At 58.8% G+C, this 115,343-nt stretch carries 87 protein-coding genes (1 of these 87 only partly in view); 45 read left to right on the forward strand and 42 right to left on the reverse strand.

Annotated features, from left to right (window positions below):
* Positions 1–17 precede the first annotated feature (17 nt).
* The gene (locus ACIPR4_RS01720; protein WP_013566917.1) at positions 18–1,094 is read left to right on the forward strand and encodes an alpha/beta hydrolase; all 1,077 of its coding nucleotides are present in this window, start codon (positions 18–20) and stop codon (positions 1,092–1,094) included.
* Here the strand turns inward: ACIPR4_RS01720 and ACIPR4_RS01725 are convergent, their stop codons facing one another.
* From ACIPR4_RS01725 to hisS, 4 genes are read right to left on the reverse strand one after another with little or no spacing between them, the layout of a single operon-like run.
* The gene (locus ACIPR4_RS01725) at positions 1,095–1,295 is read right to left on the reverse strand and encodes a PIN domain-containing protein (protein ID WP_013566918.1); all 201 of its coding nucleotides are present in this window, start codon (positions 1,293–1,295) and stop codon (positions 1,095–1,097) included.
* Positions 1,288–1,584 carry a type II toxin -antitoxin system TacA 1-like antitoxin gene (locus ACIPR4_RS01730; RefSeq protein ID WP_013566919.1) on the reverse strand — a complete coding sequence of 99 codons (297 nt, stop codon included), beginning with the start codon at positions 1,582–1,584 and terminating at the stop codon, positions 1,288–1,290. The genes ACIPR4_RS01725 and ACIPR4_RS01730 overlap by 8 nt, the downstream gene beginning before the upstream one ends.
* A 57-nt stretch (positions 1,585–1,641) precedes the next feature.
* Positions 1,642–2,442: a heparin lyase I family protein gene (locus ACIPR4_RS01735; RefSeq protein ID WP_013566920.1), complete on the reverse strand. Its 801-nt coding sequence runs from the start codon at positions 2,440–2,442 to the stop codon at positions 1,642–1,644.
* An 11-nt stretch (positions 2,443–2,453) separates the two neighbouring features.
* On the reverse strand, positions 2,454–3,767 hold the full coding sequence (gene hisS / locus ACIPR4_RS01740; RefSeq protein WP_013566921.1) for a histidine--tRNA ligase: 1,314 nt from the start codon (positions 3,765–3,767) through the stop codon (positions 2,454–2,456).
* 331 nt (positions 3,768–4,098) lie between these two features.
* Here hisS and ACIPR4_RS01745 point away from each other — a divergent pair, with 331 nt between their 5' ends.
* From ACIPR4_RS01745 to ACIPR4_RS01755, 3 genes are read left to right on the forward strand one after another with little or no spacing between them, the layout of a single operon-like run.
* Positions 4,099–4,782: a Crp/Fnr family transcriptional regulator gene (locus ACIPR4_RS01745; protein WP_187290236.1), complete on the forward strand. Its 684-nt coding sequence runs from the start codon at positions 4,099–4,101 to the stop codon at positions 4,780–4,782.
* Between the two features lie 46 nt (positions 4,783–4,828).
* Entirely contained in the window at positions 4,829–5,398 is a 570-nt protein-coding gene (locus tag ACIPR4_RS01750) for a TetR/AcrR family transcriptional regulator (RefSeq protein WP_013566923.1), read from the forward strand.
* Between the two features lie 35 nt (positions 5,399–5,433).
* Complete coding sequence (locus ACIPR4_RS01755; RefSeq protein ID WP_013566924.1) at positions 5,434–6,483, forward strand: SDR family oxidoreductase; 1,050 nt, start codon at positions 5,434–5,436, stop codon at positions 6,481–6,483.
* 156 nt (positions 6,484–6,639) lie between these two features.
* Here the strand turns inward: ACIPR4_RS01755 and ACIPR4_RS01760 are convergent, their stop codons facing one another.
* Genes ACIPR4_RS01760 through ACIPR4_RS21370 form a run of 4 tightly spaced genes read right to left on the reverse strand, consistent with a single transcriptional unit; the run spans position 6,640 to position 15,246 of the window.
* Positions 6,640–10,254 carry an efflux RND transporter permease subunit gene (locus ACIPR4_RS01760; RefSeq protein WP_013566925.1) on the reverse strand — a complete coding sequence of 1,205 codons (3,615 nt, stop codon included), beginning with the start codon at positions 10,252–10,254 and terminating at the stop codon, positions 6,640–6,642.
* Between the two features lie 60 nt (positions 10,255–10,314).
* The gene (locus ACIPR4_RS01765) at positions 10,315–10,503 is read right to left on the reverse strand and encodes a hypothetical protein (protein WP_013566926.1); all 189 of its coding nucleotides are present in this window, start codon (positions 10,501–10,503) and stop codon (positions 10,315–10,317) included.
* Positions 10,504–10,528: 25 nt separating this feature from the next.
* Positions 10,529–13,693, reverse strand: a complete 3,165-nt coding sequence (locus ACIPR4_RS01770; RefSeq protein ID WP_013566927.1) for a multidrug efflux RND transporter permease subunit — start codon at positions 13,691–13,693, stop codon at positions 10,529–10,531.
* Positions 13,690–15,246 carry an MdtA/MuxA family multidrug efflux RND transporter periplasmic adaptor subunit gene (locus tag ACIPR4_RS21370; RefSeq protein WP_245536424.1) on the reverse strand — a complete coding sequence of 519 codons (1,557 nt, stop codon included), beginning with the start codon at positions 15,244–15,246 and terminating at the stop codon, positions 13,690–13,692. Before ACIPR4_RS21370 ends, ACIPR4_RS01770 begins: the two co-directional genes overlap by 4 nt.
* Before the next feature lie 180 nt (positions 15,247–15,426).
* On the opposite strand from ACIPR4_RS21370, the gene ACIPR4_RS01780 reads away from it, so the two are divergent.
* Genes ACIPR4_RS01780 through pheT form a run of 3 tightly spaced genes read left to right on the forward strand, consistent with a single transcriptional unit; the run spans position 15,427 to position 20,160 of the window.
* Positions 15,427–16,965, forward strand: a complete 1,539-nt coding sequence (locus ACIPR4_RS01780) for a UbiA family prenyltransferase (RefSeq protein WP_245536425.1) — start codon at positions 15,427–15,429, stop codon at positions 16,963–16,965.
* Between the two features lie 22 nt (positions 16,966–16,987).
* Positions 16,988–18,097 carry a phenylalanine--tRNA ligase subunit alpha gene (gene pheS, locus ACIPR4_RS01785; RefSeq protein WP_013566930.1) on the forward strand — a complete coding sequence of 370 codons (1,110 nt, stop codon included), beginning with the start codon at positions 16,988–16,990 and terminating at the stop codon, positions 18,095–18,097.
* On the forward strand, positions 18,094–20,160 hold the full coding sequence (gene pheT, locus ACIPR4_RS01790) for a phenylalanine--tRNA ligase subunit beta (RefSeq protein WP_013566931.1): 2,067 nt from the start codon (positions 18,094–18,096) through the stop codon (positions 20,158–20,160). Before pheS ends, pheT begins: the two co-directional genes overlap by 4 nt.
* Before the next feature lie 8 nt (positions 20,161–20,168).
* Here the strand turns inward: pheT and ACIPR4_RS01795 are convergent, their stop codons facing one another.
* The 4 genes from ACIPR4_RS01795 to ACIPR4_RS01810 all read right to left on the reverse strand — a co-directional run bounded on the left by ACIPR4_RS01795 (position 20,169) and on the right by ACIPR4_RS01810 (position 27,494).
* Positions 20,169–21,602, reverse strand: coding sequence for an APC family permease (locus ACIPR4_RS01795; RefSeq protein WP_013566932.1), 1,434 nt, complete (start codon positions 21,600–21,602; stop codon positions 20,169–20,171).
* A 17-nt stretch (positions 21,603–21,619) separates the two neighbouring features.
* Complete coding sequence (gene argH, locus ACIPR4_RS01800) at positions 21,620–23,092, reverse strand: argininosuccinate lyase (protein WP_013566933.1); 1,473 nt, start codon at positions 23,090–23,092, stop codon at positions 21,620–21,622.
* A gap of 86 nt (positions 23,093–23,178) precedes the next feature.
* Positions 23,179–26,124, reverse strand: coding sequence for a TonB-dependent receptor (locus ACIPR4_RS01805; protein ID WP_013566934.1), 2,946 nt, complete (start codon positions 26,122–26,124; stop codon positions 23,179–23,181).
* Between the two features lie 152 nt (positions 26,125–26,276).
* Positions 26,277–27,494, reverse strand: coding sequence for an ROK family transcriptional regulator (locus ACIPR4_RS01810; RefSeq protein ID WP_245536426.1), 1,218 nt, complete (start codon positions 27,492–27,494; stop codon positions 26,277–26,279).
* 107 nt (positions 27,495–27,601) lie between these two features.
* On the opposite strand from ACIPR4_RS01810, the gene ACIPR4_RS01815 reads away from it, so the two are divergent.
* The 4 genes from ACIPR4_RS01815 to ACIPR4_RS01830 all read left to right on the forward strand — a co-directional run bounded on the left by ACIPR4_RS01815 (position 27,602) and on the right by ACIPR4_RS01830 (position 35,243).
* The gene (locus ACIPR4_RS01815; protein WP_013566936.1) at positions 27,602–30,454 is read left to right on the forward strand and encodes a PIG-L family deacetylase; all 2,853 of its coding nucleotides are present in this window, start codon (positions 27,602–27,604) and stop codon (positions 30,452–30,454) included.
* A 112-nt stretch (positions 30,455–30,566) separates the two neighbouring features.
* Complete coding sequence (locus ACIPR4_RS01820) at positions 30,567–31,688, forward strand: VWA domain-containing protein (protein ID WP_013566937.1); 1,122 nt, start codon at positions 30,567–30,569, stop codon at positions 31,686–31,688.
* Between the two features lie 39 nt (positions 31,689–31,727).
* Positions 31,728–34,793 carry a formate dehydrogenase subunit alpha gene (gene fdhF / locus ACIPR4_RS01825; RefSeq protein ID WP_013566938.1) on the forward strand — a complete coding sequence of 1,022 codons (3,066 nt, stop codon included), beginning with the start codon at positions 31,728–31,730 and terminating at the stop codon, positions 34,791–34,793.
* Between the two features lie 9 nt (positions 34,794–34,802).
* The gene (locus ACIPR4_RS01830; protein WP_013566939.1) at positions 34,803–35,243 is read left to right on the forward strand and encodes a helical membrane plugin domain-containing protein; all 441 of its coding nucleotides are present in this window, start codon (positions 34,803–34,805) and stop codon (positions 35,241–35,243) included.
* Between the two features lie 140 nt (positions 35,244–35,383).
* Here ACIPR4_RS01830 and ACIPR4_RS01835 read toward each other — a convergent pair whose 3' ends face one another.
* The 7 genes from ACIPR4_RS01835 to ACIPR4_RS01865 form a co-directional block, all read right to left on the reverse strand.
* On the reverse strand, positions 35,384–39,040 hold the full coding sequence (locus ACIPR4_RS01835) for a choice-of-anchor D domain-containing protein (protein WP_013566940.1): 3,657 nt from the start codon (positions 39,038–39,040) through the stop codon (positions 35,384–35,386).
* A gap of 124 nt (positions 39,041–39,164) precedes the next feature.
* Positions 39,165–40,172 carry a VWA domain-containing protein gene (locus tag ACIPR4_RS01840; RefSeq protein WP_013566941.1) on the reverse strand — a complete coding sequence of 336 codons (1,008 nt, stop codon included), beginning with the start codon at positions 40,170–40,172 and terminating at the stop codon, positions 39,165–39,167.
* A gap of 40 nt (positions 40,173–40,212) precedes the next feature.
* Positions 40,213–41,538, reverse strand: a complete 1,326-nt coding sequence (locus tag ACIPR4_RS01845) for a pseudouridine synthase (protein ID WP_013566942.1) — start codon at positions 41,536–41,538, stop codon at positions 40,213–40,215.
* A complete protein-coding gene (locus tag ACIPR4_RS01850) occupies positions 41,528–42,283 on the reverse strand; it encodes a prolipoprotein diacylglyceryl transferase (protein ID WP_013566943.1) in 756 nt (251 codons plus the stop codon). The genes ACIPR4_RS01845 and ACIPR4_RS01850 overlap by 11 nt, the downstream gene beginning before the upstream one ends.
* Before the next feature lie 329 nt (positions 42,284–42,612).
* Complete coding sequence (locus ACIPR4_RS01855) at positions 42,613–43,671, reverse strand: TlpA disulfide reductase family protein (RefSeq protein WP_013566944.1); 1,059 nt, start codon at positions 43,669–43,671, stop codon at positions 42,613–42,615.
* A 49-nt stretch (positions 43,672–43,720) separates the two neighbouring features.
* Complete coding sequence (locus tag ACIPR4_RS01860; protein WP_013566945.1) at positions 43,721–44,059, reverse strand: cell division protein ZapA; 339 nt, start codon at positions 44,057–44,059, stop codon at positions 43,721–43,723.
* Between the two features lie 14 nt (positions 44,060–44,073).
* A complete protein-coding gene (locus tag ACIPR4_RS01865; protein WP_013566946.1) occupies positions 44,074–44,331 on the reverse strand; it encodes a hypothetical protein in 258 nt (85 codons plus the stop codon).
* 303 nt (positions 44,332–44,634) lie between these two features.
* On the opposite strand from ACIPR4_RS01865, the gene ACIPR4_RS01870 reads away from it, so the two are divergent.
* The 3 genes from ACIPR4_RS01870 (at position 44,635) to ACIPR4_RS01880 (ending at position 48,129) form a co-directional block, all read left to right on the forward strand.
* A complete protein-coding gene (locus tag ACIPR4_RS01870) occupies positions 44,635–46,815 on the forward strand; it encodes a hypothetical protein (protein WP_144312280.1) in 2,181 nt (726 codons plus the stop codon).
* A 35-nt stretch (positions 46,816–46,850) separates the two neighbouring features.
* The gene (locus tag ACIPR4_RS01875) at positions 46,851–47,450 is read left to right on the forward strand and encodes a Uma2 family endonuclease (RefSeq protein ID WP_013566948.1); all 600 of its coding nucleotides are present in this window, start codon (positions 46,851–46,853) and stop codon (positions 47,448–47,450) included.
* A 178-nt stretch (positions 47,451–47,628) separates the two neighbouring features.
* On the forward strand, positions 47,629–48,129 hold the full coding sequence (locus ACIPR4_RS01880; protein ID WP_013566949.1) for a PEP-CTERM sorting domain-containing protein: 501 nt from the start codon (positions 47,629–47,631) through the stop codon (positions 48,127–48,129).
* Positions 48,130–48,208: 79 nt separating this feature from the next.
* On the opposite strand, the gene ACIPR4_RS01885 is transcribed toward ACIPR4_RS01880, so the two are convergent.
* Positions 48,209–48,619, reverse strand: coding sequence for a putative toxin-antitoxin system toxin component, PIN family (locus tag ACIPR4_RS01885; RefSeq protein ID WP_013566950.1), 411 nt, complete (start codon positions 48,617–48,619; stop codon positions 48,209–48,211).
* Complete coding sequence (locus ACIPR4_RS01890) at positions 48,619–48,888, reverse strand: type II toxin-antitoxin system prevent-host-death family antitoxin (RefSeq protein WP_013566951.1); 270 nt, start codon at positions 48,886–48,888, stop codon at positions 48,619–48,621. Before ACIPR4_RS01890 ends, ACIPR4_RS01885 begins: the two co-directional genes overlap by 1 nt.
* Positions 48,889–49,273: 385 nt before the next feature.
* Here ACIPR4_RS01890 and rplA point away from each other — a divergent pair, with 385 nt between their 5' ends.
* From rplA to rpoC, 5 genes are all read left to right on the forward strand, one after another.
* The gene (rplA, locus tag ACIPR4_RS01895; RefSeq protein ID WP_013566952.1) at positions 49,274–49,981 is read left to right on the forward strand and encodes a 50S ribosomal protein L1; all 708 of its coding nucleotides are present in this window, start codon (positions 49,274–49,276) and stop codon (positions 49,979–49,981) included.
* 77 nt (positions 49,982–50,058) lie between these two features.
* The gene (gene rplJ / locus ACIPR4_RS01900; RefSeq protein WP_013566953.1) at positions 50,059–50,790 is read left to right on the forward strand and encodes a 50S ribosomal protein L10; all 732 of its coding nucleotides are present in this window, start codon (positions 50,059–50,061) and stop codon (positions 50,788–50,790) included.
* A 144-nt stretch (positions 50,791–50,934) separates the two neighbouring features.
* A complete protein-coding gene (gene rplL, locus ACIPR4_RS01905; RefSeq protein WP_013566954.1) occupies positions 50,935–51,309 on the forward strand; it encodes a 50S ribosomal protein L7/L12 in 375 nt (124 codons plus the stop codon).
* A 653-nt stretch (positions 51,310–51,962) separates the two neighbouring features.
* Complete coding sequence (rpoB, locus tag ACIPR4_RS01915; RefSeq protein WP_013566956.1) at positions 51,963–56,435, forward strand: DNA-directed RNA polymerase subunit beta; 4,473 nt, start codon at positions 51,963–51,965, stop codon at positions 56,433–56,435.
* A gap of 178 nt (positions 56,436–56,613) precedes the next feature.
* Positions 56,614–60,804, forward strand: a complete 4,191-nt coding sequence (rpoC, locus tag ACIPR4_RS01920; RefSeq protein WP_013566957.1) for a DNA-directed RNA polymerase subunit beta' — start codon at positions 56,614–56,616, stop codon at positions 60,802–60,804.
* Positions 60,805–61,008: 204 nt separating this feature from the next.
* Here rpoC and ACIPR4_RS01925 read toward each other — a convergent pair whose 3' ends face one another.
* From ACIPR4_RS01925 to cfa, 7 genes are all read right to left on the reverse strand, one after another.
* On the reverse strand, positions 61,009–62,598 hold the full coding sequence (locus tag ACIPR4_RS01925) for an ORC-CDC6 family AAA ATPase (protein WP_013566958.1): 1,590 nt from the start codon (positions 62,596–62,598) through the stop codon (positions 61,009–61,011).
* A 118-nt stretch (positions 62,599–62,716) separates the two neighbouring features.
* Positions 62,717–63,187, reverse strand: a complete 471-nt coding sequence (locus ACIPR4_RS01930; RefSeq protein ID WP_245536427.1) for a hypothetical protein — start codon at positions 63,185–63,187, stop codon at positions 62,717–62,719.
* Between the two features lie 114 nt (positions 63,188–63,301).
* Positions 63,302–63,772: an REP-associated tyrosine transposase gene (locus ACIPR4_RS01935; protein ID WP_013566960.1), complete on the reverse strand. Its 471-nt coding sequence runs from the start codon at positions 63,770–63,772 to the stop codon at positions 63,302–63,304.
* A gap of 156 nt (positions 63,773–63,928) precedes the next feature.
* Complete coding sequence (locus ACIPR4_RS01940; protein WP_013566961.1) at positions 63,929–64,312, reverse strand: energy transducer TonB; 384 nt, start codon at positions 64,310–64,312, stop codon at positions 63,929–63,931.
* A 65-nt stretch (positions 64,313–64,377) separates the two neighbouring features.
* Positions 64,378–64,773, reverse strand: a complete 396-nt coding sequence (locus ACIPR4_RS01945; RefSeq protein ID WP_013566962.1) for a response regulator — start codon at positions 64,771–64,773, stop codon at positions 64,378–64,380.
* A 364-nt stretch (positions 64,774–65,137) separates the two neighbouring features.
* The gene (locus ACIPR4_RS21375) at positions 65,138–65,680 is read right to left on the reverse strand and encodes a DUF4136 domain-containing protein (RefSeq protein WP_013566963.1); all 543 of its coding nucleotides are present in this window, start codon (positions 65,678–65,680) and stop codon (positions 65,138–65,140) included.
* A 136-nt stretch (positions 65,681–65,816) separates the two neighbouring features.
* The gene (cfa, locus tag ACIPR4_RS01955) at positions 65,817–67,151 is read right to left on the reverse strand and encodes a cyclopropane fatty acyl phospholipid synthase (protein WP_222829256.1); all 1,335 of its coding nucleotides are present in this window, start codon (positions 67,149–67,151) and stop codon (positions 65,817–65,819) included.
* A 34-nt stretch (positions 67,152–67,185) separates the two neighbouring features.
* Between cfa and ACIPR4_RS01960 the strand changes: the two genes are divergently transcribed.
* A complete protein-coding gene (locus tag ACIPR4_RS01960; protein WP_013566965.1) occupies positions 67,186–67,575 on the forward strand; it encodes a DUF6979 family protein in 390 nt (129 codons plus the stop codon).
* Positions 67,576–67,631: 56 nt separating this feature from the next.
* On the forward strand, positions 67,632–67,994 hold the full coding sequence (locus tag ACIPR4_RS01965) for a hypothetical protein (protein WP_013566966.1): 363 nt from the start codon (positions 67,632–67,634) through the stop codon (positions 67,992–67,994).
* Positions 67,995–68,065: 71 nt separating this feature from the next.
* Here ACIPR4_RS01965 and ACIPR4_RS01970 read toward each other — a convergent pair whose 3' ends face one another.
* Positions 68,066–68,266, reverse strand: a complete 201-nt coding sequence (locus tag ACIPR4_RS01970) for a hypothetical protein (protein WP_013566967.1) — start codon at positions 68,264–68,266, stop codon at positions 68,066–68,068.
* 135 nt (positions 68,267–68,401) lie between these two features.
* Here ACIPR4_RS01970 and ACIPR4_RS01975 point away from each other — a divergent pair, with 135 nt between their 5' ends.
* Positions 68,402–69,154, forward strand: a complete 753-nt coding sequence (locus ACIPR4_RS01975) for an SDR family oxidoreductase (RefSeq protein WP_041586320.1) — start codon at positions 68,402–68,404, stop codon at positions 69,152–69,154.
* A gap of 29 nt (positions 69,155–69,183) precedes the next feature.
* Positions 69,184–69,963 carry an NIPSNAP family protein gene (locus tag ACIPR4_RS01980; RefSeq protein WP_013566969.1) on the forward strand — a complete coding sequence of 260 codons (780 nt, stop codon included), beginning with the start codon at positions 69,184–69,186 and terminating at the stop codon, positions 69,961–69,963.
* Between the two features lie 174 nt (positions 69,964–70,137).
* On the opposite strand, the gene ACIPR4_RS01985 is transcribed toward ACIPR4_RS01980, so the two are convergent.
* The 3 genes from ACIPR4_RS01985 to ACIPR4_RS01995 are packed head-to-tail and all read right to left on the reverse strand — an operon-like array spanning position 70,138 to position 73,667.
* Positions 70,138–71,358: a DUF5009 domain-containing protein gene (locus tag ACIPR4_RS01985; RefSeq protein WP_013566970.1), complete on the reverse strand. Its 1,221-nt coding sequence runs from the start codon at positions 71,356–71,358 to the stop codon at positions 70,138–70,140.
* The gene (locus ACIPR4_RS01990) at positions 71,359–72,501 is read right to left on the reverse strand and encodes a glycoside hydrolase family 18 protein (protein WP_013566971.1); all 1,143 of its coding nucleotides are present in this window, start codon (positions 72,499–72,501) and stop codon (positions 71,359–71,361) included. It abuts the gene before it with no gap.
* Positions 72,501–73,667, reverse strand: coding sequence for a glycoside hydrolase family 18 protein (locus ACIPR4_RS01995; RefSeq protein WP_013566972.1), 1,167 nt, complete (start codon positions 73,665–73,667; stop codon positions 72,501–72,503). Before ACIPR4_RS01995 ends, ACIPR4_RS01990 begins: the two co-directional genes overlap by 1 nt.
* 130 nt (positions 73,668–73,797) lie before the next feature.
* Between ACIPR4_RS01995 and ACIPR4_RS02000 the strand changes: the two genes are divergently transcribed.
* Positions 73,798–74,961: an efflux RND transporter periplasmic adaptor subunit gene (locus ACIPR4_RS02000; RefSeq protein WP_013566973.1), complete on the forward strand. Its 1,164-nt coding sequence runs from the start codon at positions 73,798–73,800 to the stop codon at positions 74,959–74,961.
* Between the two features lie 35 nt (positions 74,962–74,996).
* A complete protein-coding gene (locus ACIPR4_RS02005; RefSeq protein ID WP_013566974.1) occupies positions 74,997–78,236 on the forward strand; it encodes an efflux RND transporter permease subunit in 3,240 nt (1,079 codons plus the stop codon).
* A 193-nt stretch (positions 78,237–78,429) separates the two neighbouring features.
* On the opposite strand, the gene ACIPR4_RS02010 is transcribed toward ACIPR4_RS02005, so the two are convergent.
* Positions 78,430–79,692, reverse strand: a complete 1,263-nt coding sequence (locus ACIPR4_RS02010; protein ID WP_013566975.1) for a tagaturonate epimerase family protein — start codon at positions 79,690–79,692, stop codon at positions 78,430–78,432.
* A gap of 115 nt (positions 79,693–79,807) precedes the next feature.
* Between ACIPR4_RS02010 and ACIPR4_RS02015 the strand changes: the two genes are divergently transcribed.
* The 6 genes from ACIPR4_RS02015 to ACIPR4_RS02040 are packed head-to-tail and all read left to right on the forward strand — an operon-like array spanning position 79,808 to position 86,913.
* Entirely contained in the window at positions 79,808–82,465 is a 2,658-nt protein-coding gene (locus tag ACIPR4_RS02015; RefSeq protein ID WP_013566976.1) for a glycoside hydrolase family 3 C-terminal domain-containing protein, read from the forward strand.
* A gap of 31 nt (positions 82,466–82,496) precedes the next feature.
* Positions 82,497–83,558 carry a type III polyketide synthase gene (locus ACIPR4_RS02020; protein WP_013566977.1) on the forward strand — a complete coding sequence of 354 codons (1,062 nt, stop codon included), beginning with the start codon at positions 82,497–82,499 and terminating at the stop codon, positions 83,556–83,558.
* Positions 83,548–84,264, forward strand: coding sequence for a methyltransferase domain-containing protein (locus tag ACIPR4_RS02025; protein WP_013566978.1), 717 nt, complete (start codon positions 83,548–83,550; stop codon positions 84,262–84,264). The genes ACIPR4_RS02020 and ACIPR4_RS02025 overlap by 11 nt, the downstream gene beginning before the upstream one ends.
* A complete protein-coding gene (locus ACIPR4_RS02030; protein ID WP_245536428.1) occupies positions 84,225–85,367 on the forward strand; it encodes an NAD(P)/FAD-dependent oxidoreductase in 1,143 nt (380 codons plus the stop codon). The genes ACIPR4_RS02025 and ACIPR4_RS02030 overlap by 40 nt, the downstream gene beginning before the upstream one ends.
* Before the next feature lie 35 nt (positions 85,368–85,402).
* Positions 85,403–85,708, forward strand: a complete 306-nt coding sequence (locus ACIPR4_RS02035) for an acyl carrier protein (protein ID WP_245536429.1) — start codon at positions 85,403–85,405, stop codon at positions 85,706–85,708.
* The gene (locus tag ACIPR4_RS02040; RefSeq protein WP_013566981.1) at positions 85,705–86,913 is read left to right on the forward strand and encodes a beta-ketoacyl-[acyl-carrier-protein] synthase family protein; all 1,209 of its coding nucleotides are present in this window, start codon (positions 85,705–85,707) and stop codon (positions 86,911–86,913) included. Before ACIPR4_RS02035 ends, ACIPR4_RS02040 begins: the two co-directional genes overlap by 4 nt.
* Here the strand turns inward: ACIPR4_RS02040 and ACIPR4_RS02045 are convergent.
* Positions 86,910–87,380 (reverse strand): hypothetical protein, encoded by a 471-nt coding sequence (locus ACIPR4_RS02045; RefSeq protein ID WP_013566982.1) that lies wholly within the window; start codon positions 87,378–87,380, stop codon positions 86,910–86,912. The genes ACIPR4_RS02040 and ACIPR4_RS02045 overlap by 4 nt on opposite strands.
* Before the next feature lie 177 nt (positions 87,381–87,557).
* Here ACIPR4_RS02045 and glgX point away from each other — a divergent pair, with 177 nt between their 5' ends.
* Positions 87,558–89,687, forward strand: coding sequence for a glycogen debranching protein GlgX (glgX, locus tag ACIPR4_RS02050; protein WP_013566983.1), 2,130 nt, complete (start codon positions 87,558–87,560; stop codon positions 89,685–89,687).
* Between the two features lie 4 nt (positions 89,688–89,691).
* Here the strand turns inward: glgX and ACIPR4_RS02055 are convergent, their stop codons facing one another.
* Together ACIPR4_RS02055 and ACIPR4_RS02060 are read right to left on the reverse strand one after the other, a co-directional pair.
* On the reverse strand, positions 89,692–91,293 hold the full coding sequence (locus tag ACIPR4_RS02055) for an outer membrane protein assembly factor BamB family protein (protein WP_013566984.1): 1,602 nt from the start codon (positions 91,291–91,293) through the stop codon (positions 89,692–89,694).
* The gene (locus tag ACIPR4_RS02060) at positions 91,290–92,045 is read right to left on the reverse strand and encodes a c-type cytochrome (RefSeq protein ID WP_013566985.1); all 756 of its coding nucleotides are present in this window, start codon (positions 92,043–92,045) and stop codon (positions 91,290–91,292) included. The genes ACIPR4_RS02055 and ACIPR4_RS02060 overlap by 4 nt, the downstream gene beginning before the upstream one ends.
* Positions 92,046–92,205: 160 nt before the next feature.
* Here ACIPR4_RS02060 and ACIPR4_RS02065 point away from each other — a divergent pair, with 160 nt between their 5' ends.
* The 4 genes from ACIPR4_RS02065 to ACIPR4_RS02080 all read left to right on the forward strand — a co-directional run bounded on the left by ACIPR4_RS02065 (position 92,206) and on the right by ACIPR4_RS02080 (position 98,333).
* The gene (locus tag ACIPR4_RS02065; RefSeq protein WP_013566986.1) at positions 92,206–94,509 is read left to right on the forward strand and encodes a GH92 family glycosyl hydrolase; all 2,304 of its coding nucleotides are present in this window, start codon (positions 92,206–92,208) and stop codon (positions 94,507–94,509) included.
* Between the two features lie 197 nt (positions 94,510–94,706).
* Positions 94,707–95,744 carry a glycosyltransferase gene (locus ACIPR4_RS02070; RefSeq protein ID WP_222829257.1) on the forward strand — a complete coding sequence of 346 codons (1,038 nt, stop codon included), beginning with the start codon at positions 94,707–94,709 and terminating at the stop codon, positions 95,742–95,744.
* 49 nt (positions 95,745–95,793) lie between these two features.
* On the forward strand, positions 95,794–96,996 hold the full coding sequence (gene glf, locus ACIPR4_RS02075; protein ID WP_013566988.1) for a UDP-galactopyranose mutase: 1,203 nt from the start codon (positions 95,794–95,796) through the stop codon (positions 96,994–96,996).
* A gap of 26 nt (positions 96,997–97,022) precedes the next feature.
* Positions 97,023–98,333, forward strand: coding sequence for a glycoside hydrolase family 1 protein (locus ACIPR4_RS02080; protein ID WP_013566989.1), 1,311 nt, complete (start codon positions 97,023–97,025; stop codon positions 98,331–98,333).
* A 16-nt stretch (positions 98,334–98,349) separates the two neighbouring features.
* Here ACIPR4_RS02080 and ACIPR4_RS02085 read toward each other — a convergent pair whose 3' ends face one another.
* Both ACIPR4_RS02085 and ACIPR4_RS02090 read right to left on the reverse strand, forming a co-directional pair.
* On the reverse strand, positions 98,350–100,188 hold the full coding sequence (locus ACIPR4_RS02085; protein ID WP_013566990.1) for a glycoside hydrolase family 2 protein: 1,839 nt from the start codon (positions 100,186–100,188) through the stop codon (positions 98,350–98,352).
* 262 nt (positions 100,189–100,450) lie between these two features.
* Positions 100,451–102,556, reverse strand: coding sequence for a glycosyl hydrolase family 18 protein (locus ACIPR4_RS02090; RefSeq protein ID WP_013566991.1), 2,106 nt, complete (start codon positions 102,554–102,556; stop codon positions 100,451–100,453).
* Between the two features lie 180 nt (positions 102,557–102,736).
* Between ACIPR4_RS02090 and ACIPR4_RS02095 the strand changes: the two genes are divergently transcribed.
* Positions 102,737–103,942 carry a DUF6351 family protein gene (locus ACIPR4_RS02095; RefSeq protein WP_013566992.1) on the forward strand — a complete coding sequence of 402 codons (1,206 nt, stop codon included), beginning with the start codon at positions 102,737–102,739 and terminating at the stop codon, positions 103,940–103,942.
* Between the two features lie 9 nt (positions 103,943–103,951).
* Here the strand turns inward: ACIPR4_RS02095 and ACIPR4_RS02100 are convergent, their stop codons facing one another.
* Entirely contained in the window at positions 103,952–104,242 is a 291-nt protein-coding gene (locus tag ACIPR4_RS02100; protein WP_013566993.1) for a hypothetical protein, read from the reverse strand.
* An 88-nt stretch (positions 104,243–104,330) separates the two neighbouring features.
* Between ACIPR4_RS02100 and ACIPR4_RS02105 the strand changes: the two genes are divergently transcribed.
* Genes ACIPR4_RS02105 through ACIPR4_RS02115 form a run of 3 tightly spaced genes read left to right on the forward strand, consistent with a single transcriptional unit; the run spans position 104,331 to position 109,242 of the window.
* The gene (locus tag ACIPR4_RS02105) at positions 104,331–106,799 is read left to right on the forward strand and encodes a RelA/SpoT family protein (protein WP_013566994.1); all 2,469 of its coding nucleotides are present in this window, start codon (positions 104,331–104,333) and stop codon (positions 106,797–106,799) included.
* 32 nt (positions 106,800–106,831) lie between these two features.
* Positions 106,832–107,614, forward strand: coding sequence for an ABC transporter ATP-binding protein (locus ACIPR4_RS02110; protein ID WP_013566995.1), 783 nt, complete (start codon positions 106,832–106,834; stop codon positions 107,612–107,614).
* Positions 107,602–109,242: a hypothetical protein gene (locus tag ACIPR4_RS02115; RefSeq protein ID WP_013566996.1), complete on the forward strand. Its 1,641-nt coding sequence runs from the start codon at positions 107,602–107,604 to the stop codon at positions 109,240–109,242. Before ACIPR4_RS02110 ends, ACIPR4_RS02115 begins: the two co-directional genes overlap by 13 nt.
* Positions 109,243–109,261: 19 nt before the next feature.
* On the opposite strand, the gene ACIPR4_RS02120 is transcribed toward ACIPR4_RS02115, so the two are convergent.
* Entirely contained in the window at positions 109,262–111,394 is a 2,133-nt protein-coding gene (locus tag ACIPR4_RS02120) for a prolyl oligopeptidase family serine peptidase (protein WP_013566997.1), read from the reverse strand.
* A gap of 62 nt (positions 111,395–111,456) precedes the next feature.
* Here ACIPR4_RS02120 and ACIPR4_RS02125 point away from each other — a divergent pair, with 62 nt between their 5' ends.
* From ACIPR4_RS02125 to msrB, 3 genes are read left to right on the forward strand one after another with little or no spacing between them, the layout of a single operon-like run.
* Positions 111,457–112,521 carry a VWA domain-containing protein gene (locus ACIPR4_RS02125; RefSeq protein ID WP_187290237.1) on the forward strand — a complete coding sequence of 355 codons (1,065 nt, stop codon included), beginning with the start codon at positions 111,457–111,459 and terminating at the stop codon, positions 112,519–112,521.
* A gap of 38 nt (positions 112,522–112,559) precedes the next feature.
* Positions 112,560–112,958: a RidA family protein gene (locus ACIPR4_RS02130; RefSeq protein WP_013566999.1), complete on the forward strand. Its 399-nt coding sequence runs from the start codon at positions 112,560–112,562 to the stop codon at positions 112,956–112,958.
* 60 nt (positions 112,959–113,018) lie between these two features.
* Positions 113,019–113,426, forward strand: a complete 408-nt coding sequence (gene msrB, locus ACIPR4_RS02135; protein WP_013567000.1) for a peptide-methionine (R)-S-oxide reductase MsrB — start codon at positions 113,019–113,021, stop codon at positions 113,424–113,426.
* Positions 113,427–113,623: 197 nt separating this feature from the next.
* Here the strand turns inward: msrB and rpmB are convergent, their stop codons facing one another.
* Positions 113,624–113,836 (reverse strand): 50S ribosomal protein L28, encoded by a 213-nt coding sequence (gene rpmB, locus ACIPR4_RS02140; protein ID WP_013567001.1) that lies wholly within the window; start codon positions 113,834–113,836, stop codon positions 113,624–113,626.
* Between the two features lie 197 nt (positions 113,837–114,033).
* Positions 114,034–114,630, reverse strand: a complete 597-nt coding sequence (locus ACIPR4_RS02145; protein WP_013567002.1) for a TetR/AcrR family transcriptional regulator — start codon at positions 114,628–114,630, stop codon at positions 114,034–114,036.
* 78 nt (positions 114,631–114,708) lie between these two features.
* Here ACIPR4_RS02145 and ACIPR4_RS02150 point away from each other — a divergent pair, with 78 nt between their 5' ends.
* A complete protein-coding gene (locus tag ACIPR4_RS02150) occupies positions 114,709–115,275 on the forward strand; it encodes a cysteine hydrolase family protein (RefSeq protein WP_013567003.1) in 567 nt (188 codons plus the stop codon).
* 39 nt (positions 115,276–115,314) lie between these two features.
* Positions 115,315–115,343 carry the 5' portion of a hypothetical protein gene (locus ACIPR4_RS02155; protein WP_013567004.1) on the forward strand. 301 nt of this gene lie beyond the right edge of the window, so 29 of the gene's 330 nt are visible here — the first part of the coding sequence; it begins with the start codon at positions 115,315–115,317; the stop codon falls past the right edge of the window.

Here is a 115,343-nt window from a genome sequence, read left to right on the forward strand (position 1 = left end):
AGACAGGAGGCAATCGCATGCTGGCAACATCGAAACAAGTGCTTAGAACATTGGCCGTCTTCTTCCTGCTGGGTGTCCTCAGCGCCCGCCCGGCCTTTTCCGCCGACATCGCTAAGGGACAACTGGTAGACCGCGAGATCCAGTCGAAGAACTTTACTCAGAGCAAGATCGGCGTGAGTCCCGTGCGCAGGTTGGCAGTCTATCTCCCCGCGGGCTATGACGGATCGCAGAAGCGGTATCCGGTGATCTACTTTCTCCCTAGCCCCTTCGACAACTTCCGCGCGATCTTTGATTCGATGGGCGCACAGGCAGTGCTGGATCGCGCCATCGCCGACGGCACCATCGGTAAGTTCCTCTTCGTCACAGTGGACATGACAACTCCTCTAGGCAGTTCCTGGTATGTGAACTCTTCCGCAACGGGGAACTGGGAAGACTTCATGGTGCAAGAGCTTGTGCCTTACGTCGATGCCAACTTTCGCACGCTGCCCACGCGCGACTCACGCGGGATCGCCGGACACTTCATGGGAGGCTATGGCGCGATCCGTTTTGGGATGAAATATCCGCAGATCTTTGGTTCTGTTTACGCGCTGCATCCGGTCGGTACGGGGAGCGGCGTAAAGGTGCTGGCGTCTCTGCCGAACTTCGAGCTGATGGAGCAGGCAAAGACGCTGGACGACGTTCGCAAGGATGGATACTCCACGATCTTTACCTCCATCTTTCAAGCGCACATTCCGAATCCCGACAAGCCGCCTTTGTACTTCGACTTCCCCGCACATCGCGTGGCGGGGGAGTTGGTCATCGATGCCAAGGTGATGGATCGCCTGCGGGAGAACTTCTTTCTGGAGTCGCTGATCGGGAAGTACGCCGACAATCTCAAATCGCTGCGTGGGCTCAAGTTCGACTGGGCGCGCAGCGATTCGAACTGGGACCATGTCTACTCAAACCACGCGCTGACGCACAAGCTGAACGAGTACGGCATTGTGCATGAAGCGGAAGAGTACAACGGCACATGGGGAGGCGAGGCGAACTGGAGCGCAGAGGGACGTGTTCGTACAGATCTGCTGCCTTTCTTTCAGGAGCATCTGGTGTTTTGATTACAGATCGGAAGGGCGTAGACCGGTTTGCTTTGCAAGCCTTGCAAGCATCTTCGGACGTGTTGCGAGCTTGGTATAGATCTCCGCCAAAGAAACGGTGCTAATCGCTGCGTCGAAGAGGAGTTCCTGCACGATGTCGCTTCCTGGTTCTTCGTCGAGAAGAGCAAGGACCGCAGAAGTGTCCAGAACGGCGTTACTCACGCGCGGCTTCGGCGCGTCGTTCGGCAATGAGGTCGTCGACAATCGAAGCGCCTTCCTGGCGATACGGACGCATTAGCGCCTGAGCCTGGGCGATGGCCTTTGCTACTTCTTCCCGCGTTCTCTTCCTTGGCTCTGGCTTCTGTGCTGCCTGTAGAGCAGCGTTCAGTACGAAGCTGCTTACTGAACGCTGCTCTCGCTCGGCGGCTTCGCGCAAAACACGATGCTGCTCCTCCGTAGCGCGGACGCCAAGGGGCCGTCGAACGGCTGCCGCACTGGAGTTGGAAGTCATAAATAAAGTGTCGCAACTTTGTATACAAACGGATAGCATTTTATATACACCCGAAGCTCATTGGCAGGAAGCCTCGGAGCACTCGTCTTTGCGGTAACCGTCCATATAGAGGGTCATCGGAATGGGCAGCAGGTCGCGGTAGAGACCCATTTTGAAAAAGAACGTGCCACTGGAGAGATAGCCGGAGTCGGCGCTATAGGCAGTTACGCCTTCAAAGTGTGCGACCTGCTTGTCGTTGAAGGTAATGTCGATGAGACCGTCGCTGCCCGGTGAGAAGCGGTTGATAAAACGGAAGTTGAGCCATTGGCCGCGCACCTCGTCGTGCGTGCTGAAGAGCTTGGCCTCTCCCGCATCGTTCTTGCGGGTAATGAACAGTTCGCCGTTGACATAGCGGATGGCGAGGACGGGATTGTTCGGCAGGCACCGGCCGGTGAAGCAGACCTGTCTCCACTGCGCAAGGACCAGGCGGTCGTCCACGATGGGAAAGTCCGTAGGGAGATAGAGGCTGAAGCTCTGGGCGTAGGTGTGGTGCGGTCGCGACCAGAAGCGCCAGTGCTCCATGAGTTCGTCGCGTTCGCTCGCGGGCCCCATGTTGCTGGCGGGATCGAGCATGTCCCCGGGATGGAGCGTGATCTGACCGGTGTGGTGTCCATCGTGGACGACCTCGTGCTGGACTGAAAACGCGCTGGGGACCAGCCTGCTGGTCATCCAGATGGGGCTTAGTGCGGGGGATTCAAAGTTGTCCGCAACGTGGACGGGACGGTGGCGAACACGTGAGAGATAAGCGGTTGCCGCCAGGACGGCGACGAGGAAGAGAGTGAAGAGGAGAGTAGCGACTCGAATCAAGCGGTTTTTCATGAGCAACTTCTTTAGCGCAGTGTGCTTGGGAGATCGCTGCGCGCAATCTTTTCTTGTTCCCCGGTGGCGAAGTTTTTCACGGTGATTTCGCCTGAGGCGACCTCGTTTTCACCAAGTATAAGGATGCTGCGGGCGACACGGTCGGCCACTTCAAAGGATTTTTTCAGGCGGAAGGTACCGTCGCCCACTTCGATGCTGAGACCTTCGCGACGCAGTTCACGGGCGAGCGCGAGAGCGGCGGCGTTCTGCTCCACGCCCATGGGAGCGATGTAGGCATCCAGTTTTTTCTCTGCGGCTTCGGTGGTCTGTGCCTGCAGGGTGAGGATGAGGCGGTCTTCGCCGATAGCAAAACCGATGCCGGGGGCCTTGGGTCCGCCGATCATTTCGGATAGGCCGTCGTAGCGGCCGCCGCCGAGCAGCGCGTTCTGTGTCCCCAGGCCAGTTTCTACGGTGAACTCGAAGGTGGTGCGTGTGTAGTAATCCAGGCCGCGAACAAGGCGCGGATTCACGGTGTACGGAACGCTGCAGGCATCGAGCGCGGCGAGCACCTGGGCAAAGTGGCTCTTCGAATCGTCATCGAGGTAGTCGGCGATCTTGGGCAGCGCGTTGATAAGCTCCTGGTCGGCCTCGTCCTTGCTGTCGAGGACGCGGAGGGGATTGGTCTCGGCGCGGCGCTGGTTGTCTTCGCACATCAGGTGTTTGACGTGCGCAAGCGCTTCGCGGAGAGCGGCAACGTAGCGCGGACGGTCCGTCGCGGAGCCCACTGAATTAAGTGTCAGCTTCCAGCCCCTGAACTCGTTGCTTTCACTGGCGCGCTCGATCCCCAACTCGTCGAGTAGAGTCGCAAGCATCTCCAGGACTTCGGCATCGCGGAGCGGCGATTCGCTGCCTGATGTGACGGGCCCGATAACCTCCGCACCAATCTGGAAGAACTGGCGATAGCGGCCTTTTTGCGGGCGCTCGCGTCGGAACTGCGGGCCAATGTAATAGAGCTTCTGGAGATGGCCTGTATCGCCAAGCTTATGTTCGATATAGGCGCGGACGACACCGGCGGTGTTTTCCGGGCGAAGCGTGAGGGACTGCGCTTTTTCACTGGCGGCGCGGGCGCGGTCCTCCCATGTGTACATCTCCTTGGAGACGATGTCGGTCTCTTCGCCAACGCCGCGGGCAAAGAGTTCCGTGGATTCCAGGATCGGCGTGCGGATCTCGCCGAAGCCGTAGCGGGAGAAGACGGAACGGGCGGTGGCTTCGACGCGGTTCCAGAGGGCGGTTTCGGGGGGGAGCAGATCACGGGTGCCGCGTACGGCTTTGAGCGTAGAAGACATGAGGGTTCTAGTTTAGCGGAGCAGGAATGGAAGCTGTGCCCTCTACTCAGCTCGGGGACGCTTGGGGCACGTCGCGGCCGTCAGGCAGAAGAGCGTTTTTTCGAGTTTGCTTCCAGGAACCGAGGTGGCCTCTGCTTCAAGATGGGGAAAACCTGGCTATTCCTCCGAAGTTGTAAAGATCACATGACTTAGATCGTGTCTGTGCACGGAAGCGGGCAGATTTGGGGGGGGCCTAAACCGTATTCTTTGCCTAAAGACAACTGACGCTATCAACGTCCCTTCTCGCAAGGTTAATAACGCATCACGGGAAGTGGGCTCCATGGAAGCACCTTTGACGAATCGTTTTCTGAGTACTTTACCGCCGGCCTATCGCAAGTCACTGATGGATCGCATGGTTCCAGTGGCGATGCCGCGCAGGATGAGTGTCTATCAGCCGGGAGAGGTGCCAAGATTTTCCTACTTCGTGACCTCTGGCTTGGTTTCTGTGGTGTCGAACCTGGAAGACGGGACGATGACGGAGATCGAGGTTGTAGGTGCGGAGGGAATCTCTCCCTGGCTGCAGCTGCTCGGCAACCTCTCGGTGAATAGCAGCTGCTTTATGCAGGTCGCGGGAACGGCCCTCCGTCTTCCTTTTGCGGAGATGCGGGAAGAGTTTGAAAATAATATAGATATGCGGCGGTCGGTGCTGGCCTTCGCGGAGCACCAGGCACTCGTTATGGGGCAGCTGGCCGCGTGCAATCGCCGCCATATCGTGGATCAGCGTCTGGCGCGTTGGCTTCTGATGGTGCAGGACCGTGTGCAGACGGAAGAACTGGCGCTGACGCAGGAGTTTCTGGCGGCAATGCTGGGTTCGCGCCGGACTTCGGTGGCGCTGGCTGCGGGCGAGATGCAGAAGGCAGGTCTCATTCGCTATCGGCGCGGCAAGGTCAAGATCATCGATCATGCTGGCCTGGTGAAGCGCGCCTGTGAGTGCTACACGGTGATGCAGGGCCTGATGAACGGACTCTATAAGTAGGTCTTTCTTCCAGGGGTCGTCGTCGCGGCCGTGGAAGAATGAACGTATGGAATCCAAACCAAAGCCTAAGAAGCGGGATGCCATCCTCGATGCGATGCTCGATGTCGTCGTGGAGGGAGGTTTCCACGATGCTCCGATGTCGCTGATTGCCAAGCGATCGGGAGCGAGCGCGGGCGTGATTTACCACTACTTTGCCAGCAAAGAAGAGATCATTCAGGCACTCTATGAACGCATCTACACGCTGAAGCGCACCAGCTTTTTTGAAGGCTACTCCCCGGAGATGGACGCCAAAGAGGCCTGCATTCGCGTGTGGATGAACTGGTATGCGTTCTATCGCAAGCACCTGCGCGAGATGCGTTTCCTGGAGCAGTACGAGCATGCGGGCTTTGTTTGTCCGCCCGCGAAAGAACCTCTCGGAGAAGTGGAATTGGCCTTCATGCGTCGCTTCAGCGGTCGCTCGAAGGGCGGCATTTTGAAAGACTGGCCCGAGGAAGTTCTGATGGAGATGTCGATGGGACTGGCGTCCCGCCTGGCGCAGCAGCCGCGTAAGCTGCCGCAGTCTGTTCTAAAAGAAGTAGCGGAGCAGGTGTGGGAGTCGATTCGGTCGGGAAAGTAGAATGAACGTTCGGTTTATCGTGTAGGATGATCTCCATGAGTGGAGATCTTGTTCTTGTCACCGGTGGAACCGGTTTTATTGGCGCACATTGCATCGCGCAGCTCTTCCATGCGGGATATCGCGTTAGGACGACGGTTCGTTCGTTAGAACGGGAAGCCGATGTTCGCGCGATGCTGAAGGTGGCGGGTTGCGAACCGGGCGCGGAGCTTTCCTTCGTAGCGGCCGATCTGATGGCCGATGCGGGCTGGGCCGAGGCGACGGCAGGTTGTACCTACGTGCTGCATGTCGCGTCCCCCTTTCCCCTGGGCGTCCCTAAGCACGAAGACGACCTGATCGTGCCCGCACGCGAAGGTGCTCTGCGCGTTCTGCGGGCTTCTCGCGACGCCGGGGTAAAGCGCGTGGTGCTTACGTCTTCGTTCGCTGCCATCGGCTATGGCCACAAGCCGCAGGACGCGCCGTTCGACGAGACGGTCTGGACCGATGTGGATGGCGGTGGCGTGAGCGCCTATGCGAAGTCCAAGACGCTGGCCGAGCGCGCCGCGTGGAATTTCATCGCCCGCGAAGGCGGCGATCTGGAGCTCTCCGTTGTGAATCCCGTGGGAGTCTTTGGGCCAGCCCTAGGACCGGATTTTTCGACTTCGATTGTTCTGGTGGAGCGCCTGATGAACGGGGACGTACCCGGTCTGCCGCGCATCTCTTTCGGCGCGGTGGATGTGCGGGATGTCGTGGACCTCCACCTGCGTGCGATGGTCCATCCTGCGGCAAAAGGTGAGCGTTTTCTGGCGGTTGCGGGCGAGTTTCTCTCGTTCATAGAGATCGCCAGGATACTCAAGCACCACATGGGTGGAGCGGCCAAACGTGTACCGCTTCGGCAACTTCCGGACTGGATGGTACGCGTTGTCGCGTTGCTGGATCCGTCTGTGAAGCTAATTCTGGGGGAGCTTGGCAAGAAAAAGGGCGCCAGCAATGCCAAGGCCAGGCGCGTGCTCGGATGGACGCCGCTCACGAATGAGGAGTCCATCGTTGCTACGGCGGAGAGTTTGGTGCGGCTGGGGTTGTTGAAGGACTCTGCGAAGAAGGCCTGAAGACTCGTGCCCCATTCTTTCGCCAGCTTTACCGGAGAAAGGGTGGGGTCGCGCGGAGCGCACAAACGGATCTTTCGGAAAATAAAAGCGGATCCCTCCGCTGCGCTGCGGGATGACAAAGGTGCTTCGGCGCTACAAGATGACGTGTAAAAGGCTTTAGTCGCCCGCGACCGGCTCCGGGTGGGAGCGCAGGCCTCGCGGAAGCTTCTTCTCTACCGGCTTGCCGCGCCAGCTTTCCATCCGCTGACGCCACTTATCAAAGTAGATATAGACGACCGGTGTAGTGAAGAGTGTGAGGCACTGCGAGACGATCAGTCCACCGACGATGGTGATGCCGAGGGGACGGCGCAGCTCGGAGCCTACGCCGGTTCCGAAGGCCAGCGGAAGTCCACCGAAGAGGGCCGCCATGGTCGTCATCATGATGGGGCGGAAGCGCAACAGGCAGGCTTCGTAGATCGCATCGACCGGTTCTTTGCCGTGTTCGCGTTCGGCTACGAGGGCGAAGTCGATCATCAGGATGGCGTTCTTCTTTACCAGACCGATCAGGAGGATGATGCCGATCATCGCGATGACGGAGAGGTCCGTGTGTGTGATCAGCAGCGCCAGAATGGCGCCGACCCCCGCTGAGGGCAGCGTGGAAAGAATGGTGAGCGGGTGGATGAAGCTCTCATAAAGCATGCCCAGCACGATGTACACGGTCGTGAGTGCGAGCAGGATAAGCACCGGCTCCGAGGAGAGAGATTGCTGGAAGGCCTGCGCCGATCCCTGGAAGCCGCCGGTCACGGAGGCAGGCATGGAGATCGAGTTGCGCGCACGGTCGATCGCCTCCGCAGCCTGGGAGAGTGCTATCCCCGGCGCAAGATTGAAGGAGAGCGTAGCGGCGGGGGTGAGTCCCTGATGATTGACCTGCAGCGGAATCCGCTGCATCTCGAAGTGCGTAATGGCCGTGAGCGGGATGGATTTTCCCGAGGAGTTTTTGACGTAGATCTGACGGATCGCGTCCGGGTCTTTCTGGAACTGCGGGGCCACTTCCATCACAACGTGGTACTGATTCAAGGGCTTGTAGGTGGTCGAAACCTGCCGCTGTCCGAAGGCGTCGGAGAGAATATTGTCGATGGCGAGCGGTGTAATGCCGAGGCGGGAAGCCGTATCTCGGTCGATGACCAGCGTGGATTCGAGGCCGTTTTCCAGCTGATCGGTCGCGACGTCGCGCAGCTCCGGCATCTTCTGCATGGCGGCCATCATCTTGGGCGACCACAGGTTCAGATCCTGGACGGAGTCTGCCTGCAGCGTGTATTGATACTGCGTGGCGGACTGGCGGCCACCGATGTTGAGCTCCTGTTGCGACTGCAGATACACCTGCACGCCGGGCATGCGGGAGAGTTTGGGACGCAGCCGATTAATGATGACCTCGGCCGTATCGCCGTCCTTCGCACGTGCCGCCGGGTCTTTGAGGAAGATGAACATGTTGGCGGAGTTGGACGATCCGCCGCCTGGCCCACCGCCACCCAGATTGGTCATGACATTGAGAACGCCGGGATCCTGTTTGACGAGGTCTGTCATCTCAATCGCCTTGGCCTTCATGGCGTCGAACGAGACGTCCTGCTGACCGAGGATGCGTCCGCCGAGCCGTCCGGTGTCCTGCTGAGGGAAGAAGCCCTTAGGAACGAGGATGAAGAGGTAGATGTTGAGGAGGAAGGTGCCGATCGTGATGAGCATCACGAGCCCCTGGTGGCGCAGGACCCAGCGCAGGCCAAGAGTGTATTCGCCCACCATCCAGTCAAAGAAGCGCTCGCCGAGCAGGTAGATGCGTCCATGCTTGTTGGCGGAGTGCGGTTGCAGGAACTTGGCCGAGAGCATGGGTGTGGTAGTCAGTGAGACACAGAGCGAGACGAGAATCGAGACGGAGAGCGTGACGGCAAACTCGCGGAAGAGACGGCCGACGATGCCTCCCATAAGAAGGATGGGGATGAAGACGGCGATGAGCGAGATGCTCATGGAGACGACGGTGAAGCCGATCTCGGCGGAGCCCTTCATGGCCGCGTCGTAGGGGGTAAGCCCCTCTTCAAGATGACGCGAAATGTTCTCGATGACGACGATGGCGTCATCCACGACAAAGCCGGTGGAGATAGTGAGGGCCATCAGCGAAAGGTTGTCGAGCGTGTATCCCAGCAGATACATGACGCCGAAGGTGCCGAGGAGCGAGAGCGGAACCGACACTGCAGGAATGAGGGTAGAGCGGACTTCGCGCAGGAAGAAGAAGACGACGAGGACCACGAGGACGATGGTGATCAGCATCGTGCGTGTGATGTCGTCGACCGAAGCGCGGATGGTGGCCGTGCGATCGAGCGCGACCTGTACCTTGATGGCGGGGGAGATCGAAGCGCTCAGGGACGGCAACATCTTATTGATGGCGTCGACTGTCTGGATGACGTTGGCGCCGGGAGACTTGAAGACAATGACAAGAATGGCCGGGTGCAGGTTGAACAAGCCGCCATTGTGAATATCTTCCACGGAATCCACGACATCCGAGACGTCGGAGATCCTTACAATGCCATGACCGCCGATGGTAGGGGTCGCGACGTTGGAGACAGAGGGGGTCACCTGCGCGGAGGCCATTCCGGCTGCGGAGGTGGCGGTCGTGGTCGTGATAGGAGTTGCGGTGGTGGAGTAGGTTGAAGCCGTGGAACTCGTGGTCGATGCGCTGGAGGTGGCGGTTCCCGAAGAGGTGCCCGTAGTGCCGCTGCTGCTGACGGAGTTGGTCGTCGTGGTTGATGTGGTGGCGGAGGCGACATTGCTCTGCAGGCCGTTGGAAGCGGCGGCGCTTGAGACCGGCCCGCGATCGGTGGCGACGATCAGCGGTTTGTAAGCCGCTGCGCCGAAGAGTTGATCGGTCGTGGTGATGGACCACCGCTGACCTTCGGTGCCTGCACCGTTCAGGTAGCCCTTGGGCTGATTGACGTTAATGGTGGCGATGGCGGCGCGGAGCGCGTCGAGGCCAAGGCCGTAGCTGGTGAGCTGCGTCGGATTGGCTTCAATCCGGACTGCAGGCTTGGAGGAACCGCCGACGAAGGTCTGACCGACGCCATCGACGGAGGCCAGCTTCTGCGCGAGGACGGAGTCCGCGGCATCGTAGAGCTGGGGAACGCTCAGCGTCTCCGACGTAAGCGCAAGGATCATGATGGGCGCGTCGGAGGGATTGATTTTGCGGTACGTCGGGTTCGATGGCAGGTTGGCCGGAAGCTGGGAACGGGCGGCATTGATCGCGGCCTGGACATCGCGGGCGGCGCCATTAATGTCGCGCGTGAGATCGAACTGCAGCGTAATCGAGGCTGAGCCGATGGACGAACTCGAGGTCATCTGGTTGATGCCCGCTATGCGGGAGAACTGGCGCTCCAGGGGAGTCGCAACAGCGGAGGCCATGGTTTCGGGATCGGCTCCCGGAAGATTAGCGCCGACGGAGATCACGGGGAACTCGACCTGCGGCAACGAAGAGACAGGAAGCAGCTTGTAGGCCACCGCGCCGGCGAGGATGATCGCCGCCGAGAGCAGGAAGGTGGCTACGGGACGGCGGATGAAGGGCGCGGAAAAGTGAACGCCACCACCGTTGGGGCCCTCGTCTTCCTTTTGCTTCTTTTCATCGCGCGGCGAGGCGTGATCGCGTGGAGCGTGGTCGCCGCCACGGGTATCCTCGTGCTCAAGACGATAGATATCGGAGGCGGTGGCGCCGTCTCGGGGGGCTTTGTCGCCGGGTTGGAATTCGTGGCTCATGGTGTTTCGTCGGGTTCTGCGAGTGCGGGTGGAGCGAACAAAAGATGGTGAGGAAGACTTCTACTCGTGTCGGAGATACTTTGCGGATCTGGATGCCGCCGTGTGCCGAATGGCTTCGAGGGCTGCTTCAAAAGGGTCTCCTTCATAAATGCCACTGACAAAACCCGCATTGACAGCTTGCACGAGAGCTCCCGACTTAATTTCTCCCTCAACGATGAATTCGCGCTGTTGCGTCAGTTGCAAGGTCATTTGTAAGCCTCCTTGATCCTTAATCTTAATCGCCAGCCGCGAAGGCTTCATCTTCGTGAGCGTGTTTCGCAAACTCGCGGTCTGCTTCTTCGGTATGGAAGTATTTGCGGCCGATGCGGTCGAAGAAGAGGTATACGACCGGGGTGGTAAAGAGGGTGAGCACCTGCGAGACGATCAGGCCGCCGACGATCGTGATACCCAGGGGGCGGCGGAGCTCCGAACCGGTGCCGCTGCCGAGGGCGAGCGGAACGCCTCCGAGGAGCGCGGCCATGGTCGTCATCATGATGGGGCGGAAGCGAAGGAGGCAGGCCTGGTAGATGGCTTCTTCGGGAGTCTTACCCTGTTCGCGCTCGGCTTCCAGGGCGAAATCGATCATCATGATGGCGTTCTTCTTCACAATACCGATCAGGAGAATACAGCCTATAAGCGCGATCACGGACATGTCCGTCCCGGTGAGTTGGAGGGCGAGAATCGCGCCCACGCCGGCGGAAGGAAGCGTCGAAAGGATCGTGATCGGGTGGATATAGCTCTCGTACAGAACGCCGAGGACGATGTACACCGTAATCAGAGCCGCGAGGATGAGGACCGGTTCGTTGGCAAGCGAGGCTTCAAAGGAAGCTGCTGTGCCCTGGAACTGGGCGTTCACCGAAAGGGGAATGTTGAGCTCTTTTTCCGCTTTGCGCACGGCGTCTACAGCGTCTCCGATGGACGCTCCGGGTGCGAGATTGAAGGATAGGTTGACCGCAGGAAACTGGCCCTGATGCGAGATGACGAGCGAGGCGTTCTTCTGCTCGAAGTGAGTAAACGTCGAAAGCGGGACCTGCGTGCCATTGGAGCTCTTGACGTAAATCTGATCGAGCGCCGCAGGGTTCCGCTGGAACTTGGGCGAGACTTCCAGGATCACGTGGTACTGGTTCTGCTGCGTGAAGATGGTGGAGACCTGGCGCTGACCGAAGGCGTCGTAGAGCGTGTCGTCGATGTTCTGCGGCGTAATGCCGAGACGCGAGGCAGTGTCGCGGTCGATGGCGAGCGCGGCTTCCAGGCCTTCAATCTGCTGATCGCTGGCGACGTCGGCGAGCGGCTTCAAGGTCTTGAATTTATTGAGAATGCGGTTGGACCACTCCGCGAGTTCGTCCGTATTCGCGTCTTCAATCGCGTACTGATACTGGGTACGTGCCGTACGGTTTTCTACGGTGAGGTCCTGCAGCGGCTGCATGTAGGCCGTGATGCCGATGACCTGGCTGAGGTTCGATTGCAGGCGGTGAATGATCTCTGAGGCGGACTTGGAGCGAAGCTCACGGTCCTTGAGGTCGATCTGGATACGTCCGGAGTTGAGCGTGGTGTTGGTCGCGTCAATCCCGATGTAGGAGGAGATGCTCTGGACGTCCGGGTCTTCAAGGATCTTGGCTGCGAGTGCCTGTTGCCGCTGGCTCATGGCATCGAAGGAGATCGACTGGGGAGCATCGGTGATGGCGAGGATCTCGCCCGTGTCCTGCACAGGGAAGAAGCCCTTTTGCACGTAAAGGAAAAGAAGAACGGTTGCCGCGAAGGTGGCCAGCGTCACAAGGAGGGTGAAGGTCTGGTGGCGCAACACCCAGCGCACACCGACGGCGTACTTGTCGATGACGGCGTTGAACCACTCTTCCGACTTCTTGTAGAGCTTGCCCTTTTGATCTTCCGGGGTGTGCTTCAGGAGCTTCGACGCCATCATCGGTGTGAGCGTGAGGGAGACGACGGCGGAGACAAGGATGGTGACGGAGAGGGTGACGGCAAACTCGCGGAAGAGGCGGCCGACAATATCTCCCATGAAAAGAAGTGGGATCAATACGGCGATGAGCGAGATGGTCAGCGAAAGGATCGTGAAACCGATCTGCTCGGAGCCTTTGAGCGCGGCGTCGAGGGGAGATTCGCCCATCTCCAGGTAACGGTCGATGTTTTCGACCATGACGATGGCATCGTCCACAACGAAACCTGTAGAGATGGTCAGGGCCATGAGAGAAAGGTTGTCGAGCGTGTATCCCAGCAGGTACATCACGCCGAAGGTGCCCACGATGGAGAGCGGGACGGCTACGGAGGGGATGATGGTGGCGCGGACGGAGCGCAGGAAAAGGAAGATCACCAGAATGACGAGGCCGATCGTAAGTAGGAGCTCGAACTGAACGTCCTTGACCGACGCGCGGATGGTGTTAGTCCGGTCGGTCAGAACTTCCACCTTGACCGAGGCTGGAAGCGTTGCCTGCAGCTTGGGGAGGAGCGCTTCGATACGGTCGACGACACCGATGATGTTGGCGCCCGGCTGGCGCTGAATATTGACGATGACGGCGGGATGGGTGAACGCGGGCTGGCCGTTCTGCGCAGGACGGCCCATCCATGCGGCCTGGAAGAGGTTTTCCGCACCATCCAGGGAGTTGGCTACATCGGAGAGACGGACGGCGTTGCCATTGCGGTAAGCGATGATGACGTTCGCATAGTCCGCGGAGGAGAGAAGCTGATCGTTCGCTCCGATGGTGAAGGCCTGGTGCGCTCCGTTGATGTTGCCCTTCGCCTGATCGACGTTGGCGGAGGCAAGCGCTGTGCGGATATCTTCCAGCGACAGGCCATAGTTGGCCAGCGCCATGGGATTGGCCTGGATACGGACGCCGGGCTTCTGTCCGCCTGCGATGGAGACGAGACCGACGCCGGAGAGCTGCGAGATCTTCTGGGCGAGAATGGTGTCGGCCAGATCCTCGACTTTGGTCAGTTCAAGGGTATCCGAGGTAAGCGCAAGGGTAAGGATGGGCGCATCCGCCGGGTTCACCTTGGAGTAGATCGGCGGGTTCGGCAGGTCCTTTGGCAGATAGCTGGTGGCGGCGTTGATGGCCGCCTGCACATCCTGCTGGGCGACGTCGATCGATTCTTCCAGAGAAAACTGAAGGGTAATGATCGAGCCACCGCCGGAGGAGGTGGAGTTCATCTGGGTCAGGCCGGGAATCTGGCCGAACTGCCGCTCAAGCGGGCCAGTGACGGCAGAGGACATGACCTCGGGGCTGGCGCCGGGGTAGAAGGTCTGGACCTGGATGGTGGGGTAATCCACCTGTGGCAGAGCGGAGACGGGAAGCTGAAAGTACGCCACGCCGCCCGCAAGCAGGATCGCCACCATCAGAAGCGCGGTGGCGACGGGCCGAAGAATAAACGGCCGCGAAGGGCTCATGGCTGGGTGGCTCCGTTCCCGTTCTGCTGCTTCTTATGCGTACTGCTGTTTGGAAGTTGTGCTGCTCCGTTGGGATGGGTCTTTTGCGGAGGTGTCTTCGAGGAACCGTTCGGATTGGAGCCGAGGGGCTTGGCCGAAGACTTTGAGCGAGCACCCGTGGTGTCGTTCTCGTGCGGCAGGACCTTGCTTCCGTCGCGGAGCTTCTCCTGTCCGTCGATGACGACGGCTTCGCCAGGACGCAGACCGGAATCGAGGATGATCTGGGAACCCTGCGTCAGGTCGACTTTTACAGGACGAGCCTGGACAGGGTACGCCTGCTGCTGCTGATGCTGGCTGGCAGGGGTTGCAGCGGCGGCGGGAGCCGTCTTTCCGGTGCCTGTGGGCGTCTGCTGCACGGGGTGCTGCTTGTCGACCACGTAGACAAAGTTGCCGGTGGTGCCGGTCTGCAGAGCAGCGGCCGGAATCACGATGGCGTTGTTGCGCGTTTCGAGGATCAGACGCGTGTTGACGAACTGATTCGGAAAGAGGGCATTGTCGTCGTTGGCGAAGACGGCCTTCAGCTTTGCGGTGCCCGTGGTGGTATCGATCTGGTTATCGACGGTCAGCAGCGTGCCGGTCGCAATCTTTTCTGTGTTGCTGCGGTCCCAGGCTTCCACCACCAGGCGATGGCCGCCCTTCATGCCGTCGAAGACCTGGGGAAGCTGATCTTCCGGAACCGTAAAGATCACGGAGATCGGCTGGACCTGCGTAATCACGAGCAGACCGGTGGACGAGCTGGCGGAGACCATGTTGCCGAGATCGACCTGGCGGAGGCCCACAATCCCGGAGATCGGGGCGGTGATGCGGGTGTAGCTGAGATTGACCTTGGCGGCCTGGATCGCGGCCTGGTCGCCTTCGATGGTTCCCACGGACTGGCCTGCTGTCGACTGCTGGGTCTGTTCCGACTCGCGCGAGACGACGCCAGCGTTATAGAGGGCGGTGTAGCGATTGGCCTGGCTTTTAGCCAGAGCGGCATTGGCCTGATCGCGAGAGAGATTCCCTTGGGCCTGGGCGAGAGCTGCCTGGTAGGGGGCTGGGTCAATTTGGATAAGGAGTTGACCCTGCTTGACTTGTTGCCCTTCGACAAAGTGGATGCCGGTGATCTGTCCGTCTACGCGGCTTTTGAGGGTGACAGTGTTGTAGGCCGTCACGGTGCCAAGTGCCGTGAGATAAATTGGAATAGAACGTAGTCCAACGGTGTCTATAGTCACAGGAACAGGACGGTCGGCCTGAGCTGCGCTCTTGGCAGCCTGCTGTTGTTCGGCTGTTTTGTTGCTTCGGATGCGCCAGACGACGAACGCAATCGCGCCGAGGATTACCAGGGAGACGATCACCATGCGGATCCATCCGCCCCCTGCCTTGTGTTCGGCCGGAGGGTTATTTCCCGGCATTCCATCCGAAGAGGGGGATGCGTGGGCTGGCAACTCGTGCGCGGGATCGAGTAGTGGAACAGCGTTCAAACCGGTCTGTGCTTCGGACTCGCTGGGCGATTGCATGTAGTGTGTTGGGACCATCCCTGTAGAGTTGGAGGACGCGGGATTGTAAGTCTCCGGTTTCCTAACGATAAATGAAGTAGACGGATAAGAGGCGCTTTCGGTTTCCATTCGTACTGAATTGCGCGTTCTTGTCGCGCAAAGGTTCCAGCAAAAGTACCGTTACTCCCTATAATCGCGGGTGAGGCTTTGAAGACTGGCATGGCAGAAGTGAGTTCACGGGAAGGAACGATGCCCACGGCGCCGCCTTCGGGGCCCACATCGGTCCCCCTCTGTGTCGACTTGGACGGGACCCTGGTGAAGAGCGACACGCTGATGGACGCCGCCATGGCGCTTTGGCGCAAGGAGCCACTGTCTCCGCTGAAATGGCCAGCCTGGATCGCACAGGGAAAAGCGGGTCTGAAACACGAGATCACCCGACGGGTCGATCTGGATGTGGAGCATCTTCCTTATAATCAGCCACTTCTGGCGTATCTGCGAGAGGAGTATTTCGCAGGGCGAAAGATCTATCTTGCGACCGCAGCGAATGGGGCCCTGGCACAGCGAGTGGCGGAGCATCTTGGAATCTTCGCGGGGGTTCTGGCCTCCGACGGAAAGCTGAACCTGGCAGGAAAGAACAAGTTGGCGGCGTTTGAAGCTCAGTTCCCGGACGGCTTCACCTATATAGGGAACGCATTGCCGGACCGGCACCTCCTGCGCAAGAGTGTGGACCCGATGGTGGCGAACCCGCACATGCGTCTGCTGCGCGTCATGCGGAGCGACGGGGTCAAACCGGTCCGCACGTTTGAAGACCGTGCCTCGGGTTTGAAAGCCTTCGTCAAAGCGGTGCGTCTGCACCAGTGGGCGAAGAACACCCTGGTCTTTGTGCCTATGCTTCTGGCCCATTCCGCCTCGCCGAACCGTTTAGCGGCCGTGGTGATGGCGTTCTTCAGCCTCGGTTTCTGCGCGTCTGCGACCTACATCATTAATGACCTGCTGGACATCGAGGCCGACCGCAAGCATCCGCGCAAGCGGAGACGCGCCTTTGCTGCGGGCGATCTTTCGCCGGTTGCCGGTGTGGGGATCGTGGTGGTGTTCTTTGCGATCTCTATCTCGCTCGCGCTGCTTTTGCCGAAGGTCTACGCTTCGCTGCCGGGAGAAGCTGGGATCTATGAGGTCCTGGGACATCCGCTGCGCTTCGCGCTGTGGCTCTCTGTCTATACGGTGTCCACGCTGGCGTATTCGGTGCGTTTGAAGCGGATGATGCTGGTGGACGTCATGGTGCTGAGCGGCCTGTACACGCTGCGTATGCTGGCGGGATCGGCTGCCGCGGGTGTTCAGATTTCGACATGGCTGGCGGCGTTTTCTATCTTCTTCTTCCTGTCGCTGGCTTTCGTGAAGCGGTTCAGTGAACTTTTTATGCTCGCCGGAAATTCCGAGAGCGACGACGATATCAAACCGAGCGGGCGCGGCTATCGGCTGAGCGATATGGAGCAGGTGCGCAGCTTTGGTACATCCGCCGGATATGCCAGCGTGGTCGTCCTGACGATGTATATCTCCAGTCTGGATTCACCCCTGCTGTATCAGCATCCGCGCAAACTCTGGCTGCTGGCTCCGATTTTGCTGCTCTGGCTGAGCAGGGTGTGGCTGCTGGCCAGTCGCGGAGAGATGCACGAAGACCCAGTGGTCTACGCCCTCACCGACAAGAGAAGCTGGTTGCTGGGTGCGTTGTGCGCGTTCGTGGTGTGGTGGGCGCTGTAGTGCTCTATTCTGTAAAGACGTTATGAGTGATGTGATTCCACAACTAAGCGCGTACGACGACGCTGCGCTGGACGCCGCGTTTCGTTCGCTGATCGAACAGGTACAGGCCGGAGCGTCGTCGCTGTCGACGGCAGAGGCGCAGGAAGCCTTCCGTCTGGAATGGCTGGGACGCAAGCAGGGCCGCTTGAAGCTGGTGAGCGATGTCTGGCTGAAGACGGCTCCTGTCGAAGCGAAAAAAGCTCTGGGAAAACGGTTCAACGATCTCAAAGCCGCGATTGAAAATGCTCTGGAGAGCGGCGCGGGCGCTACGAGGGCCTCTGGCCCCGCGCTCGATGTCACCCTTCCAGGGATTGCGCGTCGCATCGGTATAGAGCATCCGCTGACGCGTACGATGCGCGAGGTGGTGCAGGTCTTCCAGGCGCTGGGGTATTCGATTGCGCTTGGGCCTGAAGTTGAGTCCGATTTTTACAACTTTGAAGCGCTGAATTTTCCGCAGAACCATCCCGCGCGCGATACGCAGGACACTCTGGTCATCGCGGACCAGCAGGGCAAGCCTGGACGCGACCGCCTGCTGATGCGGACGCACACTTCGCCCGTGCAGATTCGCACGATGCTGGCGCAGGATCCTCCGCTGCGGATCGTTGTGCCGGGCAAGGTGCATCGCAACGATGAAAGCGATGCGACGCACTCGCCAATCTTCCACCAGATAGAAGGTCTCTGCGTGGATACGAATATTACCTTCTCCGATCTGAAGGGCACACTCGATCACGCGATGAAGACGCTCTTCGGCAGCGGCGTGAAGACGCGGTTCTTTCCTTCGTTCTTTCCGTTTACGGAGCCGAGCGCGGACGTGCAGATCTCGTGCATCTTCTGCGGCGGAAGCGGTTGCCGCAAGTGCAAGCACTCCGGCTGGATTGAACTGCTGGGTTGCGGCATGGTGGACCCTGCGGTGTTCGAGGCAGTCAATCAGCGCCGCGCCGAGATGGGTATGGATGCCGCCTACGATCCGAAGCGCATTAGTGGGTTCGCGTTTGGTATGGGCGTGGACCGCATTGCGATGATGCTTTCGGGTGCGACGGATATTGGTTTGTTTTACTCGGGTGACTTGCGGTTTTTGGAGAGTTTCGCGTGAAGATTCTTAGTTCGTGGTTGCGCGAATTCCTTCCTTCCTTGACCGTCGATGATCACCATCTCGCCGAAGACCTGACGTTGCGTGGTATCGCGGTTGAAGGTGTGCATGAAGTTGAGGGTGGCCATCTGTTTGAGATGGACATCACGACGAACCGCGTCGATGCGATGAACCACTATGGTGTGGCGCGCGAGGCGGCGGCGATCTACGGCATTCCCTTGATGAAGATCGAGGACGACTGCCATGCGGCGACGACGGGCGACGGATATCCCGTGCGCATCGAAGCGGAGGATCTCTGCGGTCGCTTTACGGCGCAGGTGGTGCGCGGCGTGAATGTGGCTGCGTCCACGGGCCTGATGGCGGAGCGCTTTGCGCAGCTGGGGCAGAAGCCGATCTCCAATGTGGTGGATGTGACGAACTACACGTGGCTGGCGATGGGGCATCCCACGCATGCCTTCGATCTCGACACGCTGGAGGGCGCGATTGTGGTGCGTCGTGCGCGCGAGGGAGAGAAGCTGCATCTGCTGGATGGCTCCGAGAAGACGCTGACGGCGGAGGATCTTGTCGTTGCCGATGAGAAGAAGGCGCTTGCGCTCGCGGGCGTGATGGGCGGATGGGATTCCCGCGTTACGGAGTCGACGAAGAATGTTCTGGTGGAAGCTGCGTGGTTCGACCAGGCGGCGATTCGCGCGAGTTCGAAGCGGCACGGTCTGCACACGGATGCGAGTCACAGGTTCGAGCGCGGTGCGGATTTCGCTGCGGCTCCCGTGGCGAATCGTTACGTGGTGAAGAAGCTGGTGGAGTGGTGCGGAGGTACGGCTGAAGGTGGGATGACCGATATCGTGGTCTCTGCCATCGAGGCACGCACAGCGAAGCGCCCGCACATCGCGATGAGCGCTGAAGAAGTGCGGCGGCTGCTTGGTACGACACTCGAAGGCGGTCTAGTCTCCGCGGATGACATTGAGAAGTATCTTGAGGCGTTGGGTTGCGGTCTGCGGCCTGCGGCGATCGTGGGAACGTACGAGGTCGCGCTGCCGAGCTGGCGTCTGGACCTGGAGCGCGAGATCGATCTGATTGAAGAGGTCGCGCGCGTCTACGGCTACAACCGCTTTGCCGATACGCTGCCTGCATTCTCTGGCGGCATCATCGCTCTGCCGCATGTCGAGCAGGAGCGCGTTCTGCGCGAGACACTGCGCGGTCTTGGCTGGAGTGAAGTGATCGGGAGTACCTTCTGTTCCGAAGCGGACGCGGCGACGTTTGCCGGGGAGAAGGGCGTGGTTGCGATGGGCAATCCGCTGAATGCCGAGGCGGGTGTGCTGCGTCCTTCGCTTTTGCCTGGTGCGGTCACCATGCTGGCGGGAAATCTGAACCGCGATGTGCGCGAGGCGCGGGTCTTCGAGATAGGTGCTGTGTTTACGGGATCGACGGCAGAGGTTCACGAAGAGCCTTCGCTTGCGCTCGCGGCATATGGTGGCGCCCGTGCCACGCAGACGATCTCGGAACGCGATGCATTGTTCTTTGAGATGAAGGGCGCTGTGGAAGGTCTGTTGGCGAAGTTCGCACCGGTTGGTGTGAGTTATGAAGCCAGCCCTTTGCCTGCGTGGATGGAGCCTGGGCGCGGTGCGCGCGTGTTGCGTGGCGGCGAAGAGATTGCCGTGATCGGCGAACTGAGTGCGGCGATTGCAGAGAAGCGCAAGCTGAAGCAGGTGGTGGTGCTCGGCGAAGTGCGCGCCGTGAAGCTGTTGGCGACGCCTCTGCGTACACCGCTGGCGAAGGAGCCTTCGCGCTTTCAGGCAGTGGATCGTGATCTCTCGTTCTTGTTCTCCGACGCTGTGCGTTGGGGCGCGATTGAATCGGCAATTCGCGGCGTAGGTGCAGCGGAGCTCGTCTCCGTGGAGCCATTGGAGATCTTCCGAGGCAAGACGGTTGCGGAGGGCGAGTATTCGCTGTTGCTGCGTATCGTTTTACAGGCAGCGGATCGTACGCTGCGTGAGGATGAAGTGACCGGTATTGTCGAACGAGTGACGCAGGCGCTCGCATCGCTTGGTGGAAAACAGCGGGCTTAGTTTTCCAGCTAGGCCTGTGTGCTTCTTCGCCGGATAACCAATGCGATCAGGCCGGTCGCCAGAACGATGGCTGCGATGCCAAGCTCTGCCATGAAGTGTGGCCGCGAAAACAGGATGAAGAGAAAGCCCGCCATCGCCAGAAGAATCGGCAGCGGATAGAGCGGCATGCGGAAGCGGCCTGGCTGTTTGCGTTCGCGCCGATGCTTGGGTAGAAGTGCTGCCATGCCTTGCAGCAGGAACTGGAAGACGATGCGGATGACGACGAGCGAGGCGATGACGTCCTGCAGTCGAAGGAAGCACCAGAGCAGTGTGATGCCTCCGAGCGTGAGCAGCGAGACGGATGGGATGCGGTAGCGCGGATGGATGCGTCCGAAGATCGCGGGGAAGTTGCCATCGCGCGCAGCGGCGAAGGGGATGCGTGAGTATCCCAGCAACAGAGCGAAGACCGAAGCGAGCGACGCGACAGCGATAAGAATCACGACAACCGAAGCTGCCGTGTGCGCCCACAGATGGGGCACGAAAGCGGTCTGCATGAAGGTGGCCATGGTGTACTGGCGTGCTGCGGCGTCGTGCGAGGTAACGCCAACCAGTTGCTGCCACGGCACAACGCCGAGCACGGAGATGTTCATGAGCACGTAAAGCGTGCCGACGATGGCGATCGAACCGAAGACCGCGCGGGGTATCGTCCGCTGCGGATCGCGCACTTCGGCGCCAAGGAAGCAGACGTTGTAGTAGCCCCAGTAGTCGTACGCGGAGACGAGCATGCCTGCGCCAAGGCCAAGGAAAAAGGCGTGATCCAGATGGAATGCGCCTGAGGGAAAACTGAAGGCCTGCTTCGCGGAGAAGTGCGTGAAGCCGACGGCGATGATGAGTGCGAGTGTTCCTAGTACCGTGATGCCGAGCGCGCGTGTGACCTTTTCGATGTGCCCGATGGGGCGATAGAGCAGCGTGAGGGCGAGCAGACACGCGCCCATCGCGATCAGAGTCTGTCCACTGAGCACGACCGGGATGTGGAAGAGCTTGGTGCTGAAGAACGCGTGCGAAGACGAAGGGATGAACCACGAGGCGTACTGCGCGAAACCGATGCATCCACTGGCGATGGAGAGTGGAGCGGAAAAGAGAAGCTGCCAGGCGTAGAGAAAGGAGAAGCTGCGACCCAACTTCTTTTCGCCGTAGAGATGCTTCAGGTAGGCGTAGGAGCCGCCCGCTTCAGGGTACGCTGTACCGAACTCGCTCCATACGCAGCCGTCGCAGAGCGAGAGCAGCGCGCCAAGCACCCATCCCAGCATGGCCTGCGGCCCGCCCATCGCGGTGAGAATGAGCGGCAGGGTGATGAAGGGGCCGACGCCAACCATGTCGATGATGTTCGCGCCCGTTGCGGAGACGGAGGTGAGTCCTCGAACGAGCGAATCGGGTTGGCCGTTTTGTTTACCGGTTTCCATCTGGTCTTCCATCAACTTTACTGTGCGGCCAGAAGAGAGTCGGCGGCTTTGCGAATGCTTCGCTGTGCTGTCTGAATCTGTTCGCGTTGCGATGCGAGCCACACGCGGTCGGTTGCGAGCTGTGCTTCCGCGCGAGCGATCTCCGGCGAGAGCGCTTCGAGGGCAGGGCCTCCGGGGATAGAACGGATGGCGACGAAGTACTCCGGATCGAGAGCGCGGAAGAGGATGGAAGGCTCCGGTGCCTGCACGCCTGCGGTCGCAAGGGATGCCAGAACAGAAGCGACCATCGCTTCCGCGCTGAAGATGCCGTTCGCGGATTTAACTGCGGCGGCGACGAAGGTGTGTGCCTGATGGAAAGAGATGCCGGTCTCGCGCACAAGCGTGTCGGCAAGTTCGGTGACGGTAAGAAAGCTGCCTGCTGCGCGCGCACGCATGTGGTCAAGGTTAAAGGTGGCTTCGGAGAGCACGCCTTCGAGTAGAAGAAGAGCGCGCAGGCCATCGGTGAAGGCCATATCGACGAGGGGCTGGAAGGAGTCTTCCGAATCGTTCATGTCGGCGAAGGGCGTGTTGTGGAGCGACTGCAGTGTGGACTGCGCTTCGGAGAGCGAGCGCGAAGAGAGGATGCGGACGTGCTCCAGCGGTACAGGATTGCGCTTCTGCGGCATGATGCTGGAGATCTGCACGTAGCCATCGGAGAGGCGAAGGAAGTTGAACTCCGCCGTGCTCCAGAGAAGAAGGTCCTGCGCGAAGCGGCCGAGGTTCAACATGGTTACAGCAAGTACCGAACAGCTTTCGGTGATGTAGTCGACGGAGGCGATGGCGCCGTAGGAGTTTGTCTGCAGGCCGTGGAAGCCGAGCATTGTCATGGTCTGCGCGCGGTCGATGGGGAAGCCCGTGGTGGTGATGGCGCACGCGCCGAGCGGGCTGCGGTTCACGCGGAGGAACGCTGCCCGCAGGCGTTCCGTATCGCGCTCCAGAATTTCAATGATGGCCATCAGGTAGTGGCCGAGCGTGGTCGGCTGCGCGGGCTGGTTGTGTGTGTACGCGGGCATCAGAGCGGAGCGATGTTCAGAGGCCAGGGTGACGAGACGCGTGCGGAGAGCGGCGACGGCATCGAGCGTGGCGAGGAGGCGGCTGCGGAGCACCATGCGGTACATGGTCATGTCGATGTCGTTCCGCGAGCGCGCGGTGTGGATGCGACCGGCGTTGTCCGCGCCGCAGAGATCGGCGAGCTTCTGCTCGATGAGAAAGAAGAGGTCTTCGACGGAGCCGTCGTAGGGGGTGGAGCGAATGGCCTCGAGGTCGAGGGAGTCGAGCGCCCGCAGGCAAAGCACGGCGGTCTCGCGCGAGACGATCTTCTGCTGCGTCAGCATGAGCAGGTGCGCGTAGTCGATCTCGATCATCGAGTCGAGGAAGAGACGCTTGGCGTCGGCGAAGACGTGCGCGAGGACTGTGTCGCGATAGATTGGTGCGGGAAATTGGGAGGCCATTTTGATTCCTTGCGGGGTTGTACGGGTGAAACGTTGAAGGGCGATGAAACGTTTTGTCTCATCGCCCTTTGCTGCGGGTAGGTTGCTTAGAACTCGATCTTCGCACCGAACTGCAGGATGCGGGATTCGAGCACGGAGGAAGTAGGCAGCAGAGAGGGCGCTGTGGTGATGACGCCTGCTGCATTGGTCGTTGCCGTGGTGTTAATTGTGGTGACATTCGAGCGATTGAACAGGTTGTTGCTTTCGACCAGAATCTGGGGCCTCACGCGTTCCCATAAGGTGGCGAAGGTGCGGGTGTAGCGCATGTCCACCTGAGCGATACCCGGAGTACGAACAGTGTTGCGGCCAACAAAGAGTGGACGGCTGGTTGCGAGTGAGTCTCCATTCAACTTCGTTCCAGTGGTGATGGTCTGCGCGTCGCCACTGGAAAAGTTGCCAAGGATAGAGAAACGGTTGTTTGTGAAGACGCCATTGACGTACTTGTTCGCAAAGTGAGTTTGCGGAACGTAGTCTGTCGAGAGTGTGAAAGAGTTTGGTCGGTTGATGCCGCTATTCGCGCGATCTCGTTTGGGGTTATCCGTATCTTCAACGGGCGTTGAAAATTCGTAGGTATAGCCTTCGGGGGTATTGGAGATGGCATGCGACCATGTGTAGTTTGCGGCGACGGTAAGTCCCGCCGAGAGGCGGTGCTCATACGATGCCACAAGGGCGTTGTAGCTGGAGTTCGAACCGACGTCGATGAGTGTGATGTTGTTGAAGCGCGAATCGATGCGTGTGGCCGCGCTCGGCGTGCTGGAGTAGATGAGGCGTCCATCGGCGAGTGCGCCTAAGCCGGAGTACTTTAGATTGCTGTTTCTGAGGAAGGCGAGATTGCGTCCCTGAGTCAGTACGTAACCCATAGTCAGGGAGTCATTTTTACCAAGCTGCTGTGCTACCTGCGCATTCGCGTTCCATGTGTAGCCATTCTTGAAGTTCGGATTCAGCGCGGTCACGCTCTGCGCCGCGATGCAGGACGTGGAAATGGCCGATGGCGTGTTTGGGAAGGCAGGAAGGCAGGGATTGGCTGCGCCTTGAGCTTCGGTTGTTGAACTGTTGGCAACGGAAGCGATGTATGAACCCGTGCCGACAAGGCCGTTGTTATAAAGCGGTGTGTACCAGGAGTTAGTCGGTGTTGCTTCGTAGTACATACCGCCGCTAACCCGGACGACCGTACCGGGCATGGGTGTGTAAGCAAAGCCGACGCGCGGAGCGAAGTTGCCTTTGGGCGTGTGGAAGCTCTGGGTCTGCGTGAGGGGAGCTGAGGCCAGGCCATCGGGAGCACGGTATTGGTCATAGCGCACACCGTAATTCGCGGTCAGGTTCTTCGCGATCTGCCATGTGTCCTGTGCAAAGAAACTGAAGAAGATGGAGTGGTACGCTGCGCCGGGACGACCGATCGAAGCCGCAACCGAAGAGTAAACGTGAGGGGATGTGCCATTCTTGGCGCTCAAATATTGGGTGATAGAGCTGAAGGTGTACTGGGTGTAAACATCAGCGAGCTGTGTGTCCAGGTTCTTCTGAAAGCCTGTGCCGAACTTAAACGAGTGCTTGCCATGCACCCAGGTCACGTTGTCGTTGAAGGAGGGGATTTTCTCCTGGAATTTGTCCCCGGCGCCATTCGTGCCACCAAATCCGTTGACCACGCTGGAGATGGTAACCATAGGTCCAGCGCCCGTAAGGGGGCCGGAAATATGCGCCTGGTTGCGGTAGGGCCACGAACCACGAAACTCATTGAGGACGACGGGCGAAAATGTGGTGATTAACTGTGCGCCCAGGATGTGGGCGCGGTCGCGAAAGTCGGAGGCAGCGCTCTGCAAATAGAGACCACCAACGTTCGTATTGAAGGGGTAGTCGTTACGGAAATAGTTGTAACGGATAAAGGCCTGGTTGCTCTTATTGATTGTCCAGTCCCCACGAACGTTTACCCATTGGGCGCGCTGCACCTGCGGTGCGGTGTTGAAATCTGAAGCAGCTACACCCGCAGCAATGAGCGCAGCCTGATTGGCGGATGTAACCGTAATGGCCTGTGGATTAGCGCGCTTCAGCTTTTCGTACGCACCAAAGAGGAAGAGGCGATCTTTCACAACGGGGCCACCAGCGCGTCCGACAAAGTCATCGACGTGCAGATCGGGCTTCGCTTTGTAGATGGAGGAGGTGGGATCGCAGTTCTGCAGCATGGGGCAGGAGCTTGCCGCTTTTGGCCGCCAGATGTATTGCGCCATGCCGTGGAGCTGGTTCGTCCCTTGCGGAGTAATGACGTTGTAGATGATACCGGCTGTGTTGCCGAACTCCGCGTTGAAGGCGTTTGAAACCGTCTGCACCTGCTGGACGTAGGAATCGGAGATGGCGAAGAGGCGCAGGCCGTAACGGTCTGTTTCAGTGTCCACCATGCCATCGAGCTGGTATTGCACGCGATCAACAAGCCCGTTCGTGTTCACTGTACGCGGAATACCGTTTTCCGCATTTGGGTGACCGGAGACGCCGGGCTGGAAGAGGATGAAGTTGTAAGGGTTCCGCGAGGTGAGCGGGAGATTCTGGACCTCCGCCTCGCTGATCGTGCGCCCCAGATCGACACGCGTCGTTTCGATGATTGGAGCATCGCCAGTCACCTGAACCTCCGTTGCTACGGAGCCAACCTTAAGCGCTTCGTTCACCGTAAGATCGCTACCTGCATCTACGTGAATGCCGGACTGGATAAACGGTGCAAACGAGCTGGACGTCGCCGTTACGGAGTAGGTTCCGATCGGAAGGCTAGGTGCGAGATAGCCACCGGAGGTATCCGAGGTCAGTTCGCGCGTGAAGCCGGTGTCGAGGTTTTTGACGACCACGTTCACGCCCGCGATCGGAGCGCCGGAAGGGTCGGTCACCGTACCGCGGATCGTACCGTTGATGGACTGCGATTGGGCATGGGCAGATGGCGTGGCCATGACACCCAGAAGAGTGAAGGTTCCCAGCGTACGCAGGGCAGACCGGAAGAAATTGGTATACGTCATTGCTACCTCCTAGAAGTGAAGCGGGTATGGAAGTGCTTACGAACTTAGTAATTCGTATTTATAAAGTCCATGCTCGTGGTGCGGGATACGCTGTTGGTGCTGGAAAGGTTCTGCGGCATTACTAAAAAGTGGAATGCGTGATCAATGGAGGATCAACAGAGCAGTTTGCTTTCAACGGCGGTCAGCGACAACGAGATAGCGCCGTGCAACTGGGCCTGTGTGCCCAGAAAACTTGTGCGGATCCGCGGTGGTGCAAAGTCCGCGCTTCGTAGCAGTCGGTCCGTCTCGCGACAAAGGCGATCATGCGAACCTACGCCGCCGCCGAGGACGATCAACTCCGGATTGAAGACCAGGGCCAGTGTTGCAATGGCGTCCGCCAGAATGACTGCGGTGTACTGCAAGACTTCGAGGGCGAGTAAGTCGCCTTCCTGGGCAAGATCAAAGATCTGGGGAGCACGCAGCTCCGCAAGCTCTGGTTCGTTGCGAAGACCTGCACGTTCCAGGCGCTCCAGCCACTGTAGTTCAATCCCTGCGCCGCCAATCATACGCTCCAGCTGGCCGGTCTTGTGCATCTCCATCGGCTCGCGGGGAGCGCCGGGGACGCCAAGGTAACCGATTTCGCCTGCGCTCCAGCGTGCGCCGTGATGCAGGCTGCCGCGCAGGAAGATTCCCGCGCCTACGCCGGTTCCCATGGCCACAAAGACGAAGTCTTCCACGCCTTCCGCTGCGCCCTGGCGATATTCGCCGACGGCTGCCAGGTTCGTGTCGTTCTCCACGATGGTTTCAATGCCCGTCTGCTTGCGCAGCATGGAGCGCAGAGGAACTTCGGTCCAGCCCGTGAGGTTGGGAGCGAAGCGAACGATGCCTGCGCGGACGTCCGTGATGCCGGGTGCGCCTGCGGTCAGGTGCAGCACTTTGCTGGTGGGGATATTCGTCTGTTGGCACATCGCGCGCAGACCTTCGTCCAGAACGCTGCATACCGAGGCAGGATCTTTCTGATCTGCGGCAAACTGGGTGGACCAGTGCGCTACGGGTGTTCCGTTCAGGTCGGCAAGCATCATGCGCAGGCGCGTCCCGCCAATATCGGCGGCGGCGACGTAGCCGTGCGAGGCTTTGAACTGGATCAGCTCAGGAGGGCGTCCGCCGGAAGATTCGCCTTCGCCAAGTGTCTCTACTAAACCCAGCGCTTCTATCTGCGCGATGGCAGAGGAGACAGTAGGAGCGGAGAGGCCGGAGGAGCGAACGAGGTCCGCCTTCGAGCAGGGACCGTGGACACGGAGAAGTTGCAGAAGGGTGCGGCAGTTCGCAAAACGCAGATGCGCTGGCCGCGAAGGCTGTGTCTCTGGCGGATTGAAAGTGCCCGTCGCCATTCTGCTGGGATTCTCCATAGGGTGCGTGGCTAGATTATAAACAAACTTTACAAAGATGCCAGCGAATGATATCAACCCAATACACATATATTTTCAAGGGGTACCCGATGGCGGTTGATCAAAAGGATCAGGCAGCGCAAAAGCGATGGGTTGCAGTCCTGCTTGCAGGCACAATGGCGCTCTTGCCGGTTATGGGCGAAGCCCAGGCGGTGAAGGAGACGTACCAACCGGCTTCGGCCTATCCCCTGATGATCGATCGCGGCTCGGCGGGCCTCTGGCAGAGCCTGCAGAAGCTGAACACGCGCGCCAGCCTGATGATGGTGGTCGCGCATCCTGACGATGAGGACAGCGGCATGCTGGCCTTTGAAAGCCGGGGGAACGGCGTGGATACCTCGCTATTGACGCTGAATCGCGGCGAAGGCGGACAGAACGTCATGACCGGAAACTACTGGGACGAGCTGGGCATCATGCGCACGCAGGAACTTCTGGCGGCGGGCGACTACTTCGGTGTCCATCAGTACTTCACCCGCGTTGCCGATTTCGGTTTCTCCAAGACGCTGGAAGAGGCGCTGAAGCAGTGGGGGCATGACCGTGTCCTGGCGGATGTGGTGCGTCAGGTGCGTATCTCGCGGCCGCTGGTGATTAACAGTGTCTTTGCAGGGAATGTCTCCGACGGCCACGGCCATCACCAGACGGCTGGCGTCATGGCGCAGGAGGCCTACAAACTGGCTGGCGATCCGAAGGTCTTTCCCGAACAGATCAAGGCTGGACTTCGTCCGTGGAACCCGCTGAAGGTGTACGCCCGCGTTCCGTTTGCTACGGTCGATCAGCGCGGCATCTTCGACTACGCGACTGGCCACTGGGAACCCGTTCGCTTCAAGAACTACGTCACCGGCGATTACATTGAAGGCGTTCCCACGGCTACATTGCGGATTCCCGAGGGTGGCTATAACCCTCTCTTTGGCCGCAGCTATCTCGCCATCGCCCGCGAAGGCCTGGACAAGCAGAAGTCGCAGACCGGCGGCGTGGCGATCCCTGTAACGCGGCCCTTCGATTCGCCGTACCATCTCTATGCTTCGCGTGTTCCGGCGCAGGTGGGGCATCTTCCGCAGCAGGAAGAGAGCTACTTCAACGGCATCGATATCTCGCTCGCTGGGATTGCGAACTATGTACCTGCGGCAGAGCAGGCGAAGTGGAGTGCGGCCCTGCAGCCGGTTCAGGCCAGCGTAGATGAAGCCACGCACGCCTTCGATGCGACGGACCCTACGAAGTCCGCACCCGCGCTCGCAAAGGGGCTGGAAGCGACCCGTGTCCTGCGCGCGCAGATTGCCTCCAGCCATCTGGATGTCGACGCGAAGTACAACATGGACCACGAGCTTGGAATCAAGGAAGCCCAGTTCAACGAGGCTCTGACGCAGTCCCTTGGAGTTTCGCTTCTGGCAACTGTGGCGAGCGGAACGATTCCGGCTCGCATGGGGCCGATGGGCGATATGAGCAACCAGCCTACGTTTCAGAGCGTGGTTGCAGGACAGGCTTTCGGCGTGAATGTTCACGTGGCTGACCAGGGAGCGAAGGCCCTGCACATCGAATCCGCCACGGTGGACGCCACGGACGGCAAGAACTGGAAGCTGACCACTGCCGCACCGATGGCCGGAGAGATTGCCGCAGGACAGTCGAGCGACGTTCTGGTAAAGGCGGTTGTTCCGCAGGATGCGGGCATCACGCGCCCCTACTTTAGCCGCCCTAGCCTGGAGCAGCCCTTCTACGATCTCCAGCTTCCGCAGTACCTTGGCCTGCCGACGATGCCATATCCGCTGCTTGCCCGCGTGGTCTACAGCTTCAACGGTGTGAAGGCCGAGGTGCGTGGCGTGGTGCAGACGACGCATCGCCTGAACGGTGGCGGACCCACGCTGGAGCCTCTGCTGGTCGCACCGGCGATCTCTGTCCGTGTGGCTCCGCTGGCGGGCGTGATCCCGATGGATGGCGAACTAGTTAAGGTGCACGTCACAATCGGCAGCAGCGTCAAGGGTCTAGCGAAGGGTGAGGTGAAGTTGAGTCTTCCTGCAGGTTGGACCTCGTCGCCCGAGACGGCGAGCTTTGCCACTTCGCGCGACGGCGATGAGCAGGGAATCGATTTCACCGTCACCACGAAGAACGTGCAGGCTAAGCGATATGACCTGACCGCCGTGGCGACGTATGAAGGCAAGAAGTTTACCGAAGGCTTTATCACCATCGGCTACCCCGGCCTGCGTCCTTACCCGATGTATCGCAAGGCGGAGTACAAGGCCACGGGCGTCGATGTGAAGGTGGCTCCGGGATTGAAGGTCGCCTACATCATGGGTACGGGCGACGATGTGCCTGCGGCGCTGGCGAACCTCGGTGTCCACGTGACGCAGTTGAGCGCGGAAGATATCGCCTCCGCCGATCTGAGCGTGTACGACTCCATCGTGCTTGGCGTGCGTACGTATGCTGCACGTCCGGAGCTGCGGTCGCTCAACGACCGTCTGCTGCAGTACGTGAAAGACGGCGGCGTGGTCGTGACGCAGTATCAGACGCCCGAGTTCGATCATAACTACGGACCGTATCCGCTCTCGGTTCCGGCGGACGCGGACAAGGTCGTCGAAGAGGACTCCAAGGTCACGATCCTTGCCCCCTCGGATCCTCTGTTGAACTGGCCGAACAAGATCGTTACCGCGGACTTCGACAATTGGGTCGAAGAACGCGGTCATGGCTTCCTGCGCAGCTGGGACCCGAAGTACATCGCCCTGACGGAGATGCATGACAAGGACCAGGACCCGCAGAAGGGTGGTCTTGTCTATGCGCCCTACGGCAAGGGGTACTACGTCTATCTGGCGTATGCCTTCTTCCGCGAGATGCCAGAGGGAGTGCCCGGATCGTTCCGTATTATGGCGAATCTGATCAGCGCCAAAAAGAATCCGCATCTGCCCCATGCTCAATAGGCGTGGTTGTGCTGGATGGGGAGCCTCTCACTGGGGGCTCCCCTATTTTTTTCTTCCAAATTTTTGCGTCCAGGTTTCGAAACTGTAGGCGCGCGAAGCCGTCCAATGAGATATGTATTCTCTTCGTTCGCTCGTGGCTGCTGGTCTGCTCTCTGCTTCCTTTGCTTTTGCTCAAGTTGCCCCGCCTGCGGAGAAAGCCCCGGTTGCTCCGACGCTCAATGTGAGTGCGCGCCTAGTGACTGTTCCTGTGACCGTGCGAGACAAGAAGGGACAGCTTGTCGCGACGTTGAAGCAGGAAGACTTCACCATTGCGGAAGATGGCAAACCGCAGGTGATTCGGTACTTCGACCGCGACAACAATCTCCAGCTCACGCTGGGTCTTCTGGTGGACGTGAGTGGCAGCCAGCGCCAGGTGCTGGATGAGGAGCGCGAGGCCAGCTCTTCGTTTCTCGACAACATGCTGGTGGCGGACCGCGATAAGGCGTTCCTCATCCAGTTCGGCCATACGGTAGAGCTGCTTACCGATGTGACCGGTTCCATTCCGAAGCTGCAGAGCGGGTTGAAACAGGTGGACACGCAGGCCGCCCGCCCGCAGTTCTCCAACAATCAAGATCCCAACGACAACAGTGGGGGCAGCTCACAGCGTGGCCGTCGCGGTGGTGGTGGGGGCGCCGGGACGGCGCTTTATGACGCGATCTTTCTCGCCTCCGATGAGGTGATTCACAAGCAGCCGTTTCGCAAAGCTCTGATTCTTCTGACGGATGGCGAAGACAATGGCAGCAAGGAGAGCCTGTCCAGCGCGATTGAAGCCGCACAGCGCGCCGACACTGCCGTGTATTCGATTTACTTCAAGGGGGAAGAGCACAACGATACCTCAAGCCGTCGTCCCAGCTTTGGCGGCGGCGGATTTCCGGGTGGTGGTGGACGTCACGGCGGCGGCGGTGGGCAGGGCGGCGGGCAGCCGCAGCGTACGCACGTAGACGGCAAGAAGATCCTGCAGCGCATCTCGGATGAGACCGGCGGACGCTTCTTCGAGGTCTCCAAGAAGGAGCCGCTGGCGGAGATTTATAAAAAAATCGCACAGGAACTGCGCAGCCAGTACCGCATCGGATTTACGCCGACGAACCAGGAAGAGGGATATCACAAGCTCCTGGTCGACACCCCCAAGGACCACAAACTCGTCCTGCAGACGCGAGAAGGGTACTACACCGGTTCGGCGAGTAGTCCGAAATAACGGGTTGCGCGGAGCGGTACGATTGCATCCTAAGCAGGTATGCTGCAGAAGCGCCTTCTCAACTCGCCCATCGAACGTGTCCCGACTCTTGAAATCCTGATCGATGGCCGCTCTGTACCTGCTGCGGAGGGGGAGCTTCTCGTCGAAGTGCTCAACCGTGCTGCGAAGGCGGTGAATGATGCGCTTCTTCCCGGTGCCAAAAACTCGGGTCTTGCGGGCGCGCGCTCCGTTCCGCAGATCTGCTATCACCGCCAGATGGGTCCGATCGAAACTTGCGACACCTGCATGGTGGAGGTCAACGGCCAGCTTGTGCGTGCCTGCAGCACAGAGATCGCGCCGGAGATGCGCGTGCTTTCTGTCTCGCACCGTGCCGATGTAGCGCAGCGCGAGGCGATGGACCGCATTCTGCAGAATCACGATCTCTACTGCACGGTCTGCGACAACAACAACGGCAACTGCACGATTCATAACACCACGGGCGAGATGAGCATTCAGCACCAGCAGCGGCCCTTTTTGCATAAGCCCTTTGAGCAAGACCATTCGAATCCCTTCTATCGCTACGACCCCGACCAGTGCATTCTCTGCGGCCGCTGTGTAGAGGCCTGCCAGGATGTGCAGGTGAACGAGACGCTGACGATTCGTTGGGAAGACGAGCACCCGCGCGTTCTCTGGGACGGTGGGGAACAGATCGCCGGTTCGAGCTGCGTGAGCTGTGGCCATTGCATCACCGTCTGCCCCTGCAATGCGCTGATGGAAAAGAGCATGCTCGGCGAAGCAGGATACTTCACGAACCTTCCCACGAAGGTGCTCGACGATATGATCGAGGTCGTAAAGGGCGTTGAGCCGGAGACGGGCTATCCCGCGATCATGGCGATCTCGAACATCGAATCGCACATGCGCGAAGCGCGTATCAAACGCACCAAGACCGTTTGCACCTACTGCGGTGTGGGCTGCAGCTTCGAGGTCTGGACGCGCGACCGCCATATTCTGAAGATCGAACCCAGCGAAGGTCCGGCCAACGGCATCTCCACCTGTGTGAAGGGCAAGTTCGGGTATGAGTTTGTGAATGCGAAGGACCGCCTGCACAAGCCACTCATCCGTGCTGGCGCGACCTTTCGCGAGGCGGAGTGGGACGAGGTACTCACTCTCATCGCGTCGAAGTTCAAACAATATATGAAGACTGACGGCCCGGATTCGCTGGCCTTCATTGCGTCGTCGAAGTGTACGAACGAAGAGAGCTATCTGATGCAGAAGCTCGCGCGCGCCGTGGTGGGCACGAACAACATCGACAACTGCAGCCGCTACTGCCAGACGCCTGCCACCATGGGTCTGCAGCGTACCGTCAAGTACGGCGGCGATGCGGGATCGATCGCGGACATTGAGATGGCGGGCCTCGTCATCGGCATTGGTACCAATACCTCGGAGAGCCATCCTGTGCTGGCAACGCGCGTGAAGCGTTCGCATAAGTGGCGCGGGCAGAGGTTGATCGTTGCCGATCTGCGCAAGCACGAGATGGCGGAACGCGCCGACCTCTTCTTTCAACCGAAGCCGGGAACGGACATGGTCTGGCTCTCTGCTGTGACGAAGTACATCTTCGATCAGGGGTGGGAGAAGCGTGAGTTCATTGAGCGCCTGGTCAACAAGGCGGACGAGTATCGCGCCAGCCTTGCGCCCTTCACACTGGAGTTTGCGGAAGAGACCACCGGCATTCCGATGGAGACGCTGAAGACCGTCGCACGGGAGATCGTTGCAGCGGATGGCGTCTGCATCCTCTGGGCGATGGGTGTGACGCAACACTGCGGCGGATCGGATACCTCCACCGCGATCAGCAATCTTCTTCTAGTCACCGGCAACTACGGACGCCGGGGTGCGGGTGCGTATCCGTTGCGCGGACACAACAACGTGCAGGGCGCGAGCGACTTCGGTTCCATGCCGAATCTTTACCCTGGCTATCAGCTTGTCGATGACGATGCCGTGCGCGCGAAGTTCGAGGCAGCATGGGGTGTGAGTCTGCCGTTCACCAAGGGTCTCGACAATCACGAGATGATTCGCGCGATCCATCAGGGCAAGCTGAAGAGCCTGTATATCAAGGGCGAAGATACGGTGACCTCCGACGCGAATGCGAACGATGTGGAACGCGCGCTCTCGCAGGTGGATTTCCTCATCGTGCAGGACATCTCGTTTTCAGAGACAGCGCGCTTTGCGGATGTCGTTCTACCCGCATCGCCATCACTCGAAAAAGACGGCACCTTCGTCAGCACGGAGCGCCGCATTCAACGGCTGTACAAGGCGATGGAGCCGCTTGGAGATTCGCGCCCCGACTGGCAGATTCTGCAGATGATTGCAAACGCGATGGGCGCGAAGTGGACCTACGAACACCCCTCCGAGATTATGGACGAGGTCGCTTCGCTCACGCCGCTCTTCGCTGGTGTGAACTATCAACGCCTCGAAGGCTTCAAGAGCTTGCAGTGGCCGGTGGCTGCGGATGGAACGGACTCGCCGTATCTCTTCAAGGACGGCTTTCCGTTCCCAGATGGCAAGGCGAAGTTTCATCCGCTGGAATGGATTGAGCCTTCGGAAGAGAGCGATGAGGAGTTCGATCTCCACCTCAACAACGGACGCATGCTGGAGCACTTCGAGCAGGGAAGCATGACGTATCGAGTGCCGGGGATCAAGCGGATGACGCCATCGAACTTTGTGGAAGTCTCTCCGGACCTCGCCGCCGAACGCGGCGTGGAAGATGGCAGCAAGGTCGAGCTGAAGTCGAAGTGGGGCACCATTAGCGCAAAGGTGCTCGTGACCGACCGCGTCACCGGTAAGCAGCTTTACATGGCGATGAACAACACCGAAGATCCTGTGAACCGCCTCACAGGCGCGCACGTGGATCGCGCAACGCACACGCCGGCGTTCAAAGAAGTCTCGGTCAACATGCGCATTCTTGAACCCAAGGGCCGTTCTCCGCTGATGTGGGAAAACTTCCGCAACGGCCATCGCACACCGCAGCAAGGTGTGGAAGTGGAACGCAAGTGGGCGCGCGAAGACTATCGTCTGCCCGGCCTCTCACTCAACGATCAACTTGTACAGATCAACACGACCAAAGTTTAGGAGAACCGCGTGGCCGTTCCCATTGCCTTTGAACCGAAACCGATTGACCCGACGCAGGAGCTGCAACGCCGTCTTGCCGCCGCGCCCATTCAGCATGCCGAAGCGCTGCTCGTGATCTACGACCTGATTCAGGAGGCGCACGACAAAGGCCTGCTCGACGCTCTCCATGGGGTAGTCCACGCGCGTGACGCAGTGTTTGAAGAGCTGGCTACAGGAGCAAAGCAGAAGCCGGTCATCGCAGCCATACGCAACGTGGTGAGTCTCAGTAAGATCCTCAGCGCCATCGATCCGGAGACGCTCTCCTGCGCCGCTGCTGAGATGGAGAAGGAAGCGAAGAGTGCGGAGCCGCCAACCTTCTGGCAGATCTTCCGTCGCACACGCACTCCGGAAGCGCGCCGGGGCCTTGGTTTGCTTACCTCGCTTCTCGTGGGTCTAGGTCGCCGCAGCTAAAGAATCTCTTCTCCCTTTGTCATCCCGTAGCGCAGCGAAGGGATCTGCTGTTGAGCAAATTAGATCCTTCCGCTGCGCTACGGGATGACAAAGGGAGGGGACGCAGCGGATGACAGCGGGATCGCTACGTCATAGACCTTCTACTTCGCCGTCACACTCAACGAATACGTCGCCGACCGCACCAATTGCCCATCCGTCGCCGTAACCGTATAGGTGTACGTCCCCGGCTCCGTGTAAGGCGCGTTCTGCCCCAGGCCACCGGCACAACCCGCAGCACCCAGGCAGACCGCGGCCATAAGCAGCATCGCCAGAGCGATGCGCGCAAACGCCCCAGCTCCACGTCGTGAGATCCAAAGTCCTGCAGCACTCAGGGCCGCCAGCAACAGGGCAATCCAACTTCCACCACCCAGTCCACCGTAGCCAATCGCCGTGTACTTCGAGGTCGTGGAGATCGAGAGGGTCACGGGCGAGGCTGCATTCGGAACCAAAGAGGCGAGAGCGGAGGTGCAGACCGAGCCGATGGCATTGGAGGTGCAGGTCAGCGTGACCGCAGCGGAGAAGCCTCCCAGCGGCGTCACCGTCGCTGCTGTCGTTGTACCGAAACCGGCAATCACAGCACCAGAGGTCGGCGACAGGGCCACGGAGAAGTCCACGCCGTTGCCCGTCAGCGCCACGGTGATCACGGGGTACTTCGTATCGTTCGTCGTCAGCACAAGCGCACCCGTGCGGACACCGATCGCCGTTGGCTTGAAGACAACGCTCACCGTGCAGGTGGAAAGTCCCGCCAGCGCCACGCCGCACGTCGTGCTGTCGCTGTAATCGCCGCTTGTAGTGATGCCTGTGAGCGCGATCGCGGAGGTGGTGTAGTTCGTAATCGTCACAACCTGCGCTGCTGAGGTGAAGCCCACGTCGATGTTGCCGAAGCTAAGCGAAGAGACGGAGGCTTCCACATCCGCTACGCCGCGCCCGCTCAAGGTTGCCGTGAGCGTGGCGTTCGCGGAGGCCGTGGAGGTCACCGTCAGTACACCCGTCCGCGCACCCAGTACCGTTGGGGTAAAGGCCACGTTGATCAGGCAGGACGCGCCCGCCGCGACCGTCCCGCAGGTCGAAGAGGCGATGGTGAAGTCGCCGGTCACCGAGTACGCCGTGACCTTCAGCGGGATCGCAGAGGTGTTCGTCCACACAAAGCTCTGGGCTGTGGACGTACTGCCCAGGAGAATATTTCCGAAGTTGTTCGAAGCAGGCGTCAGCGTGGCTGTTGTCTGCAGGCCGGTGCCGTTCAAGGCTGAGGTGAGTGTGGGATTCCCTGAGGTGTTCGTGAGCACCGTGAGTGTTCCCGTGACGGCCCCTGCAGTGGTCGGCACAAAGGTGACGGAGATGGTGCAGGACGCGCCAGCGGCAAGAGAAGCCCCGCACGCGGTCGTATCCGCAAATTGCGCTGAGACTGCAACGCTCTTCACCGCGATTGCAACGGTGGAGGTGTTGGTCAGGGTAAAGATCTGCGCGGCAGAGACGCCACCACCGGCGTAGGTGCTCGCGAACGTAGCGGACGCAGGCGTGAGTGTCGCTGTGGTGTCCTCGCCATTGCCCGTCAGAGAGACCGTCAACGTTGGGTTGGAGGTGGAATCGGTCGTCACCGTCAGCGTGCCGGTGCGCGTCCCTACTGCGGAAGGTGCGAAGGTCACGGTGATCGTGCACGTCGCGTTCTCCGCCAGAGAAGTGCAGTTGTCGGTCTCCGTGAAGTCGCTCGCGTTCGTTCCTGAGATCGCGATCTTCGAGATGGCCACCGTGCTCGTGAAGGTCGTGGTGTTCGCGACCGTCACAGGAAGCGACGCCGTTGCGCCCAGGAAGACATCACCAAAGTTCAACGTGGTGGGCGAGATGGACGCGGTTGTTGGGACTGGCGGGATCAGGAAGGCGACGACCTGTCCATCGTGCGGCGTAAGTCCGGCGGCAGTCGTCGTGTCGTTGGTGTTGATGGCGGCGAAGTCGGTAGAGAAGTGCGGCTGCGTCACATCCGTCATGTAGCTGGCGAGCGAAGCAGAGGCAGTCGAAGAATCGGGCACGGTAGCGGAGGCGAGAATGTGCTCCAGCGATGCCGCGTTGCCGCGCTCGATGATGTTGTATCGCTGCAAGGTCGCGATGCTGGTGGTGAAGTCGTTGAGCGCGGCAGTCGTGCTGGTTGGCGTGTAGAGCGTGACGGTGGTTGCAGAAGCAGGCGAGCCGGTGACTACGCCGAGCACGTCGACATAGCCATCGCTGTATTCATACGCATTGAAGTTTCCCGCAACGATGACATTGCCGCCCGCAGTCTGATACTGCTGTACCAGCGCGCTGAGTGCAGCGGCCTGTGCTGCGCGATGCGCGCGCACATCGGGGCCAAGCGTCGTGTCTCCAATGTTGTCGCGCGGCGTGAGGTGTACGTCGATCACGTAAAACGGATAGTTCTTGCCCACGCGGACGAACTCGCCCTTCAGGACCAACGGTGGACGCTCCCACAGCGTCCCCGATCCGCCTGCAGCGGTGGTGTACGTGTCGCTTTTACCGGCCTGCGTGCAGGAGTCTACGGTCACCGTGCTCTTCACAAGGAAGCCGAGATTCAGGCTCGCCGTATCGTTTCCCGTGATCAAGCAGGTCGAATCGTAGACCGTTCCCGCGCTGCTGATGGCAGTCTGCAGATCGGTCAGTGTAGCGGCGTCCTGCATCTCTTGCAGCGAAAGAATGTCCGGTGATCCAAAGGCGTTCACAATCGCGTTTGCGGCCTTGCTTAGCTGGCGCGCATACGCGCTCGCGGAGATCGGTGTCGATCCTATTGCGGCGAGCGTGCTGTAGAAGCGATTCAGGTCCAGCGTGCCGACCTTGAAGTGTGTCGCATCGGCGACGGCGGAGGTCGTCGCTGCGACGGAGCCGCCTACGGTGCAGGCGGAGCTCTTGAAGATCAACAACCGTGCATAGCCCAGCGTGTAATCGATCAGGCCGATACCCTTCGTGGCTCCGGCGGTGATGTTCGAAGGCACAGAGCACGTGATCGACTGGCCCACCGTGATGTTCACAGCGGTTCCTCCCAGAGTCGTCGTGTCGATGAGGATCCGCTGCGGATTGCCGCCCCACTTCGTCACACCGCTCGGAGCAGAGGCGGGCACAAACTCGTCTCCCGCAATGCCCGTAGTGCGATAGAGATGGTTGTTCGTCGTGGTGTTGGAGTTCAACGTCGCCCAGAACTGGCCATTGGAGGTCACCGTCTCATTCGTCTCGTCCAGCGTTCCACTCGTCGGCGCAATCGCATAAAACGAGCTGTTGGACGCAGCCATGCCCGTGTATTGCAGCGCATCGCCGAAGGTCGTCAGCACGGATGAGACAGAGATCGCCTGCGTCATCGTCTGGTTCGTCGCCGTGGCCGTGCAGGTGGTTGCGGCAAGATACGTGCCGGGGGTATTCGCTGCGGTGAGGTCGGTGGTGTTCTTCACGGTGCCGATAACCGTGACCTGGTTGCCCACAGCGGCGCACGTTGCACCGGTTGGAGGAACGACCAGCATGCCCTCTGCCGTGGTGACCAGGCTGTCCCAGTTACCGCTCGGCTCACTGATGTAAAAGCTTCCATCGCTCAGCACACCCACGACGATCCCCGTCGTAATGGAGACCGCGGAACCCAGGTAGGGCGAGTTCGGCAAGTTCTTCATCACATCGTGAATCGAGACCGAGGTCTGCGCGACCATCGAAGTGGCTGTCACTGCCAGTGTGAGAGAAAAAACGGAGCGTATCGCGCGCAAGAAGAAGCGCGGGGAAGAAAACATCATCAGGGAGCTCCAGCGCGGACCTTCGCCGTGGAGCGCAGGCCGTCTATTTCATCAGGAAATAAATAGGGTTGCGCTTAATTCGACGGGTTTGCTGGAGCTCTGGGTTACAGGTTGAGAAGCAAGCCTACTGCATTGGTCGCGGAGCGAAGTATCCCTTACGCGTGTGGACGGTGTAGCGCTGATCGACGGCCTTCAGATAAATCGGTCGGAAGGCCCCGTCTTGCCTGAAGTCCGCAGGGCGATACTGCAGCAGATACTGCGAGCGAAGCTCTTCTTCGATCGAGTGGAATCCGTTGGCGACATCTTCAATGCGGTTCGGGAAGAAGACGCGGCCGCCGGTTGCATCCGCGATGCGGCGCAACACTTCATCGGCTGCATCCTTCGTTGGACTGATGTTCGTGGAGATGGTGTACACGATGGTTTCCGCACGCTGGCACATCTTGATCGCGTCGTTCTCCTGCGCGCGTGACTGGTTGTCGTGTCCGTCGGAGACGACGATGAGAGCGCGGCGTACCGTGTTGCTCTCTTTGAGCGTCAGCATCTGGTCGCGACAGGTCGTGTAGAGGGCGTCGAAGAAGGCTGTTCCGCCGCCCGGACGCAGTTTGTGGATGGCCTGGTTCAGGAGATCGACGCTGTTCGTATAGTCCTGCGCGAGGTCCGTCTTCACATCGAAGCCCATCACGAAAGCCGCATCGCCGCGATGCAGAACCTGCAGAAAGAACTCCGTGGCGGCGTCCTGCTCGAACTGGAAGCGCTGACGGATGGATCCGGAGGTATCCATCAGGACACCAACGCGCAGGGGTAGATTGGTCTGCTGCGTGAACTTGATGACGCGCTCGGGCGGACGGTTGTCGTCCAGCAGACCGAAGTCCTGCTGACGCAGACCGGTGACAAAGCGGCCGTTTTTATCGGTCACGGTGAAGATCTGGCTCACTTCGCGGGCGAAGGTGGTGATCGTAGGAGCGACGGCGGCGGTTCCGTCGGGCGAAGCCGGGCGAGACTGCAACTCTGGCGCAGGTGTGGTCTGAGCAGGTGCGGTGGCCGGTGCGGGAGGCGTGGCTTGTCCCGTCTGCGCGGCGGCAGCAAGGGAGACAAGCAGAAGGGAAGCGGCAAAAATACGCGGGCGAATCACGGGTGTGATTCTACCAAGCCAGGGCCCTCACGCGTTTTCGCTACTCCTTTGGCTTGGGAGGGAGCGATCGCAGGCGGTTCAGAAGCTCAATCAGATCTGCGGGAATCTCGGCCTCAAGCTCCAGATCTTCACCCGTAATCGGGTGCGCCAGATGAAGCTCCTTCGCGTGCAGGAAGTTCCGAGGCAAAGTCGCACCATCGCCGTCTTCGGGGCGATGCAGCCCAACAATCCGCGCAGGCGCTCCGTAAAGCGTGTCGCCGACGACAGGATGCCCAATCGCCTGCATGTGCACGCGAATCTGATGGGTGCGACCGGTTTCGATCAGGACTTCCAGCAGCGTGAACTTGCCTGCGGAGGTGTCCAGCCGCTCCAGCACCTCGTAATGCGAAACTGCCGCGCGCGCCTCGTAGAGCTTCGGCTCCTTCATCGGCTCGCGCTCTTCGGGATGCAGCTTCGAGGGCGTACCGGGACTCTCCGTGGTCATCCAGCTCTGCCGGGAACGCGTCGTCATGCGCGTTCTGCGGATAGGATCGCGCCCAATGGGCAGATTGATCGTGCCGTGATCGCGCTCAGCATTGCCACGTGCCTTCGCGCCGACCTCGCCATGCACCAGCGCCAGGTAACGCTTCTCCAGCGATCGGTCGGAGAACATCTCACCCAGCGCGCGATGCGTGCGGTCGTTCTTCGCCACCATGATCAGGCCCGAGGTCTGCTTGTCCAGGCGATGCACAATGCCGGGGCGAAGCTCTCCGCCCACGCTCGACAGGTTCACGTTGAAGTGATGCAGAAGGGCATTCACCAGCGTTCCGCCGCTGCGCGCATCGTCCGTCAGACCAGAACCCGCATGCACCATCATGCCCGCAGGCTTGTCGATCACGGCCATGTGCTCGTCTTCATAGACGATCTTCAGCGGAATGTCTTCCGCCATCGCCTTCAGCGGTGCGGGACGCGGTTCGCCTTCAATCTCAATGCGCTCGCCACCCAGCAGCTTCAGCTTGTTCTTCGCGGTCTTGCCGTCCACGCGGACCTGGCCCTGCTCGATCAGCAACTGCACACGTCCACGCGAGATGTCGGGCATCGCCTTGGCCAGATAGGCGTCCAGCCGAAGCCCGGCAGCGGCGGCATCGGCACTGAAACTGCGGATGTCGCCTTCGGACTCGATATCGTCGTCTTCGAGGACCGGTACGGCGACGGGAGCTTTGACTTTGGGTTTGGCGGGAATCTGGCCTGCCAGTGTTTCTGCGGGAGACGTCTTCGCAGGCTCTTCTCCCTCGGCCACAACGGGGTCCACGCCACGTTGTGCGCGGTAGAGGTGTTTGACGGTCTGTCTTCGTTTGCCCTTGGGCAACATGTTTTTAGATGGCACGCTGATGCTCCTTCGACTGCAGCAAAAGAGCGCCGCCACTTACTACGATACAGAGCAGCAGATACTGATCGAAGCGAAGGCCCGCAAAAACCGTCCCAACCTCGATCGGCGCGGGCCGTAGGCAGTCGATCAGAAAGCGCGCCGCAGCCGCCAGCATGACCGTTCCGCCGAGGACTTCGCCCGCATGCCGTCTGCGCGGCAGGTACCAGACGCCCAAGGCCGCAATCAGCAGGTGCGCCACGGCGCTGTAGAGGGCCACGGGATGCGATCCGATGCCATTCGCGCTGTGCATCGAGGGCACCAGGCGCCCAAAAACGCCCGTGGTTGCTGAACCGACATCGTTTCCGGCCATCAGGTCGCCAAAATGCAGAAACGAAGCCAGCAGCATGGCCGCAGGCGCAACGGCATCTCCCAGGATCCGCAAAGGGAGCCTGCGATACATCGCATAGGCTACGCCAGAGAGCACGCTCACGGCGAGCCCAAAGCGCGTCACTGTGGGCAGCGTCAAAATCAGGAGCGGATAGAGCCGAAACGCGCGAAGATTTTCCGATACCAGCACGATGCGCGAAACCACCAGCGTGCCGACGATGGCGACCAGGCAGGCGCTCCACACGGCATCTTCTTCCAGCCCCGTCACACGCGCATTACGTGCGGCGAGCACCATGGCCAGCACGAGACCCAGCGCCGCCACTGCGCCGTAGGTCTGCAGTGTGACGGGTCCAAGATGAAAGAGATGTGGATGCATGGCGTACTGACTCTGTGGGAAAGAAGCGCGCAGGATAATCCGGCGCACCAAATGAGAAGAAAACTGACCCGCTCAGCCGTGCAGCGAGGCGCTGGTGAACCCGTCTAGGACGGCGGGACTCGGCCGTGGCTCTTTAGGCATTCCGGACTGGCGGACATTGCGCACCGAACCATGTATACGAGCTAAGCCCCTGTTCAATGAATGTTGGTTCAACCAGCGTGATTCGCCATACCTGCCTTGCAGGCCAGTTCTCTGGATGGATGCTACGCGGGGCATTCCGGAATGGCAAGTTGACTCGCTACGCAATTTCCAAGTCAACGACCTGAAGGTTACTGTCCTGCAACATGGGCTGTGGGTGTGCCCGTATGCAGCTTTGCCACCAGAGGCCGCACCTGTTCACGCAGATCGAAGTTCCCTCCCACCACGCGATGTCGCAGAATGCCGTCCCCATCGATGATGAGATACGTCGGAATCGCGCCCACATGGAACTCGTCGCTGAGCGTGTGTTTCGTATCCAGGTACTGCACCCACGTCATGCCGTTTTTCTCGATAAACTCCGCCCATTTCGTCTCGCTGGAGTCCCAGGAAGACGAGATGAGAACCATGTCCTTTGCGAGGCGGCTGTCGTTTGCGATCGACCGGATGTAGGAGATCTCGTTGCGGCAGGGACCACACCACGTCGCCCAGAAGTCCACCAGGACGACTTTGCCGCTGTAATCATCCAGAGAAATCTTCCGGCCATCTTTGGTGGTCACCGTGAAAGAAGGCGAGATCGTCTCCCGCGCCAGGCTGATGTTTTCTGCAAAGTGTCGCGCGCGCGTCGCCAGCCCTGGCGAGACCTCGGGCATCGCGGCCAGGGTCGCAAAACGCTGTTTTGCTTCGGTATCGCGACCCAGCAGGGCAAGCGCCTGCCCGTCCAGAATGTAGGCCCGCGCGTTGGCCTTATCCAGGGTAAGTGCGCGCTCAAAGGCTGCGTGCGCCTCTTCCAGGTCGCTGCGCTTCGGTTTCGGTGCTGGTCCCAGCTTCTGGTCGCTCAGATCGGTGTGCGGCATCAGCGCTTCGCCGTGCAGTGCCGCGGCGTCTGCCCTGCCCTTGGGATCGGAGGCAAGCTGCTCCATCTGTGTCGCAGCCGCGATGGAAACCTTCGGCATCTCCGCGCGCAGGCCGACCTCATACAGGCCGCGCAGGCACTCCATGCAGTGGCCGTTTTCTGTCTTGAGGGCTTTGCGATAACTGTCGATGGCAGAGGTCAACATGCCATGGCCGTCGAACTCGCGCGCCTCCGCGAGGCTCTGCTCCGTCTTCGCAGACACGGCCGCGTTCTGCCCGTGCATCGACACAGGCAGAACAGCGGCCCAGAGAGAAAAGAGCAGCAACAGGAGGAGCATCTGCGCAGCTTATAAAGTTCCTGCGTAGCGATGCAATAAGTTAAATCGGTTAACCTGCGATGCGTTCTAAAAGAACTTCGTCCAGCAGACCGTTCAACGATCCCGCACGGCTGCGTACCGAACTCTGCGTCCGGTCGAGCGATCCCAGCAGCTCCGCATGCAACCGGCGCATCTCCACCAGCTCATCCGCGATATTCAGGGCTGCGAGTACCGCCACACGCAACGAATCCACGGTGGAGCCATGCGACGAGACCGCGCGCATCTTCGCATCCACAATCGATGCCAGTTGTTCGATATGCTCCGGGTCCACGCCGCGCAGACGATAGACCTGGTCGTAGATGTCCACCGAGACCGAACGCGATACGGGTTGCTCGTTCATCTCATCCATAGTTTCTCCAGGGCCTAAAGAAGCTCGTCTAGCTGCTGCAGCATGGTATCCACGCGGGATTTTACGGACTCGCGCTCCTGCTTCAGCCCGGCAAGTTCCACAGAGAGCGAAGAGACTTCTTCGCTTGTCATCTCCAGTTCTTCGCGCAACTGCTTCACCTGGGCCTCAGCCGCGGCGCGCTTTTCGCGTTCCTGCTTGATCAGTTCCACTGTGCGCAGAACGCGCTGTTCCAGCGCCTGAAATTCGTCGACGCTTACCGTCGGTGTGGACATGCTTTGCTGCCTCGCAATCTCGTCTTAATGGAGCTTCTCTTGAAGTATAGAACCGGGATTTTCCACCGGCGTTCGCGAATCGCAAGAGGGGAACCTCATTCGACTCCCCCACAAACAGCTTTCATGAGGAAGTCCCAAACCGGGTGCCCCATACATCGCTCGAAGAGCGACTTCGATCAGAGCTTCGAAAAGCAGATCCCTTTGCTTCGCTACGGGATGACAAAAACCGGCACTCTCTCCCTTTGTCATCCCGTAGCGAAGCGGAGGGATCCTCTTCTTCTTTTCTCCTTTGAGCAAGCCACCATGCGACACTTTTCTATGCGTCTCACCCTCTGCGCCGCCGTCCTCCTCAGTCTCCCCCTGACCGCCCAAACCGCAAAACCCAACGACGACCTCCTCTTCCAGACCTCCCAGGGCTGGAGTCCGCGCGTCAACGTGGAATCCGGCACGGTCATGGTCTATGGGATCGACAGCACCACGGCGGAGCGCATTCAGAGCTGGCGCGACCATGGCTATCGCGTCACGGTGATGACCGGCGTCGCCTGGGGGCGCTACGCCGACTACCTCCGCGGCGACTTCGACGGCAAAGAGCACTGGAACGAGACCCAGCAGGAAAAAACCGGCAAACTCATCCTCCACAGCGGACGCGAAGTCCCCTACATCGCTCCCTCAGAGAGCTACGGCCGCTACCTCTCCGTCGGCGTCACCCGAGCCCTCGACGCCGGAGCCCAGGCGATTTATCTCGAAGAGCCTGAGTTCTGGGCTCGCGCTGGATGGTCCGACTCCTTCAAAAAAGAGTGGCAGAGCTACTACAACGAGCCCTGGCAGGCGCCGGATAGTTCACCGGACGCGCAGTATCGTGCCTCCAAGCTCAAATATTTCCTCTACCGACGCGCTCTCGCGCAGGTCTTCGACTCCGTAAAAGCCTGGTCCACCGCCCACGGGAAACACATTCCCTGCTACGTCGCCACGCACTCGCTGATTAACTATGCGCAGTGGCAGATCGTCTCGCCCGAATCGTCGCTGATTCACGTCGGTGCGGACGGATACATCGCACAGGTCTGGACGGGGACATCCCGCGAACCGAACGTTTACGAAGGCGTCCGGAAAGAGCGCACCTTCGAGACCGCCTTCCTGGAATACGGCGCGATGCAGAATCTCGTCCGCGCCTCGGGCCACCGGATGTGGTTCCTCAACGACCCGATCGAGGACAACGCGAACCACTCCTGGACGGACTACCAACGCAACTGGGAGAGCACTCTGGTCGCCTCACTTCTGCAACCGGACATCGCCAGCTACGAGGTGCTTCCGTGGCCTGACCGTATTTTTGGATCGCATGGCCTCTATCCCACCTCGGAGCCGACGGAAGCCAATCCCCACCCCGCCAAGGCCGCCATCCCTTCGAAGTACGAGACGGAATTGCAGACTGTTTTCCACGCCCTCGGCGACATGCGCCAGCCTGCGCACTGGCTTATCTCCGGCACGCCCGGCATCGGCGTCCTCGTCTCGGACACGCTCATGTTCCAGCGAGCGCAGCCTCTGCCTTCGGACCACAATCTTGGGAATGTCTACGGACTGGCTCTGCCGCTGCTCATGCATGGCATTCCTGTGGAACCCGTTCAGATCGAAAATACCTATTCTTCTCAGACCTCGGGAACACCAACCCTGGACCACTACAAACTTCTTCTCCTCAGCTACGAGGGCCAGAAGCCGCCGGATCCCGCCTTCCATCCTGCTCTTGCAGCCTGGGTGCGCGCGGGCGGAGCCCTTGTTGTTCTGGATGACGACAAAGATCCCTACAACCGTGCCTCGGACTGGTGGAACACGGGCGCGCATCACGACGCCACTCCCCGAGAAGATCTGTTCCAGCAACTCGGCCTCAACTCCCACGCCGAGGGTTTGCATCGCGTAGGGAAGGGCATCGTCTTGTATGCCGCGAAATCTCCCTCCGCACTGACCTATGACAAGGCCGGAGCAGAGACCGTTCGCGATCTTACGCACCAGGCCGCGACGGCGGTGAACCTCCCCTGGAAAGAGACCACGGCCCTCGCCCTGCGCCGAGGCCCTTACCTGATCGTCGCCGGTCTCGACGGCAACGCCGCGCCGCAAGCGATCCCGGGTCGGTTTCTCAATCTCTTCGACTCGCACCTTGCGGAGACGACCAGCTTCTCGATTACCCCGGAAACCCGTGCTCTCCTTCTGGATCTTGACGCAAAACTCGCAAATCCCGCCACCGCAAAGATCCTCGCCGCTTCCGCCAGGATCACGGACATCCATACCGCTCCGAACACCCTCACCTTTGCGGCATCCAATATCGAAGGTCGCGACGACAACGATCTGACCGCCGTCGCGATTCACCTGCCTCGCCCCGCCAAACAGGTCACCGTCGACGGCAAGGCGGTCCAATCCACCTACGCGCAACAGGTGCTTCGCCTCGAATTCCCATCCCGGGCCAAGCCCCAGACCATCTCCATTACTTTCTAGGGAAAAGCCGCAAATCCACGGAGTAAAATCGCCGCATGGAAAGTCTCTTCGCCGGTCTGCCCATGCCGCTCCGCATCAAGCCCGCCCGTCCCATGACGGACGAGGAGTTGATGCGTTTCTGCGAGCAGCATGACGAGCTCGCGGTGGAACGGGAGCCCAATGGAGATCTAATTTTCATGACACCCACAGGGTTGGAAGGTTCCAACCGGAATATTGCCCTTTCGCGAGCACTGGACGAATGGGCGGAAGAAGACGGGCGTGGTTTGGCCTTCGATTCAAGCGCTGGTGTGACCTTGCCTGACCTCTCTGTGCGTTCCGCCGATGCGGCGTGGATCTCGCACCGCAAACTCAACGCGCTATCGCTCGACGATCGCAAAAGGTTCGCGCACGTCTGCCCGGAGTTTGTGGTCGAACTTCGATCCGAGACGGACAGTCTCTCAGTTCTCCAGCAAAAGATGGAACAGTGGATCGCCAACGGCGCTGAACTGGGCTGGCTCATTGATCCCTTCGAAAAAGCGATCCACCTCTATCGCCCCGGCTATCCGCCCGAGATTCTCAAGGAAATCTCTCAGGTCTCAGGCGAAGGTCCGGTCGCCGGGTTCATCATGCCACTGGATCGGATTTTTACGCGGTAGAAAAAAGCGTCCTTGCGAATAGGCAAAAAGAGAAAGCAAGTGCCACTTTACGCACAGGACAAAAGTCCGATCCGAAAATGCTTTGATTTAGACGGAAGGAATCGAACCTTCGTTTTCTTGCATTTGGCAAGGGAAGTGCTCCAGAAGAAAGGTACTCACCCATACTTTGGAGTTTTCCATGAAACTAAAGCTTCTTTCGCCGCTCATTCTGGGGCTCTGCCTTGTTTTCTCTCCCCTCGCCAAAGCCGATTCCATCACGCTTGAGTCTCACGTTGGCAACACCTACACGTACGACCTCACCCTGGATAGCAACTTTAATGTGTTCATCCTGGATGGCTTCAGCCTCACCGGTCTCTCTGGCGTGACGAATGCCACCCTCAGCGGAAAACTCGATAAGCTCTTCGACATCTCCTTCAACTCCACGAGTGTGCTCGTTGCTACGATCGCTGGCATCTCTGCAAGCTTCCACGCCCCTTACAGCATTGGAACGCTCACGCTGACCTCCGCTGCGAAGACCGGCATGGTCGATTTCACCATCCTGGACAGCAACGGCCTCTCATGCGGAAAAGTGGGCGGACCGGCTCTCGCAGCCACACCGGAACCCGGCAGTCTGTTTCTCCTCGGCACCGGAGCTCTTGTCGTGATGGGTTCGATGAAGCGACGTTTTCTGACTGCTTAGGCTGTCTGGAGTTTTCACCAAAACGGCCAATCCGAAGGGATTGGCCGTTGGTTTTTGTTGAGCCTGCGCTGGCTAGACTTCAACCGTGCCGCGCCCAAAACGCGGCCGGTGTGACGATGGGATAGGTCGCAGCAAGGGCCAACAGGTCTTTGTCCCCGGTAATGAGATAGCTTGCCTGTGCAGCCACGAAGGTGCCGAGGACCTGCTGATCGGCAGCATCCCGCAGATTCGGATCAGTCCCGGCGTCCGGCTCAACGACGTCGGCAAGAAACATAAGACTGTCCACCAGGTCTCGGATTTCTGACGCACCGAGTTGAATCCGTGAAAGATGCGGCAATACCCTGGCCGTTTCGTCCAGAATGTATCGTGAGAGAACCACATCAAGGCCACCTTGACGCCACAGTCCAACGATTCGTCCGGGAACGCTTCCTGGATAAGCCAGCCCCGATACCAGAACATTGGTATCCAGGACAACGCGAAGACCAGCCATCAGACCGCTCGTTCCTGGTTGACCAGGGAATCGATTTCAGCAAGACCTTCCTCGCTTGGGACCTCCGCATAGGCCTCAGCGATCCGTTGGCTCAGCGCATTGAAGCGATCTCGCATCCTTCGAATCCTGGCAAAGAGTTCCGCATCGACCAACGCTGCGACAGGCTTGCCATCCTTGTTGATGACGATGCTGTCATTGCGGTACTGCACTTGGTTGAGCATCTCGCCGAGATTCTGACGAAAATTGACTGCGTTGACTTCAGTGACCATGTCGGGACCTCCATCCATATCGATCGATATGATCATTATGGCATCTCTGTCTTGTCGATAGAATGGCTATATTCGCGAGAACGTCGATATGAAGTGCCTGCTGGCTTCAGTGTTTGACAAATGGTCAGACTTCAAGCAATCTAATAAGAGCGTCCGGGACTTCGGTTCCTGGCGCGTCACGTACCACGGCCGAACGGCTCATCCAGCCAGCAGTTGATTAAAAGCAATTCCGGATGAGTTCAGCACTCTACATGTGCTGCGGGTGAAGGGCGGGGCCTCGCTAGCGGTTTTCGAATTGATTAGCGCGAGCATACCCGCTGGACTAGAACAAACCATCAGTCCGCTTCATCCAAAGGTTCGAGCGGTGGGAGACAGGATAGAGAAAATGAAGAAGCTTTCCAAGAATGTAGCGAAGGCGCGCGCGCTCGTTGAGCCCCGCACCTATACGCTGATCGACGCCGTTCCCCTTCTCCAGAGGATCAAGTTTGCGAAGTTCGACGAAAACGTCGACATTACGCTGCGCCTGGGTGTGGACCCCCGCCATGCGGACCAGATGGTTCGCGGTACCGTCGTTCTTCCTCATGGCCTCGGCAAGACCAAAGTGGTCGCCGTCATCACCACCGGTGAAAATCTGCGCGCGGCTGAAGCTGCGGGTGCGGAGTTCGTCGGCGGCGAAGAGCTGGTCGAAAAGATTCAGAAAGAGGGTTGGACGGACTTTGACGCCCTCGTCGCGACTCCTGACATGATGCGCTCTATCGGCCGCCTCGGTAAGGTGCTCGGACCCAAGGGCCTGATGCCCAATCCAAAGACCGGCACTGTGACCACCGATGTGGCTGCCGCCGTCAAGGAAATCAAGGCTGGTAAGGTCGAGTTCCGCACGGATAAGACCGCTCTCGTACACGTTCCTGTGGGCAAGGCCAGCTTCGATGCGCAGAAGATCATCGACAACGCGATGACCGTTATCTCTTCCGTGATGAAGGCCAAGCCGTCGGCTTCGAAGGGCAAATACGTCAAGGGGCTGTATATCTCCTCCACGATGGGCCCTGGCATCAAGCTCGATAGCTCCGTCGCGGATCTCGCCGCCAAGCAGTAAGCGGCCGGCAGTAGCGATAGCAGCAACATTCAGACTTCCGCCGGCCACGCGCCGGCAGCATAAAGGCTAGGTTCACCATGGCAGTTTCAAGAGCAAAGAAGCACGAAAAGGTCGCACAGCTCGCCTCCGAGCTGAAGGATTCGACCTCGGCCATCATTGGCTCCTTCACCGGCCTTACGGCGGCGAAGGATTACGCCCTCCGTCAGACCGTTCGCCAGGCTGGCGGCTCCTACCGCGTCATCAAGAACAAGCTCGCGCCGAAGGCTGGCGAGGGAACGCAGATTGAGAGCGCTTTGATCGGCCTCAAGGGTGTTACCTCTGTCGCTTACACCTCGGGCGACCCTGTTGCCCTGGCGAAGGCGCTCTCCGGCTGGGTCAAAGAGAACACGGAGTTCTTCACCTTCAAGCTCGGCATCGTCGAAGGCAAGGTCATCACCGTCCAGGAGATTCAGAACCTGGCGACCCTGCCCGGCAAGGAAGAGCTCTTCTCGAAGCTCCTCTTCCTTATGCAGTCGCCCGCGCAGCGTCTGGCTACGGTTATCAATGCCACGGGACGCGATCTCGCGGTCGTGATCAATCAGGCGGTTGAAAAGGGCAAGTTCGGAGCTCCTGAGGCCCCGGCTGCAGCAACTCCTGTGGAAGCAGTAGCGGCAGCCCCGGCCACCGAAGCGGCTCCGGAAGCAGAAGCTCCGGTTGTCGAAGCAGCTCCTCCGATCGAGGAAAAGTCTGAAGCGACCGCGCCTGCGGACACCGAGGGCGGATCCGATCAGACGGAAGCGGCGAGCACCGAGCCTCCTGTCGAGGGATAAACACTTTCGCCTCACTCTTCCGGGTGCGCGGTCTGGGCGCATCGGAAACCCGGCGGGGGAGAGGCAGCCACGGTGAGAACACCCCCGCGGTCGGCAACATAAAGCAGTACGCACCATCAAGTTTAGATAAAACGGAGAAATATCATGGCGGACATTCAGCAGTTGGAAGATCAGATCGTGAGCCTCAGCCTCCTCGAGGCTTCTGAGCTCGTCAAGAAGCTCGAAGAGCGCCTCGGCGTTTCGGCAGCAGCAGCAGTTGCAGCAGCTCCGGCTGCCGGCGGCGGCGCGGCAGCTCCCGCAGCAGAAGAGAAGACTGAGTTCACCGTTATCCTCAAGGATGCGGGCGCGAACAAGATCAGCACCATCAAGGCAGTGCGCGAAGCAACGGCACTTGGTCTCAAGGAAGCAAAGGACCTCGTTGACGGCGCTCCCAAGCCCATCAAGGAGAACGTTTCCAAGGATGAAGCAGCTGCGATTGCCAAGAAGTTCGAAGGGATCGCAACCGTCGAGATCAAGTAGTTTCGGTGCGGTCCCCGGCCCGGTTTACCGGGCCGGGGACTTTGCCTGTTTGCATACAAATGGTGGAACGTGTATTCTCTTCTTTGGGAATGATCGCTTCTGCCCTAGTGTGCATCTCGGGCCAGCGAATCTGACTGACCTCTTCGAGCATCCAATTTTAGACTTCCGGCGCATCCAGTCGGCCATCTCTCTCTTCCTGTGCGGCGGGGATTCAGAGATGCAGGCAAGATCACATAAGCGGCACATCCTTGAGGCGGGCGAGAGCCTCAAAGGGCGGACAGGCATTCTTTACCACAAGAACGAATCAGTGCATAAGTCGATGATTGCGCTCCGGGGACGTCCTGTCTCTGCGGGCGCGGCGCTGTCTTTAGACATAAAGTTCACGGCAGCATAGCGGGTTAATTTGTACCCGCGGGCCGCAAACTCACGCGCGGCGCTGCGGTAAATGCAAGAAAACGCAGCAGATTCGCGGCAAAAGCAAGTATCAGACACAACCCGCGCGGGTCGCATTTTCGCAACGAGGGCGGAGATACGAAGTTCGAAAGCGCAAACAAACTATCGGCAGATCGGGCCTAAAGCCAGAATCTACCCCTCTGATGAGCGGAAGCGCTCCTCAGGTGGCCTCGGCAAAGAAATAACAGGAGTATCGAACGATGTCCAGCGAAACGCGCGCCATCCGCAGCCGTCTCGATTTTTCGAAGATCCCAACTGCCATTCAGATCCCCAATCTCATCGAGGTACAGCGCCGTTCGTATGAGCGCTTCCTGCAGATGGATAAGCTCCCCCAAGAGCGCGAGGACAATGGTCTGCAGTCTGTGTTCACCTCTGTTTTCCCCATTACCGACTTCCGAAACGTTTCGGAGCTCGAGTTTGTCGATTACTCCATCGGCAACTGGGAGTGCAAGTGCGGCTATCTGAAGGGTCTCAATCATCTCCGTACCGCCTGCACCTCGTGCGGACACATGGTCATCACGGACCCGTTCCATCCCGGCGATGTGCTTTGTAACTTCTGCGGAACGTACAACAAGAACACGCCTGACTTCTGCACCAAGTGCGGAGATCCCGTCGGCCTGCAGCTGAAGTACGACCAGGGCGAGTGCGAAGAGCGTGGCATGACCTACTCTGCGCCCCTCAAGGTCACGATCCGTCTGAAGATCTACGACAAGGACCCTGAGACCGGCGTCAAGACCCTGCGCGACATGAAGGAGCAGGAAGTCTTCTTCGGCGATATCCCGCTCATGTCCCAGAACGGTACGTTCATCGTCAACGGTACCGAGCGCGTGATCGTTTCACAGCTTCACCGTTCGCCGGGCGTCTTTTTCGAGACCGCGAACAACCGCAGCTACTTCCTCGGCAAGATCATTCCTTACCGTGGCAGCTGGGTCGAGTTCGAATACGACCAGAAGAACACCCTGTATGTCCGCATCGATCGCAAGCGCAAGTTCCTCGGAACCATCTTCCTGCGCGCGCTCGGTCTGCGTACCGATGAAGAGATCCTCAAGACCTTCTACACGGTGGACAACATCAATGTGCGCGACCAGAAGCTCTTCTGGTCCGTCAAGCCTGAGGGCGCAACCAACCTGCTTGGCGTAAAGCCCGGCGAGTCGGTCAGCGTGAACGGCGATGAAGTCGCACCGACGGCACGCAAGATCTCGGCTTCCACGCTGCATAAGCTGCGTGGCGGAAGCGTCAACGAAGTCTCGGTGGAGAACACCGAGTTCGACGGCGCGATCTTTGCCGCGGACGTTGTGGACCTCACCACCGGCGAGCTTCTGTACGAAGCCAACCAGGAAGCCACGACCGACAAGCTGCACAAGATCACCCAGTCCGGCTGCACCAACTTCGAGATCTTCTTCCCCGACCGCGACGACGTCGGCAATATCATCACGAATACCCTCAAGCGCGACTCCGTGCGTAAGCCTGAGGAAGCTCTCATCGAGATCTACCGCAAGCTGCGTCCGGGCGACCCGCCAACCCTGGATACCGCAACGGCCCTCTTTGAAGGCATGTTCTTCGACCCGCGCAAGTATGACTTCTCGCGCGTTGGCCGTCTCAAGTTCAACATCAAGCTCTACGAGAGCCAGGATGCTACGAACCTCGACAAGCGCACGCTGACCCCCGAGGACTTCTACGGCACGATCCGCTACCTGCTCAAGCTGCGTAAGAACATCGGCCTCGTCGACGATATCGATCATCTCGGCAACCGTCGCGTTCGCGCTGTCGGTGAGTTGATGGAGAACCAGTTCCGCATCGGTCTCGTCCGTATGGAGCGCGCCATCAAGGAAAAGATGAGCGTGTACCAGGAGATGTCGACGGCGATGCCGCACGATCTCATCAACGCGAAGCCGGTGATGGCGGCGATCCGCGAGTTTTTCGGATCCTCGCAGCTCTCGCAGTTCATGGATCAGACTAATCCTCTCTCGGAGATCACGCATAAGCGTCGTCTCTCCGCGCTTGGACCTGGCGGTCTGTCGCGTGAACGCGCCGGCTTCGAAGTACGTGACGTTCATCCGACGCACTACGGCCGTATCTGCCCGATTGAGACGCCTGAAGGTCCGAACATCGGTCTTATCTCTTCGCTCTCCTGCTTCGCCCGCATCAACGAGTACGGCTTCATCGAGTCGCCGTACCGCCGCGTGAAGGGTTCGCAGGTCATCGACTACGTCGCCGTTACCAACGCCGGTGAGTCGGGACTGCGCCAGGGCGATCCGCTCGAAGTCGCAGAGGCGATCAAGCTGAAGAAGCAGCTCAAGAAGGACGGCAAGCGCGTCCTTGAGACCGAGCCCTTCTCCTTCTACCTCTCGGCATGGGAAGAAGATCGTCACACGATCGCACAGGCCAACGTCGAACTCGACGCAGAAGCCAACATCAAGGATGACCTCGTCATCGCGCGTCGCCAGGGTAACTTCATTCTCGTCCCCAAGGGCGAAGTGGATTACGTTGACGTCTCGCCGAAGCAGCTTGTTTCCGTAGCCGCATCGCTCGTTCCGTTCCTCGAGCACGACGATGCGAACCGCGCTCTCATGGGTGCAAACATGCAGCGCCAGTCCGTTCCTCTCCTTGTCGCGGAAGCGCCGTTCGTCGGCACCGGCATGGAAGGCGTCACGGCGCGTGACTCCGGAGCCGTCATCCTCGCACGCCGTAACGGCATCGTGGATTCGGTCGATTCGGAGCGCATCATCGTTCGCGTCGAAGGCGAGCATCACCCCACGCAGCTTTCGCGTGAGGTTGGTTCGGACATCTACCAGCTCACGAAGTTCAAGCGCTCCAACCAGAACACCTGCATCAATCAGAAGCCGATCGTTCGCAAGGGCGACCGCGTTCTGAAGGGTGAGGTGATCGCGGACGGACCCTGCACGGAGCAGGGAGAGCTTGGCCTTGGACGTAACGTCCTGGTCGCCTTCATGCCCTGGCGCGGTTACAACTTCGAAGATGCGATCCTGATCTCGGAAAAGCTGGTCCGCGAGGACTATTACACCTCGATTCATATCGAGGAGTTCGAGATCGAAGCGCGCGACACGAAGCTTGGACCGGAAGAGATCACGCGCGATATTCCCAATGTCTCCGAGCACGCTCTGCGTGATCTGGACGAGTCGGGAATCATTCGCATCGGTGCGAAGATCAGCCACAACGACATCCTCGTCGGCAAGGTAACGCCGAAGGGTGAAACGCAGCTCACGCCGGAAGAGAAGCTCCTCCGCGCGATCTTCGGCGAAAAGGCCGGCGATGTGCGCGATGCTTCCCTGACCTGCCCTCCCGGAATCGAAGGCACGGTCGTTGACGTCCGCATCTTCTCCCGCAAGGGACAGGAGAAGGACGAGCGCGCCAAGGCGATCGAGACCGAGCAGATCGAGAAGCTGGAGCGCAACCTGGCTGACGAGATCCGTATTTTGACCGACGAGCGCCTCAAGCGTCTCGAAGGCATCCTCGGAGCCAAGGAAGTTCAGGCCGATCTCCACGACGAGCGCACCAACAAGAAGCTGCTCTCGAAGGGCGATCTTCTCGACCGCGACACGATCGAACTCATCAGCACGCGTAACCTGAAGCGTATTCGCTACGCCGACAAGGATCCGCGCGTCAACGAGCAGATCGACGAAATCGAAGAGATGACCTCGCGTCAGATCGACGTTCTTCGCAAGATCACCAACGACAAGATCGGCAAGCTGCAGAAGGGCGATGAGCTTTCGCCCGGCGTCATCAAGATGGTGAAGGTATACATCGCGATGAAGCGCAAGCTGTCTGTCGGTGACAAGATGGCCGGACGCCACGGAAACAAGGGCGTGATCGCGCGCATCCTGCCCGAAGAGGACATGCCGTATCTGCCCGACGGCACCCCCGTTGAGATCGTTCTCAATCCGCTCGGCGTTCCTTCTCGTATGAACGTCGGACAGATCCTGGAGACGCATCTTGGCTGGGCAGCGTTCGAACTCGGTAAAAAGGTTGCCGAACTCGCAGCGCAGAGCCAGAAGGCCAACGAGATCCGCGAGATCTTCTCGGAGGCGTTCAAGAACACCGCAGCTCTCAACCAGCTCCTCGAGCTCGACGACACGCAGACCATCCGCGTCGCCGCTGGCATGAAGCGTGGCATCTGGTTCGGTACGGCGGTCTTCGACGGCGCAAGCGAGCACGAGATCAAGGCGCTTCTTCTGGCTGCAGGTCTTCCGTCCTCGGGTAAGACAGAGTTGTTTGATGGTATGACCGGCGATGTCTTCGAACAGCCCGCCACGGTCGGATACATCTACATGCTGAAGCTGTCTCATCTGGTCGACGACAAGATCCACGCTCGTTCCATCGGACCGTACTCCCTCATCACCCAGCAGCCGCTGGGAGGTAAGGCCCAGTTCGGCGGACAGCGCTTCGGAGAGATGGAAGTGTGGGCGCTCGAAGCATACGGCGCGGCATACATTCTCCAGGAGCTGCTCACCTCCAAGTCCGACGATGTCTTTGGTCGTACCAAGATCTACGAAGCCATCGTCAAGGGCGAGGCGGCGATCGAACCCGGCGTGCCCGAGTCGTTCAACGTTCTCATCCGCGAACTGCAGTCGCTCTGCCTCGACGTGGAACTCGTCAAGCAGGCCGATCTGAAAAAGACGCCGGCGCTTCCTGCCGTCGCCGCGGCCGATTAGCTGTTAGCTCCCAGCCTCTAGCTCTTAGCTTCTGCTAAGAGCTAGAGGCAAAAGCTCACAAGTTTTGTAAGACAAGTGCAATGCGGTCCGCCAAAAGTGACCGCGAACAGTAGCACCAGCCGCAGTAAAAGCTAAGAGCCAAAAGCTAGTAGCTAAAAGCTGCATTCGGAGATTGCTCATGTTTCGCTCCAGCCCGTTTGAACTGTCCGGCCCTATCACCGACTTTGACGCGATCCGCATCTCGCTCGCGTCCCCCGAAAAGATCCGTTCGTGGTCGCACGGCGAAGTCACCAAGCCGGAAACCATCAACTACCGTACCTTCAAGCCCGAACGCGATGGCCTCTTCTGCGCGCGCATCTTTGGACCGATCACCGACTGGGAGTGCCTCTGCGGTAAGTACAAGCGCATGAAGCACCGCGGCGTGATCTGCGACAAGTGCGGCGTGGAAGTTACGCTCTCGAAGGTTCGTCGCGAACGCCTCGGACACATTGAGCTCGCCAGCCCCTGCTCGCACGTCTGGTTCTTCAAGGGCCTGCCTTCGCGTATCGGTCACCTGCTCGACATCTCCCTCCGCGAGCTCGAAGCAGTTCTTTACTTCGAGTCCTACGTCGTCATCGACGCCGGTGACGCGCCCGTAAAAGAGCGCGAGATCATCAAGGACGAAGCACGCTTCCGCGAGCTCGATCAGCAGTACCGTCCCTCCGGCTTCAAGGCCATGATGGGCGCGGAAGCGATCAAGGAACTCCTGAAGCGCGTCGAGATCGAAGAGCTCTCCGTAGAGATGCGCGAGAAGATGAAGGTCGAGCAGAGCCTGCAGAAGAAGCTCAAGTACGCGAAGCGTCTCAAGGTCGTTGAAGCCTTCCGTCGTTCGGACAACAAGCCCCAGTGGATGATTCTCGACGTGATCCCCGTGATCCCGCCTGAGCTTCGCCCCCTCGTTCCACTCGATGGCGGACGCTTTGCCACCTCCGATCTCAACGACCTCTATCGTCGTGTGATCAACCGCAACAACCGCCTCAAGAAGCTCATGGATCTTCATGCGCCTGAGGTTATCGTTCGTAACGAAAAGCGCATGCTGCAGGAAGCTGTCGACGCACTCTTCGATAACGGTCGCCGTGGCCGTGTGCTGCGTGGTGCGAACAACCGTCCCCTCAAGTCCCTTTCGGACACACTGAAGGGCAAGCAGGGCCGCTTCCGTCAGAACCTTCTCGGAAAGCGCGTGGATTACTCCGGCCGTTCCGTGATCGTCGTCGGTCCAGAACTGAAGCTCCACCAGTGCGGTCTGCCCAAGAAGATGGCGCTCGAGCTCTTCAAGCCCTTCATCTATCACCGCCTGGAACAGACCGGACACTGCACCACCATCAAGCAGGCTAAAGAGATGGTCGAAATGCAGGAGCCGATCGTCTGGGACATCCTGGAAGAGGTCATCAAGGACCACCCTGTCCTTCTGAACCGCGCACCTACCCTCCATCGCCTCGGTATCCAGGCGTTTGAGCCGGTGCTCGTCGAAGGCAAGGCGATCAAGATCCATCCGCTCGTCTGCACGGCGTTCAACGCCGACTTCGACGGCGATCAGATGGCTGTGCACATCCCGCTCTCGCCCGAAGCACAGATCGAAGCTTCGGTCCTCATGCTGGCGTCGCACAACATCCTCTCGCCGGCATCCGGTCAGCCCATCACCGTGCCCACGCAGGACATGGTGCTTGGTCTCTACTACCTCACCAAGGCGAAGGTCAACGCCAAGGGCGAAGGACGTGTCTTCGCGAACATCGAAGAAGTCCTCATGGCCCTCGAAGCCAAGGCCGTCGAGACCCTCACGCCCATCCGCCTGCGCTACACCGGCAAGGTGCTGGACATGACGACCGCCTACGACGATCAGGCCATCGCTCAGACTGAGCCCGTGGACTACGACAAGCAGTTCATCTCCACCACCGTCGGTCGCGCCATCCTGAACGATGCGCTCCCCGAAGGCATGCCTTACGTCAATGGCCTTCTGAAGAAGAAGGGCATGGGCCAGCTCATCAACTTCCTTTACCTGAACCTGGGTCTTGAAGTGACGGTGAAGGCTCTCGATCGCATCAAGGAACTTGGCTTCCAGTACGCCACGCGCTCCGGCCTGTCTGTCGGCCTGGACGACATGGTCATCCCGGCTTCCAAGTACACCGTCGTCAGCGAGGCGGAAAAGCAGGTCATCGCGGTTCAGCAGCAGTACCTGGACGGCGCCATCACCAACGGCGAGCGTAACAACAAGGTCATCCAGATGTGGTCGACCGTGACCGAGCGCGTAGCCGATGAGATGTTCAACAACATGAAGCGCGCGGACAAAGAAGGGACCATGAACCCGATCTACATCATGGCCGACTCTGGTGCGCGTGGTTCCAAACAGCAGATCCGTCAGCTCTCCGGTATGCGTGGTTTGATGGCAAAGCCCTCGGGCGAAATCATCGAAACGCCCATCACGGCGAACTTCCGCGAAGGCCTGACCGTGCATGAGTACTTCATCTCGACGCACGGTGCACGTAAGGGTCTCGCCGATACGGCGCTCAAGACGGCCGATTCCGGCTATCTGACTCGCCGTCTCGTCGACGTGGCGCAGGACGTCATCATCACCGAGACCGACTGCCTCACGAAGGAAGGCATCTACGTGATGCCGATCATCGAAGCCGGCGAGATCATCGAGCCCCTGCGCGACCGGATCATCGGTCGTGTGACGCTCGAGAAGCTCAAGGACCTCGACGGCGGCACCATCGTCGACGTGAACCAGGAGATCGACGAAGACCAGGCGACGGATATCCAGGCTGCCGGTATCGAGAAGGTGAAAATCCGCTCGGTGCTCACCTGCGAATCCAAGCGCGGCGTTTGCAAACTCTGCTACGGCCGTAACCTCGGTTCAGGCCGCATGGTGGAGATGGGCGAAGCCGTCGGTGTCATCGCGGCACAGTCCATCGGCGAACCCGGAACGCAGCTCACGATGCGTACCTTCCACGTCGGCGGAACCGCTTCGCGCGTCTCCGATCAGTCGCATCTCGAAGCCAAGAACGAAGGTACCCTTCGCTTCATCAACCTCTCCACGGTACGTGCCAAGGCCGGTCATCTCGTTGCCATGAACCGCTCCGGTTCGGTTGCGGTTCTGGATGAGAAGGGTCGCGAGAAAGAGCGTTACCCCATCGTCTACGGCGCCAAGCTGATGCTGGACGACGGAGCGAAGGTCAAGCTCGGCACCACGATCGGCGAGTGGGATCCGTACACCTTCTCCATCGTTACGGAGATCGGTGGAACGATCGCCTTCAAGGACCTCGTAGACGGCATCACGCTGAACGAAGAAGTGGATGAAGTCACTGGCCTCTCCCGCCTCGTCGTTTCGGATGCACCGGACGAAAAGCGTCAGCCGACCCTGCTCGTGAAATCGGACAAGGCCAGCAAGCGCTACCTCATGCCTTCGCGCGCTCATCTTATGATCGCGGACGGCGACGAGGTCTACCCGGGCGATGTTCTCGCCAAGATCCCTCGTGAGTCCACACGTACCAAGGACATCACCGGCGGTCTGCCGCGCGTCGTCGAACTCTTCGAAGCCCGCAAGCCACGCGAAACCGCAACCATCGCGGAGATCGACGGCGTCATTCGCTTCGGCGACGTCGTCAAGGGACAGCGCAAGATCTACATCACCGCCGACAATGGCGATGAGCGCGAGTACTCGATCCCCCGCGGTATCCACGTCAACGTGCAGGAAGGCGAGCGTCTCCGCGCCGGTGAAGCACTCATGGACGGCCCGCTCAACCCGCACGATATCCTCGCGGTCCTCGGCGAACAGGAGCTTCAGCGCTACCTGGTCAACGAGATCCAAGAGGTTTATCGTCTGCAGGGCGTAGCCATCTCCGATAAGCACATCGAAGTCATCGTTCGCCAGATGCTTCGCTGGGTCAAGATCGAAGACGTGGGCGACACCAACTTCCTGCTGGAGCAGCAGATCGATCGCTTCCGCTTCAACCAGGAAAACGATCGTGTCATCGCAACCGGTGGCCGTCCCTCCACGGGCCGTCCGCTCCTGCTCGGCATCACGAAGGCGTCGCTCTCCACGGACTCGTTCATCTCCGCTGCATCGTTCCAGGAGACAACGCGTGTTCTTACCGAGGCTTCCATCAACGGAGCAGTCGATACGCTCCGCGGCCTCAAGGAGAACGTCATCGTCGGTCGCCTCATCCCCGCAGGAACAGGCATGGAATACTACCGCAACGTCCAGCTCTCTCCAGAGCTCGAAGAAGCGGCAGCCAAGATCCAGGCCGAAGTCCAGGAAGCCCACGACGCAGAAGAACGCGAACTGGAAGCCATGCGCATGGAAGGCGAACAGGAAGAACTGGCCGCCGAATAAGCATTGCATGCAACAAAACTAAAGGGCGGACTCGAAAGAGTCCGCCCTTGTACATTAAGCAACAGACAGGTCACTTGGGAAAGTCGAAAATTCGGTGCCCACCTCACGCAGTCCTTGGGCAATCAGGACTTGATCCTTGCATGTATTTGGGCGCGTTATATCGGTTACTCAACTTCGGACAACCTGAAGGATTCACGATGGTTGTTATTCGAATTTCCCTTTTTTGATTCTCGCTTCAAATGTATTCAGATCCAAGATGGCTCTTCGTATAGCGCGATAATCATCGGTTGGCACGATCACAGCGGACGCAGTGTCCTCGTCATCACCGTAGAGTGACATCGGGGCCGCCTTGGTTGCTAAGAGGTCAACGTAGCAGCCGTAATCTAATTTATATGCGTCGTATCGCGCGCCAGCTTTCTCTTGGCCCGAAAGCCCCTTTTTAATAATGTGTAAGAGGCGGGCATCGAAAAGAGAGTCAATGATTGGATGACGCGAATTGACAGGGAGCAGAAAGGCTCTAGCCTTACGGTGAGCGATCACTTCATCGATGATCCAGTGAAGCAACGCCTGAGCGTTTTCGTCCGACTTAATGGCACCTTCTTTGTCTCGTTGATACCAAGTTCTTGCTGCGACCCGTATGGTGGGAATCGAGATCTTATCGTTCATCCCTCTTTGTGCGGCAAGAGATAGAACATTGAATGCATCTCGAGGAACTCCTTCGGCTGACTTTACAAAATCATCAAACGCATTGGTCTGGGTGAATGCAGCCTGGATTAATTTCTTCGAAGTGTCGAATTCCGGCTTACCGTCTACCACCTCAGAGGCGTAGTGTTTAAAGACGAGTTCCTGAAAAAATTCGACAGCTCGCGCTTCATTGTTGTCAAAGACCATGTAGTCGTCTAAATCAACGTCCGCTGAAGCATCAGCTCCAACCTCAATTCCTGTGTAATCGGATCCTCCCCCAAGCTTGAAAAGGGTTCGTTGTTCGATCGCTGCTATCTTGACTGTAATTCCCTGTACTGGAAAAATAGCGCGCCGTATAAGGTCAGCAAGATACGGTTGAAGCTCAAGTGGCAATGAACTCCACTCGTCTAGAACAATGACTAAATGTGCTGGCTTAATAATTGACACCAGATTCTTTAGAGCGCTACTGACGCTTCCAAAATGAACGCGGTAACGAAGTGTGCCCTTCTCGGTATAGTGTGTTCTTTGCTCTTCAGATTTTTTCTCTGACTCGTTCCAGCCGATACTTGCCGCAGGCACTTTGGAAAAGGTCGCAGCTACGCTATTACCCGTCGTCGACTCCGATGCCGTCTGATTTTCTGTTTCCCGAGTGGTTTCTCCCAAAACTTCAAGTTCGGTAATTGCCGCAGCCAATTTATCGAGGGCTGGTCCAACGCGGCTCAAATCTAAATCTAAGCTGAGCGCTATCTCAAGCAATTCCCCATGGACGGAACCCAACACATCCAACAAGAGCCTTGTAGCGCGTTGTGCAAGTGAATAATTCGCATCTCCGTAAATCCCACCAGATGACCCTATATATCGAAGATCGATATATACGGCTATGTCGCGATTTTTCTTTGCCTGCTCTGTAACGTACAGAAGCGCATGAGTTTTTCCGGTGCCCCGTCTGCCGTAGACCACTTGGTGATCTCTTGTCGAGAGCACCGCAAAGAGTGGACCAATATCCACGAACGTTTTTACTAGGGTCTCTCTATCTATTGACTCAGCGCGTCTCGAAAATCCGACAAAAGCCTTATTCATAGCAGCTACGGATAGAGTTTCGTTGGGCATGCGGGGATTCTACAGCTTCTCAGCGTTACTTGCGACGCAGTGTCAAACACCGAGTGCAGAGTGACCGTTCGCCGTGTATTTTTCGATGAGTGGGCATTCTCGCTCCGCGCGAACTTCCCTAATGGACAACAGGCGGTTCCGGTCGTCGAAGAATCCGCATCTCGGGCTCTTTCGTCGTGATGACCTCGATCACATGATTGAGGCAAGCGATGGAATGATGCTGTAGCGGGCCAGGGCCGGGATGATCGTCGGCAGCATAGCTCGTCTTCTTTGTCAGCTCCAATAGATAAGACCACGAAAAGATCCGAAAAAATTTGCCTTCGAACTTCTCTGGCTCTTTCGGATACTTACCGTACGTTTCGTTCACGACGGTGTACGAGACCGGGTAGTCGTAGATCACCTCAAAGAGTCGGCATGACTCATTCGACTCGATGGCAGTAGCGCCTGCGAAGAGCGCCTGTATTGCGGGCTCGTCCGTATGCGTTTTGCTCACCCGCCCAAAGTCGCCAGCCTCTTCAATCACAAGCCGCAGCTGTAACTCCCTCGGTTCGCCGATCCAGCGTAAGTAGAGGTACTCGCACTCGTTCATCTGCTGCGCTATCTCTTGCCAACTCATGCCGCTAGGATAACGGATAGTCGAGGTCAACCTCGACACTGGGTGCCCCATGTCCGGATTTTCGGACATGGGTTTTTACGCCGAGCGTCAAACCCAATCCGAAGAAATCTCTACCCGACCTCTGACGCCATTTAGGTAGTGAAGATAGCTCGAAGCGCCCCATTCTTCAGGTTCAGAGACCAACCCACGCACTACAGGATTTCGATGGAGGTATCGTAACTTCTCCCGAAACTTCGTAACCGTGAAGATATTGAAGTCGTGATATCGCGGCAGCCAGAAAGGCCTCTGCCTACTCCGCAACGTTACGGAGAGTTTGATCCCCTTGATCGCTTCATCGAGTGTCCCATTCTTCGGCTCGTCGACCAGGAGATGGACGTGCTCTGGCATCACCACGTACCCGTACACCTGAAATGCATAGCGAATACGCATTCTCTCCAGCGCATCTTCGAAAAGAGAACAAGCAGAGTCGGAGCTAAGGTAGGGCCGCCGCCCATAACAGTTAAAAGTCAGAAAATGATCGTGGCCACTTGTCTGATATCTCTTCAACCCCCGCGTCATGCGCTCAGGATACAAGATGGACGAATCAAGACCATGATGTCCTTAATTGAACTTCCGCCCCGATTTTTGGGAGATGTTCTGAGACGTATTCTCTTGAACCGCGAGCCTCCTGGAAACCCATGTCCGAAAATCCGGACATGGGGCACCCCAAAATCTCTAGATCTGCGATCCGTCTTTCGGTTTGTTATTTATCTGGAAGTTCACTGTAATCGTCGTATCGATCTCAGTCGGCTGGCCGTTGAGCAGATACGGTCTGTACTTCCACTGTCGTACGGCGTCGAGGGAAGGCTGTCGCAGTTCCTCCGGTCCGGAGAGGACCGTCAGGTCTTCGACGTCCCCGGTCTTACTAATGATGGCGTGCATGACCACCGTGCCGAGGATATGGCCCCGTCTCGCTTCCTGCGGATATACCGGATTCACCTTCGAAACGAGTAACCCTCCCACCACACCGCCTGGGACGTGCGCGGGGTTCGTCGGAGTATCCTGCGCCTGTAACGCAGACGTCAGAAGCAGCACTGCCAGTATTCCAAACCGTCGCATTCGCCCTCCCAGGTCGCGCCCATCATAGCAGGGCATTGGAAGACTGTTTTAGGGAATGGGCTAACTTAGCAGGCCGGTCTCATCTCTTTCAGCTTGGCCACCAGAACGCACGGGTCCACTGGTTTTCCAATCAGCTCGAAGTGCAGGCCCTGCACGCGGCTCTCGCGAAAGAGGTCGCCGGTGTCGGCCTGGCCGGAGAGCAGGAGGATCTTACAGCTGGGACGGGTCTTTTGCATGGCCAGGGCCGCCTGTACTCCCGTGATACCCGTCATGACGACGTCGCTGAGCAGCAGGTCGGGCTGGAAGCCTTCGAGCTCTTCCAGAATGGCTTCGCCGCTGTAGACGGCGAGGGTCTCATAGCCTTCTTTGAGAAAGATGAGTGCGAGCGTGTCCGCAATCAGGCGCTCGTCGTCGGCGATCAGAAGGCGTGTTCTGGATGCGGCGTTCGTTGGGACGGGCATGGGGCTCTCCGAAAGCTAGAGCAGACTGAAGGATGCAATGCCTAAGGTGCGGCGGAGAGACGAAAAGGCAACAGGCGCTCAAGGATGAGGGAAGGAGCGCGTTGAGAGCTCAAAGTGGCTTTTTTGAAGATTGCGGTGTCAGGCTGTTCAGCCTTCCCGCTCTCTATCATGACCCGAAATGACGTGAGAAGTTGTGATGGTAATCACGGCTGTTGGCCCTGCGCATAAACTTCGTGTGCGCATGAAGTATAGATGCGATCGTCGAAATCCTTCGGAGCGCTCTATGCGAGAGATGCCATTGGGCATGCGCACTTTAAAAAGCAAAAAAGGAGACCTGAAGGCCCCCTTTTTGCTTCTTTAGAAATTATCCCTGTTTCGGGGGAAATTTCTTGAACATCTTGTCGACAGCTTTGTAGAGCTTGTCCGTGTTCTTGTCTGGATTCTTCGAAAGCTCCGACTGTGCGGTCCCACGGAAGACGAGTTGTTTGGACTGCGAATCGAAGAGATCGACGATCAGCGTGCCCACGGGGATCTGCTCCACTATAGTGGTCGACTGTCCGCCAGCGCCTCCCCAACCGCGACCGCGCCAGCCGAAGCCGCCACCAAGACCATCGTAGAAGGTCGAATACTCCTGCTGGTTGTGGACGTTGCCGATGGCTGTGACGGTGAGATCGCAGGTTCCATCTGCAGCGGCAGGCTGCAACCCATGCTGCGTCAGGTCGCGTGTCAACGCGTCGCGCAGGCGTCCTTCCACGAGCTGGTTCGATGCGTGCAAACGGACGATGCAGAACGTACGGTAGTGTTCGAAGTGTGCACTGTGCTCGTAGTCCGTGCGGACGTCTTGCGCAACTGCACCTGCGGAGACAGCAAATACAGCAGCGATAACCAAGGAAACGATCTTTTTCATCCTGAAAACTCCTTCACTAGATGAGACGTAGCAAAGGCCTGCGCGGCGTCCGCCATATTGCGCGCTTTCGGTGCGTTACGGTGCAGTTCTTCCTTCGGCCCATGGATCGGACCGCCAACCACTAAAGTAATGCAGCCTATCGTGGCCGCGCGTACCCGTTCCGAACACCACGTTTCGACAAGACGATCTGCCAGAGGTGGAGATGCCTGGATCGGAATGCGCCAGCGCTGGACAATAGATAGTACTTCCATTTCCGGTAGAAGTTATCGGGGTAGTTCTTTTTGATCTCGGACCAAGTGCTATCGAAGTTTTCGAACCATTGCATCAGTGTCCTGTCGTAATCCGCTCCGAAGTTGTGGACGTCTTCGATGACGAACAGGCCTTCGATTCCTTTTCCGATTTGCGCCATGGAGGGAATCATCCCGTTTGGGAAGATATGCTTCATGATCCATGGTTCAACGATGTTCGATGTCGTTCCCGAACCTATTGTATGGAGTAGGAAGAGGCCATCGTCCTTGAGACACTGTGAGGCCTTCTGGAAAAAGGTACGGTAATTTTTATTGCCAACATGCTCGAACATGCCGAGGGACACGATGTGATCGTAGACCGTGTCCACGTTTCGGTAGTCCATCAGTTTCAGATTGACGGGGTATTCCCGACATAAAATGTTTCCAAGCTCAACCTGTTCCCTGGATATGGTGACGCCGTCCACGAAAGCGCCATATCTACTGGCAGCAAATTTGGCAAAGCTACCCCATCCACAACCAATATCAAGGATATGGTCGGAGTTCTGAAGCCCTATCTTTCTGCAGACAAGATCCAGCTTGGCCTCTTGTGCCTCATCGAGGGTCGTTGCATTTTGCCAATAAGCACACGTATAGACCAGACGCGAATCGAGCATGCGCTTGTAGAGGTCGTTCCCCACATCGTAATGGGTTTCGCCGACCTTCCATGCTCTCTTCGCGGTCTGTAGGTTGAAGAGGCGGGCGGTGATCCCATTCAATAAGGTCGCGAAGTTTAAACTTGTTCGATCTAGAAGTCCTGCGGTGAGCACCCTACAGAAGAATTCGTCGAGTGCTTCGCATTCCCACCATCCTTCCATGTAAGACTCACCGAGACCGAGTGAGCCCTTCAGAAGCACACGGTTATAAAACCGGTCATCGATCACCTGCGGATCCCATGGTTGATTGCCGTTGGCCGAGACTCCCGCAGATTCAAGCCATGCATCGATCTTTCTTTTTGCAAATCCGCGAGATTCCGGGCTGTGAGAAAGAGCATGAATGCCTGGAGATGATGCCATGAATTTTCCTTCCCAGAAGACCACTACGTACAGAGCAAAACAAACCGGGAAAGGGAAAATTCCCAATGCGCCAGACGCCCAGGCAGTCTCCCGAATGAGTTCCATCGAGGAAGGATTTATGCGGTGCAACCGGCTGTGATCAAAACCCGCAGATGGTCGGCGTTTGCCCATTCCATGGCCCGCTTCTAACCCGTAGAATCACGACATGGCAAACAGATACGGCGAAGCCGCCCTCATCGCCGCGCACCCGGACAAACATCATCCCAAGGCGACGCCGCTCGACCGCTGGAATACGGCAACCAAGCAGCTCTATCCCACCAGCCCCACGCAGCAGAAAAAGGGCGGACCTCGCGGAGCCTTTCTTGGCCTGTGTGAAGAAGGCCTGGTCAAGGGCTTCATCCCCGGCAGCTACTCTGCGCAGCGCATTCATAAGGACTATGCCGTTCGCGCGGTCCGTCTTCTGCTCGACGGCGCACCGGCTTCAGTTACAGGTCTCTGGCGCGAGGTCGCAGACAATCCGGAGACGCCCCACACCAGCCAGATGGATGTCGTTCTCGCACTTTGGAAAAACGATCGCATCCAGAAACCGGCTTAGCTGTATATTGGTCTTCCGGCCCCGGCTATCCAATCTGGAATCCAAAGGAAACTCGAATGAAACGTCTCCTCCCACTCCTTCTTCTCTCGGCCACCGCCTTCGCTGCGGACAACTCCGGCGTCTGGACGATCAGCGGAGACATCCAGGGCTACGACCTTGCGGAGTCCTGTACCTTTACTCAGACGGCGGATAAGATCGCCGGGCCCTGCAAGATTGAAGGCACAACGCGTGACACGACGGGCACCATCGATGGGAAGAAGATTACTTTCTCCCAGCCCGGCGAATATAACGGTCAGGCGCTGACCCTCACCTTCACAGGCTTCATGGATGACAAGGGCGTATTTCACGGATCGGTCGATGTCCAGCCGTTGAACGTTACTGGCACCTTCGCCTTGAAGAAGGAAGAACTTAAGCCTTAGTCTTATTTTTGGGCAAGGAAAAAGGTATTTCGGTTTGTCGAAATACCCTTTTCCTTTTGCGGCTAAGAAGACTACTTCGCCAGAATGACATCCGGCAGCGGAAGAACATCCACATACTTGCCGGCGCTGATACCGTCGAGCGCGAGGTTGGTCGTATCTTCCGTGCGTGTGGACAGAACGTGCAGGCGGCGAGTCGCGCGCGCCGTCGTCTGGCAGAGGCTGAAGCGATTGGGGATATTAACTAGAGCGCGGTATACCTGTTCAGATCGCATCGGTAAAACTCCATAGAAATTGAAAGCCGTAAGAGTGCAGGGAAGGGCGGCTCGAGAGCGTCCAGCGAGCGAAAAGTGGTACGGAAGGTTGCAGAGAGACTCCTCTCAGTATACGTCGGCAAGTACACTCAATCCGTGCCTAGCCTAAAAGATAAAACCGCCCTGGTAACCGGAGCCTCACGTGGCCTCGGTGCCGCCATTGCCACCGCGCTCGCCGAACAGGGTGCGCGGGTGGCCGTAAACTACTTTGCCAGCGAAGGCCGTGCTGAGCAACTCTGCTGGGACCTGAACAGCCGTGGCCTGACCACAAAGGCGTTTAAGGCAGATGTTCGTGACGAAAGTCAGATTGCCGCCATGGTTCGAGAGGTAGAGAAGTCCTTTGGGCATATCGACATCCTCGTGCCGAACGCTACCGGTCACCAGCCGTTTCTTTCGATTGAAGAGCAGACCTGGCAGTCCCATCTGGATCAACTTGAGTTCTTCGTGAAATCGCCCCTGCTGCTGCTCCAGAGCGTTCTTGCCGGGATGAAGGAGCGCTGCTTTGGGCGTGTGATTCAGATTGGCAGCGAGGTCGTCGAGCTGGGCAATCCGCGCTTTGCAAATTATGTCGCGGCCAAAGGCGCGCAGCTTGCCGCAACGCGCTCCTGGGCGCGGGAGCTGGCTCCGTTCGGGATCACGGTAAATCTTGTCGCTCCGGGATGGATTCCTACGGACCGGTCTGTCGGCGCGACGGCGGAGGAGAAGCAAGCCTACATCGATCGTGTTCCCATGCAGCACATGGGAACACCCGAAGATGTGGGGCGTACCGTTGCTTTTCTGGCTTCTGCGGGTGCGGAATTTATTACCGGGCAGAAGATCGCGGTGAACGGTGGAAACACTCTCGAATAGACTGGCTACGTTCTTCCAGGAGACCTTTCATGATGCGTCGTAAATTTCTTGCCTCTTCGCTCGCCGCAGCCTCGGCTGCTGCTCTCCCTCGGGAATCTTCCGCGCAGCCTGCTGCGGGCCGTGAATACTACGATCTGCGCAAGTACACTTTGCAGAGTGGGCCGCAGACCAAGCTTGCTGCGGACTACTTTGAGAAGGCGCTGATCCCGGCGCTCAATCGCCTCGGCATTAATCCCGTGGGTGCCTTCAGCGTTGACGTTGGGCCCGAGACACCTACGATCTATCTGCTGCTGCCGTGTAAGAACGTACAGACGCTCATTACGGCAGAGCTCGCTCTGGCGAAGGATGAAGTCTTTGTAAAAGCCGCCGCGCCTTTCTGGGCAGCGCCTGCCGCGGCACCCGCGTTCAAACGTGTGGAGTCATCCCTCTTTGCTGCGTTCGAAGGCTATTCTGTCCTGACGCCGCCAGCGAAGGGCAAGCGCATCTTCCAGCTACGCACTTATGAATCGCCTTCGAACGCGGCACATATCGCGAAGGTCAAGATGTTTCACTCGGGCGAGTTTGAGATCTTTGCGCGCGCGGGCTGCGGCCAGGTCTTCTATGGCGACGCGCTTATCGGCCCCAACATACCCAACCTTACCTACATGCTTACCTTCCCCGATCTGGCTACATTGCAGAGCTGCTGGAAGGCGTTCAGTGCCGATCCTGAGTGGAAGAAGCTGAGCGCGGATCAGCGCTTTGCGTATGAGTCCATCGTCTCCAACATTACGAATCTGTATCTCAACCCAACGAGTTATTCGCAGATTTGATGCCTTCGTTGTGCTACGGAATTTGTCATCCCGTAGCAGAGCGGAGGGATCTGCTTTTTGGAGGGGCACCCGAATTTTGGTTTCCTGAGAGATCAAGTTTGTGCGCTCCGCGCGACCCCACCCTTTCGCGATGAAGCTGCGAAAGAATGGGGCACAGAGGAGATCCACGTTGCGTTAGAGCTGCAGGCGCAGTTTCATCCGCGTCAGTAGCTCAGACACCAACAGCATCACCGCCGTGAAGACAAACGCCCGTACCACGCCCTGCCACCCATACACGAAGTGCGTGCCGAACCACGTGACGCCCGTCGCGGCCAAAATGTAGAACCAGATGTCTGGGAGCAGATAGGTCAGCAGCGTGTTCGAGCCGGCGGACTTCACGAAGAACGCCCACTTGCTGTATCGCTTCACGTCGCAGACGTAATACAGCAGTGTGAAGAGAAGGATGCACGCGCCGATGGTGTACAGGCACCACGTTGGCGTCGCGCGGATCTTCGAGATACCGAGCGGATGCAGCAGGCGCGCGACGATCAGTGTGACGACAGCGAAGACCAGGGCAGGTATAGCCTTCTGTCGGAACGTCGCGAACCTCGGTTCCAGGAAGAAGATCGTGGTGAGGGTGATGCCTGCGAAGGCAATCGAGGCCATCGATCCATTGACGATGGGAAACTTGTACCAGGGCAGATCAAGGTGGATCCAATGCGCCGTGCTGGCGATGCAGAACACCGTCATCGCCACGAACCAGACCGCAGGCGCCCACAACCATCGGCGCGTTGTCAGGTAGAGCAGCGACACGGAGAAATACGTGTAACCGATCAGGCCGAGGATCTCTGGATAGCCATAAGAGAACCAGCCTACGCCGCCATCGCGCGCTGTGTGGCGATAAAGAATCGCCAGCCCGACAAGCAGAACGAATCCCGCAGTGCGCAAGCCGCGATAGAGGTTGCAGCGGAGCCTATCGGTTGTCTTTGGATAGACCAGCCAGATCAGGATCGCGGCGAAGAGGGCCAGCAGCCCCCAGATATATCGGCCCAGTCCGTGCATAAGTGCCGGATCGCCGCGCCCGCCGTTCTCAAGAATGATTCCCAGCACAAGCAGTGCCGCCGAGCGCAGCGCAATGTATCCCAGCAGCGTGGCCGGACTGTCTCCTTTGCGGATGCGCGCATTGAGCGCCAGCGGGATCGCCATGCCGAGGATGAAGAGAAAGCCAGGAAAGACCATGTCGACGTAGGTCATCACGTCGACTTTGCCGGGGGCGTGGTACGTCCACCAGGGCAGGCCTTTTATTTCGGCTAGTTCGTTCACAAAGATCATCAGCGCGATGTTCAGGCCGCGAAAGATATCCAGCGAAAGAATCCGTTGCGGCGCGAGTGGATGTGGTCCAGCAGAGGTTGCCATCTATTTCCCTTTTGGTGTTGCGTGCAGGCCCGCGTTAATCGCGTCCAGAAGAACGTTGTCAGGATCGCCATTGTAGGCCCAGAACATGATGCCACTCAGGTGCTTCTCGCGCACATAGGCGCACTTGCGCTTCATGGACTCAGGATCGTCATAGGTAATGAAGGTCTGTGTCGCAGGGTTGTAGAGATAGGGCACGGCGGAGGCCGCGTTCCAGTAGCGCGTGAAGCCCGATCCCGGTGCAAGCTTCTCTTTGGCAATTTCTGTATAGAGCACGTCGAACATTTTGTTCTTCGGCACTGGCTGAAACAGACCGTGGTTCGCAGGCGGAACACCGGTCCAGCCGTGACCGTAGAAGGGAACGCCGAGAACGATCTTCTCGGGAGGGACGCCCGCGGCAAGATAGTCGCGCACCGACTGATCGTCGGAGAGCTTCTTCGGATCGGCGGGATCGGTGAAGAGTGGCGAGTGATTGCCGGTCGTCGGGTCACTGCGATCGTAGTAGTCGTAGCCCATCAGGGCGATGGTGTCGACATATTTTGCGACCTGCGCCAGCTCCGTGCTGTTGATGAAGAATCTGTTTCCGTTGGTCGCGGTTGAGGTGACGAGGTGCTTGTGCAGACGTCTGCCTGCAGTGTCGAATGCCATGCGCAGGTAGCGCAGAAGCAGTGTGTAATTCTGCTTGTCCGCTGCGCGGAAGCGTCCGCTTGGGCGCGGGAACGCCGGGTACTCCCAATCGATGTCGATGCCATCGAGCTTTTGAGCTTCGACCAGATGCAGGCAGCTTGCGACGAACTTAGCCCGCGAGGCTGGCGTCAGGGCGATGTCCGAGAAGTCCTCCGAGCGCGCGAAGCCTCCTGTGGACACTACGATGGTCAATGCAGGGTTGATCTTTTTCAGCGAGACCAGCGTTGCCAGATCGCTGGCCTGCATCGGTGTCGGTTCGGCCAGCGCGCCGTCCCTGGTGTCGATGAAGGCGTAGTGAATCCGGGTCAGCTTCTTTGCCGCAATGTCGTTCGCGTTAAGCGCCTGTCCGCGCGAGAAGACGTACCCGATGATCTGTGAAGAAGAAGTTCTCTGGGCCCGGACGCAGGGAACAGCGAGAAGACCAGCAAGCAACGGGAGCAGGGAGGTGCGGATTTTCATTAGCGGGCTGTCGCCTCATTTGTGGGATGAAGTCCGATGTTGATCGCATCGAGAAGTACGTTGTTCGGATCGCCAGTGTACTCCCAGAACATCATGCCGCCCAGGTGATGTCCGCGTACATACAGGGCTTTATGCGCCAGCGACTCGGCGTCCTCATAATCCACCCAGGTCTGCGTGGTGGCGTTGTAGAGATAGGGCGAGTCCGAGCTGTAATCCCAATAGCGGACGTAGCCAGAACCCGGTGCCAGAAGCGTCGAGGCGATGCTGCCGTAGTTCAGATGAAGGTTGCGCGCGCTCGTTCCGGGCTGGAATAAACCATTCTTGGTTGCTTCTACCCCAGTCCACCCCTTTCCATAGAATGGAACACCCAAGACGATTTTGTTCTCCTTTACCCCCGCTGCAAGGTAGTTTTGCACCGACTTGTCCGAAGAGACGTGCTTTGGATCGTCAGGATGGGTGTAAAGGGAGGAGTGATGCCCTGTGTTCTTGTCGCCGCCATACATGTCGTAGGTCATCAGGTTGATGGAATCAACATACTTCTGGACCTTGTCCATCTCTGTGTGCTGCAGGAAGTTGAGGCTACCGCCCGTAGCAATCGAGGTATAGAGGTGTTTATGCTGCCGCCGTCCCTCGCGATCAAAGCGAATGCGTAACTCCTTCAGCAGGAGGGTGTAGTTCTCTTTATCTTCGGGACGGAACTTGTTGTGGTCACCCTCCAGGCCGGGATACTCCCAGTCGATATCGAGGCCATCGAGCTTGTACTTCGTCACGAAATCGACGGCGCTGTCGATAAAGATCGACCGTGTCTTCTTGGTAAGTGCCATATCGGAGAAGTTCTTTGACCACGTCCATCCCCCGACCGATACAAGGATCTTCAGAGAAGGATTTTGCTGCTTCAGACTCGTCAAAACACCAAAGTTTTCCGCATCATGTGCAAATCCTTCAGCCACTTTATTATCTTTCACGTCAGCAAAAGCGTAGTTGATACGGGTCATCTTGGTTGCCGCGATTTCGCTGGGCGAAAGAATGCGATCTCGTGCGAAGACGTACCCAATGATCTCCGCGTGGTTGGGCACGGTGGAGGTGACGGGAGTGGTTCGTGCCACGGCAAAGGGAGGAAGAAGTATTCCAAAAAGCAGGGCACGAACGGAAAGACGGCGTAGCATGGAGACTCCTCAAGCGGGCATGTTTGAATCACTCTCGAACGAATTTATTCCCTAGTCAACGGACATTTGGTTGAATATTTTCAATCGCTTTCCCGATTCGACTCATCTTGAAGGTGACAAGGAGCCATTTGTGCACGTTTTTTCCCATGACTCTCGCCCCGGTGTGTCCGCGAACCCGGAGCCACATCCGATCTGCCATGCTACAAAAGTTGCCATCGGGTTTGCACTTCTGGCTGCTCTGGTGGCTGGCTGCAGCAAACCCGCCGCCGCTCCTCCCGCCGCCCAGGCCATGCCTGTTAAGGTGATTCCGGTGGAGTTCAGCGCCGTGCCCAGCAGCGACACCTATGTCTCCACGGTCAAAAGCCGCCGCTCCGCCACCATGCAGCCGCAGATCGACGGCAACATTACACATATCTTCGTGGTCTCCGGACAGAAGGTGAAGGCGGGACAGGTGCTGATGCAGATCGACCCGCTCAAGCAGGTCGCCGCTGTGCAGTCGCAGCAGGGGCTGGAGCAGCAGCAAAAGGCGGTGTATCAGTACAACCAGACCGAAGTGGAGCGCCAGCGCAAGCTTTTTGAGGCAGGTGTCACCTCGCGTCAGGTTTACGACCAGGCCGTGCAGTCCTTCCAGAACTCGAAGGGCGCCTTTGACTCCTCGGCCGCCAGCACGAACACCCAGCGTCAGCAGCTCGCGTACTACCAGATTCGTGCGCCGTTCGCAGGTATTGTGGGCGACGTCCCCGTACATCTAGGGGATTATGTCTCTCCCACAACGGTGCTCACCACGGTCGATGAGAACAAGGACCTCGAAGCCTATATCTACCTCCCCACGGAGCAGGGCTCGAAGGTGCGTCCGGGGCTTGCCGTGGACGTCCTTGATACGGTCGGCGCGGTCCTCACGCACTCGACGATCTCCTTTGTCTCGCCGCAGGTAGACAATGGCCTGCAGAGCATTCTTGCCAAGGCGCCGATTTCCCCTCAGGGAAATATGATCCGCAATGGCCAGATTGTGAACGCACGGGTCACCTGGTCCACCTCGCAGGCGCCCACTGTCTCTGTTCTTTCTGTTACGCGCATCGGCGGACAGACTTTTGTCTATGTGGCCACGCCGAAGGGCAGCGGCTTCTTCGCTCACCAGGTCGCGGTCAATCTTGGAGAACCGATCGGCAATGACTACCCCGTTCTCTCTGGACTGAAACAGGGCGATCGTGTGATCGTCTCGGGTATCCAGTTTCTTCAGGAAGGTGTTCCCGTGCAGCCCATGGGCCCGCAGCCCGCCGGTTCCAAGAGTTAGTTTTGATCGAAACGAAATGAAGCCTGCGGGAGCGAATGCCCCGAGGCCCGCTCTCCGGTTCTTTCGGAGAGCCAACGCACGAAGGGAAGTTCACCTTGGTTGAGTTTTTCATCCGACGCCCCATCTTCGCCACGGTTTGCGCACTTTTGATCGTGCTGGCCGGCGCCGTCTCCTTACCTACGATTCCGATCTCGCTTTACCCGCAGCTTGCGCCGCCACAGGTCAATGTGAGCTGCAACTACGTCGGCGCCAACTCGGCTGACGTGGAATCGGCTGTAACCATCATCCTGGAGCAGGCCATCAATGGTGTGGAAGGCATGCGGTATATGTCGTCCACGAGTTCGAATGACGGCACCAGCTCCATCACCGTGACCTTCGACACCGGTTACGACCTGGACATTGCCGCCGTCGATGTGCAGAACCGTGTGGCCACCGCGCAGGGCCGACTTCCTTCCACGGTCAACAACACCGGTATCTCCATTACCAAGTCGAACTCGAACTTCGTCTTCGCCGCTGGTTTTATCTCGCCTGACCACTCTTTGTCTCCATCGTTCATCTCGAACTACCTCGATGTTTATGTCTCGGACGCGCTCAAGCGTGTTCCCGGCGTAGGCGCGGTGGTCATCTTCGGTGAGCGCAAATATGCGATGCGCCTCTGGCTGGACCCGAACAAGCTGGCAGCACGCGGCCTGACACCCCTCGACGTCACCACTGCCCTGGCATCGCAGAACATTGAGATCGCTGCCGGTCAGCTCGGCATTCCGCCTTCGGACCCCAAGCAGGCGTACCAGATGGCCGTTCGGGTCGTCGGACGTCTCTCGGATCCGCGCCAGTTTGAAAACATCATCATTAAATCCAATGCTCCTACCAGCAGTACCACGGTGAGCACCACCACCAACGGCACGGGCCTGGTTCTGCTCAAAGACGTAGGCCGCGCGGAGATCGGCGCGGAAAACTACAACACCAACCTGAAGTACTCCGGCGGCGATGCCGTTGGTATCGGTGTGCAACAGCTTTCGAACGCGAACGCTCTGGATGTGGATCGCAAGTGCCGCGCTGTTCTTGCAGAACTGCGGAAGTCTTTCCCGCCGGGCCTGGAAGGCATCATCGCCGTCGACACCACCACGGTCATCTCCGATTCGATTACCGAGGTAGAACACACGCTCGCGGAAGCGATCGTCATCGTGATCGTGGTGATCTTCCTCTTCCTGCAGGATTGGCGCGCCACGATCATCCCGGCGGTGACGATTCCGGTTTCGCTGATCGGGACCTTTATTTTCATCAAGATCTTTGGTTTCTCGATCAATTCTCTGACTCTCTTCGGGATCACTCTCGCCACGGGGCTTGTGGTGGATGATGCTATCGTCGTCATCGAGAATGTGCAGCGACATATTGAGCAGGGAGTCGCCGACGCGCACGAAGCCACATCCATCGCCATGCGTGAGGTCACCAGCGCCGTCATCGCTACGTCGCTGGTGCTTATCTCCGTATTCGTTCCGGTCAGCTTCTTTCCCGGAACTACGGGCATCCTTTATAAGCAGTTCTCGCTGACGATTGCGTTTTCCATTGCGATTTCGGCGTTCAACGCGCTGACGCTTTCGCCAGCTCTGGCCGCCATCCTGCTGCGCAGAGAACAGCATAAGACTGGCCTGCTCGGCCTCATACTCAACCCCGTCGACCGCGGCATCAAGAAGGTGATCTCCTGGTACGCCGTTGCCGTGACCTGGGTGGTCAAGGTGCGCTACGCGTTCCTGCTTCTCTTCTTCGCTGGCCTCGCTGCGACGGTTTACATGTATATCCATGTGCCGACAGCGTTCGTTCCAACGGAAGATCAGTCCTATTTCCTGATCATCGTGCAGACGCCTCCGGGAGCATCCCTTACGTACACGGCAGACTTCGCGGACAAGGTATCGAAGCTCGTGCGCGACGACAAGGATGTTTTTGGCACCTTCTCCGTGATGGGCTTTTCGCTTGCCGGTGGAAGCAGTCCGAACTCCGGCCTGATCTTCGCGCCTCTCAAGCCGATTGACGATCGCACCAAGCTTGGTAGTGGTCACTCCGCGCACGACATCGTGGCCCGCACTGCGCCCAAGCTCTTCGGAGTCCCCGGTGGAATCGCCTTTGCAGCGGAGCCGCCCGCCATCCAGGGTATCGGTACTGTCGGCGGATTCCAGTTCATGCTGCAGGACGCGGGTCGCAATACCTTCGCGGACATAGATCGCGTCGCCCACACCATGGTCGGCCAGACACGCGCCCCTGGCGCCGGTCTTACTAACCTAAATACCACCTTCACCGCGAACGATCCTCAGCTCTACGTCACCATCGACCGCCAGAAGGCGCTCGCCGTTGGCGTTCCGCTGGACCAGATTACGGCGGCCATGAGCACCTTCATGGGGTCGAGCTATATCAACGACTTCGACTTCAACAATCGCTCTTACCGCGTCTACGTGCAGGCCGACCAACAGTTCCGCCGCAACGCGCAGGACCTGAAACAGTACTATGTCCGGTCGAACGCGAACCAGATGATCCCGCTCGACAACCTCATCCTGGTCGACGAGAAGTCCGGACCGCAGGTCATCTATCACTACAACCTCTTCCGCTCGGCGGAGATCGATGGTTCTCCCGCCGAGGGTCTTTCTTCCGGACAGGGCCTCGCCAACATGGAGAAGCTCTTTGAGAAGAACAAGATGCCGGGTATGACTTTCTCTTGGACGGGGCTTTCGCTCGAAGAGATCGAATCCTCTGGAAAGGCGATCATCATCTTCGGCCTGGGCCTGCTGGTCGTTTACCTGACGCTCTCCGCCCAGTATGAGAGCTTCGCCCTGCCGTTCATCATCCTGCTGGCCGTGCCTACGGCCATTCTTGGAGCGCTTTCGCTTGTGGCGCTTCGGGGTCTGAGCGATGACGTCTACGTCCAGATCGGCCTGGTGATGCTGATCGGTCTATCGGCGAAGAACTCGATTCTGATTGTTGAGTTTGCGGAGCAGCAGCTGGAAGAGGGTAAGTCGATCATCGACGCCGCCATTACGGCGTCGGAGCTTCGTCTCCGGCCGATTCTGATGACCAGCTTTGCCTTTATCCTCGGCGTGCTTCCGCTGTACTTTGCTTCGGGTGCCGGTGCTCTGGGGCGTCACTCGGTAGGTACGGCGGTCGTGGGTGGCATGTTGCTCTCCACGGTGCTTAATCTCTTCTTTATCCCAGTGCTGTACGTCATCCTCAAGATGGCGATGCACCGGTTCTTCCCGAAGAAGGAGAAGCCAGCGGCTACGGCGTAAAGCTTCCTTTTATCGTCCCATAACGAAGTGATCGCTCTTCGAGCGAACGATGCGCTTTGCGCATGCCCATGTCCCAAATGCGGGACATGGGGCACCCGTCCGGCGGTTTCCTGGGGAATTTGGTTTGTGCGCTTCGCGCGACCCCACCCTTCGCGATGAAGCCGCGAAGAATGGGGCACGAAAGCTTTCACGGTTAGCCGACGAAGATTGGTTTGATGTGTCGCTCGTAGAGGTTCGTGGTCACGTTGCGTGCCACGACTTCTTCGTTGGCTTCCAACGCCTTCAGGTACCGGTCGCCCATCTTTGCCGCCACCTTGAATCCGACGTGCAGAAGCTGACGGAGATCCGGGTTGAAGGCGGCATCGTGCTTGCCGTCGTGACGCAGCGCGCGGACGAACTCGTCGCTCGTCCAGCCGTTGACCACGGAAGGATCGGGCAGACGCTCGGTTTTGATGTCGATCACGGTGGCGTAGGGCGCGCAGAGTTCGGCGGCGTGGCCGAAGGCTTCGGCATAGACTTCTTTTGCCAGCGCCAGACCATCTCCGCCTGATTCCGCCAAGCCGATCACCTCTTCCAGCCAGGACGTACCGGCAGTTTTCACGTGAACGCCAGCGTCGAAGTCCTTAATGCTCTCGCGAATCGCCTTGTAGATGGAGTACTTGTCCGAACCGGAGTGAACGCTGAGCTTCAGGTTCTTCGGCAGGCCGTAGCGCTCGACGGCAAAGGCGATCGTAGCAAGGTCGTCGCGGAACTCCTTCGTAAACTGCTCCACGTCGCCGACGTAGTCCACGCCCTTATTGAAGCGGCCGGTAAACTTCGGAGCGATGGTCTGGATAGGGATCTTCTCGTCCGCGATGGCGGCGAGGATCACCAGCAGCTCGACGGGGGTCTGTGGGGAATCGGTCTCGTCCATCGAGATTTCGGGAACGAAGGAGCCTTCACCCTTCTTGTCGACGATGGAACGATAGATTGCACCGGCCTGCTGGACGGCGGCGAGGAACTTGTTGGCGACGCCGCGGACGAAGGCTTCGTCGATTTCAAAGGGTTTTTCGATGCGTGGAATGGCAACGTTGCCAATTAACTCCGGATGACGCGCTACAAATGCGGCTACATCCTCGGCTGCTGCGGGGTGTCCGATGTCGTCCGCTACGTCCATCGTGAAGAAGTTGCAGGGTGCGAGGAAGCGGTCGACTGTCTTCAGGTTGATGTGGTCGGCATCGAGAAAGTAAGGTCCGGTCCAGCCAAGTTCCTTCACCGCAACGTCCGCGGCAGAACGCGTTCCGCTTGGCTCCGAACCGATGATGAGATGCTCGCGATTGGACTTGTTCCAAACCGGCGCGATCGTGACTCCTGCCTTTTCCGCAAGCACGCAAGCGGCAAGTTGTGCCTTCGCCTGGTGCGCGAAACGATCTCCCATGCCTATGGAGTACTTGGGAAGCTGCAATGTTTCCGCCATCGTTCTCTCCTTCGTCTGTTCTCAGACACTTCCATTGAATCATGACGGCCCGTTAGGGATATGCTGAATTGTCCGGAGGCAGGTCCTCCGATCATCATTGAAGGATGAAAAATCTATGTGCGCACCAAAACTTGTCCTCAGCGGACTTTTGAGTTTAACGTTTGCAGCCTTTGGACAGAGTGGTCTGGCGCAGAAACCCGCCTATCTGGATCCCACGCTTTCACCCCCGGCGCGGGCGCGCGATCTGGTCCACCGGATGACGCTGGAAGAAAAGACGGCGCAGATGATCAATACAGCGCCTGCGATAGACCGCCTGGGCGTCCCGGCCTATGACTTCTGGAGCGAAGGCCTCCACGGCGTGGCCCGTTCCGGCTATGCCACGCTGTTTCCGCAGGCCATCGGCATGGCGGCCACGTGGGATGAACCGCTGATGCACGAGATCGGCACAGTCGTCTCCACCGAAGCCCGTGCCAAGTACAATGATGCCGTCCAGCATGGCGTCCATTCGATCTACTTCGGACTGACCATCTGGTCGCCGAACATCAATATCTTTCGCGATCCGCGCTGGGGCCGCGGCCAGGAGACCTACGGCGAGGATCCATTCCTCACCGCCCGCATGGGGACGGCCTTCGTACGCGGCATTCAGGGCGACGACCCCAACTATTTTCGGACGATTGCCACGCCAAAGCACTTTGCCGTCCACAGCGGACCGGAGAGCACACGCCACACCTTCAATGTCGACGTAAGCCAGCACGACCTCTGGGACACGTATCTTCCCGCTTTCCGCTCCACGATTATCGAAGGCAAGGCCGACTCCATCATGTGCGCCTACAACCGGATCGACGGCCAGCCAGCCTGCGCCAGTGACCTCCTTCTCAAGCAGATTTTGCGCGGCGACTGGGGGTTTCGCGGCTTTGTGACGTCGGATTGCGGCGCGATCGATGATTTTTATACGAAGATCGGCCATCACTTTTCCAAGGAAAAAGAGGACGCCTCCGCTGCCGGCGTGAAGGCGGGTACGGATACGGCCTGCGGGAAGACGTATCTGGGTTTGACCAGTGCGGTCAAGAGCGGTTTGATCACAGAGCACGAGATGGACATCTCGCTGGAGCGCTTGTTTGAGGCGCGCATCCGCCTCGGTCTCTTCGACGATCCAGCCAGGATGCCCTACGCGCGCCTGACGATGGCGGAGGTAAACTCTCCCGCGCATCGCGCACTGGCGCTGCGTGCGGCGCGGGAGTCCATCGTGCTGCTGAAAAACGCGAACAACCTTCTTCCTCTCCACGGCGTGAAGAACATCGCCGTGATCGGACCGAATGCCGCGTCGCTTGATGCTCTGGAAGGGAACTACAACGCCATTGCCAGAGATCCCGCGATGCCCGTGGATGGGATTGCCGCAGCATTTCCCGGCGCTAAGGTCGTCTACGCGCAGGGTGCGCCCTATGTGGAGGGGCTGATGCTTCCGATTCCGCGGACGCAGATGCATCCTGCGCAGGGTTCCTTGGTGCAGGGCTTGCACGCGGAGTACTTTGCCAATGAAAACCTGAGCGGCGCACCTGTACTGACGCGCGTGGATCCACAGATCGATTTCGATTGGAACAGCGCCAAACCTGCTCCGCAGGTTCCAGCGAATGCCTTTTCCGTGCGCTGGTCGGGAACGATTGCTGCACCGGCTGCGGGAGACTATGACCTGACCGGAAAGTTCGCGCACTGCTATCCCTGCAACGAGTTCGTTGGTTTTTCGGTGTGGTTCGACGGCAAAGAGGTCGGCACCTTTACGAGCGAGGCGAGCAAGGAGTCCCGCGCTTCGACGACTCCTGCCGCGCATCTGCACTTCGACGACACGCGGCCACACGAGATCAAAATCGAGTACAAACATCGCTCTGCACTCTTCGGTGGAGGCGTCACACTGTCGTGGGCACCGCCGACCGCACCTCTCCGCGAAGCTGCTGTGGAAGCTGCGAAGAAGGCGGATGTCGTGGTAGCGTTCGTTGGTCTTTCTCCTGAACTTGAGGGAGAAGAGATGCCGATCAAGGTGAAGGGCTTCGCTGGCGGAGACCGCACGGACATTGAGCTTCCGCAGACGCAGTTGGAGCTGCTTCGCGCGGTGAAGGCGACGGGCAAGCCTCTCATCGTCGTCCTCATGAACGGAAGCGCGATCGCGCTCAAGGACAGTGAGACGGACGCTCTGCTTGAAGCGTGGTATCCCGGCGAAGCTGGCGCGCAGGCTATTGCAGAGACGCTTGCGGGGAAGAACAACCCCTCTGGTCGCTTGCCTCTCACGTTCTACAGCAACATCGATCAGCTTCCGGCGTTTGACGACTACTCCATGGCGAATCGCACGTATCGCTACTTCAAGGGGCAGCCTCTCTATGCCTTTGGAGGCGGTCTGAGTTACACCACCTTCCGGTATGGCAAGGTGAGTCTTTCCGCGACGCATCTGCACGCCGGGGAAGATCTGACCGTTGAAGCGGAGGTGACCAACACGGGCAAGGTTGCCGGAGACGAGGTCGCACAGGTGTACCTCACGCCACCGCAGACATCCATCGCCCCACGGTTTGCTCTGGTGGGATATCAGCGTGTCCACTTGCTGCCGGGGCAGTCGAAGCCGATGCGCTTCACGCTGCATCCGCGCGAGCTCTCACAGGTGGATGCGCAGGGCGTGCGCGCGGCGAGTGCAGGGCATTATGAGATCAAGGTCGGTGGCAGTTCAAATGTAACTACTTTGTCTGCGGCGTTCGAGATCGAGGGCAGAGTGGAGCTTCCGCGTTAGTGGTACGTCTAAGCTTAGACGGAGACTGCTTTTGACTTCTGCTTATATCAATCGGATTGCTACGGCCGTGCCGCCTCACAAGGTGCATGGCGCGTTTGTGGAGTTCGCTGTCCAGATGCTTAAGGACGATCGCATGCGCACCTTGTTTCAGCGGATGTCTGCGAGGTCGGGGATCGATGATCGCTACTCCGGCCTTTCTGTCGTTCAACCCCCGCCGCAGGGCGTGGTGGACGCGTACGATTTTTATCTCGGCGACGGCTTTCCTTCCACGGCGAAGCGCATGAAGATGTTTGAGCGGTTTGCGCCTACACTGCTGCGCTCAGCGCTCGATAAGCTGGCTCTCACGGCAGAGGAGAAGGCGGGTATACGGCATGTTCTCGTGACCTGCTGCACCGGTTTGTATGCTCCTGGCCTGGACTTTGAAGCCATCGACTATCTCGGTCTCTCTCCTTCGGTGGAGCGAACGATGATCGGCTTCATGGGCTGCTACGCGGCCATCAACGCGCTCAAGCAGGCAAGGCACATTGTGCGATCCGAGCCTGGGGATTCCGTTCTGATCATCAACCTCGAACTATGTACACTGCACTTTCAGGAGACGCAGAACCTGAACGAGGTTCTGTCATTTCTCGTCTTCGGTGACGGCTGTTCAGTCAGTTTGATCAGCGGGAAAGAGGAGGGGTTTGCTCTCGACAGCTTTCATGCGCTGCAGGTGGATGGAACACGCGATCTCATCACTTGGAACGTGCGTGACCTGGGCTTCGATATGCTGCTCTCAGGCCGCGTTCCCGGAGAGATTGGCAAGGCCCTGCGTGAACACGGCCATATCCTCACTGGTGGCGATGCGATCGATCTGTGGGCCGTGCATCCAGGCGGGCGTTCCGTGCTCGATGCAGTAGAAGAGGGATTGGATCTCTCCTCCAGCGTGCTGGCTTCGTCCCGGAGCATTCTCAAACGATTCGGCAACATGTCTTCGGCCACGGTGATGTTTGTGCTTGAAGAGTTGATGAAATCGGCCAAGGCTGGACAGAGCGGATGCGCGATGTCCTTCGGGCCAGGACTTACCGCGGAGACGATGCGCTTCCATGTCGTCTGACGCGATGGATTTTTCGCATCGAGCGGACCTCTCGGAGTGGATGGACGAGCCTTGTTCGTATGAAGACTTTCGCGGATGCCTTCGCGATCTCTCCCAGGTCAACTACCTCACCCTCGCCTATCGCCCTACGATGCACTGGCTTAAGCAGATCGCCCGGGTACGTCGAGGTCAAACGCTCCATATCGTCGACGTAGGATGCGGCGGGGGCGATATGCTTCGACGCATCGAAGGCTGGGCTGTAAAAGAAGGTGTCCGGGTCAGGCTCACGGGCATCGATCTGAATCCCCATTCCGCTCGTGTTGCGCGTGAATTCACGGCAGCGACGAGCAGGATCGAGTGGATTACCGGGGATGCCTTCTCTTATGCTCCGCAGCAGCCGATCGACTGCATCGTAAGTTCGCTCTTCACGCATCATCTTCCAGATGCAGAGATCGTCCGTTTCCTCGCATGGATGGAACGCATGGCCGTGCGCGGCTGGTTTATCAACGATCTCAGTCGTGCGAAGGTTCCGTACTACGCCTTTAAAGTGCTTGCCACAGCAGCACACTGGCATAGGTTCGTGCGCAACGATGGGCCAATCTCAATCCGCAGGGCTTTCTCTCCGGAAGACTGGCAGCGCTATCTCTGTGCCGCAGAGATAGGCGTCAGCTCCATCTCTATCGAGTCGTGGAAACCCGCGCGTCTCTGCGTCTCGCGAGTGAAGTGATGGAGCGCGAAGCAGTCGTGATCGGAGGTGGTTTGGCCGGGGCAGCCGCAGCGACGCAGCTTGCCCGTGCAGGGCGCGACGTACTCCTGCTCGAGCGAACGCGCACAGCGCACCACAAGGTCTGCGGCGAGTTTCTCAGCCGCGAAGCGCTTCACTACCTCGCTCTTCTGGGCATGGATCCCGCAGCGCTCGGAGCCGTTCCCATCACCGGTGTAAGGCTCGCAGCGTGTGAACTTCTCGTCGAAACAGCACTTCCATTCATGGCCTTGTCGCTCACACGCCGCACGTTGGACGAAGCGATCTTGCGCAATGCGGAGGCTGCTGGCGTCGAAGTGCAGAGGAGCACAAGCGCCGCCGCTCTTTCAAGATCCAACAGCGCCTGGGACCTTAGTACAGATCAAGGCGAGTCGTTTTCGGCGCGAAATGTCTTCCTTGCGACGGGCAAGCACGATCTCCGCGGCTGGCTGCGATCGAAGGGATGGCATAACGATCTTGTGGCCCTCAAGATGTACTTCCGCCTTAGCCAGGCGCAGCATGCTGCGCTCTCTGGCTTCGTGGAACTCATTCTCTTTCCCGGAGGCTACACCGGTCTGCAGGCCGTGGAGAACGGCGAAGCGAACCTTTGTCTTCTGATCACGCGAGAACGGTTGCGTCGCCTCAACGGAAGCTGGGAGGCTGTGCTGGAACACGCATGTCTGCACTCGTCTCATCTTCGCGACCGCCTCAGCGGCAGCCAGGCGCTTCTCGACCGCCCTCTGGCTCTCTCATCCATTCCGTATGGATATCGGGCCCCTGTGGGCAGCGATGGAGTTTGGAGACTCGGCGACCAGACGGCGGTGATTCCATCGTTCTCCGGCGACGGTATGTCCATCGCTCTCCACAGCGCGCATCTCGCGACGAAACTCTTTCTCACAGGTAATACGTCCAACGTCTATCAGCAGCAGATGCGCCGCCAGCTTGGCCGGGGTATCTGCGTCGCCAGCGCGCTTTCGCAACTACTCGTACGTGCCCCGCTTCTGGCGCAGCTCGTTCGCGTTCGACCGCGACTTTTGCGTGACATTGCAATCCTTACGCGCATTCCCGAATCCGCGATTATTCGATAAGCGCATGTAGTATGGGCTCCGATAGAGTACAGAGCATGAGTCGTACCGCGGTAGGAGAAGAGATGGATCAGATCGCTGAAGAATGTATTGCACTCATCGCAGCGGCCAAGCAGCTTCCTGCGGAGCAGGTGACGCTCGACAGCACCTTTGAAGATCTCGCTGTCGACTCGCTCGACCGGGTCAGCCTCTCCTTCGACGTGGAAGAGAAGTATGGCATTGAGATTCCGGACAGCAGGTTGCACACCATCCTCACCGTTCGCGACATGGTGGAAGGTGTGGAAGAGGCCCTGCGTGCCAAGGTCGAAAAAGCCCGTTTGAAAGAAGCCGGAGAAGGCGCGTGAACCGTGTTGTCGTCACCGGACTCGGATGCGTCACGGCCATCGGCCAGGATGTCGCCACCTTCCGCGAAAATCTTTTTGCAGGAAGAGATGGTTTCCGTGAGATCCCCGACGTTGCTGCCGGAGATCTCCGCTTCCAACGCGCGGCGCTGATCGAAGGCTTCGATGCCGCGTCGCTCCTCACTTCGGCACAGATCCTTCTCTCCGAACGCTCTTCGCAGTTCGCTCTTGTGGCTGCGCAACAGGCCATTGCGCAGGCTGAGATTCTGCAGGCAGTTGCTCCCGAGGAGATGGCCATCGTCTTCGGTTGCTCGGCGGGTGGACGAACCGCTGAAGAGCCGGCGACGGCGAAGCTCTACACCACTGGCGGACGCGTTCATCCCCTCAGCGTGCCGCGCTTCATGGGCAGCGCGGGGACCAGCCTGGTTTCCATACAGCACGGCATCACCGGCCCTGCGTACACCATCACCACGGCATGCGCGTCTGCTACGCATGCGATCGGGCAGGCGTTTCACATGGTGCGCTCCGGCATGGTGAAAGCCGCTATGACTGGAGGACACGAAGCTCCACTGACGTATGGGTTTTACAAGGCCTGGGACAGTCTTCGCGTTGTTTCGCAGACGCAGTGCAGGCCTTTTTCTGCGGACCGCGATGGCATGACGCTGGGGGAGGGTGCGGCGATCTTCGTCCTGGAGACGCTGGAGAGCGCTGTCGCTCGTGGCGCAACCATATACGGAGAGATCGTCGGCTTCGGCATGTCTTCCGACGCGAGCCACATCACGCAGGCGCAGCCCGCGGGACCGACGGCCGCGATGCGCCGCGCACTTCTGGATGCAGGCGCTGCTCCGGAAGACGTCGGATACATCAACGCGCATGGCACAGGGACCACGGTGAATGACAACGTGGAAGCCGAAGCGATCCGCACCGTCTTCGCGGAGAACGCCGCCAATCTTCCTCTCAGTTCCACCAAAGCGATGCACGGTCACGCCATGGGCGCGTCAGGAGCCATTGAAGCCCTCGCCACGCTGCTGGCGCTGCGCGAAGGCATGCTGCCTGTCACGGCAGGCGTGGCAGAGGCTGACGTCGCCCTGGGGCTCGATGTGATCGTAGGCGAAGCGCGAAAGGCCAGCCCGAAGCTGGCTCTGTCGAACTCGTTTGCTTTTGGGGGCTTGAATGCCGTTCTGGCGTTCAAGCCCTATGAGGATTAAGCGACCTGGATGGATTCCAGCGTAGCGAAGACTGTCTTGTCGTGCCGTCCTGGATCGATCGTCAACTCCAAAGCGACGACCTCGTTGAGATCCACGGTATAGTCCTCCACTTCGATCGTCGATCCGCCCGGGCTGAAGCCCCACTGCTGGCGCACAATCTCTTTACGGACTTCGGGACGTAGAATAGCCACAAGGGCGAACTCCTGAGAACGTTCCTTCGCCTCTTCTTTGAAGGCCAGCCGCACGCGCTTCACCGTCTTCGGCGTGTCAAACGTAAACCGAATTACCTGTACGCCGGGCGTAGAGGCCCTCCAGCCTCCGGCGGTTCCGGAAGTAATGGCGCGTTCCAGCGGATGCGCTTCATCCTCGGAGGTCATCGTAGCGCTGGCCAGGGCATCCAGATCCATCCACGCGGCGGAAGGAGATTCTGGGGTATTGTTCTTCGGAGATACAACAGACTTGCGCATGGGACAAATACCTCAAAGGCGGGATGCCATTTTCTGACTCTCCCCCTAAACAAAGAGCTTATGCCTCTCCGCGATCATTCGGTCTCGAAAATCATGGCCGTTCGCCGGAGTTATGCATCGTAAAGAGAAGAACCTGGGTGGTGGCAGAGAATCTGCCCTAACGTAAGAGGAGTAAGAATGTATCAACTTAAGCCGGGGACACCGGACTTCCGGGGTGCCACGTGGGATGGCCACGGCACAAACTTTGCTCTTTTCTCCGCGCACGCAACCAAGGTTGAGGTGTGCCTTTACGACGAGAAGGGCGAAAAAGAGCTGGACCGGATCGAGCTTCCGGAGTACACCAACGAAATCTGGCACGGCTACCTGGAAGGCTGCTGCTGCGGAACCGTCTACGGCTTCCGCGTACATGGGCCTTACGAGCCGGAGAATGGTCACCGCTTCAATCCGAATAAGCTTCTGCTCGATCCGTACGCCACGGAGCATATCGGCCGTCTCGTCTGGGATCCCGCCATCTTTGGCTATGTGATGGAGTCGATGGATGACACCACCTTTGACGAGCGGGACAGTGCTCCCTTTGTACCCAAGTGCATCGTCACCGATCAGAAGTTCGACTGGAGCGGGCAGCCCGCCCGCCTGGGGCGCCTCCGCGTGCCGTGGGACGACACCATCCTCTACGAATTGCATGTCAAAGGCTTCACCAAGTTGCACCCGGACGTTCCGGAAGATCTGCGCGGAACGTACGAAGGTCTCGGCAACAAAAGCGTCGTCGATTATGTGAAGTCTCTTGGTGTCACCTCGGTCGAGCTGCTTCCCATTCACACCTTCGTGGATGACAGTCAGCTATTGGAACGTGGTCTCGTCAACTACTGGGGCTACAACAGCATCGGATTCTTCGCTCCCGATCCGCGCTATGCAGCGCGCCCAAACTATGCGCTCAACGAATTCAAGGACATGGTCGCGGACTTTCACGACGCAGGTCTGGAAGTCATTCTCGACGTCGTTTACAACCATACGGCGGAAGGCAATGAGCGCGGACCGACGCTTTCGTTCAAAGGTATCGATAACGCCAGCTACTATCGCCTCATCCCGGGCAACGAACGCTACTACATCAACGACACAGGCACGGGGAACACGGTCAATCTCACCCATCCGCGCGTCCTGCAGATGGTGGCGGACAGCCTTCGCTACTGGGTAGAGCAGACGCACGTCGACGGCTTTCGCTTCGATCTTGGAACCATTCTTGCGCGTGAGCCGAACGGCTTCGACAATCGCAGCGGATTTCTCAAGGCCGTCAGCCAGGACCCGATTCTGAGCATGGTGAAGCTCATCGCGGAGCCGTGGGACGTCGGTCTCGGCGGCTATCAGGTCGGCGGTTTTCCACCGGGATGGACGGAGTGGAACGACACCTTCCGGGATACTGTGCGCGAGTTCTGGAAGGGCGGATCTTCCGCGGAAGTGCTGACGAAACGGCTCTCTGGTTCGGGAGACATCTTCAACTTTATGGGACGTCGCCCGTGGGCGAGCGTCAACTTCATCACGGCGCACGATGGCTTCACCCTGCACGATCTTGTCAGCTACAACGAGAAGCATAACGAAGCCAACGGTGAAAACAACGAAGACGGCAACGATGAAAACCTCTCGTGGAACTGCGGCGCAGAGGGACCAACCGACGATCCGGAGATCAACAAGCTGCGCGACCGGCAGACGCGCAATATGCTGGCCACGCTTCTGCTTTCGCAAGGTACGCCGATGCTGCTTGCGGGGGATGAGTTTGGCCGCACGCAGGGCGGCAACAACAACGCCTACTGCCAGGATGACGAGATCAGCTGGGTCGATTGGTCGCTGCGCGAAAAGAATTCAGATCTGGTCGATTTTGTCTGCCGCATCATTCGCATGCGCCACCGTTATCCCATCCTGCGTCGCAATCTCTTCCTAACCGGCGAATACAACGAAGCTCTGGGTGTGAAAGATGTCACCTGGATTAACGCCAACGGATCGGAGATGGAAGATGCATCCTGGGACGACATCACCATGCGTTGTTTCGGGATGTTGCTCGACGGGCGCGCTCAACAGTCGGGAATCCGCCAGCGCGGTAAAGAAGCGACCATGCTTCTGATCGTCAACGATCATCACGATGTGGTCCAGTTCACGCTTCCGGAGTGCCAGGGCGCATGCGAATGGCGGCTGCTTGTCGATACCAATCACCCGGAGTTCAAGGACGAGCCGAGTTTCAACACCAAAGAAGAGTATGCCGTTACCGCGCGGTCGCTGCTGCTCTTCGTCTTGCACTCGGATACGGCGCACTAAATCGCTACGGAAGAGCAAAGGTAAACAGATCGCTTCCCGCTGCCACGGCGAAGTATTGCTTGCCATCCACGGCGTAGCTCATAGGCGAGGCGTGGATCTGCTGGCCTACATTGAAGTGCCACAACGGTGCGCCCGTTGTGGCATTTGCGATCTCAAACTCCTGAGCATCGTCGCCGAAAGCTACTAACCCCGTGGCTGTGCTCATCACGCCTGCTGAGGAATGACCATCGCCGACCTGGGGAGAGCGCCAGGCGAACTCGTTCTTGCGGAAGTCGTATGCAAGCAGATACTTCTTCATGTTTTCAGTCGGTAGATGCTTCGCTCCGGTGGAGTAATACTCCTTACCTTCTTCGAACGGTTCCGGCTTGGCTGAGAATACTGTGCAGTCTTCCAGGGAGATGAAGTAGAACAGGTGAGTTCGTTCGCTATAGCTTGGCGAGAACCAGTTCGTCGCTCCTGCATAACTCGGGCACATTCGCGCACCTTCGATGTTAGGTACAAGAGCCGTACGGACAGGGCGGCCTTTCGCGTCGATCTCCTTCGCCCAGTTTTGAAAAAGAGAGAACTGCTTCGCGGAGAGAAACTCTCCGGTCGTTCGGTCGAGCGTGTAGATAAAGCCGTTGCGGTTTGCCTGGATCACGAGCTTGCGTGACCTGCCCTGGTAGATGGCGTCTACAAGCACCGGTGTCTCAGTGGCGTCGAAGTCATTTAGGTCGTGCGGTGTGAACTGGAAGTGCCACTTCAGTTTGCCGGTGTCAGGATCGAGCGCGATGATGCAGTCTGTGTAGAGGTTGTCGCCTTCGCGTACGCTTCCATCGAAGTCCGGCGAAGAATTGCCTGTGCCCCAGAAGATCGTATTCAACTCAGGATCGTACGTGCCCGGCATCCATGTGGTTCCACCGCCGTGGAGGTAGATGTCTCCCTTCGGCCATGTCTCGGAACCCGGTTCGCCCGGCGCGGGAATGGTCCAGAAGCGCCAGGCTTCTTTACCTGTCTGCGCATCGAAGGCAGCCACAAAGCCGCGCACGCCATCGTCTCCACCGGAGGTTCCTACAAGCACTTTTCCCTTCACGACAAGCGGCGCACTCGTAGCGCCGTAGTTGCGATTGTCCTTAGCGTACGCAACGTCCCAGAGTAGATTGCCGGAACGCGCGTCCAGGCAGAGCAGGTGCGCGTTGTCGGTTTCCATGTAAATCTGCGAGCCCATCACTGCAACGCCGCGATTGATGTGTCCCGAAGCATCGTCAATCAGGCCATCGGACACGGGACGCGCGTGGTGCCACAGCGTCTTGCCGGTAACCGCATCCAGTGCGTACGCATCGTTCGATCCCGTCACAAACATCACGCCAGCTACGACCACGGGAGTCACTTGCAGCACACCGGCGTTGCGACTGTGAAAGACCCATTGCGCCCGCAACGCATGTGCGTTCTCAGGTGTCACCTGCGTCAGGCTGCTGTATCGCCGACCTGTGTAATCGCCGTTGTAGGTCGGCCAATCGCCGCTCGGAGCGGATTTTGCAGACGCCGTAGCCCGCGCCGGCGTCTGCGCAGAGCAGGCCGCCGTCAAAAGGGTTGCAGTCAGGAAGCATGCGCGGGCGATCTTCATCTCTGTCTCCTCTTCGCAGGCTTTTCAGCAGCACTGGCCTGTGCCGCCGTTGTGATCAGAAAGCTCGCAAGATCGTCGAGTTCGGTGGCGGATAAGCGCGAGGCGTAATCTTTTGGCAGAAGCGACTCCGACGTGTACTGGATATCTGCTACTTTCGTCCGGTCATAGCTGTGAAAGCGCCCGTCAGGAGAGAGGAGCGTGACGCTGAAGTTATCTTCCGCGCGCAAAGCGCCGACTATCTTGTCTCCGCTCCTGGTCGTGACCTGTACACCACGAGGGGCGGACAAAGGCGCGTGTGCCACCACGGTATGCTGGATCGCTGCGGATGCCTGTCCATCGCCATAAGTGGAAAGATCGCTCGCCATAAACCCGCCATCTCCCCGCACCATGTGGCAGTTGGAGCATTGGGCCTTGCCAAAGAAGAGCGCCCTGCCCGCTGCAGAGTCTCCCGTCACTGGACTCGCGGTCGTCTTGCCCTGTAGGACGCGGAGATACGCCACCACGCCCTTCACCTTGTCGTCGCCGAGGTAAGCGAATGGAGGCATGCCAAGACCGGGCAGCCCCTTCTTTACGATAGATTCAAGATCGTCGTCCGATTTGGAGATGACGGAGCGAACTGTGGCCAGATTGGGAGCACGCTCCCCACCGTGTGCGTCTGAGCCGTGGCAACCGGCGCAGTTGGAAGCAAAGACCTGCTGGCCTGCGTCGGCAGGCTTTTCCTGCGCGCCGAGTTGCGCAGGCAACCATGCCATCGTAACTGCAGACCAAAGGAAGAATCGAAGGATACGCATAAATGCAGTGGAACGAGTCTAGACGATCCGTCCCCATTCCCACTAAGGCAAATGGAATAGCCGTCATGGCTTTTCGCAGCGCAACATTGCGCAATGCGCCTGTTCTGAAGAAGATGGTCGCATGCATCTCTTGCGTTCTGTCCGCGTCCTGGTCTTCTTTGCTGCCATCACGCCCCTGCTCAACGCTCAGGCCACGCCTGTAGATTGGGTTCATCCGACGGTTGGCACCTCCAAAGAAGGCCAGACCTATCCCGCCACCGGCGTTCCCTTCGCGATGACGCATTGGACGCCGCAGACGCGCGCGGGCGAGATCAAATGCATCGCGCCCTACTACTTCACGGACGAGAAGATCCAGGGCTTCCGCGGCTCGCACTTTCTCAGCGGAAGTTGCGTGCCTGACTATGGCAGCTTCACCCTCATGGCTGGTGTGGGAGCTATGCAGACCACGGCCACCGCACGTGCCTCTTCCTTCGACCGCGCAACGGAACATGCCTCCCCTTACTCCTACGCCGTCGATCTCAAAGACGCAGGTGTCCACGCCGAAATCACCGGAACCACGCGCTCCGGCATCATGCGCTTCACCCTGGCAAAAACCGGGGATGCCTGGGTGCTTGTGGATAGCAACGCACGCGGCGGTGACGGTTGGGTGCAGGTGGATGAAGCGCATCAACAGATCACGGGAGAAGTTCCTGTCCGCCGCGAGTACGCAGGCAGCGGCAAGCTCGCGGGTTTCAGCAGCTACTTCGTTGTCGAGTTTGACAAGCCGTTCAAGCAGTCCGGCACATGGGTAGGAAGCAAGACAACGGACGGCAGCACAAAGCAAACCGGCGACGGCCTTCCCCTGGGCGTGACCAACATCCCCAAGATGATGACTTCTGTTGGAGGCGCGTCTGCCGCAGCGCAGACGATGCCAACGGCGAGTAACAGGCCCGGCTTCGGCACCTATGTGCGCTTTCCAGCTCTCACACAAGGAGACGCCGTTGTTGCACGTATCGGTACCTCCTTTGTCAGCGTGGAAGAGGCACGCAAAAATCTCCATGCGGAAATTCCAACCTGGAGCTTCGACACCGTCCGCGATCAGGCCAAGGCAGCATGGAACAAGGCCCTCGGCGCGATCGAAGTGAAAGACAACATTCCCGCGCGCACCGTCTTCTACACTGCGCTGTATCACGCTCTGCTTCACCCGCGCACATACAGCGATGTCAGCGGAAGTTATCCGCGCTTCGCGAGTAACCATCAGGTCGAACACACCACTGGCTTCACTTACTACGACGACTTCTCCATGTGGGATACCTTCCGTGCCCAGCATCCGCTGCTTACCATCCTCGATCCCACGCGCAACGTGCAGATGGTGCAATCGCTCATCGCCAAAGGAGAGCAGGGCGGCTATCTTCCCATCTTCCCCGCATGGAACAGTTACACGTCGGAGATGGTTGGTGATCACGCCTCTGTCACCATTATCGATGCCTATCAAAAAGGTCTACGCGGCTTCGATATCGAGAAGGCCTACACCCTCATGCGGAAGAATGCGATGGAGATTCCGCAGAGCCGCGAAGAGTATCGCGACGGCAAGGGGCGCCGCGGCCTACCGTCGTATCTGCAGTACGGCTATATTCCGCTTGAAGACCACATCGACGATGCATTTCACAAAAATGAACAGGTCTCGCGCACACTGGAATACGCCTATGATGATGCGATCCTGGGCGACCTTGCTGCAACGCTCGGTAAATCGGAAGACGCTGCAATGTTTCACACGCGCGGCGAAAACTGGCGTAAGGTCTTCGACCCCGAAACCAGGTTTTCACGTGGCCGCAACAGCGACGGCTCCTGGGTCTCGCCTTTCGATCCCGCAGGGAAGTACACATGGATCACCGAAGGCTTGCCCTGGCAGTACACCTTCTTCGTTCCGCAAAACGTGCCGGGCCTTGCCGAGGCGATGGGAGGAAACGCAGCCTTCGTCAAAAAACTGGACGGTCTCTTTGACGGGAAGTTCTACGATCACGGTAATGAACCAAGCCATCACATCGCCTATCTCTACGATGCTGGCGGTGCCGCATGGAAGACGCAGCGGGAGGTGCGTTCTTTGATGGAGAGCGAGTATCGCGATGGCCCCGACGGTCTTGCAGGCAACGACGACGCGGGCCAGATGAGTGCGTGGTATGTGCTGAGCGCTCTCGGCTTTTACCAAGTGGTTCCGGGGCGTCCCGAGTATTGGCTCGGCTCACCGCGCTTCGATGACGCGACCATTCATCTTCCTAGCGGTAAAACTCTTCAAATAAATGCGCCTGGTGCAGGCTCCGGTAAAGTATATGTTCATCGCGTCACGCTTAATGGAAAACCGCTCTCTGGTTACAAGCTGAAGTACGACGAAATCATAAACGGCGGAACATTGCGTTTCCAGATGAACAATACTCCTGCAAAATAATTGCGTTATTCAAAAATGGCGCATTTTTGTAAGACTGTCCGTTCGACGTATGCTGGCATATGGCCTCAGACTTCGTAACTGCCGAAATGTGCATCAAAGAAAAGATGCCTTCGGATGCCCTACATTCTGCAAAAGAAACAGTGTTATGTTTCTCGCACCTCCGTTGGAATTTTGTCTATCAGCGCCCGCAGCATCTTTTGACTCGCTATCAAAACATGGCGCGCGTTCTTTTTCTCGAAGAACCCATTCACGCGGATGAGCCTAAGCCTCGACTGAACATTGCCGTACAGGAGGGTGGTGTAGAAGTATTGACACCATTTCTTCCGCATGGCATGCATGGCGCGGAGGCCATCGACGCGCAACGTATTTTGTTGGATGAATATCTCTCCGCGCAAACGATGGAGCGTCTCGTCGCTTGGTATTACACCCCGATGGCGCTTTTATTTTCGCGCCACCTTTCGCCGGACGTCCTCGTGTTCGACTGCATGGACGAGCTCTCCGGCTTTGATGGTGCGCCTCCTGAGCTGGTCGCTTTGGAGCAGGAGATTTTTGAGCGCGCGGACATTGTTTTCGTTGGCGGGCAGAGCCTCTTCGAATCGAAAAAGAAACAACATACCAATGCGCATCTCTTTGCCAGCAGCATCGATGCGCAACACTTTGCCAAAGCGCGCGTCGTTCAGTCTGATCCAGAAGATCAACGCGGCATCCCGCATCCGCGCATTGGTTTTTATGGAGTGCTGGATGAACGGCTCGATCGCGAATTACTTGCAGAGGCCGCCCGCCTGCGTCCTGAATGGCAATTTATTCTCATCGGACCCGTTGTGAAGATCCGTGAAGAAGACCTGCCCCGCGCAGCAAACTTACATTATCTCGGTCAAAAGAGTTATCCTGAGTTACCGGGGTATCTCGCAGGCTGGGATGCAGCTATGCTGCCTTTCGCACGCAACGCGTCGACCCGCTTCATTAGTCCGACAAAAACACCGGAATACCTGGCCGCAGGTAAACCCACCATTTCTACACCGATCCACGATGTCGTTCAGCCCTATGGCGCGCTGGGACTTGTGCATATCGGCTCCACTGCAGAAGAATTCTGCGCAGCCATCGACGCTTCCGTCGCAGAGAGCGACGCCGCATGGCTTGCGAAGGTCGATAGCTTTCTTGCAAATATGTCCTGGGACAAGACCTTCTCAGGAATGAGAGAACAGATCCTCCGTGTGCTCCCGGAGAAACGGTAAGCCCACCGGTACGAGCGGGCGAGAAGAGAAGAATAGAGGAGCAGGGTTCATGTTTGATTACGTCATTATTGGTGCGGGATTTGCCGGAAGTGTTTTAGCCGAACGGCTTGCCACAGAGATGAACGCGCGAGTACTCATCGTCGATCGTCGCAACCACATTGCAGGCAATGCCTATGACTATTACAACGAAGCCGGCATCCTCGTCCATAAATATGGCCCGCATATCTTTCATACCAACTCTGAAAAGGTTTTTACCTATCTTTCCCGCTTCACCGGGTGGCGTCCGTATGAGCATCGCGTTCAGGCCAGCGTCGATGGACAACTCCTTCCGATGCCCATTAATGCTGACACACTCAACAAGATGTACGGCCTCAACCTCAACTGCCTCCAGGTAGAGGAGTTTCTGCAGTCCGTCGCGGAGCCCTGCGACAACATCAAGACGTCAGAAGATGTCGTCGTCTCGCGCGTAGGCCGTGAGCTTTACGAAAAGTTCTTCCGAAATTACACGCGCAAGCAGTGGGATCTCGATCCCTCCGAGCTTGATGCGGCTGTGACCGCGCGCGTACCGATTCGTACCAGTCGCGACGATCGCTACTTTACCGATCGCTTTCAAGCGATGCCCGTCGAGGGTTACACGCGCATGTTTGAGAAGATGTTGGATCACCCCAACATCCACATCATGCTCAACACGGACTATAACGACATCAAGGATGAGATCTCGTTTCGCGAACTGGTCTTCACCGGTCCGGTCGATGAGTACTTCGATTTCTGCTACGGCAAGCTGCCTTATCGGTCGTTGCAGTTCGAACATCAGACGCACGATCGCGAACAGTTTCAGCCTGCCGCTGTCGTCAACTATCCGAACGAGCACGCCTACACGCGCGTCACAGAGTTCAAATACCTCACCGGCCAGGAACATAAGAAGACGAGCATCGTCTATGAGTATCCCTGTGCCGAAGGCGATCCTTACTACCCGATTCCACAGCCGCAGAACGCCGAGCTTTACGCGAAGTACAAGGCCATGGCAGAGGCGTTGCCGGACGTCCACTTCGCTGGCCGCCTCGCAACGTACAAGTACTACAACATGGACCAGGTGGTAGCGCAGTCGCTTACGCTCTTCCAGAAGCTCAGCGGCCGTCGTCCCACACGCTCCGCGCAATCCGCAAAGACTGCACTCGTCGCCGTTCCCTCGACCGCACTCGATGCCGCACGCATCGAGAAATCGCTCGAGCAGGAAGGCAGTGCGGCCTGAGCTCGTCTCAGGCTGAGGGCCATTTGATGAATCAGAATCCTTCAGTCGTAGCGCAGCCGCTCGAACTCTGGGGTGGCGTAGAGTACACCTGCAATCGCGTCGGCGAATCCTACTTCGACCAGATGCAGATCTCCGGTCATGCAGAGCGTGTCAGCGACATCGAGCGCATCGCAGAGCTCGGCATCAAAACCCTGCGCTACGGCTTGCTCTGGGAACGCCACGAACTCGACCCGTCCTGGCGATGGTCGGATGAACGCATGGGTGCCATGCGGCAGCAGGGAATCCGCCCTATCGTCAGCCTGGTCCATCACGGCAGTGGGCCGCAGCACACCAGCCTTCTCGATCAGGAGTTCCCGCACAAGCTTGCGGCCTATGCGGGCGAAGTTGCCGCGCGTTATCCCTGGGTGGATGCCTACACGCCCGTGAACGAGCCGCACACCACTGCACGCTTTAGCGGTCTTTATGCGCTTTGGTATCCGCATCATCAATCGCGGCGCAGCTATCTCCGCGCTCTGCTCAACCAGACCAAAGCCACTGTTCTCAGCATGCAGGCCATTCGCCGTGTGCGCCCTGACGCACAACTTGTCCAGACCGACGATCTCGGGCGCATCTGGAGCACGGACGCGCTCAGCGCAACCTGCGATCTCCTCGACGAACGCCGTTGGTTGCCGTTCGATCTTCTCTGTGGCCGCGTCACGCGGCAGCACCCACTTTTTTCCTACATGGTGAAGGCGGGTCTCTTCGAAGAAGAGATCCTCTGGTTCGCCGCGAATCCCTGCCCACCCAACACAGTCGGTGTGAACTACTATCTCACCAGTGACCGTTATCTCGACCATCGTACCCACCTCTATCCACGCGACCGCGTCTCTGCGGAAGGCCCATTCGTTGATGTAGAGGCCGTGCGTGTACGCGCCGAAGGTATCGCAGGCTTTGGTTCCATCGTGACAGAGGCCTGGCAGCGCTACGGCATTCCTGTCGCTGTCACCGAAGTGCATCTCGGAGGCGATGCCCGCGAACAGATGCGCTGGGCCGCGGAAGCCTGGACAGAGATCTCCGATGCCCGTGCCTCCGGCGTTGACTGTCGCGCGATGACGATGTGGGCGCTCCTTGGTTCGTTCTTTTGGAACTCGCTCGTTACCTGCGAAAACGGCCACTACGAAGCGGGAGCTTTCGACGTCACCAGCGGCCAACCCGCGCCCACGGCGCTCGCAGAGTTCATTCAGCAGATGGCGTCAGGCACTGCCCCACAGCATCCTGCGCTTGCCACGCAGGGTTGGTGGCGACGGGATGATCGCATCCATTTCCCTCATGTGCAAGGAACAGGTCTCGCGGCTTAATTAGCACGGGACATGATTACCGGCGCATGATGTGCTCTCGCCAGATCGTCTCCGCCAAGGTATCGAAGTCCGGCACTGCCCCCGTCGTCGCCAGCGAAAGATCCTCAAACGAGATCTTCGGCGTACGGTCGGCATAGAGCAACCCATTCGCCTCCTGGTACGTATCCGTAAACTGCGTGTAGCAGAAGCCGGCCAGTGCAGGCAGATTGCGCACTGTCTCCAGCAGAGCCTTGTAGCGCTCCAGCAACTGCTCCGCGGTCTCCGAACGCGAATAGCCCCACGCGCCGTCGCGTCCTGAGTAGGCAATGCCACCGAACTCCGTCAGCATGATCGGATGACTCCAGATCCGCTCCCCCTCTACGAAGAGCATGCGTCCACCGGGGCGCTCGCGCTTCAGCAGATGCGCTTCGATGTCGTCGATTCCGTAACGTTTGCCGATGCGCTGCGGGTTGTCATCGTAGTCGTGAATACCGATGATGTCCGTTGCCACACTCTCCCAGCCATCGTTGCCGATGACGGGCCGCGTGGGATCGAGCGCCTTCGTCAGGTGATAGAGCGTCTGCACATAATGCCTCTGCGCTGGACTCTCCGGAAGGTCGGGCACGCCCCACGACTCGTTGAAGGGCACCCACGCCACGATGCAGTGGTGGCTGCGGTCGCGATGGATCACTTCCATCCACTCGCGTGTCGTCCGTTCAATTGACGCAGTGGTGTAGCGATACGCGCTCGGCATCTCCTCCCATACCAGAAGGCCAAGGCGGTCGGCCCAGTAGAGGTAACGTCGGCTCTCGATCTTCTGATGCTTGCGCACGCCGTTGAAGCCCATCTTCTTCGCTAGCAGAACATCCTGCAGCAACGCATCATCGTTGGGCGCGGTCAGGCCGCTCTCGGGCCAGTAGCCCTGGTCCAGGACCATGCGCAGGTTCAGAGGACGCCCATTCAAAATGAAGCGGTCACCCTGCACTGCAACGGAGCGTATCGCCGTATAGCTTGAAACCTTATCGATCAATGTGCCCTGCGCGTCGCGTAGCTCAAGCCGAGCGTCGATGATCGTCGGAGAAGACGGAGACCAGAGCAGGCCGTTGCGATAGTCGTCGATGCCCGGATCCGACAGCGCGATATGCCGGTGGACTTCGCCGGCCAATACCTCGTAGGTATCGTTGGCCAAAAGCGTTTCGCCCACTTTCAACTGCACGTGCAGTTGAAGGCCGCTCGTCGGTCCGCCTTTGATGCTTGCCGACAATCGAATATCCCAGCGGTCCAGGCTTGAAGACCACTCCAGCGTGCGGATACGCGTTCCCGGGACCACCTCCAGCCACACTGTTTGCCAGATCCCTGTTGTGCGCGGATACCAGATTGAATGGGAGTCCAGCTTCCAGTCCTGCTTGCCGCGCGGCTTGGCCAAATCGGCGGGATCGTCCTCTGCGCGAACGGTGATCTCCTGCGGTTCACCTGGCAACAGAACATCCGTTATATCTGCGTGGAACGGCGTATAGCCTCCCTCATGCGTAGCCACGCGCGCACCATTTACCCAGACCGTTGTGCGGTAGTCCACCGCCTCGAAGTGCAGAAGCAGGCGCTGACCGTCGATCAGTGCAGGGCTTTCCATGGTGCGCCGATACCAGACAGCCGCATAAAGCCCCGTGTCATGAATGCCGCTCGCCGGTGTCTCCGGACTGAAGGGGACCGTGATCGTGCGGTCCCATGTCACCTCTTTGGGAAGACCGAAGCGCGCGTCGCGATCGATGCAGAAGTCCCACGGTCCATTCAGGCTGACCCACTCCTGGCGCTGCATCTGCGGATCGGGATAAGCATGGCCGGAATGTTCGGATGTATCAAAAGAAGTGTCGTACAAATTTATATCCCCTGTTTCTTATCTGATGCGCCCTGACATCCCTGTGCCCCATTCTTTCGTGGCCTTATCGCGAAACCGGGGTCCCCGGCGAACGGCTCTTTGTTCGCTAGGGTGGAAAAGGGTGGGTCGCGCGGAGCGCACAAACCGGATTCGTCAGGAAGGAAAAGCAAATCCCTCCGCTTCGCTACGGGATGACAAAGAGAGCTACGGATGACAAGAAAGAAAAGAGGCTGGGGCATCCACAGCGAACTCTAGCACCGAATCACTTCACCCCAGGCGATCCATGCAGCAGCGGCCCCACCACATTGGAGTAGTTGTAATTCCCACGCCGGTCCGCATCGATCGTCCAGAACATCGCTCCCAGAAAATCCGGATACCCGCCCGGCTTCACTACCTTGTAGTGCGATCCCGGTTCTGTCTTTCCGGTCAGCAGCGTGCGCATCGCGGCCTGCACGATCTCCGGATTTGTATCTCCTGTGAGAAAGCCCGTCGCTACCTGGCTCGCCGGAGTTGGCGGAAAGATCTGTTTTGGATCGCCACCGACAGCAAACCCATGCAGCAGAAGCTCCGTCATGGCCACGTGGTAATCCACAGTACCGGGTTGGTAGATATTTCCATCCAGCCCCAGCAGGGGAGGCGTGTTGTAGCTCTGCGTATCCACAAAACTGAGGATGTCGCGCACTCCATACAGGATCGGCAGATACGAACCAAACTGTCCGCCGTAGCTGGGAAATCCGCCCGGTGTTTGCGTCCCCTCGGGTACCAGCGACAGCATGAACTTCGGCCCGAAGCGTTCCTTCAGTTGTCGCATGGCAGAGATGAGATTCACGATCGAAGGCGTCGTCGGATGCTTGAAGTCCGTATCTCCCAGTTCAATGGAAAGAGAAGGGCTCTCGAAATCAATATCGATTCCATCAAAGCCATACTCCGTCACGATCTGCGTCACCGACGAGATGTAGTTCGGAACGCGTGCCGGATCGGCCAACGTAAAGTGCTGCCCACCGCCGCCGAGCGAGATCATTACCTTCTTACCCTGGCTCTTGAGATACGCGATGTCCGCCTTGAACGCCTCCGTATCCAGGCCCGCAGGGGTATGAAACTGCATGGTGCCTTCGGGCGCGTTCTTGTCCGGCGTGGCGAATGCCACAATGATCACGTCCCACTGCGGCGAAACCTCACGCAGCGGAAACGTCGATCCTGCTGCTCCGTAACCTGCCCAGTAGCCAATGAGCTGGTGTCCATGTCCCTTGCCGTCAAACGGAACCGCCGGAGTCGCAGGTTTGTCTACTGCGGAGTACGGATTTCGCCCGCGTGCAGGGCAGGGAGCCGCCGCCGTCGTGAGAGCCTTCGCATCGGGGAAGCTGTAGACCGTTCCAAGGTCAGCGCTACCCGTATGCCATGCTAACGTTGCCGCATTCTGCAGGTGATAGGTCACACCATGCAGCACTGCCGCGCTTGCAATCGAAGCTGGTACGTTGTTCTTGGGATTGATATTCGTCGGCTGCAACAGGAAGTACTGCGTGCCGATGCCCGTGCCGCCACAGCCGCCCGTCGTCAGCGCCGTTCCGGGACGCAGCCATGCCGGAAAGACATTCCCCGGCGCGGCGACACCACGCGCAGGACGCGCCAGGGGCTGGTGCAGTGGATCATAGAAGAACTCCGCCAACTGCTGGGAAAGCGGCTGCACGTCGTCGGAGTGCTCCACGACGCCCGCATCGAAGTAAGAGCCGAGGACAAAGCTCTGCCCGGAGCCTGCGTCCACGCCGTGCGTTCCGGTCGAGCAGCAGACCGTCCCGTCGCCGTCCGCATAGAACGTCGTGTTCTTCGTCAGAAAGACATAGAGCGTGCCGGGTGCCGCTGAAAACTGCTTGAAGATCTCCTTCTGCAAAAACTCCACGTCCACCACGGCGAGCTCATGTCCGCTCTTCTTCACAGGCAACACGTACCCAAACCCGGCAGGAATGTGGATCATCTTGGACTCAATCTTTGGCTGGCCCAGCAGAGTGTGCCAGCCCTCCATTCCGGCTTTGTTGAAGGTAGTCCGAAGCAGCGCGTCCGTATACTGCGTCGCGCCGGAAGAGAAGGCGTACTTGCTGAACAGCGGCGAACGAACCACCTTCTCCGTCTCCGCTGTGGCACTCACCGTCCTGATCGACGAACCCTCGAAGATAAGCGTGAGCGGAACCAGTACCGTCGGAATCGTCGTTGTGCCGCCCTGTGAAGGGTCTTTGCCGACAACGGTATAAGACACGGAGCTTCCCGTGGAAGCTCCGGCGGAGTAGCTTCGCGTGAAGGTGGGAATCGCATCCTGCGTGTGGGCCGCCATGGGAAGCAGCAGGGACAATACGGCGTGGCGGGCGAACTTCACGTGTGCCTCCAGAGATACTGTGGGAACTTTTTCTGGATAAGGTTCGTCGACACCACAAATCTTGGCAATAGGGAAGAAGGCCTATTTGGGACTTCGGATTGCCCCACCTTGTGAGAAAGCCAACACACTGTTCGAAATCACTCACCCAGTCTTCTGTGGTCTGATACCTTCGTGAATACGATGCGCAGTGCTAAGTTGGATCTCCAGGGAACCCGCTGGTTGGCGGCGGCATGCCTTTTGTTCGCGGCGAATTTATCTTTCGCGCAGACGAGCACCAAGGCAGCGCAGGCCACGCCTCCGCCTCCCGTTGCGCCGAAACAACCGCTCGTGCAGAAAGAAGGCAACGTCACCGTCGAGGTGGGCGTGCTCGACAAAACCGAGTACCGCATCGACGTACCCGACAACTGGAACCACAACCTCGTCGTTTTCTATCACGGTTATAGCGAGACACCGTATCACTTCAGGCCGGGTGCAGGGATGAACGGACAGGCCAAACCCATGCTCGACCGAGGCTACGCCATCATTCAGAGCGCCTACTCGGAGACCGGATGGGCGCTCGCCGTCGCTTATCCGGAGACGGAAAAGCTCCGCAAGTACTTTGTGAAAGCCCACGGCCAGCCAAAAGAGACGTACGTTGCCGGCGGAAGCATGGGCGGAGCTCTGACCATGGTGACCATCGAGCGGAATCCCAAGGTCTACAACGGCGCGCTCGATATCTGCGGTGCGGTTGGACCAACGATCGTGCACCTCAATCGCCGCTTCGCCTTGCGCGCCGCCTTCGACTTTTATTTCCCTGGCCTGTTGCCCCCGCTCAACCCGGTCCCCCCGAATTTTGTCGAAACAGACGCCCTCCGGCTGAAGGCTCTCACCGCGCTCAACGCAAAGCCCGCTGCGGCGGATGCGATGCGCAGCCTGACCAGCCTGCATACCAACGCGGAGGTCGCGCGCATGATGGTTTACTTCACCTATGTCATTGCTGATATGCAGCACAAGGCGGGCGGCAATCCCTTTGACAACCGCAACACCATCTATACCAACAGTAGTTCGGACACCCACACCGACTATGCTCTGAACGACGGTGTACGGCGCTACGCTGCAGAACCACGCGCGCGCAACTACCTCGTGGAGAACTACACGCCCTCGGGCAAAGTGCTCAAGCCGATGTTGGCGCTTCACACTACCTACGATCCTCTGATTCCGGCCAATACGCTCAGCCTATACAACAACATCGTAGAGATCGCCGGCTACTCACAGAACTTCGTCCAGCAGTACGTTCATCGCGAAGGCCACTGCACCATGTCCAGCGAGGAGGTCGGCAAAGCCTTTGACGAACTCCTTCTCTGGGTCCACGCGGGCAAGGTCCCCCAGGCTGGCCTGCAGCGTTAGATCGAAGTCCTAGTGCAGCGTGCCAACCGGGCAGTTTTCCCGGTTAACGGGCTGTCCGGGACGGCCGAGGTGCAGCTTGTAGGAGCAGTAGACGTTGGAATATCCAGCGCCTACGCCCTGGTAGACGTAAATCGTATCCTCCGCTTCGTTAAACGTAGAAAGAACCTGCCCAGGGCCGGAGCCCTGCAACTGATAGGAAGCGCTGCTGCTAGCCGCTCGAACCGAGGCGGGCGCATGGGCAAACCATCCGATCGCGATGCCGCCGAGTAAGAGAAGGACGAGTTTTACGTTGAGAGACATGGTGAGCTCCTGACAGAGATAGATATGGGACGGGTTCCCGCGCGCTTGGATAGGTGGAGTGAGCGATATTCGCAGCCTATAATGAACTATGGGCGTTGAGCGGGCAGCTGGCACGAATGCAGATGCGACAGTGATCTCCACAGAGGCGGGTATCGATCTGGAGGCGGCCCTGCCTGCGCGTACCCCGATGCAGCCCGGAGATACTTTTCACCACAACGCCGTAGAGCTGGAACTGGATGCTCCGGCGGGCCTCCTTAAGCCTCTTCCGGAAGAAACTGTCGCACCCGGCGTGATGTCCTCGGGCATAAGCTACGGCGATCTTCCTGCTGAACTCGCGGCTGAGATCGACCGTAACTTCGAAAAACTCCTCCTCACCGTCCATGAAGCTCGTCCCAGCGACGATCTCGGCATCATCCGGGATGCCTGGAAGTTCTGCGTCGAGCAGCACGTCGGCCAGAAGCGGGCCAGCGGCGAACCCTACATCATCCATCCGCTCGAAGTCGGCCAGGTGCTCGCCGAAATGAAGATGGATTCTACCGCCATCGCTGCAGGTCTTCTGCACGACGCCGTGGAAGATACGGATGTCTCCACGCCGGAGATCGCGCGCCGCTTCGGCGAACAGGTCGCGCACATCGTCGAAGGCGTTACCAAGCTCGACCGCATCAAGTTCGCGAACAAGGAAGACCACCAGGCAGAGAACATCCGCAAAATGCTCCTCGCTATGGTGACGGATATCCGCGTTGTTCTCATCAAACTCGCCGACCGTCTGCACAATATGCGGACCCTGCAGCACCTGAAGCCGGAAAAACAGATGAAGATCGCGCGCGAGACGCTGGATATCTATGCTCCTCTGGCGCATCGCCTGGGCATGGGAAAACTGCGCGGCGAATTCGAAGATCTTGCTTTCCGCTACGTTGACCCTGTCGCGTATGAACAGGTCTCAGAAGAAGTCGCCAAGCTCCGCGTCGAAGGCGAGAAGTTCCTCTCCGGCATCGTGGCAACGATCGAAGCCAAGCTGACCGAACACGGCATTCCGGCGCGCGTGGAGTGGCGCATCAAGCGCCTGTATTCCATCCAGCAGAAGCTCGCTGCGCAGGCCATCCCGGTGGACCAGGTCTACGATTTGCTAGCCATCCGTGTGATCACACAGACGATGCAGGACTGCTACGCCACGCTTGGCCTGCTTCACTCCATCTGGCGTCCTGTCCCTGGCCGGATCAAAGACTTCATCGCGATGCCGAGGCCGAATCTCTACCAGTCGCTGCACACCACGCTGGTGGCCGAAGGCGGACATCAGTTTGAGGTGCAGATCCGCACCGACGAGATGCACCGCATCGCGGAAGAGGGCATCGCCGCGCACTGGAAGTACAAGGCCGATGAGACCGTCTCTGCCAAGGATGAGCAGCGCCTCGCCTGGGTCCGCCAGCTGATGGAGTGGCAGCGCGAGATGACCGACCCCAACGAGTTCATGTCGACGCTCAAAATCGACCTGTACCCGGAGGAGGTTTACACCTTCACCCCCAAGGGCAAGGTCGTTGTGCTTCCCAAAGACGCCAGCCCCATCGACTTTGCATACACCATCCATACCGAGGTCGGTCATACGACCATCGGTGCAAAGGTCAACGGCCGCATCGTTCCCCTGCGCACACGCCTGCGCAACGGCGACATCGTGGAGATCACCACGCAGGCTGGTCATACGCCTTCGCGCGACTGGCTTTCGTTCACCAAGAGCAGCCGCGCCCGCAACAAGATTAAGCATTGGCTCAACGAGCACCAGCGCGAACGGGCCATGGAGATCGGTCGCAAGCTGCTCGACCGCGAAGCCCGCAAGTTTAAGGTCTCGCTCAGCAAACTCGGCGATGCCGACTATGACCGCGTCGCCAACGATTACGGTCTTACTGCTGGCCCGGAGCTTCTCGCCGCCATCGGCTTCGGCAAATACTCCGCCCGGCAGACGCTGAACAAGCTCGCCCCCGGCAGCACCAAGGAAGCCCCCGACCCGAATCAACTTGAACTCCCGGGAGGCGTGGGCAATACACTCGCGGCGATGTCCGATGCCGTCAAACGTGTCTACTTCGGCAAGGGCTCGGACTCGCTTCAGGTCGAAGGGCAGGACGATCTTCTCGTCTACCGCGCGCGCTGTTGTAACCCGATTCGCGGGGAAGAGATCGTTGGCTATGTCACGCGCGGCAAGGGCGTTGCCGTCCATGCAAGAAGCTGTCCCAACGTTCAGAATCTCCTCTATGAATCCGACCGTCGCATTCAGGTGGAATGGGGTCCGGCGGATGGCAAGGATAACGGCACCAAAGCCACGACGTACCCCGTCAAACTCGTGCTCCACGTCGACGACCGCAGCGGCATGCTGAAGGAACTCACCGCCATCATCTCCGATGACGATACCAACATCCGCAGCGTGGATTCCAAGCCCACGCCCGAAGGCGAAGCCGTTGTCGAGTTCGTCGTAGAGACGCAGGACGTGCGCCATCTCAACAAACTGCTGGTCGATCTCCGCCGCATCCCTGGCGTGCGCGATGTGCAGCGCATGCAAAAAATCTAGCGCATTCTTCCGGGCCGCCGTATTCTCTCTCCATGGAACCCAGTGCCGTCGTTACCCGTGGCCTCTCGCGCTCGTTTGGCGAGGTTGTGGCCGTGCAGGATATCAATCTCACCGTAGAATCGGGTCGCTTCTTCGGCTTCCTCGGGCCGAACGGCGCAGGGAAGTCCACCACCATTAAGATGCTCACGGGGCTGCTGGCGCCCACGACAGGCACGATCCAGATCGCGGGCATGGACCTCGCTACGCACGGTCTTGAAGCGAAGCGACTCATCGGTGTGGTGCCAGAGGGCATGGCCCTCTTCGGTCGTCTCACTGGTTTCGAGTATCTTCGCTTCGTCGCCCGCATGTATGGACTTCCGCGTGGTCAGGCGAGCGAGCGCGCCGAAGAGCTTCTCTCTTTCATGCACCTCGACACAGAACCGAAGAAGCTCGTCACGGATTACTCCCACGGTATGCAGCGCAAGCTTGCGTTGGCGGCGGCGGTCATTCACGGGCCACGCATTCTCTTCCTTGACGAGCCCTTCGAAGGCGTCGACGCCATCGCCGCCGGAACGCTCAAAGCCATGCTGCAGCGCATGACGGAACGTGGCGCAACCATCTTTCTCACGACGCACGTGCTGGAGATCGTTGAAGCACTCTGCTCGCACGTCGCCATCATCGACAAAGGTCTCCTCGTAGCGCAGGGATCGCTCGAAGAGTTGCGTGCGGGCGTTGCACAGGAGGGTGGCGAGCGCCTGACGCTCGAACAGATCTTTATCCGTATCGTCGGCGGAGACCGTAGTGCGGATGCACAGGAACTCTCATGGCTGAAGTAACGCAGCCGCTTCTCGCCCGCGAACAGTACCGCGCCCTGGCAGAGATGCGCTGGACGCTCTTTGTGCGTGGTCTGCGCGATGTCGACAACCGTATTCTTCTCGTCGTCCGGATCCTCTTTCGCCTGTTGATGTTTGGTGTGGCCGTGGGCATGGCTGTAGGTGCGGGCTTTGGCATCTACTATGGCCTTACGCTTCCTCGTCCTGAACTCGTTCTCCATACCTTCTGGTGGATCTTTGGTGTCTGGCAGATGTACGTCTTGGTGCGCAGTTCCCTCTCGCACGGTGTCGGTCGCAATCTGCTCCGTTTCCCCATGCGCTTCCGTACGTATGCCACGCTGTGGATGCTCTCCGGCCTGACCGATACGCCCACACTGCTCGGTGCATTTATCTGCCTCGGTGCGGCCTGTGGAGCGTCCTTCGCGAATATCCCCGCGTGGGCGGCGCTGGTTGGACCGGGGCTCTTCTTTTGCGTCAACGTTCTCTTGTCGCGCATGCTCTTTCTCTGGTCGGAGCGATTGATGGCGAACCGCCGCACACGCGAATTCGTTCTCATCCTCTTTTCCATGATTGGTCTGCTGCCGCAGCTCTTCATTCGTTCGCACAACAACCTGTTGCGGCATATTCCTGTTCCACCGTTCCTCGTCAGGCTGTTGGAGTGGATGCCGCCCGCCTTTGCGGCGCGTTCAATTGCATCCGGTGTAGAAGCGCTTTCGCGGGGTATTGCCATTCTCTGGCTTGCAGGTCTCTCCCTCGTCTTCACGGCATTCATCGGCCAGCGGTTGCGACGGGAGTATCGCGGAGAAGATCTTCACGAATCCGCTGCCTCCATTGCTCGCCCAGAAAAACGCATTCAGCGTACCTTTCGTGCAGCACCGGAGAGCATGAGAGACACAAAAAGCGTCTCCATCCCGCTCGCCGTCTTCGGCATAGAGTTCGCAAAGCTACGACACAGCGGACAGGCGATTTACCAGATGCTTTCGCCGCTTCTTCTGATCGTTCTCTTCGGTTGGAGAATGGCCTCTCATTCACCGGGATGGCTGCTGCCCGGTGGAGTAATTTATCTCTCCATGGACCTGGCGGGCAGGACCTTCAACTGCTTCGGAACCGATGGTCCAGGAGTGCAGATCTACCGCCTCGCACCGCTCTCGATGCGATCGGTTTTCCTGGGAAAGAACCTCTATGCGGTCTGCATCTTTGCCGTGCAATCCGTACTTCTGCTTGGCATGGCAGTCTTCGCCGGGCACATGGAGCTTCGCCTCTCCATCTATGCGTTGGCCTTCGCGATCTTTGCGGTGGCCGTAGACCTCATCGTGGGCAACCAGTTATCTTTGCGCTCGCCACGGAGGGCAGACCTGACCCGGGCCACGTTGCAGGCGGCCCGTGCCCAGCGTCGCGCCGCTACCGGTGGAGGCTGGCGCGCCCTGTTGACGATCTTCGGCGTACCTCTTCTCGGTATTGCTGTTGCTGCGGCTGGATTTGCTTTGCATCAACCGCTGCTGGCCCCGGCTCTGATGACCTTACTCGCCGTGGCTGCGGCTTTCTTCTACTGGAAGTCCCTGGAACGCCTGGACGACTTCGACCCTGTCCGTATGGAGCGTGCCCTGACCGCTCTGGTGAAGACGCAGTAGTCAGGGCGGCGCGTCGTCGTTACAGCTGCGGTGTCATCTTCAGTTCCTTGATCAGGAACGCATAGATGTCCGTGCTCATCTCAAGTTGTTTGGTGATTGGCATGCCGCCACCGTGTCCGGCGCGCGTCTCGATGCGGATCAGCACCGGCGCAGGTCCTGCCTGGTCTGCCTGCATCTGCGCTGCGAACTTGAAGCTGTGCGCGGGGAAGACGCGGTCGTCGTGGTCTGCCGTCGTGATCATCGTTGCGGGATACTTCGTTCCCGGCTTCAGCGTGTGCAACGGAGAGTACTTGTAGATCGCGTGGAACTCCGCTTCGTCCTCCGAAGGCGAACCGTACTCCTGCTTCCATCCCCAGCCCACGGTGAACTTGTCGAAGCGCAGCATATCCATCACGCCGACCGCAGGTAGAGTCGCGCCAAACAACTCAGGCCGCTGCGTGGTGACCGCGCCCACCAGCAGACCGCCATTCGACCCGCCTTGAATCGCAAGCTTTGGCGTGGAAGTGTACTTGTTGGCAATCAGCCACTCCGCGCATGCGATGAAGTCGTCAAAGACATTCTGTTTCTTCAGCTTCATGCCCGCCTCGTGCCACGTCTCGCCGTACTCTCCACCGCCACGCAGACCAGCCTGCGCGTAGATACCGCCTTGTTGCATCCAGAAGATCCGGGACGACGAAAAGGCGGGCGTCAGCGAAACGCCGAAACCGCCGTAGGCATAAAGAATCGTGGGATTATTGCCATCCAGCTTCAGGCCTTTCTTGTACGAAAGGAAAACAGGAATCTTCGTGCCATCTTTCGACGTGACAAAGACCTGCTTCGTCTCGAACTCCGCAGGCTGGAAGGAGAGCTTGGGTTCACGATAGATGCTGCTCTTTCCCGTGGCCAGGTCGAGGCGATAGACCGTCCCTGGCGTAGTGAAGTTCGTGAAGGTATAGAAGGTCTCCGTGTCCTCACGCTTGCCGCCAAAGCCGCCCACAGTGCCAACTCCGGGAAGCTCCACTGTCCCCAGCGGCTTGCCTTCTTCGCTGAAGAGCTTCACTTCGTTGCGCGCGTCCGTCAGGTAGTTCGCAATCAGCGTGCGATGCACCAGCGTGACCGACTCCAGCTTGCTCTTGGACTCTGGGACGATCGTCTTCCAATACTCGCGCTCGGGATGCTCCAGGTCGACCTCGATCACCTTGCCATTGGAAGCGTCGAGCGTCGTCAGCAGCCAGAAGCGTGTTCCGTTATTGCCGATGGGCGAATACGCAGCGTCCGGCTTGTCGATCAGGTTCAGGATCTTCGCATCGGGATGTGAGAGGTCTTTGATCGCCAGCACGTTGTTCGGACTGGTGCCCTTGCCCTGGTAGACGATCAGGTAGCGCCCCTCGTCCGTGACGCCCGTTCCAAGGAAGATCTCCTTGTCATCCTTCCGCTCGAAGATCATCTTGTCTTCGCTCTGCGGTGTGCCGAGTTTATGGAAGAAGATCTTCATGAAATAGTTCGTGGCCTTCAACGCATCGCCATCCGGTGGAGCGTCATAGCCACCGTAGAAGAATCCGGAGTTGTCCAGCAGCCAGGCGGCTCCGCCAAACTTCGTCCACTGAATCACGTCAGGAAGCTCGCGCCCCGTCGCCACTTCGCGCACATGGATCTTCTGCCAGTCGCTTCCGGCCTCTGCAAGCGCAGTCGCGGCGAGCGTGCCATCGTCCGTGATCGAAAGGGAGTTCAGCGCGATGGTGCCGTCCTTCGCCAGCGTGTTCGGATCGATCAGGATATGCGGCTCACCCGTCAGGCCTTCGGCCCAATAGACCGGCGTCTGGTTCTGCAGACCCGTGTTGTGTCCGTAGAAGTAGCGCGAGCCGTGTTTCTCCGGCGATCCGTAGCGCTCGAAGTTCACGATCTGCTCCAGTCGCTTCTGAATCGCAGGCCGTGTGGTCAGCGGAGCGAGGTAGTCCGCCGTGACCTTGTTTTCCGCATCGATCCAGGCGCGCGTTTCCGGCGAGTCGAGGTCCTCAAGCCAGCGAAACGGGTCGGCCACCTTGGTGCCAAAGTAGGTGTCTGTCTGCGGGCCGGTGTGCGCTTTGGGATAGGAAAACATGGTAGAACTCCTTGGTTGCTGTGCCGCGAGGCCGAAGGTGGAAACCAGGAGAAGAACGGTGGCAGCGCGCATGCGTGGGACTCCCGGGAAGTAGTCTTTACATCAAAGCAAGTGTAACTGCGATGATGGAGGACATGAGAGTGCGTTGGATTCCCTGTGCCGTGTTGTGTCTTGCAGCAGTCCTGAACCTCCAGGATCTCCCCGCTCTGAATGCCCAGGACACGCCTGCTCCGAACCCCCAGGACGTTCCCGCTGTGTCGGCTCCGGGCGACGGCCAGTACACGCTGAAGGCGGGCGCGAAGATTGTACTGGTCCCTGCGACGGTGGAGGTAAAAGGAAAAGTCCTCTACGGTCTGAAGCCGGAAGACTTCGTTGTGGAAGACAACGGCGTTCCGCAGAAGGTCACGATGGACGAAGATACCGACTCGCTCGGTCTGTCGCTCGTGGTGCTTTTACAGTGCTCACGTTCCGCCGTGATGCAGTACTCCAAGATCGACCAACTGCCCCAGATGATCGAGTCTCTCGTGGGCGGTGCGCCGAAGGAGATTGCCCTGGTCCGTTACGGCGATCATCCCGAACTAGTGCAGCCGTTTACACGAAATATGGATGTGGTGGCCTCCAGCATGGCGAAGATGGGCCCTTGCGAAAGCGACAACGCCGCCACGCTGGATGCCGTGAGCTATGGCGCGTCTATCCTTGCGAATCGCCGCGACCGCTACCGGCGGGCGATTTTGCTGATCTCCGAGACCCGCGATCACGGCTCGACGGTGAAGGAGGGGCATGTGATCGAGCAGCTTGGGAAGACGAACACCGTCGTGGATGCAGTAACGTTCTCCCCGGTGGGAAGCGACAGCTACCGCAGTCTTACTACGTTTACGCCGGGAAGTTATGGCGTCTTCGGTTTGCTCTTCAGCGCGGTGCAAGCGCTGCGGCAGAATGTTCCTAAGACGCTCGCGCACCTGAGTGGCGGCGAGTACATCAACTTCCTGACAAAGAAGGGGTTCGAGAACGGGCTTCTCGACCTGACGAATCACGTGCATAACTACTATCTGTTGAGCTTTGCCATACCGCAGAATGCGCCCGATGGCCTGCATTCGATCTCTGTCAAGATCCCGACGTATCCAAATGCGCTGATCCGTTCGCGGGAAAACTACTGGGCGGGTGAGGCGCACGCGCCGGATACTTCGAATGTGAAGTAGCTTCATCCTGCTCCAGCTTGCCGGAGTAAAATTCGGTCATGAGCGATATGGGCAAGGTAGCGGTTTCGACAAAGGATGCACCGGCGGCGATTGGGCCGTACTCACAGGCGATTCGTTCCGGCGACACGCTCTTCTGCAGCGGCCAGGTGGGCCGCGCTCCGGGCGCGGAAAAGCTGGAAGGCGACATCAAGCAGCAGACGAAGCAGGTGCTCGAAAACCTGAAGGCCGTTCTGGGCGCTGCGGGCCTGGACATGGTGCACGTCGTAAAGACGACCGTGTTCCTGAAGGATATGAACGACTTCGCCGCGATGAACGAGATCTACGCGACGTATCTTGCCCCGAAGGACGTAGTTCCCCCGGCGCGTTCGACCGTGCAGGTGTCTCGCCTGCCGATGGATGCCTTGGTAGAAATCGAAGCCATCGCCAAGGAATCGTAGGACGGCCCGGCGTTAGTTCGCACGGGCCGCTTCTGGCGTCTAATCCCTGTGAGGTGAAGTATGGCTGAGACACGGACGAGAGTGCATAAGACAGAGCAGGAGTGGCGCGAGCTTCTGACTCCGGAGCAGTTCAGGGTGTTGCGCGAGAAGGGCACGGAGCGTGCCTTCACGGGAGCTCTGTACGAGAACCACGCGGACGGAACGTACCTCTGCGGTGCCTGTAAGGCTCCGCTCTTCAAAAGCGAGACGAAGTACGAATCCGGTTCGGGCTGGCCAAGCTTTTACCAGCCAATCAGCGCGGACGCGATCGAAGCGATCGAGGACAACAAGTACGGCATGCGGCGGGTGGAAGTCGTCTGCGCCACCTGCGGTTCGCACCTGGGGCACGTCTTCCCAGACGGGCCACGACCTACAGGGGAGCGGTACTGCATCAACTCGGCTTCGCTGGCGTTTGAGAAGAAGAACTAGTGGGTTAGCAAGTCGGCGAGTCAGCGTTTCCATCGCTGGCTCGCTTTCTATTTCTAAGCTGTCCCTCTTTGTCATCCCGTGGCGCAGCGAAGGGATCTGCTGTTTCCAGACCAGCCGAGCCTGATTGTAGAGGGAAGTTTCCGGAAGCACAGAAAGCCGCCGGGTTACCGGCGGCTTCTTCGTTACTTATAAGATCTTTACGCGGCTACAGCGACGCGAACGACGGCCTTGGTGACCTTGCCGGACTTGATGCACTGGGTGCAGACGCGCACGCGCTTGTTTGCGCCGTTCACGACTGCCTTGACGGCCTGAAGATTCGGGTTCCAACGACGCTTGGTGACATTGTGCGCGTGCGAGATGTTGTTACCGAACTGAGGACCTTTACCGCAATACTGACAAACCTGTGCCATGACTTATGCTCCGAACGCCGTTTGGGACGTGGATGTTCTCGCAGTGGGAGCGCGATCCAAGGGTACAGGATGGGGCAGCTCGCTTCGGGGCGTACGGCGGAGTGGGTCGCGCCGGGCCTTCTGCGGAGTCTTCAGGATAGCGGAAATCGGCGAGGGAGGCAAGAAAAGTTAGTTCTCTCTCTCTTGTGGCCTCGTCCTCAGGCTTTGAGCCGCGCTTTGAGGTAGCTCATCAGGAGCAGCTTGAATTCTGCAACGATCTCCTGTTTTTCTTCAGGACTGGTCTCCAGATAAAGGGGATGCATGCCCTTCAGGACCTGGACGGTGACATTGGCGACGCGGAAGGATTCCTCCAGCGTCATCTCCGGGAGTTTTTCGCGGAAGAGGGCGGCAAAGTGTTCGCGCAGCCAGCTTCTTCCGGAGGGGTCACGCTGGTTCCCCCGTGGGGTACCCAGCAGAGGGAAGTAAGCGGGGCGTTTTTCGATGTAATCGAGGACGATATCGAAGATCCGGTCGACGAGCTGCTTGATGCTTAGTTTTGAAGGGGTTGCGGTGAAAGGCGCCCAGCGCATCTTCATCTCATCGATGTACTGCTGCCGAAGCGCGTTCATGAGCGCTTCCTTATTCGGGAAGTACTGATACAGCGTTCCGATGGAGGCTTGGGCGAGCTCAGCAATCTGCGTCATGGTCGCGGCTTCGTAGCCCACGTCGGCCATCACGGAAGCGGCAGCTTCAAGGAGCTGGGAAAGACGCTTTTCCCCCCGCTCCTGCTGGGGATTGCGCCTTTGGTTTGACATTGTTGAGGACATCCTCATATTCTAGACGAGAGAAAACCTGAGGATATCCTCAGGTTACGAATTGGACAGGAGAACCACATGGCATTGACCACACTGGACCCCAAGAGCGCACTGATCGTCATTGATCTGCAGAACGGCATCGTCACCTTGCCGGCCGCCGATCTCGTCGAACCGGTCATCAAGCACGCTGCTGCGCTCGTCGAAGCATTTCGTGCGCATAAGCTGCCAGTCGTCCTGGTCAATGTCGCCGGTGTCGCGCCGGGACGGTCGGAACGGGGACCGCGGATGGGGGATGCACCTCCCGCAGGATGGACTGATCTGATTCCTGAGCTGAACCAGCAGCCGGAAGATCACACCGTGACGAAGAAGACCTGGGGAGCTTTCACAAACACGGGCCTCGCCGATTACCTGAAGGAAAAGGGCGTGACGCAGGTCGTGCTTGCGGGTGTGGCGACGAGCATCGGCGTAGAGTCCACCGCGCGCCAGGCCCAGGAGTTCGGGTTCAACGTCACGCTTGCTGTGGATGCGATGGCCGACCTGAACGCAGACGCGCACCTCAACAGCGTGACGCGGATCTTTCCAAGACTGGGTGAGACCGGCACAACGCAGGACGTCCTTGCTCTGCTTAAGACCACCCACGCCTGACCTATCTGAAAAAACGCTTCGGCGTTCGAGGAGTCTGCAATGGAATGGCATCATTACCTCTCGTATTT

This window comes from Terriglobus saanensis SP1PR4 (assembly GCF_000179915.2).
GTDB lineage: Bacteria > Acidobacteriota > Terriglobia > Terriglobales > Acidobacteriaceae > Terriglobus > Terriglobus saanensis.

Excerpts from the sequence above, each read along its gene's own strand:
- ACIPR4_RS01720 (WP_013566917.1), top strand. The coding sequence starts at position 18 with ATGCTGGCAACATCGAAACAAGTGCTTAGAACATTGGCCGTCTTCTTC.
- ACIPR4_RS01730 (WP_013566919.1), bottom strand. The coding sequence starts at position 1,584 with ATGACTTCCAACTCCAGTGCGGCAGCCGTTCGACGGCCCCTTGGCGTC.
- ACIPR4_RS01735 (WP_013566920.1), bottom strand. The coding sequence starts at position 2,442 with ATGAAAAACCGCTTGATTCGAGTCGCTACTCTCCTCTTCACTCTCTTC.
- hisS (WP_013566921.1), bottom strand. The coding sequence starts at position 3,767 with ATGTCTTCTACGCTCAAAGCCGTACGCGGCACCCGTGATCTGCTCCCC.
- ACIPR4_RS01750 (WP_013566923.1), top strand. The coding sequence starts at position 4,829 with ATGGAATCCAAACCAAAGCCTAAGAAGCGGGATGCCATCCTCGATGCG.
- ACIPR4_RS01755 (WP_013566924.1), top strand. The coding sequence starts at position 5,434 with ATGAGTGGAGATCTTGTTCTTGTCACCGGTGGAACCGGTTTTATTGGC.
- ACIPR4_RS01760 (WP_013566925.1), bottom strand. The coding sequence starts at position 10,254 with ATGAGCCACGAATTCCAACCCGGCGACAAAGCCCCCCGAGACGGCGCC.
- ACIPR4_RS01765 (WP_013566926.1), bottom strand. The coding sequence starts at position 10,503 with ATGACCTTGCAACTGACGCAACAGCGCGAATTCATCGTTGAGGGAGAA.
- ACIPR4_RS01770 (WP_013566927.1), bottom strand. The coding sequence starts at position 13,693 with ATGAGCCCTTCGCGGCCGTTTATTCTTCGGCCCGTCGCCACCGCGCTT.
- ACIPR4_RS21370 (WP_245536424.1), bottom strand. The coding sequence starts at position 15,246 with ATGGTCCCAACACACTACATGCAATCGCCCAGCGAGTCCGAAGCACAG.
- ACIPR4_RS01780 (WP_245536425.1), top strand. The coding sequence starts at position 15,427 with ATGGCAGAAGTGAGTTCACGGGAAGGAACGATGCCCACGGCGCCGCCT.
- pheS (WP_013566930.1), top strand. The coding sequence starts at position 16,988 with ATGAGTGATGTGATTCCACAACTAAGCGCGTACGACGACGCTGCGCTG.
- ACIPR4_RS01795 (WP_013566932.1), bottom strand. The coding sequence starts at position 21,602 with ATGGAAACCGGTAAACAAAACGGCCAACCCGATTCGCTCGTTCGAGGA.
- argH (WP_013566933.1), bottom strand. The coding sequence starts at position 23,092 with ATGGCCTCCCAATTTCCCGCACCAATCTATCGCGACACAGTCCTCGCG.
- ACIPR4_RS01805 (WP_013566934.1), bottom strand. The coding sequence starts at position 26,124 with ATGACGTATACCAATTTCTTCCGGTCTGCCCTGCGTACGCTGGGAACC.
- ACIPR4_RS01810 (WP_245536426.1), bottom strand. The coding sequence starts at position 27,494 with ATGGCGACGGGCACTTTCAATCCGCCAGAGACACAGCCTTCGCGGCCA.
- ACIPR4_RS01815 (WP_013566936.1), top strand. The coding sequence starts at position 27,602 with ATGGCGGTTGATCAAAAGGATCAGGCAGCGCAAAAGCGATGGGTTGCA.
- ACIPR4_RS01820 (WP_013566937.1), top strand. The coding sequence starts at position 30,567 with ATGTATTCTCTTCGTTCGCTCGTGGCTGCTGGTCTGCTCTCTGCTTCC.
- fdhF (WP_013566938.1), top strand. The coding sequence starts at position 31,728 with ATGCTGCAGAAGCGCCTTCTCAACTCGCCCATCGAACGTGTCCCGACT.
- ACIPR4_RS01835 (WP_013566940.1), bottom strand. The coding sequence starts at position 39,040 with ATGATGTTTTCTTCCCCGCGCTTCTTCTTGCGCGCGATACGCTCCGTT.
- ACIPR4_RS01850 (WP_013566943.1), bottom strand. The coding sequence starts at position 42,283 with ATGCATCCACATCTCTTTCATCTTGGACCCGTCACACTGCAGACCTAC.
- ACIPR4_RS01855 (WP_013566944.1), bottom strand. The coding sequence starts at position 43,671 with ATGCTCCTCCTGTTGCTGCTCTTTTCTCTCTGGGCCGCTGTTCTGCCT.
- ACIPR4_RS01860 (WP_013566945.1), bottom strand. The coding sequence starts at position 44,059 with ATGGATGAGATGAACGAGCAACCCGTATCGCGTTCGGTCTCGGTGGAC.
- ACIPR4_RS01865 (WP_013566946.1), bottom strand. The coding sequence starts at position 44,331 with ATGTCCACACCGACGGTAAGCGTCGACGAATTTCAGGCGCTGGAACAG.
- ACIPR4_RS01870 (WP_144312280.1), top strand. The coding sequence starts at position 44,635 with ATGCGACACTTTTCTATGCGTCTCACCCTCTGCGCCGCCGTCCTCCTC.
- ACIPR4_RS01875 (WP_013566948.1), top strand. The coding sequence starts at position 46,851 with ATGGAAAGTCTCTTCGCCGGTCTGCCCATGCCGCTCCGCATCAAGCCC.
- ACIPR4_RS01880 (WP_013566949.1), top strand. The coding sequence starts at position 47,629 with ATGAAACTAAAGCTTCTTTCGCCGCTCATTCTGGGGCTCTGCCTTGTT.
- ACIPR4_RS01885 (WP_013566950.1), bottom strand. The coding sequence starts at position 48,619 with ATGGCTGGTCTTCGCGTTGTCCTGGATACCAATGTTCTGGTATCGGGG.
- ACIPR4_RS01890 (WP_013566951.1), bottom strand. The coding sequence starts at position 48,888 with ATGGTCACTGAAGTCAACGCAGTCAATTTTCGTCAGAATCTCGGCGAG.
- rplA (WP_013566952.1), top strand. The coding sequence starts at position 49,274 with ATGAAGAAGCTTTCCAAGAATGTAGCGAAGGCGCGCGCGCTCGTTGAG.
- rplJ (WP_013566953.1), top strand. The coding sequence starts at position 50,059 with ATGGCAGTTTCAAGAGCAAAGAAGCACGAAAAGGTCGCACAGCTCGCC.
- rplL (WP_013566954.1), top strand. The coding sequence starts at position 50,935 with ATGGCGGACATTCAGCAGTTGGAAGATCAGATCGTGAGCCTCAGCCTC.
- rpoB (WP_013566956.1), top strand. The coding sequence starts at position 51,963 with ATGTCCAGCGAAACGCGCGCCATCCGCAGCCGTCTCGATTTTTCGAAG.
- rpoC (WP_013566957.1), top strand. The coding sequence starts at position 56,614 with ATGTTTCGCTCCAGCCCGTTTGAACTGTCCGGCCCTATCACCGACTTT.
- ACIPR4_RS01925 (WP_013566958.1), bottom strand. The coding sequence starts at position 62,598 with ATGCCCAACGAAACTCTATCCGTAGCTGCTATGAATAAGGCTTTTGTC.
- ACIPR4_RS01930 (WP_245536427.1), bottom strand. The coding sequence starts at position 63,187 with ATGAACGAGTGCGAGTACCTCTACTTACGCTGGATCGGCGAACCGAGG.
- ACIPR4_RS01935 (WP_013566960.1), bottom strand. The coding sequence starts at position 63,772 with ATGACGCGGGGGTTGAAGAGATATCAGACAAGTGGCCACGATCATTTT.
- ACIPR4_RS01940 (WP_013566961.1), bottom strand. The coding sequence starts at position 64,312 with ATGCGACGGTTTGGAATACTGGCAGTGCTGCTTCTGACGTCTGCGTTA.
- ACIPR4_RS01945 (WP_013566962.1), bottom strand. The coding sequence starts at position 64,773 with ATGCCCGTCCCAACGAACGCCGCATCCAGAACACGCCTTCTGATCGCC.
- ACIPR4_RS21375 (WP_013566963.1), bottom strand. The coding sequence starts at position 65,680 with ATGAAAAAGATCGTTTCCTTGGTTATCGCTGCTGTATTTGCTGTCTCC.
- cfa (WP_222829256.1), bottom strand. The coding sequence starts at position 67,151 with ATGGGCAAACGCCGACCATCTGCGGGTTTTGATCACAGCCGGTTGCAC.
- ACIPR4_RS01960 (WP_013566965.1), top strand. The coding sequence starts at position 67,186 with ATGGCAAACAGATACGGCGAAGCCGCCCTCATCGCCGCGCACCCGGAC.
- ACIPR4_RS01965 (WP_013566966.1), top strand. The coding sequence starts at position 67,632 with ATGAAACGTCTCCTCCCACTCCTTCTTCTCTCGGCCACCGCCTTCGCT.
- ACIPR4_RS01970 (WP_013566967.1), bottom strand. The coding sequence starts at position 68,266 with ATGCGATCTGAACAGGTATACCGCGCTCTAGTTAATATCCCCAATCGC.
- ACIPR4_RS01980 (WP_013566969.1), top strand. The coding sequence starts at position 69,184 with ATGATGCGTCGTAAATTTCTTGCCTCTTCGCTCGCCGCAGCCTCGGCT.
- ACIPR4_RS01985 (WP_013566970.1), bottom strand. The coding sequence starts at position 71,358 with ATGGCAACCTCTGCTGGACCACATCCACTCGCGCCGCAACGGATTCTT.
- ACIPR4_RS01990 (WP_013566971.1), bottom strand. The coding sequence starts at position 72,501 with ATGAAAATCCGCACCTCCCTGCTCCCGTTGCTTGCTGGTCTTCTCGCT.
- ACIPR4_RS01995 (WP_013566972.1), bottom strand. The coding sequence starts at position 73,667 with ATGCTACGCCGTCTTTCCGTTCGTGCCCTGCTTTTTGGAATACTTCTT.
- ACIPR4_RS02005 (WP_013566974.1), top strand. The coding sequence starts at position 74,997 with ATGCCCCGAGGCCCGCTCTCCGGTTCTTTCGGAGAGCCAACGCACGAA.
- ACIPR4_RS02010 (WP_013566975.1), bottom strand. The coding sequence starts at position 79,692 with ATGGCGGAAACATTGCAGCTTCCCAAGTACTCCATAGGCATGGGAGAT.
- ACIPR4_RS02015 (WP_013566976.1), top strand. The coding sequence starts at position 79,808 with ATGTGCGCACCAAAACTTGTCCTCAGCGGACTTTTGAGTTTAACGTTT.
- ACIPR4_RS02025 (WP_013566978.1), top strand. The coding sequence starts at position 83,548 with ATGTCGTCTGACGCGATGGATTTTTCGCATCGAGCGGACCTCTCGGAG.
- ACIPR4_RS02035 (WP_245536429.1), top strand. The coding sequence starts at position 85,403 with ATGAGTCGTACCGCGGTAGGAGAAGAGATGGATCAGATCGCTGAAGAA.
- ACIPR4_RS02045 (WP_013566982.1), bottom strand. The coding sequence starts at position 87,380 with ATGCGCAAGTCTGTTGTATCTCCGAAGAACAATACCCCAGAATCTCCT.
- glgX (WP_013566983.1), top strand. The coding sequence starts at position 87,558 with ATGTATCAACTTAAGCCGGGGACACCGGACTTCCGGGGTGCCACGTGG.
- ACIPR4_RS02055 (WP_013566984.1), bottom strand. The coding sequence starts at position 91,293 with ATGAAGATCGCCCGCGCATGCTTCCTGACTGCAACCCTTTTGACGGCG.
- ACIPR4_RS02060 (WP_013566985.1), bottom strand. The coding sequence starts at position 92,045 with ATGGCATGGTTGCCTGCGCAACTCGGCGCGCAGGAAAAGCCTGCCGAC.
- ACIPR4_RS02065 (WP_013566986.1), top strand. The coding sequence starts at position 92,206 with ATGCATCTCTTGCGTTCTGTCCGCGTCCTGGTCTTCTTTGCTGCCATC.
- glf (WP_013566988.1), top strand. The coding sequence starts at position 95,794 with ATGTTTGATTACGTCATTATTGGTGCGGGATTTGCCGGAAGTGTTTTA.
- ACIPR4_RS02080 (WP_013566989.1), top strand. The coding sequence starts at position 97,023 with ATGAATCAGAATCCTTCAGTCGTAGCGCAGCCGCTCGAACTCTGGGGT.
- ACIPR4_RS02095 (WP_013566992.1), top strand. The coding sequence starts at position 102,737 with ATGCGCAGTGCTAAGTTGGATCTCCAGGGAACCCGCTGGTTGGCGGCG.
- ACIPR4_RS02100 (WP_013566993.1), bottom strand. The coding sequence starts at position 104,242 with ATGTCTCTCAACGTAAAACTCGTCCTTCTCTTACTCGGCGGCATCGCG.
- ACIPR4_RS02105 (WP_013566994.1), top strand. The coding sequence starts at position 104,331 with ATGGGCGTTGAGCGGGCAGCTGGCACGAATGCAGATGCGACAGTGATC.
- ACIPR4_RS02110 (WP_013566995.1), top strand. The coding sequence starts at position 106,832 with ATGGAACCCAGTGCCGTCGTTACCCGTGGCCTCTCGCGCTCGTTTGGC.
- ACIPR4_RS02115 (WP_013566996.1), top strand. The coding sequence starts at position 107,602 with ATGGCTGAAGTAACGCAGCCGCTTCTCGCCCGCGAACAGTACCGCGCC.
- ACIPR4_RS02120 (WP_013566997.1), bottom strand. The coding sequence starts at position 111,394 with ATGCGCGCTGCCACCGTTCTTCTCCTGGTTTCCACCTTCGGCCTCGCG.
- ACIPR4_RS02125 (WP_187290237.1), top strand. The coding sequence starts at position 111,457 with ATGAGAGTGCGTTGGATTCCCTGTGCCGTGTTGTGTCTTGCAGCAGTC.
- ACIPR4_RS02130 (WP_013566999.1), top strand. The coding sequence starts at position 112,560 with ATGAGCGATATGGGCAAGGTAGCGGTTTCGACAAAGGATGCACCGGCG.
- msrB (WP_013567000.1), top strand. The coding sequence starts at position 113,019 with ATGGCTGAGACACGGACGAGAGTGCATAAGACAGAGCAGGAGTGGCGC.
- rpmB (WP_013567001.1), bottom strand. The coding sequence starts at position 113,836 with ATGGCACAGGTTTGTCAGTATTGCGGTAAAGGTCCTCAGTTCGGTAAC.
- ACIPR4_RS02145 (WP_013567002.1), bottom strand. The coding sequence starts at position 114,630 with ATGTCAAACCAAAGGCGCAATCCCCAGCAGGAGCGGGGGGAAAAGCGT.
- ACIPR4_RS02150 (WP_013567003.1), top strand. The coding sequence starts at position 114,709 with ATGGCATTGACCACACTGGACCCCAAGAGCGCACTGATCGTCATTGAT.